This window comes from Pedobacter insulae (assembly GCF_900113525.1).
GTDB lineage: Bacteria > Bacteroidota > Bacteroidia > Sphingobacteriales > Sphingobacteriaceae > Pedobacter > Pedobacter insulae.
This window is the reverse complement of the sequence record NZ_FOPP01000006.1, coordinates 1-115,343: the sequence shown is the minus strand read 5'-3', so window position 1 is coordinate 115,343 and position 115,343 is coordinate 1. Positions and strand designations below refer to the sequence as shown.

97 protein-coding genes (1 of these 97 running past the window's edge) are annotated in these 115,343 nt (G+C 37.5%); 47 read left to right on the top strand and 50 right to left on the bottom strand.

Annotated elements, in window-relative coordinates:
- Together miaA and BM207_RS11520 are read right to left on the bottom strand one after the other, a co-directional pair.
- A protein-coding gene (gene miaA / locus BM207_RS11525) for a tRNA (adenosine(37)-N6)-dimethylallyltransferase MiaA (RefSeq protein WP_090994155.1) crosses the window boundary here: on the bottom strand, positions 1-109 show its start. Its footprint begins 809 nt before the window's first position; the window shows 109 of its 918 coding nt (coding positions 1-109); it begins with the start codon at positions 107-109; its stop codon lies off the left edge, out of view.
- Between the two features lie 9 nt (positions 110-118).
- A complete protein-coding gene (locus BM207_RS11520) occupies positions 119-772 on the bottom strand; it encodes an IS1096 element passenger TnpR family protein (protein WP_090994153.1) in 654 nt (217 codons plus the stop codon).
- 207 nt (positions 773-979) lie between these two features.
- On the opposite strand from BM207_RS11520, the gene BM207_RS11515 reads away from it, so the two are divergent.
- Entirely contained in the window at positions 980-1,468 is a 489-nt protein-coding gene (locus tag BM207_RS11515; RefSeq protein WP_090994151.1) for a hypothetical protein, read from the top strand.
- A gap of 42 nt (positions 1,469-1,510) precedes the next feature.
- On the opposite strand, the gene BM207_RS11510 is transcribed toward BM207_RS11515, so the two are convergent.
- Both BM207_RS11510 and BM207_RS11505 read right to left on the bottom strand, forming a co-directional pair.
- Complete coding sequence (locus BM207_RS11510) at positions 1,511-2,926, bottom strand: CCA tRNA nucleotidyltransferase (protein WP_090994149.1); 1,416 nt, start codon at positions 2,924-2,926, stop codon at positions 1,511-1,513.
- Between the two features lie 11 nt (positions 2,927-2,937).
- Positions 2,938-3,504 (bottom strand): L-threonylcarbamoyladenylate synthase, encoded by a 567-nt coding sequence (locus BM207_RS11505; RefSeq protein ID WP_090994147.1) that lies wholly within the window; start codon positions 3,502-3,504, stop codon positions 2,938-2,940.
- Between the two features lie 105 nt (positions 3,505-3,609).
- Here BM207_RS11505 and BM207_RS11500 point away from each other — a divergent pair, with 105 nt between their 5' ends.
- A complete protein-coding gene (locus BM207_RS11500) occupies positions 3,610-4,161 on the top strand; it encodes a DUF4136 domain-containing protein (RefSeq protein ID WP_090994145.1) in 552 nt (183 codons plus the stop codon).
- A gap of 26 nt (positions 4,162-4,187) precedes the next feature.
- Here the strand turns inward: BM207_RS11500 and BM207_RS11495 are convergent, their stop codons facing one another.
- The 3 genes from BM207_RS11495 to BM207_RS11485 are packed head-to-tail and all read right to left on the bottom strand — an operon-like array spanning position 4,188 to position 7,016.
- The gene (locus tag BM207_RS11495) at positions 4,188-4,979 is read right to left on the bottom strand and encodes a DUF5672 family protein (protein ID WP_090994144.1); all 792 of its coding nucleotides are present in this window, start codon (positions 4,977-4,979) and stop codon (positions 4,188-4,190) included.
- Complete coding sequence (locus BM207_RS11490) at positions 4,976-6,190, bottom strand: glycosyltransferase family 4 protein (protein ID WP_245768085.1); 1,215 nt, start codon at positions 6,188-6,190, stop codon at positions 4,976-4,978. The genes BM207_RS11495 and BM207_RS11490 overlap by 4 nt, the downstream gene beginning before the upstream one ends.
- Positions 6,191-6,197: 7 nt before the next feature.
- Positions 6,198-7,016 carry a 2,3,4,5-tetrahydropyridine-2,6-dicarboxylate N-succinyltransferase gene (locus BM207_RS11485; protein ID WP_177217109.1) on the bottom strand — a complete coding sequence of 273 codons (819 nt, stop codon included), beginning with the start codon at positions 7,014-7,016 and terminating at the stop codon, positions 6,198-6,200.
- Between the two features lie 116 nt (positions 7,017-7,132).
- Between BM207_RS11485 and BM207_RS11480 the strand changes: the two genes are divergently transcribed.
- A complete protein-coding gene (locus BM207_RS11480; RefSeq protein WP_090994141.1) occupies positions 7,133-7,531 on the top strand; it encodes an RNA-binding S4 domain-containing protein in 399 nt (132 codons plus the stop codon).
- Here BM207_RS11480 and BM207_RS11475 read toward each other — a convergent pair.
- Positions 7,528-8,256, bottom strand: a complete 729-nt coding sequence (locus BM207_RS11475) for an EcsC family protein (protein ID WP_090994139.1) — start codon at positions 8,254-8,256, stop codon at positions 7,528-7,530. The genes BM207_RS11480 and BM207_RS11475 overlap by 4 nt on opposite strands.
- A gap of 125 nt (positions 8,257-8,381) precedes the next feature.
- Between BM207_RS11475 and BM207_RS11470 the strand changes: the two genes are divergently transcribed.
- A complete protein-coding gene (locus BM207_RS11470; RefSeq protein WP_090994137.1) occupies positions 8,382-10,298 on the top strand; it encodes a redoxin domain-containing protein in 1,917 nt (638 codons plus the stop codon).
- Between the two features lie 142 nt (positions 10,299-10,440).
- Here BM207_RS11470 and BM207_RS11465 read toward each other — a convergent pair whose 3' ends face one another.
- Complete coding sequence (locus BM207_RS11465) at positions 10,441-11,037, bottom strand: OmpH/Skp family outer membrane protein (RefSeq protein WP_090994135.1); 597 nt, start codon at positions 11,035-11,037, stop codon at positions 10,441-10,443.
- A 199-nt stretch (positions 11,038-11,236) separates the two neighbouring features.
- On the opposite strand from BM207_RS11465, the gene gyrB reads away from it, so the two are divergent.
- A complete protein-coding gene (gene gyrB / locus BM207_RS11460; RefSeq protein WP_090994133.1) occupies positions 11,237-13,195 on the top strand; it encodes a DNA topoisomerase (ATP-hydrolyzing) subunit B in 1,959 nt (652 codons plus the stop codon).
- 69 nt (positions 13,196-13,264) lie between these two features.
- Here the strand turns inward: gyrB and BM207_RS11455 are convergent, their stop codons facing one another.
- The 4 genes from BM207_RS11455 to mdh form a co-directional block, all read right to left on the bottom strand.
- Positions 13,265-13,798 carry an SRPBCC family protein gene (locus tag BM207_RS11455; protein ID WP_090994131.1) on the bottom strand — a complete coding sequence of 178 codons (534 nt, stop codon included), beginning with the start codon at positions 13,796-13,798 and terminating at the stop codon, positions 13,265-13,267.
- Positions 13,799-13,861: 63 nt separating this feature from the next.
- A complete protein-coding gene (locus BM207_RS11450) occupies positions 13,862-14,521 on the bottom strand; it encodes an N-acetylmuramoyl-L-alanine amidase (protein WP_090994129.1) in 660 nt (219 codons plus the stop codon).
- A gap of 46 nt (positions 14,522-14,567) precedes the next feature.
- Positions 14,568-14,993, bottom strand: coding sequence for an aspartyl protease family protein (locus BM207_RS11445; protein ID WP_090994127.1), 426 nt, complete (start codon positions 14,991-14,993; stop codon positions 14,568-14,570).
- A complete protein-coding gene (gene mdh, locus BM207_RS11440) occupies positions 14,994-15,932 on the bottom strand; it encodes a malate dehydrogenase (RefSeq protein WP_090994125.1) in 939 nt (312 codons plus the stop codon). It abuts the gene before it with no gap.
- Between the two features lie 172 nt (positions 15,933-16,104).
- Between mdh and dnaE the strand changes: the two genes are divergently transcribed.
- The 3 genes from dnaE (at position 16,105) to BM207_RS11425 (ending at position 21,990) form a co-directional block, all read left to right on the top strand.
- Positions 16,105-20,538: a DNA polymerase III subunit alpha gene (gene dnaE / locus BM207_RS11435; protein ID WP_090994123.1), complete on the top strand. Its 4,434-nt coding sequence runs from the start codon at positions 16,105-16,107 to the stop codon at positions 20,536-20,538.
- 73 nt (positions 20,539-20,611) lie between these two features.
- The gene (gene trxA, locus BM207_RS11430; RefSeq protein ID WP_055132221.1) at positions 20,612-20,929 is read left to right on the top strand and encodes a thioredoxin; all 318 of its coding nucleotides are present in this window, start codon (positions 20,612-20,614) and stop codon (positions 20,927-20,929) included.
- A gap of 140 nt (positions 20,930-21,069) precedes the next feature.
- Complete coding sequence (locus BM207_RS11425) at positions 21,070-21,990, top strand: DUF58 domain-containing protein (RefSeq protein ID WP_090994121.1); 921 nt, start codon at positions 21,070-21,072, stop codon at positions 21,988-21,990.
- Positions 21,991-21,996: 6 nt separating this feature from the next.
- Here the strand turns inward: BM207_RS11425 and BM207_RS11420 are convergent, their stop codons facing one another.
- The 10 genes from BM207_RS11420 to BM207_RS11375 all read right to left on the bottom strand — a co-directional run bounded on the left by BM207_RS11420 (position 21,997) and on the right by BM207_RS11375 (position 30,420).
- The gene (locus BM207_RS11420) at positions 21,997-23,172 is read right to left on the bottom strand and encodes an aspartate aminotransferase family protein (protein WP_090994119.1); all 1,176 of its coding nucleotides are present in this window, start codon (positions 23,170-23,172) and stop codon (positions 21,997-21,999) included.
- A gap of 145 nt (positions 23,173-23,317) precedes the next feature.
- Positions 23,318-23,779, bottom strand: a complete 462-nt coding sequence (locus tag BM207_RS11415) for a hypothetical protein (RefSeq protein ID WP_090994425.1) — start codon at positions 23,777-23,779, stop codon at positions 23,318-23,320.
- A 66-nt stretch (positions 23,780-23,845) separates the two neighbouring features.
- The gene (locus BM207_RS11410) at positions 23,846-24,472 is read right to left on the bottom strand and encodes a hypothetical protein (protein ID WP_090994117.1); all 627 of its coding nucleotides are present in this window, start codon (positions 24,470-24,472) and stop codon (positions 23,846-23,848) included.
- Between the two features lie 33 nt (positions 24,473-24,505).
- A complete protein-coding gene (locus BM207_RS11405; RefSeq protein ID WP_090994115.1) occupies positions 24,506-25,066 on the bottom strand; it encodes an RNA polymerase sigma factor in 561 nt (186 codons plus the stop codon).
- A gap of 64 nt (positions 25,067-25,130) precedes the next feature.
- On the bottom strand, positions 25,131-26,087 hold the full coding sequence (locus tag BM207_RS11400; RefSeq protein WP_090994113.1) for a transketolase family protein: 957 nt from the start codon (positions 26,085-26,087) through the stop codon (positions 25,131-25,133).
- Between the two features lie 65 nt (positions 26,088-26,152).
- The gene (locus BM207_RS11395) at positions 26,153-26,998 is read right to left on the bottom strand and encodes a transketolase (RefSeq protein WP_090994111.1); all 846 of its coding nucleotides are present in this window, start codon (positions 26,996-26,998) and stop codon (positions 26,153-26,155) included.
- Between the two features lie 50 nt (positions 26,999-27,048).
- Positions 27,049-27,507 (bottom strand): thioredoxin-dependent thiol peroxidase, encoded by a 459-nt coding sequence (gene bcp / locus BM207_RS11390; protein ID WP_090994109.1) that lies wholly within the window; start codon positions 27,505-27,507, stop codon positions 27,049-27,051.
- 12 nt (positions 27,508-27,519) lie between these two features.
- Positions 27,520-29,250, bottom strand: coding sequence for a M23 family metallopeptidase (locus tag BM207_RS11385; protein ID WP_090994107.1), 1,731 nt, complete (start codon positions 29,248-29,250; stop codon positions 27,520-27,522).
- Between the two features lie 5 nt (positions 29,251-29,255).
- A complete protein-coding gene (locus BM207_RS11380) occupies positions 29,256-29,867 on the bottom strand; it encodes a fumarylacetoacetate hydrolase family protein (RefSeq protein ID WP_090994105.1) in 612 nt (203 codons plus the stop codon).
- Between the two features lie 34 nt (positions 29,868-29,901).
- Positions 29,902-30,420, bottom strand: a complete 519-nt coding sequence (locus tag BM207_RS11375; RefSeq protein WP_090994104.1) for a T9SS type A sorting domain-containing protein — start codon at positions 30,418-30,420, stop codon at positions 29,902-29,904.
- A gap of 251 nt (positions 30,421-30,671) precedes the next feature.
- Here BM207_RS11375 and BM207_RS11370 point away from each other — a divergent pair, with 251 nt between their 5' ends.
- Positions 30,672-32,633, top strand: a complete 1,962-nt coding sequence (locus BM207_RS11370; protein ID WP_090994423.1) for a KUP/HAK/KT family potassium transporter — start codon at positions 30,672-30,674, stop codon at positions 32,631-32,633.
- Positions 32,634-32,751: 118 nt separating this feature from the next.
- Here BM207_RS11370 and BM207_RS11365 read toward each other — a convergent pair whose 3' ends face one another.
- From BM207_RS11365 to yihA, 5 genes are all read right to left on the bottom strand, one after another.
- Positions 32,752-34,695, bottom strand: coding sequence for an amino acid permease (locus BM207_RS11365; RefSeq protein WP_090994101.1), 1,944 nt, complete (start codon positions 34,693-34,695; stop codon positions 32,752-32,754).
- 71 nt (positions 34,696-34,766) lie between these two features.
- Entirely contained in the window at positions 34,767-34,898 is a 132-nt protein-coding gene (locus BM207_RS19375) for a hypothetical protein (RefSeq protein WP_262497206.1), read from the bottom strand.
- 42 nt (positions 34,899-34,940) lie between these two features.
- Positions 34,941-36,647, bottom strand: a complete 1,707-nt coding sequence (locus tag BM207_RS11360) for a M3 family oligoendopeptidase (RefSeq protein WP_090994099.1) — start codon at positions 36,645-36,647, stop codon at positions 34,941-34,943.
- 10 nt (positions 36,648-36,657) lie between these two features.
- A complete protein-coding gene (locus tag BM207_RS11355) occupies positions 36,658-37,512 on the bottom strand; it encodes a UbiA-like polyprenyltransferase (protein WP_090994097.1) in 855 nt (284 codons plus the stop codon).
- A 27-nt stretch (positions 37,513-37,539) separates the two neighbouring features.
- Positions 37,540-38,172 carry a ribosome biogenesis GTP-binding protein YihA/YsxC gene (gene yihA, locus BM207_RS11350; RefSeq protein WP_090994095.1) on the bottom strand — a complete coding sequence of 211 codons (633 nt, stop codon included), beginning with the start codon at positions 38,170-38,172 and terminating at the stop codon, positions 37,540-37,542.
- 173 nt (positions 38,173-38,345) lie between these two features.
- Between yihA and ubiE the strand changes: the two genes are divergently transcribed.
- The 14 genes from ubiE (at position 38,346) to BM207_RS11280 (ending at position 51,805) form a co-directional block, all read left to right on the top strand.
- Positions 38,346-39,077, top strand: coding sequence for a bifunctional demethylmenaquinone methyltransferase/2-methoxy-6-polyprenyl-1,4-benzoquinol methylase UbiE (ubiE, locus tag BM207_RS11345; RefSeq protein WP_090994093.1), 732 nt, complete (start codon positions 38,346-38,348; stop codon positions 39,075-39,077).
- A complete protein-coding gene (gene porT / locus BM207_RS11340) occupies positions 39,078-39,800 on the top strand; it encodes a type IX secretion/gliding motility protein PorT/SprT (protein ID WP_090994091.1) in 723 nt (240 codons plus the stop codon).
- Positions 39,801-39,847: 47 nt separating this feature from the next.
- On the top strand, positions 39,848-40,606 hold the full coding sequence (locus tag BM207_RS11335) for an SDR family NAD(P)-dependent oxidoreductase (protein ID WP_090994089.1): 759 nt from the start codon (positions 39,848-39,850) through the stop codon (positions 40,604-40,606).
- 2 nt (positions 40,607-40,608) lie between these two features.
- The gene (locus BM207_RS11330) at positions 40,609-41,058 is read left to right on the top strand and encodes a GatB/YqeY domain-containing protein (RefSeq protein WP_090994085.1); all 450 of its coding nucleotides are present in this window, start codon (positions 40,609-40,611) and stop codon (positions 41,056-41,058) included.
- An 84-nt stretch (positions 41,059-41,142) separates the two neighbouring features.
- Complete coding sequence (locus tag BM207_RS11325) at positions 41,143-41,907, top strand: alpha/beta fold hydrolase (RefSeq protein WP_090994083.1); 765 nt, start codon at positions 41,143-41,145, stop codon at positions 41,905-41,907.
- Positions 41,907-42,569: a CBS domain-containing protein gene (locus BM207_RS11320; protein WP_090994081.1), complete on the top strand. Its 663-nt coding sequence runs from the start codon at positions 41,907-41,909 to the stop codon at positions 42,567-42,569. The genes BM207_RS11325 and BM207_RS11320 overlap by 1 nt, the downstream gene beginning before the upstream one ends.
- A 7-nt stretch (positions 42,570-42,576) precedes the next feature.
- Positions 42,577-43,458 carry an NAD kinase gene (locus tag BM207_RS11315; protein ID WP_090994079.1) on the top strand — a complete coding sequence of 294 codons (882 nt, stop codon included), beginning with the start codon at positions 42,577-42,579 and terminating at the stop codon, positions 43,456-43,458.
- A gap of 1 nt (position 43,459) precedes the next feature.
- Positions 43,460-44,284 carry a type IX secretion system protein PorG gene (gene porG / locus BM207_RS11310; RefSeq protein WP_090994077.1) on the top strand — a complete coding sequence of 275 codons (825 nt, stop codon included), beginning with the start codon at positions 43,460-43,462 and terminating at the stop codon, positions 44,282-44,284.
- A gap of 17 nt (positions 44,285-44,301) precedes the next feature.
- On the top strand, positions 44,302-45,042 hold the full coding sequence (locus BM207_RS11305; protein WP_090994075.1) for an isoprenyl transferase: 741 nt from the start codon (positions 44,302-44,304) through the stop codon (positions 45,040-45,042).
- A 63-nt stretch (positions 45,043-45,105) separates the two neighbouring features.
- Positions 45,106-47,658: a BamA/OMP85 family outer membrane protein gene (locus tag BM207_RS11300; RefSeq protein WP_090994073.1), complete on the top strand. Its 2,553-nt coding sequence runs from the start codon at positions 45,106-45,108 to the stop codon at positions 47,656-47,658.
- 14 nt (positions 47,659-47,672) lie between these two features.
- Positions 47,673-48,203, top strand: a complete 531-nt coding sequence (locus BM207_RS11295) for an OmpH/Skp family outer membrane protein (RefSeq protein WP_090994072.1) — start codon at positions 47,673-47,675, stop codon at positions 48,201-48,203.
- Positions 48,204-48,253: 50 nt separating this feature from the next.
- Positions 48,254-48,871, top strand: a complete 618-nt coding sequence (locus BM207_RS11290) for an OmpH/Skp family outer membrane protein (RefSeq protein ID WP_090994070.1) — start codon at positions 48,254-48,256, stop codon at positions 48,869-48,871.
- A gap of 87 nt (positions 48,872-48,958) precedes the next feature.
- Positions 48,959-49,801 carry a glutamate racemase gene (gene murI / locus BM207_RS11285; RefSeq protein ID WP_090994068.1) on the top strand — a complete coding sequence of 281 codons (843 nt, stop codon included), beginning with the start codon at positions 48,959-48,961 and terminating at the stop codon, positions 49,799-49,801.
- Between the two features lie 102 nt (positions 49,802-49,903).
- Complete coding sequence (locus tag BM207_RS11280; RefSeq protein WP_090994066.1) at positions 49,904-51,805, top strand: amidophosphoribosyltransferase; 1,902 nt, start codon at positions 49,904-49,906, stop codon at positions 51,803-51,805.
- 168 nt (positions 51,806-51,973) lie between these two features.
- Here BM207_RS11280 and BM207_RS11275 read toward each other — a convergent pair whose 3' ends face one another.
- A complete protein-coding gene (locus BM207_RS11275) occupies positions 51,974-52,597 on the bottom strand; it encodes a LysE family translocator (protein ID WP_090994064.1) in 624 nt (207 codons plus the stop codon).
- A 222-nt stretch (positions 52,598-52,819) separates the two neighbouring features.
- Between BM207_RS11275 and BM207_RS11270 the strand changes: the two genes are divergently transcribed.
- The 6 genes from BM207_RS11270 to BM207_RS11245 all read left to right on the top strand — a co-directional run bounded on the left by BM207_RS11270 (position 52,820) and on the right by BM207_RS11245 (position 60,206).
- Positions 52,820-54,250, top strand: coding sequence for a sugar MFS transporter (locus BM207_RS11270; RefSeq protein ID WP_090994062.1), 1,431 nt, complete (start codon positions 52,820-52,822; stop codon positions 54,248-54,250).
- Positions 54,251-54,309: 59 nt separating this feature from the next.
- Positions 54,310-55,614 carry a sugar MFS transporter gene (locus BM207_RS11265; RefSeq protein ID WP_245768084.1) on the top strand — a complete coding sequence of 435 codons (1,305 nt, stop codon included), beginning with the start codon at positions 54,310-54,312 and terminating at the stop codon, positions 55,612-55,614.
- A gap of 22 nt (positions 55,615-55,636) precedes the next feature.
- Complete coding sequence (locus tag BM207_RS11260) at positions 55,637-56,062, top strand: deoxycytidylate deaminase (protein ID WP_394332972.1); 426 nt, start codon at positions 55,637-55,639, stop codon at positions 56,060-56,062.
- A 69-nt stretch (positions 56,063-56,131) separates the two neighbouring features.
- On the top strand, positions 56,132-57,658 hold the full coding sequence (gene guaA / locus BM207_RS11255; protein ID WP_090994058.1) for a glutamine-hydrolyzing GMP synthase: 1,527 nt from the start codon (positions 56,132-56,134) through the stop codon (positions 57,656-57,658).
- A 118-nt stretch (positions 57,659-57,776) separates the two neighbouring features.
- Positions 57,777-59,012 carry an ABC transporter substrate-binding protein gene (locus BM207_RS11250; RefSeq protein WP_090994420.1) on the top strand — a complete coding sequence of 412 codons (1,236 nt, stop codon included), beginning with the start codon at positions 57,777-57,779 and terminating at the stop codon, positions 59,010-59,012.
- A 30-nt stretch (positions 59,013-59,042) separates the two neighbouring features.
- Positions 59,043-60,206 (top strand): RsmB/NOP family class I SAM-dependent RNA methyltransferase, encoded by a 1,164-nt coding sequence (locus BM207_RS11245; RefSeq protein WP_090994055.1) that lies wholly within the window; start codon positions 59,043-59,045, stop codon positions 60,204-60,206.
- 166 nt (positions 60,207-60,372) lie between these two features.
- On the opposite strand, the gene BM207_RS11240 is transcribed toward BM207_RS11245, so the two are convergent.
- From BM207_RS11240 to BM207_RS11230, 3 genes are all read right to left on the bottom strand, one after another.
- On the bottom strand, positions 60,373-60,948 hold the full coding sequence (locus tag BM207_RS11240; RefSeq protein WP_090994053.1) for a MarC family protein: 576 nt from the start codon (positions 60,946-60,948) through the stop codon (positions 60,373-60,375).
- Between the two features lie 105 nt (positions 60,949-61,053).
- Positions 61,054-62,541, bottom strand: coding sequence for an amino acid permease (locus BM207_RS11235; RefSeq protein WP_090994051.1), 1,488 nt, complete (start codon positions 62,539-62,541; stop codon positions 61,054-61,056).
- 151 nt (positions 62,542-62,692) lie between these two features.
- Positions 62,693-64,954 carry a sodium-translocating pyrophosphatase gene (locus BM207_RS11230; protein ID WP_090994049.1) on the bottom strand — a complete coding sequence of 754 codons (2,262 nt, stop codon included), beginning with the start codon at positions 64,952-64,954 and terminating at the stop codon, positions 62,693-62,695.
- Between the two features lie 402 nt (positions 64,955-65,356).
- Here BM207_RS11230 and BM207_RS11225 point away from each other — a divergent pair, with 402 nt between their 5' ends.
- The 5 genes from BM207_RS11225 (at position 65,357) to BM207_RS11205 (ending at position 71,413) form a co-directional block, all read left to right on the top strand.
- Entirely contained in the window at positions 65,357-66,769 is a 1,413-nt protein-coding gene (locus BM207_RS11225; protein WP_090994047.1) for an APC family permease, read from the top strand.
- 31 nt (positions 66,770-66,800) lie between these two features.
- Positions 66,801-67,745: a tRNA modification radical SAM protein MnmL/YtqA gene (locus BM207_RS11220; protein WP_090994045.1), complete on the top strand. Its 945-nt coding sequence runs from the start codon at positions 66,801-66,803 to the stop codon at positions 67,743-67,745.
- Positions 67,746-68,368: 623 nt separating this feature from the next.
- Positions 68,369-69,745 (top strand): ammonium transporter, encoded by a 1,377-nt coding sequence (locus BM207_RS11215; RefSeq protein WP_090994043.1) that lies wholly within the window; start codon positions 68,369-68,371, stop codon positions 69,743-69,745.
- Between the two features lie 30 nt (positions 69,746-69,775).
- On the top strand, positions 69,776-70,816 hold the full coding sequence (locus BM207_RS11210) for a porin (protein WP_090994041.1): 1,041 nt from the start codon (positions 69,776-69,778) through the stop codon (positions 70,814-70,816).
- Between the two features lie 15 nt (positions 70,817-70,831).
- Complete coding sequence (locus tag BM207_RS11205; protein WP_090994039.1) at positions 70,832-71,413, top strand: DUF4468 domain-containing protein; 582 nt, start codon at positions 70,832-70,834, stop codon at positions 71,411-71,413.
- Between the two features lie 2 nt (positions 71,414-71,415).
- Here the strand turns inward: BM207_RS11205 and BM207_RS11200 are convergent, their stop codons facing one another.
- Positions 71,416-71,889, bottom strand: a complete 474-nt coding sequence (locus BM207_RS11200) for a ribonuclease H-like YkuK family protein (RefSeq protein ID WP_090994037.1) — start codon at positions 71,887-71,889, stop codon at positions 71,416-71,418.
- Between the two features lie 215 nt (positions 71,890-72,104).
- Here BM207_RS11200 and BM207_RS11195 point away from each other — a divergent pair, with 215 nt between their 5' ends.
- Both BM207_RS11195 and BM207_RS11190 read left to right on the top strand, forming a co-directional pair.
- On the top strand, positions 72,105-73,412 hold the full coding sequence (locus BM207_RS11195; protein ID WP_090994035.1) for a DEAD/DEAH box helicase: 1,308 nt from the start codon (positions 72,105-72,107) through the stop codon (positions 73,410-73,412).
- Positions 73,413-73,498: 86 nt separating this feature from the next.
- Entirely contained in the window at positions 73,499-73,732 is a 234-nt protein-coding gene (locus tag BM207_RS11190) for a DUF1456 family protein (protein ID WP_090994033.1), read from the top strand.
- Between the two features lie 8 nt (positions 73,733-73,740).
- Here BM207_RS11190 and BM207_RS11185 read toward each other — a convergent pair whose 3' ends face one another.
- From BM207_RS11185 to BM207_RS11160, 6 genes are all read right to left on the bottom strand, one after another.
- Positions 73,741-74,130 (bottom strand): response regulator, encoded by a 390-nt coding sequence (locus BM207_RS11185; protein ID WP_090994031.1) that lies wholly within the window; start codon positions 74,128-74,130, stop codon positions 73,741-73,743.
- 95 nt (positions 74,131-74,225) lie between these two features.
- Complete coding sequence (gene ettA, locus BM207_RS11180) at positions 74,226-75,905, bottom strand: energy-dependent translational throttle protein EttA (RefSeq protein ID WP_090994029.1); 1,680 nt, start codon at positions 75,903-75,905, stop codon at positions 74,226-74,228.
- Positions 75,906-75,955: 50 nt separating this feature from the next.
- Positions 75,956-76,711 carry a hypothetical protein gene (locus tag BM207_RS11175; protein ID WP_090994027.1) on the bottom strand — a complete coding sequence of 252 codons (756 nt, stop codon included), beginning with the start codon at positions 76,709-76,711 and terminating at the stop codon, positions 75,956-75,958.
- A gap of 2 nt (positions 76,712-76,713) precedes the next feature.
- Entirely contained in the window at positions 76,714-77,085 is a 372-nt protein-coding gene (locus BM207_RS11170) for a GntR family transcriptional regulator (RefSeq protein WP_090994025.1), read from the bottom strand.
- Between the two features lie 3 nt (positions 77,086-77,088).
- Positions 77,089-77,916: a hypothetical protein gene (locus tag BM207_RS11165; protein ID WP_143095947.1), complete on the bottom strand. Its 828-nt coding sequence runs from the start codon at positions 77,914-77,916 to the stop codon at positions 77,089-77,091.
- A gap of 3 nt (positions 77,917-77,919) precedes the next feature.
- Positions 77,920-78,759 (bottom strand): ABC transporter ATP-binding protein, encoded by an 840-nt coding sequence (locus BM207_RS11160; RefSeq protein ID WP_090994021.1) that lies wholly within the window; start codon positions 78,757-78,759, stop codon positions 77,920-77,922.
- A 522-nt stretch (positions 78,760-79,281) separates the two neighbouring features.
- Here BM207_RS11160 and BM207_RS11155 point away from each other — a divergent pair.
- On the top strand, positions 79,282-81,819 hold the full coding sequence (locus BM207_RS11155) for an ATP-dependent Clp protease ATP-binding subunit (protein WP_090994020.1): 2,538 nt from the start codon (positions 79,282-79,284) through the stop codon (positions 81,817-81,819).
- Positions 81,820-81,841: 22 nt separating this feature from the next.
- Here BM207_RS11155 and BM207_RS11150 read toward each other — a convergent pair whose 3' ends face one another.
- Entirely contained in the window at positions 81,842-82,723 is an 882-nt protein-coding gene (locus BM207_RS11150; RefSeq protein ID WP_090994419.1) for an ATP-grasp domain-containing protein, read from the bottom strand.
- A 349-nt stretch (positions 82,724-83,072) separates the two neighbouring features.
- Here BM207_RS11150 and BM207_RS11145 point away from each other — a divergent pair, with 349 nt between their 5' ends.
- The 3 genes from BM207_RS11145 to BM207_RS11135 are packed head-to-tail and all read left to right on the top strand — an operon-like array spanning position 83,073 to position 88,184.
- On the top strand, positions 83,073-86,078 hold the full coding sequence (locus tag BM207_RS11145) for a SusC/RagA family TonB-linked outer membrane protein (RefSeq protein WP_090994018.1): 3,006 nt from the start codon (positions 83,073-83,075) through the stop codon (positions 86,076-86,078).
- Positions 86,079-86,128: 50 nt separating this feature from the next.
- Complete coding sequence (locus BM207_RS11140; protein ID WP_090994016.1) at positions 86,129-87,613, top strand: RagB/SusD family nutrient uptake outer membrane protein; 1,485 nt, start codon at positions 86,129-86,131, stop codon at positions 87,611-87,613.
- Between the two features lie 28 nt (positions 87,614-87,641).
- On the top strand, positions 87,642-88,184 hold the full coding sequence (locus BM207_RS11135) for a discoidin domain-containing protein (RefSeq protein ID WP_090994014.1): 543 nt from the start codon (positions 87,642-87,644) through the stop codon (positions 88,182-88,184).
- Between the two features lie 83 nt (positions 88,185-88,267).
- Here BM207_RS11135 and BM207_RS11130 read toward each other — a convergent pair whose 3' ends face one another.
- Positions 88,268-89,341, bottom strand: a complete 1,074-nt coding sequence (locus tag BM207_RS11130; RefSeq protein ID WP_090994012.1) for a PA0069 family radical SAM protein — start codon at positions 89,339-89,341, stop codon at positions 88,268-88,270.
- A gap of 106 nt (positions 89,342-89,447) precedes the next feature.
- Between BM207_RS11130 and BM207_RS11125 the strand changes: the two genes are divergently transcribed.
- The 7 genes from BM207_RS11125 (at position 89,448) to BM207_RS11095 (ending at position 104,925) form a co-directional block, all read left to right on the top strand.
- A complete protein-coding gene (locus tag BM207_RS11125) occupies positions 89,448-90,164 on the top strand; it encodes a LytR/AlgR family response regulator transcription factor (protein ID WP_177217108.1) in 717 nt (238 codons plus the stop codon).
- Positions 90,165-90,220: 56 nt separating this feature from the next.
- Entirely contained in the window at positions 90,221-92,341 is a 2,121-nt protein-coding gene (locus BM207_RS11120) for a tetratricopeptide repeat-containing sensor histidine kinase (protein ID WP_177217107.1), read from the top strand.
- A 91-nt stretch (positions 92,342-92,432) separates the two neighbouring features.
- Entirely contained in the window at positions 92,433-93,032 is a 600-nt protein-coding gene (locus BM207_RS11115) for a hypothetical protein (RefSeq protein WP_090994006.1), read from the top strand.
- A 100-nt stretch (positions 93,033-93,132) separates the two neighbouring features.
- A complete protein-coding gene (locus BM207_RS11110; protein ID WP_090994004.1) occupies positions 93,133-94,857 on the top strand; it encodes a collagen-like domain-containing protein in 1,725 nt (574 codons plus the stop codon).
- Between the two features lies 1 nt (position 94,858).
- Positions 94,859-96,541 (top strand): hypothetical protein, encoded by a 1,683-nt coding sequence (locus tag BM207_RS11105; protein WP_090994003.1) that lies wholly within the window; start codon positions 94,859-94,861, stop codon positions 96,539-96,541.
- Positions 96,542-96,559: 18 nt separating this feature from the next.
- A complete protein-coding gene (locus BM207_RS11100; RefSeq protein ID WP_143095946.1) occupies positions 96,560-103,405 on the top strand; it encodes a hypothetical protein in 6,846 nt (2,281 codons plus the stop codon).
- Between the two features lie 20 nt (positions 103,406-103,425).
- A complete protein-coding gene (locus BM207_RS11095) occupies positions 103,426-104,925 on the top strand; it encodes a fibronectin type III domain-containing protein (protein ID WP_090994000.1) in 1,500 nt (499 codons plus the stop codon).
- Between the two features lie 2 nt (positions 104,926-104,927).
- Here BM207_RS11095 and BM207_RS11090 read toward each other — a convergent pair whose 3' ends face one another.
- From BM207_RS11090 to BM207_RS11050, 9 genes are all read right to left on the bottom strand, one after another.
- Positions 104,928-106,142, bottom strand: coding sequence for a carboxypeptidase-like regulatory domain-containing protein (locus BM207_RS11090; RefSeq protein ID WP_090993998.1), 1,215 nt, complete (start codon positions 106,140-106,142; stop codon positions 104,928-104,930).
- Between the two features lie 13 nt (positions 106,143-106,155).
- Complete coding sequence (locus BM207_RS11085; RefSeq protein ID WP_090994417.1) at positions 106,156-107,220, bottom strand: serine hydrolase domain-containing protein; 1,065 nt, start codon at positions 107,218-107,220, stop codon at positions 106,156-106,158.
- Positions 107,221-107,232: 12 nt separating this feature from the next.
- Positions 107,233-108,885, bottom strand: a complete 1,653-nt coding sequence (gene recN, locus BM207_RS11080) for a DNA repair protein RecN (RefSeq protein WP_090993996.1) — start codon at positions 108,883-108,885, stop codon at positions 107,233-107,235.
- A 73-nt stretch (positions 108,886-108,958) separates the two neighbouring features.
- Positions 108,959-110,677: a M56 family metallopeptidase gene (locus BM207_RS11075; protein ID WP_245768083.1), complete on the bottom strand. Its 1,719-nt coding sequence runs from the start codon at positions 110,675-110,677 to the stop codon at positions 108,959-108,961.
- A gap of 113 nt (positions 110,678-110,790) precedes the next feature.
- Positions 110,791-111,174, bottom strand: coding sequence for a BlaI/MecI/CopY family transcriptional regulator (locus BM207_RS11070; protein ID WP_177217106.1), 384 nt, complete (start codon positions 111,172-111,174; stop codon positions 110,791-110,793).
- 79 nt (positions 111,175-111,253) lie between these two features.
- Entirely contained in the window at positions 111,254-112,147 is an 894-nt protein-coding gene (gene porD, locus BM207_RS11065; RefSeq protein ID WP_090993990.1) for a type IX secretion system protein PorD, read from the bottom strand.
- Positions 112,147-113,343, bottom strand: coding sequence for a bifunctional phosphopantothenoylcysteine decarboxylase/phosphopantothenate--cysteine ligase CoaBC (gene coaBC, locus BM207_RS11060; protein ID WP_090993987.1), 1,197 nt, complete (start codon positions 113,341-113,343; stop codon positions 112,147-112,149). Before coaBC ends, porD begins: the two co-directional genes overlap by 1 nt.
- 29 nt (positions 113,344-113,372) lie before the next feature.
- Positions 113,373-113,699 (bottom strand): DNA-directed RNA polymerase subunit omega, encoded by a 327-nt coding sequence (locus BM207_RS11055; RefSeq protein ID WP_090993985.1) that lies wholly within the window; start codon positions 113,697-113,699, stop codon positions 113,373-113,375.
- A complete protein-coding gene (locus BM207_RS11050; protein ID WP_090993983.1) occupies positions 113,699-114,637 on the bottom strand; it encodes an outer membrane protein assembly factor BamD in 939 nt (312 codons plus the stop codon). The genes BM207_RS11055 and BM207_RS11050 overlap by 1 nt, the downstream gene beginning before the upstream one ends.
- Positions 114,638-115,343: the final 706 nt, after the last annotated feature.

The following is a 115,343-nucleotide window of genomic DNA, read 5'->3' as shown; positions in this document are numbered from 1 at the left end:
AATCTGCGGAAATAATCTCCGTATGAAAATGGTTTGCCAGTTCAATGGCTAATGATGTTTTCCCAATAGCAGTAGGACCAACTATAACGATTAAATTTTTCTCCGGCATACGCCCTGATTAATAATCGTCGTCTTTGCCACTTCCAAAATCTTCTGCATAATCATCATCCCCTTCAGCAAATTCGTCTTTTTCCTCTTCCTCTTCACTTTCTTCGTCAACTTCCTCTGCATTGATTCCTCGGCCTCCCATAGCTTCTAATTCTTCCGTATCTTCAGGCACAAAATCTAGTTCATTTAAGAAATCAAATTCACTAGAGGTTGCCGTAGCAGCCGCGACAAAACCGGCCATGTTGTTTTTGTCAATTATTTTTGGCGCTTCACCAATGCTTTTTACTAAAAACGGATATTCAATGTTCGGGTCGTTTTCAAGAATGATTTTAATAAGTTCAACATGGAAATCGAAAGGACGTTCAAAGTTATAGATATAATAGAATTTCTGATGTGGATCTTCCACAAAGCTGCTAAGCTTCGATTTTCCCATTAACGTGATGCCATTGTCTATTTTGCGCTGGTTAGGTAAAAGTGCTATTTCGTCTCCCTTAATCCAATTATCTGTACTCACATAAAATGAAGACGATTTTTCTGCATCATATCCTGTTGAGCGATGAATAGCCCGGTGTAGGTCTTCGAAAGTTTGATTTGTTTTGATATCTATTTCTCTTACCACATCATCAAAATCTTCAAAAGAAATTCTAAATCTATAAATTGCCATTCGTTATGCTGTTTCTTGTTGTAAAATTAAGAAATAAAAAATAATTTTTACTGTGTAAATGCTACCATTGCTCTATTAATTGTATTAAAACCCGAATTTAATGTAAATGTTTTTTTATGCTTATTATGTTATCAAGGCATAAATGTTGCTTGTTTTCTTAAGTAGGAATACCTATTTTGCACTACACACACACAAATAAATACACAAATGAAAAATTTACAATTAACCCAAAGAGGCTTTTTTATGCCTTATGTTAGAGGTCTGATGGTCATAGCTCTTTCTACCTTTCTTTTATCAGTCAAAGCTCAATCTTCAGGCAGTGATAAAAGGATTGAATATTACAACAGTATCTTTCCTTCAGAAAACGGAAAGGTTAAGTCGATAGGCGATACTAAATTTGAATATTACAACAGTATCTTTCCTTCAGAAAACGGAAAGGTTAAGTCGATAGGCGATACTAAATTTGAATATTATAACAGTATCTTTCCTTCAGAAAATGGAAAAATTAAATCTGTTGGCGACATTAGAATAGAATACTACAATAGCATCTTTCCTTCTGAAAATGGTAAGATTAAATCAATTGGTGATGCGAAAATAACCTATTACAATAGTGTAATTAAATCAGAAAACGGTAAAATTAAGTCTATTGATGGTTATATTCCAGAAAATTTATTATTTCTTCTATATAATCAATGATAATTATGGGCAAAGACCTGATGTCATTAGGTCTTTGCCTGTTTAGTCAAGTTTATTTGCTATGGGCTTCAAACCTAATTCTTTTGCTTTTAAAAGCATAAAACTGAAGGCTTCGCTGTAATTGTTGGAAATTTCGCCTTCTAAAATAGCTTCCCGAATTGCGTTTTTTAGGATACCAACTTCTCTTCCAGCTTGTAGTCCAAATGCCTGCATAATATCATTGCCACTAACAGGAGGTTGCCAATTTCTTAACTGATCTCTTTCTTCCACATCTTTGAGTTTCTGTTTAACCAACTCAAAATTATTACGATATTTTTTAACCTTATACTCATTCTTAGTGGTTACATCGGCGTTGCACAAGATCATTAAACTTTCAATTTCGTCGCCCGCTTCAAACAATAAGCGTCTAACAGCTGAGTCTGTAACAGTTTCTTGAGCCAGGACAATTGGGCGCAAATGTAACTGCACCAACTTTTGAACATACTTCATTTTCTCATTCAAAGGAAGTTTTAATTGAGCAAAAATCTGCGGAACCATTCTTGCTCCCCTGTCTTCATGGCCATGAAATGTCCAACCATGGCCTTCTTCAAACCTCTTGGTTGCAGGTTTAGCTATGTCGTGTAAAATTGCTGCCCATCTTAACCAGAGATCATTCGTATGCTCACAGATGTTATCCAAAACCTGTAAGGTATGGTAAAAGTTATCCTTATGCCCTTTACCCTTGATAATTTCTACGCCGTAAAGCGCAGCCATCTGCGGAAAAATCAGTTGTAATAAACCTGTGTTAAATAAATGCTTAAAGCCTATGGAGGGGGTTTTAGCTAAAATGATCTTATTTAGTTCATCGGTAATTCTTTCTTTCGAAACGATATTGATTCTTTCTTTTTGCTTTTCAATTGCGGCTAATGCAACGGCGTCAATCTCAAAATTCAGCTGGGTAGCGAATCGAATTGCCCTCATCATTCGCAATGGGTCATCTGAAAAAGTGATGGACGGATCTAAAGGTGTACGAATTAATTTTTGCGCTAGGTCTGCCAACCCATTAAATGGGTCAATTATTTCACCATAATTAGCTTTGTTTAAAGATATTGCTAAAGCATTGATGGTAAAATCTCTGCGTAACTGGTCATCCGCTAAGCTACCATTCTCTACAATTGGTTTTCTGGAATCTGAACGATAGGATTCTTTTCTAGCACCCACAAATTCAATTTCTAAGTCTTCGTGCTTAAGCATGGCAGTCCCAAAATTCTTAAATACAGCAACTTTAGTTCTTAGTTTGGCGCCAACTTTCTCAGCGAAATCTATTCCATTACCAATTACCAAGATATCAATGTCTTTTGATGGACGTGCCAAAAATAGATCACGTACAAAACCTCCAATTACAAATACTTCTGTTTTCGAATGTTCAGCTAATGACGCTAGAACTTTAAATATGGGATTTTGTAGGGATTTCTTCACAATAATTAACTTTACTTTCTTATAAATTCAAATTGTCCGGTTGGCCCTAACTTTACAATAGTGGAAGGTTTTTTAACTAGCCGAAGTTCCTGGTCAATTCCTACCACATAATCAACAGCATCTAAAATGTCTTGCGAGATTTCGTCAAAGAATGAGGGAGTTGGTTGCCCAGATAAATTGGCAGATGTTGAGATTATTGGTCTGCGCAGGCGCTGAATGAGCGCCTCACAAAAGTCATGTTTCACAACTCGAATTCCAATGCTGCCGTCAATGTTGATTGCATTCTTTGCTAAATTTTTAGCTCCTTGAAAGATAATGGTCAATGGGTTTTCTGCATATTCTATTAATTCATAAGCAACATCTGGTATTTCAGTTACATAACTTTGTAGTTGATTGTCAGAAGCTAATAAAACAATAAAACTTTTATCGGCAGCTCGACCTTTAATCGCATTGATTTTTGCGACTGCGTCTTCATTTGTTGCATCGCATCCTAAACCCCAAACCGTATCGGTAGGGTATAGGATAACACCCCCCTTATTTAATACGGCTAACGCTCTAGTTATTTCTTCTTTAAGCATGACGGTAAAGTTAGCTATTTTTCATTTGCATTCGAACCGGCAAGATTGAAAAAACTAAATGGCCTAAATATTCGTTTTTAATAAAGGTTAACTAAAACACACATAATGAAAACAGTAAAAAAAATAGCAATACTTCTTCTGGTTGGAGCAGTATTTGCAGGATGTGCTACGCTACGAACCGCATCGGACTTCGACAAGCAGGTAGATTTTAGCGCTTACAAAACTTATGGATTTTACGATAAAGGCCTTGAAAAGATCAGGTTAAACAACTTAGACAAACGTAGGTTGATGGCTGCAGTGGAGACGACAATGAATGCAAAGGGCTTTACAAAATCGAGTTCACCAGATCTTTTGGTGAATTTAGTGGTGGTTGCGAAAGAAAGAGCCGATCATTACGGTCCCGGTTTTTATGGTGGCTGGGGTTGGGGATGGGGACGAGGTTGGGGCCCATTTTGGGGTGGTCCCAGTTATGTCAATTATTATCGTGAAGGAACTATCATTATTGATTTCTTAGACCCAGAGAAGAAGATCCTTATATGGCACGGAAGAGGAGCAGGTTTTAACTTAGACAGCTTTAACAAAAGAGAAGAACGCCTACAGGTGGGTGTTAACGAAATATTGGCGCAATACCCTCCCCAACCAAACACGTCAAATTAATACCGATGTAAATATTTTGCTTCGAATTACTTATTTGTGGCTATTTCTTGTAGCGTAGGAATAAATTTTCTCCAAAATTCTACGTTATGTTTCAAGGGAGCATGGCAACCAAAAGGTAAATCTTGGTTTATCATTTCATAGGCTTCGGCAGGTTCAAATTCAATAGCAAATCGCATAGCTTCAACCATTTCTGGAATGGTATAGGATGGATGAACCGTAGGGGCTATCAGCGACCAAAAAATGTCTTCATTGAATTGAGGTCCCTCGGCATGCATGTATTGGTTTAATACAGATGGGGAAATGCTGTCAAGTATTTTTAGGGCTGTGTTTACTTTGCGTAGAGACAGCCCACCATTTCCAACCTTATTATGCCGAGTGGCATATATCCTGTTTTTCCTGAACGCTAATTTCATTCGTTGGAATGCATTATACAAAATTCCCCGATTTAATTTATCAGATCTTAACCAGGGTGCCCCAATGTAGTCGTAGTTCTTTTCACACCAAGATGCAAGCTCATCTTTAAATAAAAATACATCAGCTTGATGTATTAATATGTAATCAAATAAAGCAAACGTAGTGTAAAAGCTACGAGATAATAATAACTGGTTATAACCTTTTATGCCTTCAAAGTAATGTTTACCAAACCGCTTAACTTCAAGTTTTTCAAGCATTCCAAAAGAATTGTCTATAACTAAGCCTTCTGGCGCAACCACAACTTGCTTAAAACTGCCAGTTAACTTAATCCCGTTTTCAAGAAACGAGAGTTCTAAAGGATTTGGACTTCTATATAAAGGAAAAACAACTACACAGCTTTTCATTCGTTTAATGTTTTAAGATAACAGTCCATCATTTGTTTTGTAACCACGTCTGCATTAAAACGTTGAACATATTTTAGACCTTCCTCGGCCATTAAACTACTAACTTCTTTACTTTTTATGATGGTATTTATCGCGTCTGCGAGTGCGCTACTATCGGTAGGGGTAATATACCGACTGCCAGGGCCGCCTGCTTCTTCTAAACAAGACCCCGTAGCGGCAACAACAGGAACTTTCCCGTACAACGCTTCGATTATGGGAATACCAAAACCTTCGTATTTGGAAGGATATATAAACGTACTGGCCATTTGATAGATTCCCGGCAAGTCGCTAAAGGGAATATTCTTTAAAAAGATTACTCGTTTTTGAAGGTCCAAAGCTTCAATTTTTTTTTTAATAATTTTAAGGTACGGTGTTTCTTTTCCAATCACCACTAGCGGATAAGAAGAATCGATATAGGGCAGGGCCTCAATGATAACCAAGAGATTTTTGCGTTCCTCTACAGTACCAACATTTAATAGATAATTTTGTGGAAGTTTATATTTATTACGGATAAACTCACGCTCATTCTCTCCTAATAGATTCTTAAATTGATTGTCACAGCTTTGATAAACGACATCAATTTTTGCCGGATCAATTTTATAAAAATAGATAATATCTCTTTTGGTCTGCTCGCTTATGGCAATAATTCGATCGGCGTGTTTACACGCATATCTGCTTTTGTATTTATAAATAAAGCGGTCAAAAAATTTATAATAGCGTGGTTTTACTAAAAAAATCAAGTCGTGAATGGTGACAATACTTTTTATTCCATTCTCTTTGAGACCGTATGGAATTTCGTGATTTAATCCATGATAAAGAGCAACTTTATTACGAATTAGTTCCAAAACCACGCCTACACTTCTCCAAATTGGTGAGGTACTATTTTTGGGCGGTAACTCCAGCTTCACATTATCTTTCAAAAACAATTGATGTTTTTTAAGGGCTTCAGTTATTTTTGGAGTATACACATAATATTGATTTGCTGGAAATTGAGTTGCCAAATGCTCAATTAACGAACGGCTATAGTTGCCCAGACCAGTTACGTTATTCGCTGCACGTTTACCATCATATCCGATTCGGAGCGGAGAGCTAAGAGCTGAAAGGCCGAAACTATTTTCAGGGAGCTCCGACTTCTCGCTTTCAGCTTTTAACTTTCTGCGTATTTCTTTCACCTTAAGCTTATACGGCTACATTGTTTTCTCTCAATGCATCATTAAGGGAAGTTTTTTTATCAGTTGATTCTTTGCGCTGACCGATAATTAATGCGCAAGGCACTTGAAATTCACCTGCTGGAAATTTCTTTGTATAAGAGCCGGGTATCACTACAGAACGAGCTGGGACAACACCTTTATATTCAATAGGGGTTGAACCGGTCACATCGATGATTTTAGTAGATGCTGTTAATACTACATTTGCACCTAAAACTGCTTCTCTTTCAACTTTTACCCCTTCTACAACAATCGCTCTTGAACCAATGAAACAATCGTCTTCAATAATAACGGGCGCAGCTTGCACAGGCTCCAAAACCCCACCAATGCCCACACCACCACTTAAGTGTACACGTTTGCCAATTTGGGCGCATGACCCAACGGTAGCCCAGGTGTCAACCATTGTACCTTCGTCTACATAGGCGCCAATATTTACATAAGACGGCATCATGATTACACCTTTAGCTAAATAAGCACCGTAACGTGCGCTGGCCATTGGTACAACACGAACACCAGTAGATTTATAATCAGTTTTTAGCTCCATTTTATCATGGTAAACGAAAGGATTATTTTTAATCTCTTTCATTTCCTTAATCGGAAAATACATGATTACCGCTTTTTTAATCCATTCATTAATTCCCCAAGTATTTAAAATTGGCTCAGCAACACGTAACTCTCCTGCATCAAGTTTCTTTATAACGGCTTCAATTGCCTCACAATATTCAGTGTATCCCAACAAGGATCTGTCTTCCCAAGCAGCTTCTATTAGCTTTTTTAAATCTTCGATCATGATTTTTATAATTTTTTACAAAATAAACGATTTTTATTCAATTAAGTAACTATTTGCTTACATTTAACCAGTTCAACAATTAACCAATTAACCAAATTAACTTACTTTTGGTTTTTATGAAGGAGATTGAGAAATTAAGGATTGATAAATATCTATGGGCAATTCGCTTATTTAAAACGCGAAGTTTGGCTACTGATGCCTGTAAAGCTGGACGAGTAAAACTCAATGGACAAAACTCAAAGCCATCGGCTATTGTAAAAGTTGGTGAAATATATCAAGTTTCTAAGGGGATTGAAAAAAAGGTAATCGAAGTTGTTGAGTTACTTTACAATAGGGTAGAAGCTAAAATTGCCGTTACAAAATATAAGGATCTAACACCGGTTGAAGAAACTCACGCCTTTAAATCCATGTTTCATGCGCCGACTTTAAAGCGTGATCGAGGAGCTGGGAGGCCTACAAAAAAAGAGCGAAGAGAAACTGACGACTTGATTGGAGGAATGTTTGATGAGGCTTAAATCTTTAAGCTCTCAAATCTCATTCGATAGGCCATCATAGCCGTTTTACCTAATTTTTTTATTAATTGATAATTGGCAACAGCTCCAACTGCAGCACCAACAACTGGAAGCAATTGGGCAAGTTTTGCTAAATCGATATAATCACGATATTCTTGCTGAAAAGTCTGCCAGTCGAATTGATCGGCGCTCTCGGGTAAGACAATGAGTTTTTCGTTCCAGTTTTGCATTTGATGAAATATGTTCTGAGTTCCTGTTTTACTAGAAAATGCCAGTTGAAATATGTGTAAGATGTATAGGCGTTCTCGATAATCCCTCACATCAAAACCGTATAAAGAGGCGATTTCAAAGAGCATTTTTAACTTTATCCCAATCAAAATAGGGAAATCTGCCATACTCATTAAAAACCCTCCTGCACCGGTAATTCCTCCTTCAGCAGCGCCGGTTTTTGCATAAGAATCAATTTTCGCTTGTACCAACGATTCCCGATGCAATAAACTTAAGCTTTCATCCGGCATAGCCGAAGTGGTATAGGTTGAACCAAATAACACTGCCTTGACCATTTGTTTAATGGCAGACGTAATTGCTTTATGTACTTTAGTAGGGATATAGCTGTTTATTTTGCGCTGTACTTTGGTAGCCAGGCTGCCTAATCGGCTTGGCTTTTTCATTAATTCGAGTTTCCAGGATTGAAGTGCTAAGTTGACTTGTTGTTCGTAACTATTCATTGAAACAAATTTAGTGAAAATCATTCCGATGACCTTATCTTGTTAAAAATAAATAACTTATAAAATATTTGGTAGATTAAAAAATAAACTATATATTTAGTTTATTAAACCTAAATTCCAAGAATATGAAAAAAATTCTCTTATTCGTTATGGCGGCTTTTACTATGCTGGATTTAGCGGCTCAAAGTGTAACTTTCTCAAGTAAAAAGCCAGAAGCTGGCGCGCCACTTTCATTTACATATGATCCTACAGGAGGTAAATTGGCTATGCTGGCCAACGTAAAGTGTGTAGCCTATACTTTTGTAAACACAAAGCAAAAGGTAATAGATATTCCCCTTACCAAAGAGGGGGCGGTATATAAAGGTTCTTTTACACCTATAGATAGCACAGCTATTGCGGTAATAACTTTTGCAGCCGACGGCACAAAAGATGATAACCCAAACGGATATTATACGTTGTTTTATAAAGGAGATAGTCCTACAGCAATGGCCTATTATTGGGAAGCACAATTTTATAATGGGATGGGAAGTGCATTTGCTGGCGTGAAGGCTGATAAGGTTAAGGCTATTGCTGCGCTAGAAAAATCATTTGAACAAGATCCAGCCCTGCAATCCAAATACGTAGTGCTTTATATGAATTTGCAGTATGGATTGGATAAAGTTAAAGGAGGTAAATTGGTAAGCGATCAAATTGCCTTATTGAATAGTAGCCCCAATCCCAAAGAAGAAGATTTTATCAAAATGGCAAGCTTATATACTGTTTTAAAGCGAAAGTCATCATCAGACTCTGTATACAATCTAGTAAAGGCAAAATATCCAAAAGGTACTTATGCTTATAATATATCGGCCAACGGCATATACAATGAAAAAGACGCTGCCAAGAAGATAGAAAAGTTAGCGGCGTTCATAAAGAATTTCGACTTAAACCCGAGTAAAAAAGCCGATGCAGAAAAAATTGAAGGTTTTTATGCACAGATTGCGGGTGCCTATGCAGAAGCCAAAGACAATGCGAAATTTGAAGAATATGCTAATAAAGTAACTAGTAAAACTACTTTAGCATCGATTTATAATTCTTATGCTTGGCCAAGTGCTGAAAAGAAAGAGAATTTGGACTTTGCCAGCGCTATCTCGCAAAAATCACTAGCATTGCTTGAGCAGGCTAAAAATGATCCGGTTCCGGCTATGTATGCTTCGAAGGAAGATTATTTGAAAGGCTTAGAAAGTAATTATGGAATGTACGCAGATACATATGCACTGCTACTTCATCATTTAGGGAAAGATGCCGAAGCATTAAAATATCAGGAAATCGCAGTAAATCAAAACAATTTCACCAATGCGGAAATGAATGGGAGATATGTGACCTTTTTGGCAAAGGCGGGGCAAAATGATAAAGTCGTTACCTATGCGGAAAGATTTATCAAAGCAGGTCAGGGTACAGAGCAAATGAAAGCTGATTTAAAGTTAGGATACAAAGGGAGCCAACCGTTCGATACTTATTATGCGGCATTGGAAAAAGAAGCTTTAGAAAAGGAACACGCTAAATTTGTTAAAGAGATGATCAATATGCCAGCTCCAAAATTCAGCTTAACTAATCTTAAGGGAGAAACTGTATCTCTTGCGGCATTGAAAGGTAAGGTCGTGATCGTTGATTATTGGGCAACTTGGTGTGGACCATGCATTGCTTCATTTCCCGGTATGCAGAAAGCAGTTGATAAATACAAAAGCGACCCTAATGTAGTTTTCTTATTTGTTAACACCTGGCAAACCGAAGAAAATAGAGAAAAGGTTGTCAAAGACTGGGCAGCCGCAAACTCCAATTATACCTTTAATGTGTTGTTGGATACAAAAAACCCTAAAGATCCCAGCAAATTTGAAGTTATTGAACAGTACAAGGTTGAGGGGATTCCAACTAAATTTATTGTAGATGGAAATGGAAACATCCGGTTTAAAAAGGTGGGTTTCAGCGGCTCTGCAGATGGGACCGTAAAAGAATTGGATATGATGATTGCTTTGGCGAAAGGAAGTAAGGAAGCTACGAAATAAGTAAGAACAAATTTTATAATCACACACATAAGTCGAAAGCCAGTTTCCGTAATGGAAATTGGCTTTTCATTTTATCTAACGCAAAATAAAAGCTCCGATTTCTCGGAGCATTATTTAAAATATCATTCTTCCTAAGCACTTACTATTTTTTATCTTTCTTATAGGCTTCATTTAAGCCAACGATCACTGCACTTGTTACATCTAAACTTTCATCTGCAAACAAAATAGCGCTATTGCCTTTTGAATAAGTTAAAACCATTTTATAACCTTTGGTTTTTGCATAGCCTTTTAAATATTCAGCTACTTTATTATAAAGCACCTCTTGTTCTTTAGCTTGGTCGTTTTGCAGGGCAGCACCCGCATTTTGCTGATAAGCTTGTAATTCTTGTTGTTTACGTGCTAATCTTTGCTCTGTAGAAGCTCGCTGGTCTGCAGGCATCGTGTTTTGCTGCTGTTGATATTGTTGTACTTCACGCTGAAAAGCTTGGGATTTAGCGGCTAAATCACTTTCGGCTGCTTTACCTTTAGTTTCCATTTTTGCCTTAAGGTCTTTAAAATATTCATACTTCGTTAATAACGAATCAGAGTTAACATATACGATTTTCTCATCGGCTGCAACAGTAGTGGAAGTTGGTTTATTTGTTTCCGCCTTATTGTCTTTATTCCCGCAGGCAGTTAATACAGAAACTAATGCTATTGCAGTAGCTAAACTGCCTAATTTTAATGTAGTTGATTTCATGAAATTGCTTTTATTTTCCCCCTGTCGGAGCGTTCTGGTTTGTTAAATTTTAACAAATATAAAAATCAAATTGGAGTATCCTAAAAACAAGCGTTTTTTAATTAAATTATCTAGCTTTCAACAGTCAAATAGTTATCCACAATCTGCGTTAATTCGTGTAAAATGGTTATTTTTGATTCTTTAAGTATTAAACAAAATTATGAGCGAAGAAAAAGATTTAAAGTCAAATTATTCGGCAGATAACATACAGGTTTTAGAAGGTTTAGAGGCTGTTCGTAAGCGTCCTTCGATGTACATTGGTGATACGGGTGTGAAGGGTTTGCACCATTTGGTTTACGAAGTTGTAGATAACTCAATTGATGAGGCTTTAGCGGGTCACGCAGACACTGTTATTGTAAATATTTTAGCAGATAATTCTATTCGGGTTGAAGATAATGGTCGTGGTATTCCAACAGGAATCAACACCAAAGAAAATAAGTCGGCTTTAGAGATTGTAATGACAGTTTTGCATGCCGGTGGTAAATTTGATAAGGATACTTACAAAGTTTCTGGTGGTTTGCATGGTGTGGGGGTAAGCTGTGTGAATGCTTTATCAACCGACTTAAAAGCTGAAGTTCACCGCGAAGGCAAAATCTGGATGCAGGAATACAAAATTGGTGTTCCACAGTACGATGTAAAAGAAGTAGGTACCACCGACAAAAGAGGTACCATTGTAACTTTTACACCGGATCCTACTATTTTCACCCAAACAACAGAATATAAGTATGATACATTGGCGGCTCGTTTACGTGAGCTAGCTTATTTAAATAAGGGCATCACCTTAACGCTAACAGATGAGCGTGATCCGCAGGAAGATGGCTCTTTCTTAACTGAAACCTTCCACTCGGATGGGGGATTAAAAGAGTTTGTTCAGTTTCTGGATGGCACTAGAGCATCATTCTTGCCAGAGCCTATTTATATTGACGGTATAAAGAATGGAGTGCCGGTTGAACTGGCCTTTCAATACAATGACAGTTACTCAGAGAATGTACATTCCTATGTAAACAATATTAACACCCACGAAGGGGGAACGCATATCGCAGGTTTTAGGAGAGGCTTAACTCGGACTTTAAAAAGTTATGCAGATAAATCAGGTTTGTTAAAAAACCTTAAAATGGAAATTACCGGCGATGACTTTAGAGAGGGTCTAACCGCTGTAGTTTCTGTAAAAGTTCAAGAACCGCAGTTCGAAGGTCAGACTAAAACCAAATTAGGTAACTCTGAGGTAATGGGTGCAGTTGATGTTGCGGTAGGGGAGGCTTTGGGTGCTTATCTGGAGGAAAACCCAAAAGAAGCTAAGATGATCGTTAATAAGGTTATTTTAGCTGCTACGGCTCGCGCGGCAGCTCGTAAAGCACGTGAAATGGTGCAACGTAAAAGTGTAATGGGTGGTTCAGGTTTACCTGGAAAATTAGCCGATTGTTCTGATAGTGATCCAGAAAAATGTGAGTTGTACCTGGTAGAGGGAGACTCTGCGGGTGGTACTGCAAAGCAAGGTCGCGATCGTAACTTTCAAGCTATTCTACCCTTAAAAGGAAAAATCCTGAACGTGGAGAAAGCCATGGAGCATAAGATTTACGAAAATGATGAGATTAAAAATATGTTTACGGCTTTAGGGGTAAGTATCGGAACCCCTGAAGATGATAAAGCATTAAATCTGCAAAAGCTTCGTTATCATAAGATTGTAATCATGACGGATGCTGATATCGACGGGTCCCACATTACCACGTTAATCTTAACCTTCTTTTACCGTTACATGAGAGCATTAATCGAAGCCGGTTATGTTTATATTGCGGCTCCACCACTTTATCAAGTTAAAAAGGGTAAAGATTTTGAATACTGCTGGAATGACGCGCAACGCGATGCTGCAGTTCAGCGTTTAAAAGGTGCAGGTAAAGAGGAAAGTGTACACATTCAACGTTATAAAGGTTTGGGAGAGATGAATGCAGAGCAATTATGGGATACCACCTTAAACCCTGCCAACCGTACCTTGTTAAAAGCGACTATTGAAAATGCTGCAGAGTGTGACCATACCTTCTCTATGTTGATGGGCGACGAAGTTGCTCCCCGTAGAGAATTTATTGAACGGAATGCAAAATATGCTAAGATAGACGCTTAATAAACAGGCGCATAAAAAAACCCTTCAGATGGAATGCTGAAGGGTTTTTTTATGCGCCAATTTTGTTGCCTATTTCCCCGACTCAGATTTTTCTTTTAGGAATTTTAAACCATCTTCAAAGTCTTTTCCAATCATTCCGTCCATCATTAAGCCCATCCACTTGTTCATAGTGCCAACATTCTCTCCACTCATGGTCCAAGTAACCTTATTTCCATCGCCTTCCTTAATGATGTCAAATCGAGTATCCGATGAACTTTCAAATGGTTTAAGGAATTTTAATTCTATATCAACCATTTTGCTAGGCTCCACGCTTTTCACTTTCATGTAGCCTGAACCAGTTTTATCGCCTTCCCAGGTATACAAATGACCGGGTTGTGCAACGTCACCAGTTACAGTGGTTTTGGCTGTAGGTTCCATTTTAGCCCATGGATTCCATTTGTAAAATTCATTAAAGTCGGCGATGTTTTTGTAAATAACACTGTCCGGCGCATTAATTACAGTAGATCTGTTAACTGAATAAGTTTTTGGTAAAAAAATACCGCCTACGAAAAAAATAATCAATAGCGCGGCGATAATTCCAAGTACTACTTTTAATATCTTCATAATTTAATTTGTTTGGTTTACTTAAAGTTAAGCATAAACAAATTAAATTAACAAGCTTTATTTTTAATCAGAAGCCCCCTTTAATTTGAGATCTTTAAGATTTATCCTGATTTTTTCCATGAAAGCTACGCCTGGGTCAGTTTTTCCAGTTTGATAATTTGGATCGGTTTCCTTCCACAACTTTGTCCCTTTGAATTGATTATATTCGTAATGGCCAATTAAATGGGTGATTTCATATTTTTTACTTAAGTAACGAACCAATTGTTCATTGGCGATAAGTTGTTCCTTTGTTAAGGGGAAATCGTTGCTACCAACATTTTCTACGCCAATAGCACAATAGTTTAAGCCAATTACATGTCGAGCAAAAACATTTTCCGGCATCAGCCGATATATGCTTCCATCTCTATCTATTAAAAATTGAGAAGATACATTGAGGTTACTCGCCCCGGCAATAGCCTTGCGGCCGCCATCTAGTGTTGGTTTATTAAAAGTATTAAAGGCTGACAGCATTGTTTTTGAAGCAGTCCAATGAAGTACAATTATTTTGGGTTCTATTTCAACTGTTTTTTGGTTTATGCCATGCCTATCTTTAAGATATTGTAAAGTTAATTGGATTCGCGTAGAATCGTAAATAATTGGTTTGTCAATAATTTTGATTTCTTGTGCCGAAAGAACAAGGGGAGAGCAAAATAAGATTAAACATAAAATTTTTTGGTATCTCATACAATTTACGGTTTTACTCGCTTAGTTAATTAACCAATTTCCATAATTAAGCCTTATAAAGCCTCAACAATCTTTTCTTATAATCAATCTTGGCATTAAATTCAGTCAAAATATCGCCTCCAATAATGCCGGCTACCGGGGGGTGACCCAGCTGTAGGTAGGTGTCGGACACACTTTGTAAGTCGAGTCCTACTGCAGTATAGTTTTTTAAGGTTAGTTGCCCAATTTTCAACTTCGGAATTACACCCTGTAGCGTAGTAGAGGTACTGAAGATGGTTGCTGCCTGGGTGTCATCATTAACCGTCAGTTCTGTAATGTGTTTTTCCATTAGTCCTTTGTCAAAAACAGATCGCGATGCACCGGTATCTAATACGGCAACTAAATTTTCCCCGAAAACAACAATTTCCACCAAAAGGTGGAAACCGTCGTCTTGTAAGTTAATTAAGGTTAATGGAACGGTAATCGTTCTCATTTAAACTAATTTCATTTCAGCTAAAACATTATTCATACTACGTACTGCATCTGCACTTTTATTAAATGCTGCTTGTTCAGTTTCGTTTAATTTATAGTCAATGATTTTTTCCCATCCATTTCGTCCAACGATAACTGGAACGCCTAAACAGATATCTTGTTGACCATATTCGCCTTCTAAGGCTACACAGCAGGTAAATAGTTTTTTCTCATCACGCACAATTGCTTCAACTAATGCAGCACCTGCAGCACCTGGAGCATACCAAGCAGAAGTACCTAATAAGCCAGTTAACGTAGCGCCACCAACCATGGTATCGGCAGCTACTTTTGCCAGAGTCGCTTCATCCAGTAAGTCACTAACAGGTAAACTTTGGTAAGTTGCATAACGAGTTAATGGAATCATCGTTGTGTCACCATGGCCGCCAATTACAAATCCTTGTAAATCGTTAGAATTACAGCCTAATGCTACACTTAAATAATATTTAAAACGAGCACTATCTAAAGTTCCACCCATCCCGATGATACGATTTTTAGGTAAGCCTAACGATTTTAATGCTAAATAGGTCATGGTATCCATAGGGTTACTGATTACGATAATAATCGCTTCCGGAGAATACTTTAAAATATTTTCTGCCACACCTTTAACAATGCCTGCATTGATGCCAATTAACTCTTCACGAGTCATCCCCGGTTTACGAGGTAGGCCCGAAGTAATTACTGCTACTGCAGATCCCGCAGTTTGGCTGTAATCATTGGTTACGCCTTTAATTTTAGTATCAAAGCCTAATAAAGCAGCAGTTTGCATCATGTCAATTGCCTTACCTTCAGCAAAGCCTTCTTTAATGTCTAACAATACTAATTCTTCAGCTAATTCTTTTCTTGCAATGTTGTCTGCACAGGTGGCACCAACTGCACCAGCCCCAACTACCGTTATCTTCATTGTGTATGTGTTATAGATTTTTGGATAGAAATTATTTATGTGCCGAAGTTATCAATTTGCATTAGCTTAACAAAGTGATTTTTATAATTATAATGTCTTTTTAGGTGTTGATAAATTACTGACACTTTCCACTACTAAATTGGTTATTTTTGGATTCCATCATTTCCCAACTATGTATCTAATATTTGACACCGAAACAACAGGTTTGCCACGTAATTATAATGCCCCAATTACCGATACTGATAATTGGCCGCGTTGTATTCAAATTGCCTGGCAGTTACATGATGAGCTAGGGAACCTGATAGAGCATCAAGACTATCTGGTAAAACCGGATGGATTTAATATACCTTATGATGCAGAGCGCATTCACGGAATTTCTACAGAATTGGCTCAGGAAAGAGGTATTGAACTTACCGACGTTTTAGTAAAATTTAATGCTGCTTTAGCAAAAGCGAAGTTTGTAGTAGGGCAAAATGTGGGGTTCGACATAAACATCATGGGTTGCGAATTCCATCGTTTAGGGGTTGACAGTCCGATGGCCAGCATGCCTGTTTTGGATACTTGTACAGAGATTACAGCCGACCTTTTAAAACTACCGGGAGGTAGGGGCGGGAGGTTTAAATTGCCAAATCTAACCGAACTCCACCAATATCTTTTTGGCGTTCCTTTCTCTGAAGCACACAACGCAACTGCGGATGTGGAAGCCACTACAAGATGCTTCTTGGAGCTGATTAAAAAACAAGTTTTTAAAAAGGAAGATCTTCAGGTAGATACCGATTATTTCAGGCGCTTTGCTGATGCCAATCCTATTCCAATAGCGGGAGCAGGTTTGCAACACATTAATTTAAAAGCAGCTTCTGAGGAAATTAGAAAACGCCAAAAAAGTACTGAAGCTGGCGGCATATCTAAACAAACTTTAGCGGGTAATAAAGAAGAACTTGCAACAGCTAGTTTTTCACATTTACATAACCATACCCAGTTTTCTGTTTTACAGTCAACCATTAGTGTTCCAGCCCTGGTTAAGGCTGCGGCCGACCAAAAGATGCCCGCGGTTGCTTTAACTGATCATGCCAATATGATGGGTGCATTTCATTTTGTAAGTAATGTATCTAAACACAATAAAGATGCTAAAGTAAAAAATGCCGAGGCGGCAGAAAAAGGAGAACCACCTGTTGCTCACATTTTAAAACCAATTGTTGGTGTAGAGTTTTTTGTTTGCGAAAACCATACGGATAAAACCCGTAAGGATGATGGCTATCAAGTGGTGTTATTAGCAAAAAGTAAGAAAGGCTATCATAATTTGGCGAAGATGTCGTCGATTGCCTATACCAAAGGCTTTTATTATGTACCGCGGATTGATAAAAATGTAGTTGAGCAATACAAAGATGATATTATTGTGCTTTCTGGGAATTTGTATGGAGAAATTCCTAGCAAACTCCTAAATATGGGTGAAAAGCAGGCGGAAGAAGCATTGTTATGGTGGAAAGAGCAGTTTGGTGCTGATTTTTATATTGAGTTAATGCGCCATAATCAAGAAAACGAAGACCGTGTCAATCCTGATTTGATCACCTTAGCCAAGAAACACGAAGTAAGGTTTGTGGCAACCAACAATACTTATTACATCAATAAAAAAGATGCGAATGCACATGATATTTTATTGTGTGTAAAAGATGCAGAAAAGCAGGCTACTCCGATAGGAAGGGGCAGAGGTTACCGGTATGGGTTGCCAAATCAAGAATATTATTTCAAGTCGGCCGATGAAATGAAAGCGCTCTTCGCTGATTTGCCGGAAGCGATTTTAAGTACCCAGGAAATTGTTGATAAAATTGAGCCCTACGAACTTGCCAGGGAAGTGCTACTACCGAAATTTGGCATCCCGCCAGAGTTTTTAGTGGCTGAAGATGAACAGGATGGTGGCAAACGTGGAGAAAATAAGTATTTAAAATATTTGACTTACGAAGGGGCTAAAAAAAGGTACGGTGAGCTCACAGAAGAAATCACTGAACGTTTAGATTTTGAGCTTGCAACAATTGAAAAAACCGGTTACCCCGGCTATTTCTTAATTGTACAGGACTTTATTGCCGAGGCGCGCAGACGAGATGTTTCGGTGGGTCCGGGACGTGGTTCGGCGGCGGGATCAGTAGTGGCGTATTGTTTGTGGATCACCAATATTGACCCCTTAAAATACGATTTGCTATTTGAGCGTTTCCTTAACCCAGACCGTGTATCGATGCCCGATATTGATATCGACTTTGATGATGAGGGCAGGGGCCGCGTAATGGAATACGTAATTGATAAGTACGGCTCAAGTCAGGTTGCCCAAATTATCACTTATGGTACGATGGCGGCAAAATCCTCTATCCGTGATACGGCTAGGGTATTAGATTTACCACTTTTTGAAGCAGATAAGATTGCCAAGCTTATTCCGAATATGAAATTGGCGAAGATATTTAATTTGGAAGAAAAGGCTTTAAAAGGTGCGCTTAGACCAGATGAATATGAAAAAATTGTTGAGTTAAAAGCTTTAGCCGCTGCTAAAAATCTAAGTGCCGAAACGATAGAACAGGCCATTATCTTAGAGGGTTCTTTACGTAACACGGGTATCCACGCTTGTGGAGTAATTATTACACCGGATGATATCACAAACTTTGTTCCGGTTGCCACTGCAAAAGATTCGGATTTGTATGTAACGCAATTCGACAACTCGGTTGTTGAAAGCGCAGGACTATTAAAAATGGACTTCTTGGGGTTAAAAACCTTAACCCTAATCAAAGACACCGTAAAGCTTGTCAAAAAAAGACATCATATCGATCTGGATCCTGATGCATTTCCCATTGATGATGTTAAAACCTACGAGCTCTTTCAACGTGGCGAAACAGTAGGGATTTTTCAGTATGAGAGTCCCGGCATGCAAAAATACATGAAGGAGCTAAAACCAACAGTTTTTGGAGATTTAATTGCCATGAATGCATTATACCGGCCTGGACCAATTGCTTATATCCCAAGTTTCGTAAAACGAAAAAATGGCGAAGAAGAAATCAAGTACGATTTGGAAGCCTGTGAGGAGCTTTTAAAAGAAACTTATGGGATTACAGTATATCAAGAGCAGGTAATGCTTTTGTCGCAAAAGTTAGCAGATTTTACCAAAGGTGAGGCCGATGTTTTGCGTAAAGCGATGGGTAAAAAACAGCGGGATGTATTGGATAAAATGAAGCCGAAGTTCATCAAACAAGCTGCAGAAAAAGGACATGATGAAAAAATCCTGGAAAAGATCTGGAAAGATTGGGAAGCTTTCGCAGAATATGCCTTCAACAAATCACACTCAACTTGCTATGCCTGGATTGCTTACCAAACAGCCTATTTAAAGGCAAATTATCCCGCAGAATACATGGCTGCGGTACTTTCCAATAACATGAGTGATATTAAACAGGTGGCCTTTTTTATGGAAGAATGCAGACAAATGGGTGTCACTGTGTTAGGTCCGGATGTGAATGAATCGGATTTGAAGTTCTCAGTAAATGCAAAAGGAGAAATAAGATTCGGCATGTCGGCCGTAAAAGGAGTTGGAGAAAAAGCTGTAGAAAGTATCATTGAAGAAAGAGTGGCCAACGGGGCATATGAGACAGTATTTGATTTTTCTAAACGCTCAAATACAAGAATTGTCAATAAAAAAGCCTACGAGAGTTTTGTATATAGTGGTGCTTTTGATGCGTTCGGCTTTCATCGAGCACAGTATTTTTATATTGGAGCCAATGATAAGTTAAACGGTATCGAAAAGTTGATTAAGTATGCGAACGATTTCCAGAATAATGAAAACTCTTCTCAAGCCTCACTTTTTGGTGGATCGAAAGCGGATTTAATTTTGGAACCAAGCTTCCCCGTTTCGCCAGAATGGGGTTTAATTGATCGTTTGAAATATGAAAAAGATGCGATAGGGATCTTCTTATCTGGCCATCCATTAGATGACTATCGTTTTGAGCTCACACATTTTTGTCAGCACAGTGTTAGACATTTAAGTGTAGTGAATAAAATACGGAGTGGAGACACAAACGAGGAGATTCTAGCAGAGTTTGAATCCATTAAGAATAGAGATTTAGTTGTTGGAGGCTTAGTGGTAATAGCTTCTCAAAGAATTACTAAAACAGGTAAACCATTTGGTACGTTCATTTTTGAAGATTATGATGATAGTTGTGAGATTGCTTTATTTGGTGATGATTTCTTGAAGTTTAAGCAGTTTTTAACAGAAGGATATTTCTTGCAAATTAGAGGAAGAGTAGGAGAACGATTTAAGAAAGAGGGCGACTGGGAATTTAAAGTAACTTCGATAGACCTGCTATCAGAGTTGCGCGATAAACTGACAAAATGTATAACTATTCAGGTTCCTATAGAAGAGGTAAATGAAGATTTAATGGAAAAAATTGATATTATTTTAAGCGAAAATAAAGAGAACAGTGAGCGACATAATTGTAAGTTAAATTTTGAAGTGTATGATAGGGAACAGAACTTAAAATTGGAATTACCCTCAAAGTCACTTAAAATAAATCCAAACAATCAATTTTTAGAACAATTGACGAAACTGAATGTTGTAAACTATAAGTTGAATTAGTGTCATATTGACATAGTGCTATTGATGGCACTACAATTGATAATATATTTGTATATAAATTAAAAAATAAGTTATGGCATTAGAAATAACAGATGCAAACTTCGAGGAAGTTGTATTAAAGTCAGATAAACCTGTATTAGTAGATTTTTGGGCAGAGTGGTGTGGTCCTTGTCGTATGGTTGGTCCTGTGGTAGACGAAATTTCGAAAGAATATGAAGGAAAAGCGTTAGTTGGTAAAGTGAATGTTGATAATAATCCTCAAATTTCAACTCAATTTGGAATTCGTAATATACCTGCACTCCTATTCTTTAAGAATGGTGAAGTTGTAGATAAGCAAGTTGGTGCTGTTCCAAAATCAGTATTGGCTGGTAAACTTGATAAACAATTATAAGCTTAAATACGAAATGTGTCTCGTCATTTGCGAGGAGTTGCGAAGCATGAAGCAAAGCAATCTTATATTTAAATCCGAATTCAACTTTTGAGTTCGGATTTTTTTATGGAATAAAAAATTCAAATGCTTAGCTTTACTTAATGACATCAACCAAAGGATACGAAAATCTTCAACTTACTGCAAACCTCGAATTATTGGCTAGGCAAGTAGTTGAAGGGTTTATTACAGGATTGCATAAAAGTCCTTTCCATGGTTTTTCAGTCGAATTCGCTGAACATCGATTGTACAATACGGGGGACAGCGTTAAAAACATCGATTGGAAATTATTTGCTAAAACTGACAAACTTTTTAGCAAACGATATGAAGAAGAAACTAATCTCCGTTGTCAGTTTGTAATTGATACGTCCTCTTCAATGTACTTTCCTGATGATAATTATAATAAGTTAACTTTCTCCATACAGAGTACGGCAGCATTAATGTATTTACTAAAAAAGCAACGGGACGCTTTTGGCTTAAGTTTGTTTACGGATCAATTAACATTAAATACAGCCGCTAAATCAACCAATACCCATCAAAAATATCTGTTTTCGCAATTAGAACTAGTATTACAGTCACAAAAATTAAATGTACAGACTAATTTGGCACTGGCTTTACATCAAATTGCAGAACTGATCCATAAAAGATCTTTAGTGGTGGTTTTTAGTGACATGATGCAAACTGTGCATGATGAAGATAAAATTTCAGCCTTATTCTCAGCATTACAACACCTGAAGTTCAATAAACATGAAGTAGTTATTTTTAACGTGACAGATAAGGATAAAGAAGTAACTTTTAATTTTGCCAATAGGCCTTATCAATTTGTGGATATGGAAACTGGGGCGGTTTTAAAAGCCCATACTTCGAAAGTTAAGCAGGCTTATTTGGACGAGATGGCTAGTTATCGACAACAACTGACTTTAAAATGTGCACAATATAAAATTGATTTAGTTGATGCAGATATTAAAGAAGGCTTCGATCATATATTACAGGGATATTTGATTAAACGTCAAAAAATGGGATAGTCAGCGCTAAATATTCTTTAAAATGATCTTGCAAGCATCTCTTATTTCCTCTTCTGTGATGGTTAAAGGTGGCGCTATGCGCATGGAATTGCTGCAATGTAAAAACCAATCAGTAAGCAAGCCATCCGCTATACAAGCATCTATAATCGCTTTGTTGGTTTCATAGCTATCGAATTCAACGGCCAACATCAACCCTCGGCCACGAACTTCTTTAATGGCTGGATGTTGAAGCAATGTTTTAAATAACTCGCCCTTTTTTTGTACGTCTCGAACTAAATCCTCTTCCAAAATCACATTTAATGTAGCCAGGCCTGCTGCACAACTAACCGGATGTCCTCCGAATGTGGTAATATGACCTAAAATAGGATTTTCTGTAAATACAGACATTATTTTAGCTGATGCTATAAATGCGCCAATAGGCATTCCTCCACCTATGCCTTTTGCCAATAACAACACATCTGGTATAATGTCAAAATGCTGATAACCGAACATTTTACCCGTTCGGCCAAAGCCACATTGAATTTCATCAAATACCAAAAGCGTCCCTGTCTCATCACATTTTTTACGAAGTGCTTGTAAATAACCTACATCGGGCACGCGTATACCTGCTTCACCTTGTATGGTTTCTATAAAAACTGCCGCCGTATTTGGGGTAATCTGTGTCAGGTCATCAGCATTGTTAAAGTTAATAAATTTAACGTCAGGTAGTAATGGACGATATGCCTGTTTAAATTCTTCATTTCCCATTAAGCTTAAAGCCCCTTGGGTACTCCCATGATAGCTGTTTTTACAGGCAATGATTGAGGTTCTATGGGTGAATTTTTTTACCAATTTCATCGCCCCTTCTACAGCCTCCGCTCCAGAATTTACAAAATAAGTGCAACTCAAATTAGGAGGTAGTATGTCCGCTAAGGCCTTGGCAAAATTTACTTGCGGACTCTGCACATATTCGCCATAAACCATTAAGTGCATATAGGTTTCGGCTTGTCTTTGTACGGCTTCTACAACTTTAGGGTGACAATGACCAACATTACTAACACCAATTCCAGCAATTAAATCAACATATTTCTTACCGGCATTATCAAATAAATAAATACCTTTTGCCCTAACAAATTCAAGCAAAAGAGGTGTTAAAGATGTTTGGGCATTATGCTGAAGAAATAACTGGCGCTGTGTTAACATAGGGCAAAAATAAGCTTTTTAAATTAAACTCCGACTTCGTAAGTCGGCCTCCAGAAGCCGACTTACGAAGTCGGAAAAGTCTGGAAAAACAAAAAATCCCATCTGAATTAACAAACGGGATTTCCTTAAAAAATTAATTATGTATTTAGTTGTCTTTTTTTACGCCACCATTCCTAAACTGATTTAAGAGTTCCCTTTTAAAAGCCTCCTGAGCCCTATAAAATTTACCTACAGTTTTAATGGGTAAGCTTAATTTAAGTTTGTTGTAATATTTTTTTTCAATATACAGACCCCTTTGCTTGAAATCGAAGTCGTTATTAATTAAGGCCTGTACTTCTGCATCGGTCATTTCGTCAATGTCTTGAACTTTTCTAAAACTGATCATTTTTTGCATATGATCTCTGCGAAGGGAATTTTGCTCACGCTGATAATCATTATAAATTGGCCAAAATAGCTTCGCTTCATCAACAGAAAGACCGAGCTTTTGAGTGAAAAAAGTAACTTTAAAAGCCTCTATTTTTTCGTTATCAAACCGTTGCCCGCCTTGTGCAAAAGAATTTATCGCTAAAAAACAAAAGCTTAAGATCAACAGTAAACTTTTAATCATAACAATTGCTTTAGATGAATAACCTATGTTTTGAGTTTTTGAATTTAAATACATGGATATCATTAATTATAAATTATTAGATAAATCGTTCGACGAATAGTGATTAAGTATATAGCTTTCCATTTCTGCCTGTGAAGCAGTACTGTTAGTTGCTTGCTGACTTTCTTTCAAATGCTCAATAATTACACTTTCATCAATATCATAAAGAACAGCCTCACTAGCCAATACGGTAGATTGACCCTTTTTAACAGTACGTTGTTGATTAAAATACAGACCACTAGCAGTTAATATGATCAAACAAGCTGCAGCTGCATATCGAACTAAATCCGACTGCCATAAACGAACAGTTTTTGTTTTTGGCTTAACGTCTATAGTCTGACTTAATATATTTGCTTGAAGTTTGTCGAAGTAGTTTGAAGGCGTTGAGAAACCCTCGCTACTGGTAATTGATTTAAATTGTTCCAATGCAATTCTACTGCTAATTTGGTCATTTAATTCCTCAAAATAGTTGGTAGGAACGGTAAAACCATTTCTTTCTCCTTGAGTTAAACCATCTAAAAATGCAGCTGAATTTAAATGAGCCGTTAGCTCATTAAAATAATTATCGGGCACACGATATGGGGTAACTCGAGGAAGTGCAGCAAGTATCGGCGCTTCATTTTCCCACTCCATATTTTCATCTCTTATATTCATCACGTACTATTGATAGATTTTTTCTTAAAAGGTTTAATACTCTAACTTATCATTTGTTAAAATAGCCTCAATTTTTTTAACGGCAATATGAAATGAAGCCTTAAGCGCACCAACAGTGGTCCCTAATACTTCAGAAATTTCATCATATTTCATGTCGTCAAAATACTTCATGTTAAAAATTATCCTTTGTTTTTCAGGTAGTGTCAATATAGCTTCTTGTAGTTTACGTTGAATTTTGTCTCCGTCAAAGTAATGTGAAGCGGTTAAACTTTCAGCCAATTCGCTGCTTACATCATCTAAAGAAATATTATTTTTGAGTTTCTTTTTATTTAAAAAAGTGATTGATTCATTAGTCGCGATACGATAAATCCAGGTGTAAAGTTGAGAATCACTTCGAAAATTTGCTAGATTTTTCCAAACTTTCACAAAAGTCTCTTGAACGAGATCATCCGTATCATCGTGATCAATAACCAAGCGGCGGATATGCCAATAAATTTTTTGTTGATATTTATTTAAAAGTAAATTGAAGGCCTCATTCCGTGTTTTCTCCACACTAAATTTCAGCAATATCTCTGAGTCTTCAACTTGTTTCATAGGAGTTCGTTATTTTACCACCCCAGCAATTTTAAGAATTTCCTGAGGTGGTAAATTTACGTTGTTATTTTTTTCTTTTCATTACTTTCTGCGCCGCTGCAACAATATCAGCAGGATCCAACTTGTATTTCGTCATTAATTGATCCGGAGTTGCACTTTCTCCAAAACTATCATTAACGGCTACAAATTCTTGGGGAGCAAGATAGGTTGTAGTTAATAAACGAGATACACTTTCTCCAAGTCCACCGAACTTATTATGCTCTTCACAAGTTACTACGCAACCTGTTTTTTGAACAGATTTTAGAATAGCTTCCTCATCCAAAGGTTTAATCGTATGAATATTGATAATCTCTGCATCAATTCCCAACTCCGCTAATTTTTCGCCGGCTTCAATTGCTCTCCATACCATGTGTCCGGTAGCAATGATCGTTACATCCTTACCTTCGTTAACCATCCATGCTTTGCCAATTTCAAATTTTTGATCTTCAGGCGTAAATACAGGGATTACCGGACGGCCGAAGCGTAAATAAACTGGTCCTTCATAGTCCATAATAGCCAATGTTGCCGCTTTGGTTTGATTATAATCACAAGGATTGATCACGACCATGCCAGGCAACATTTTCATTAAACCTATATCTTCTAAAATTTGATGTGTTGCCCCATCTTCACCCAAAGTTAAACCCGCATGTGAGGCACAAATTTTTACATTTTTGCCCGAGTAGGCGATAGACTGACGAATTTGATCGTAAACCCTGCCTGTAGAGAAATTAGCAAAAGTTCCTGTAAAAGGAATCTTCCCACCAATAGTCATCCCAGCTGCAATACCCATCATGTTGGCTTCGGCGATTCCAACCTGCACAAACCTATCCGGAAAATCTTTAATAAAGGCGTCCATTTTTAAGGAACCAACTAAATCTGCGCAAAGGGCAACTACATTTTCATTGCGCTTCCCAGCCTCATGTAATCCAGCACCAAAACCCGAACGTGTATCTTTTTTATCTGTATATGTATACTTTTTCATTAGTGTCTATTATTTTTAATGGTATTCAAGCTTGCTTCGCAGGCTTTCATTACTCCCTTATAAAATTAGTAATCCCCTGCTGTTTCTTTTATTTGATCAAGTGCTGTTTTCAATTGATCATCGTTTGGAGGGGAACCATGCCATTTGTGGGTTCCAACCATAAAATCAACTCCATAGCCCATTTGGGTACTCATTAGGTTTAAAATAGGTTTACCTTTTCCGGTTAATGACTTAGCATAATGTAGCGCCTTGGTAATTTCTCCCATGTCATTGCCGTCTGAAGTGATTACATGCCACCCGAATGCTTCAAATTTAGCTTGAAGGTTTTCCAGGGAAAGTACTTTTTCCGTAGGACCATCAATCTGTTGGCCGTTATAGTCAATACTTGCAATCAAATTGTCTACCTTATGAAAAGGGGCAAACATAAATGCTTCCCAATTTTGGCCTTCCTGTAGTTCTCCATCCCCTTGTAAAGTATAAACCAAAGATTTGTCACCATTTAATTTTTTCACCAAAGCAGCACCGATCGCAACAGATAAACCCTGCCCTAATGAACCTGAGGCAACCCTAACTCCAGGTAAACCCTCGTGGGTAGTCGGATGACCCTGTAACCTCGAGTCAAGTTTTCTAAAAGTAGCTAATTCACTCACTTCAAAATAGCCAGATCTTGCCAACACGCTATACCAAACTGGGGAAATATGACCGTTTGATAAAAAGAACAGATCTTCACCAATACCATCCATTTTAAATTCAGGATTGTGGTTAAGGACCTCGAAATAGAGTGCCGTAAAAAAATCGGCACAGCCTAATGATGCACCTGGGTGACCGGATTGTACCGCGTGCACCATTCTAAGTACATCTCTTCTAACCTGCGAAGCGATATCTTCAAGTTCGCTAATTGTATGTTTCATTGCTTATCATGTTTTAAAATTGCAAGGTAATTATAAAATTTTAATGTTTACTAAGCTAGTAGACTTAAAACCTGTTCAGATGGATTTTTTGTGTCAACTTTTGTGATGATATGTGCAATTGTGCCTTCTTCATCAATGATAAAAGTAGTTCTAACAGTACCCATATATTTTTTACCATACATATTTTTCTCTCCCCATACACCATATGCCTCCACAATTTTATGATCTGTATCGGCTAAAAGGGTAAAGGGTAAATTAAATTTCGTAACGAATTTTTGGTGCGACTTTTCATCATCAACACTCACACCAAGCACTTCAATGCCTTTGGCTACCAAACCCTGATAATTATCTCTGAAGTCGCACGCCTCTGCAGTGCAACCAGGCGTATTATCTTTTGGATAAAAATACAAAACAACTTTCTTGCCCTTGAATTGATTTAAAGTAACCGTATTTCCATTTTGGTCTGTCGAGGTAAATTTTGGAGCCTGATCTCCTTGTTTTAATTCCATAGAAGTTGTTTATTATTTATAAAACTCAATAGCGTACCGCTTTATATTATCTTTCATGTCGACCACCTGTAATGCTAAGTCATGTTTGCCGCTCGATGTTCTTTCATCAAAAGTATGCCATAACGTAGCGGTCTTAGTATCAAACTCCATTAAAATCCATTTGCCATCAATATAGCCATTAAAGCTTTTAATCCCAGAAAGATTATCTTTGATTTTAAAAGTCATTTTACTAATGTTCTTCATGTTCTTCCCTTGGGATAGGTTAATCGGTATAATAACAGGTGCAATAGTATCTATCGCAATAAAGAAGTTGCCAAATGTTTTTACAGTCGTTTTTATATAGCCATTTTCAAAGGTGCCCCCTTGCGAGCTACGGTTGGTGTTTACAATGAGTGCCTTATTTTGATGCTTGGTTAAAGAACTGTCTGCTTTGATAGAGAGCTCAAAACCTAAGTGCAATGGAGTTAAATTGTTTTGGATCTGATGAATGGGCGAGAAAGCATTTGTTTGTGGCTTAGGAAGTTTTTTATAGATAAAGTTGAGATCGTTATATAATGTGCCTTTTGGAAAAACCACTTTAATTTCATCATTTACAAATTCATTAACTTTATTAAATGCGAAGGTGATTTCTGCTGGGGTTGCCGGGGAGGTAATCGTTGCTTTGGTATCAGCTTGAACATTAAATATCAAGGTGCTTTTATTCCCTTTGGCATCAGTAAGGATGTACTGTAACTGATGCAATTTTCCATCATTAAAGCTTACTCTACCCTGGTTAATTAAATTGCTGTAAATCTGCAATGGGTTTCCTGGGTCGACAAAACTTTTCTGAATACTACGTTTATAAGTTAACAACGCCGGATAATCTAGATGAGAATTGATGGCTCTACTATTTTCAAAACTAAATCGTTCTAAAGCAGAAGTATAAATGATGTCTCCGTCGAGTGCTAGTTCAATCGAATACACTCCGTTAATGCCCGACATCCCATTGTGCTTATCCGTAGCAACTATTCCAAAGCCAACTTCACCGCTTAGATTAATGGTTTTTACTTTATTTAAATTATATTTTCCGTTATTGCCAGTTACCTGAAAATATTGCTTTGGAGTGAATTCGTTAAATGGTTGTTCATTTAATCGGTAAACATACATTGCGGTAATAACAGGAGGGATATTATCAGGAATTTGGATTCCCAATAATTGCGGGTTAATGGTTGCCTCGGTTTTGGTATCACGCAGTTCGAAATGTAAATGGGGACCTCCAGAACTGCCGGTATTACCTGAATAGGCAATAATATCACCCTTACGAACTGGCATAAGATCGGCATTTGGAAACTCGTCGATTTCATAGCGCTTATTACGATATTGGATATTTTTTACTTCCTGCCCAATTTTAGGATTAAAACGCGAAAGGTGTCCATATACCGAAGTGTAACCATTGGAATGATTTAAATAAAGCGCTAAACCAAATCCACTATTTTGAACCCTCAATCTTGCCACATAGCCATCCGCAACGGCGTAAACCGGATATCCGATTTTTTGGTTCGTTCTGAAATCAATTCCCGAATGAAAATGATTAGTGCGGAGCTCACCAAAAGAACCGGCCAATGCTGGGGGACTAATATCTAATGGTTGCCTAAAATCCGTTAACGGATATTTATGATCGCTATAAATTTTTTGTGCTGCACAATTGGCAGCGGAGAGTATAAAGGCAGTGACGTAAAGAGCAATTTGACTTTTATAATGCATCCGTACTATTTAATTTTAAAATCGAGTAATTGTTTGCCCTCAAGCCACGCAGCTAAATGATCTCCCTGCTTAACTTGCCCAACACCTTGCGGCGTACCCGTAAAAATCAGGTCTCCTTTTTTTAAGGTAATATATTGGGATACAAAGGCAATTATCTTTTCAAACGAAAATAAGAGGTTTGAAGTATGCCCTTGCTGCCTCGTTTCTTCGTTTACCTTAAGTTCGAAACCTAAATTATAAAGGTCAATGAAGTCGCTTTTAGGTAAAAAATTACTAATGGCCGCAGAGTTATCGAAAGCTTTCGCCAATTCCCATGGGAGCCCTTTCTCTTTATGCTGATTTTGAATGTCGCGTGCTGTAAAATCTATTCCCAAACCTATTTCATCATAATAGTTGGGAGCAAATTTTTCGGCTATGTACTTACCCTCTTTACTAACTTTTAAAACTACCTCCAACTCAAAATGAATGTCGTTAGAAAAATCTGGGATATAAAAAGGCTTGTTGTCTTTTAAAACAGCGGTGTCAGGTTTCAAAAAAATAACTGGTTTTGTTGGAACTTCGTTATTTAGTTCTTTCGCATGTGCGGCATAGTTGCGGCCAATGGCAATAATTTTCATAAGGGTAAAAGGGTTTTAACAAACAATTTACGATTTACAGTACTGAAATTTTAAGCACCTTTAAGTCACCACCGGCGTTTACCTTTACAAAATAGATGCCTGGATTAAGTTTGTTCGGAATAGTAAACGTTTTAGTTTGTTCGCCAGCCATCCCCCTGTCATTCATGAGCGAAATGATATCATTCCCTAACAAATCGGTAATCTTAACGGATAAGTTAGCGTCTTTTTCTAAACGCATATTAATATTTAAGTACTCCGAAACTGGATTCGGGTAAAGTTTTAAAATCGTTAAAATTTTTCCAGATTTTACATTACTTGCGTTGACACTCTGTGTGGATGTGCTGCTAGTGGTGTTAAAACTGATATTGCCTGGCTTGTAAGCCTGAACACTTCCCCTAATTACGGGTAATCTACTGACTACCCTGGGTTTTGGTTTGATAGAAATTTTGCTGCTATCCGTTTTTTGGGCAAAAACCGCTGAATTAGAGGCAAATCCTATGCAGATGATGCATAGAAAACTCCAAAATAGCCCTATTATTGATTTTTTTCCCATATGTAGTACTGGCAAAAATATAAAAAATTAAATAAGGAAATCAAACAAATTATTTCCTTATGAAAATTTTAACAATATTTAACAAACTGGAACGTTTAATAATGTTTTGATTTTGCTATGTATGCTGGATGTTTTACCACATTTGTAAGCGACGCTTTATCGTAAATAAGCTATTGCCTTGTCACAATAATGAGAAATAATAATTTTTGTTCCATATTAATTAATTATTTTTGCCTCCAAATTTTAACATTGTGGCGAGTCATAAAAATGTAAATGCCCTTACAGCGGGTGGCGTTCTGGTTAGTTTAGGTATTGTTTTTGGAGATATTGGAACCTCACCCTTATACACCCTAAAGGCCATATTCAAAACGGTTGTTGAAAGTGGACAAACAATCAATACTGATTTGGTACTAGGTGCGCTGTCATGTATAATCTGGACCCTCACACTTCAAACCACAGTAAAATATGTAATTATTACCCTTCGTGCAGATAATAAAGGGGAAGGAGGCATATTTTCTTTATATTCCCTAGTCCGGAAAAAAGCTAAATGGCTTGTAATACCTGCCATTATTGGAGGTGCCGCTCTATTGGCCGATGGAATGATCACACCAAGTATTACCGTTACTTCAGCAATTGAAGGTTTACATGTCGTATTTCCACAGGTTTCCGTATTGCCTATCGTCATTGCGATTATCTCCTTGCTCTTTATTATCCAGCAGTTTGGAACAAATTTAGTTGGAAAGCTGTTTGGACCAATAATGTTTCTTTGGTTTGCAGCACTTGGAGTAGCGGGTATTTCCCAAATTGTACATGATCCGTCTATATTCAAAGCTTTAAATCCATACTACGCCATACATTTATTGGTTACAAACCCAGCTGCATTGGTCATATTGGGTGGTGTTTTTCTTTGTACAACCGGAGCGGAAGCTTTGTATAGCGACTTAGGACACTGTGGTAAAAGAAATATTCGAATTAGCTGGATTTTTGTGAAAATGATGCTGATCTTCAATTACCTAGGGCAAGGAGCGTGGATCTTAAAAAATCCTGGTTATGACCCACATAATGCGTTAACCAACCCTTTCTTTAAGCTGATACCCGACGGTATGGTTTTGTACATGGTTATCTTAGCCACCATGGCGGCAATTATTGCTTCGCAGGCTATGATTTCTGGTTCGTTTACACTTATATCAGAAGCAGTTCGTTTGAACCTTTGGCCAAAGGTGCGCATCAACTATCCAAGTGTGCAAAAAGGACAGTTGTATGTCCCTTCTATTAATTGGTTACTATGTGTGGGTTGTATCATCATTGTGTTGATTTTCAAAAAATCCGACAATATGGAGGGAGCATATGGTTTAGCGATCAATTTAACATTTCTGATGACCACCGTGCTGGTTGCCGTTTACATGCTTCGAAAGAAATTTCCAATATACCTCATCGTAATGTTTGTCTCAGTTTATGGTGTAATTGAGCTCTCTTTCTTAGTAGGTAATATGGCTAAATTCATTCATGGAGGTTGGGTTACCTTACTCATAAGTTGTGCTTTATTAAGTGTAATGTGGACCTGGTATAGTGCCAGGAAGATCAAAAACCGTTTTGTTAAATATGTAGAAATAGAAGAATATTATGGCATCTTGAAAGAGCTAAGCGATGATGTTTCGGTTCCTAAATATTCCTCTCAACTTGTTTATTTAACCAGCGCCAATTTTAAAACAGAAATCGAGTCGAAAATAATCTATTCTATTATTCAAAAGGAACCAAAAAGGGCCGATGTTTATTGGTTAGTTCACGTGGATGTAATGGATGAACCTTATACCATGGATTATAAGGTAGAATTTTTAATCCCGGGCAAACTTATTCGGATAGATTTTAAACTGGGCTTTAGAATTGAGCAACGCGTTAATCTTCTCTACCGTAAAGTTGTTGAAGAGTTAGTGAAGAATGGCGAAGTTGATATCACCAGTCAGTATACCTCTTTAAACAAACACAAGATAACAGGCGATTTTCGCTTTGTATTGTTAGAAAAGCACCTGTCTAAGTTCACAAATTTGAGTTTTTATGAACGCAGTATTATGGACTACTATTTTATGTTAAAGCATTTCAGTCTGTCTGAAGAAACTAGTTTTGGGCTCGACTCTAGCTATGTTGATGTAGAGAAAGTTCCCTTGATTTTTGTTACTCCGGAAGATATAGAATTAAATAGGTTGGCCGTATAGGGTCAAAAGCGTGTTGTTTCCCGTCATTGCGAGGTGTTTTTCCGTCATTGCGAGGAACGAAGCAATCTCATTAACAGATTGCTTCGTTCCTCGCAATGACGAATTAACAAAAAGAATCCTATACTTTTGCCGCTCCTAATTTGCTATGTCTAAAGCCGTAGGCGAAATAAACAATCAGTCCAACCACCAGCCAAATTCCAAAACCTATCCAATTACTAATGCCAAGCTCGCACATCATGTATAAGCAGCTCAACAATCCCAGTACAGGGATCAACGACAGGTTTTTAGTCACACAGTAATAGCCGACTACTACACAAATAAACAAGAAAATCCACATCGGGATTTTATGCTTAAACAACGACCAACCGCTTTCAAATTTTTTATCGTAGGAAATACTGGATTTCTCAATAAACTGCGCATATTGTTCGTCGTTTAAACTATTTAAATAAGCTTCTGCATCAATTTGTTTTCCTTGCAACACAACCGGACTCGCACTGATTTCCTGTTTTACAGTCTCCAATTCCGTTGTACTTAAAGAGGTAATAAAGGTAACAGGAGAATTTATTTGAGGTGTGTTGTTTAAGAAAGCACTACTCTCGGCTTTAAACTTCGTAAAGGCTAGAACAAGTACGGCAATAAAGGCTATTGGAATAATAAATTTGGAATTTACGTAAGGTATCCTGAATTTACCTCTCTGGACGTCAGGTTTATTCTGTAGCACCAATACCCCGGCGCAAACCAGCACAAAGGCAAACAAAGTACCAATAGAGCAAAGGTCGGTAACAATAGTAAGGTTCATGAACAAAGAGGGAACCGCTACCACAAAGCCAACTACAATCGTTGCAAACGAAGGCGTTTTATATTTTGGATGAATCCTGGAAAAGGATTTAGGAAGAAGTCCATCTCTACTCATGCTCATCCAAATACGAGGCTGTCCCATTTGGAAAACCAGCAATACACTTGCCATAGCGAATACTGCACTCACGGCAATAATACCACTCATTAATTTTAAGTCTATCTGATCAAAAACAAATGCTAGCGGGTCGCCCACCGCTAATGTGTCAGATTTAACGATACCGGTAAGTACGAGCGCAATGGCCACATAAAGCACCGTACAAATAATAATCGCCCACATCATCCCCCTTGGTAAATCCCTTTGAGGATTTTTACATTCCTCTGCAGTGGTAGAGATGGCATCGAAACCGATATAGGCAAAAAATACTGCTGAAACACCTTTTAATACGCCAGATACGCCATTTGGAGCAAATGGATTCCAGTTTTCTGTGTCAATATAAAAAACGCCTACGGCTAATACCAATAAGATAACTGCCAGTTTAACAATTACCATGGCATTACTAGCATTTCTTGATTCTTTCATCCCACGGTAAACTAACCAGGTAATGAAAATGATAATTCCCAAAGCAGGTAAGTCAGCAACCAAGTGAAAGCTGCCAATTCTTGGAGCTGTTAGCCAAGCCTGATTGGCAATACTTGTGGCATCATCTAAGTTCGCGATACTTTTCCCCGCGCTTATCAACGCTTCAGCATGCTTATGCCCGTTAAAGGCAGTCAGATAATCCATGGTGGCCCAACTAGGGATGTTAATGCCATCAATTCCTAATGCGGGTATTCGAATAGAGGAGAGGAGGCCCGTGAAATAGTCGGACCATGATATGGCCACGGTAATGTTGCCAATTGCATACTCCATAATAAGCGACCAACCGATGATCCAAGCTACTAATTCGCCAAATGCAACGTATGAATAGGTGTAAGCACTTCCCGAAACAGGAACCATTGAAGCAAATTCTGCATAGGCAAAAGCCGCAAAACTACAAGCAACCGCAGTAAAAATGAATAGGAATATAACGGCTGGTCCGCCATCTGCACTTGCTTTACCAATGGTGCTAAAAATACCAGCACCAATAATCGCAGCAATACCAAATGCTGTCAAATCCCTTACGCCTAAAGTCTTGTGTAGCGACGCATTATGGTCTCCATAGCCTTTTGCTGCATCTTCTAAGATTTTACTTACAGATTTTTTTCTAAATAGTTTTTCGAACATAAATTGGTTAGTTTGCCCAAACTTATAAAAAAAATATCAGTTTTTAACCTTAGCCACCGCCACAAACTATCTTAATGCTTTTTATCGCTCGTATCAGCTTTTCTAAAAAATGTGAGTGAAAATGCAGTTACAAATATTGCCAGGCAAATTATGCCTACACTAATTAATGGTAGTAAATTTCCTGTAATCTCGTGTTGTTCCATGGTATTTATTTTTTGCTAATTTATTAATTTAAGTGGTAATTGCTATCCCAATTTCTCCAATTCTTCTTTTACAAACGCTGCCAATTCTTTCACATACTCCGCGCTAAAGTCAAATTTGATGCCGGCAGTCTCGTAAATCTCATTCATTGGTTTGGTGTAACCTAAAGCAAGGGCAGCTAAATATTGATCAAGTGCTTGTTCTGGGTTTTCCTTGTAATTTTTCCAAACGGCAATGGCCCCTAGCTGTGCAATGGCATATTCAATATAATAGAATGGAACTTCGAAAAGATGTAATTGTTTTTGCCAAAGATTTCCGAATTGCTGCTCAAAGCCCTCCCAATTTGCAAAGCCTGCCCCAAATCTACTGTAAATTTGTTTAAAGGCAATCTCTCTATCGGCCGAATTATGATCAGGGTTAGTATAAATCCAGTGCTGGAACTGATCAATAACCGCCACCCATGGCAATGTTTTTAATACATCAACCAGCTGCTCTTTCTTAGCGCGGATTAAATCTTCTTCTTTATCGAAATAGATATTCCAATTGTCCATAGAGATTAACTCCATGCTCATGGACGCTAATTCTGCCACTTCAGAAGGACAATGTTTAAAGTCGTTCAAGGCCAAGTTAGCCGTTAAAAAAGTATGCACTGCATGGCCACCTTCGTGCACCATGGTCGTTAAATCTCTTAAAGAGTTTGCAGAATTCATGAAAATAAAAGGCGCTCCGGTTTCGGCAAGTGGATAATTATATCCGCCGGGTGCTTTGCCCATTCTACTTTCTACGTCGAACAGGTTGTTAGCCTTCATAATGGCTAATTTCTCGCCTAAAACTGGACTAATTGCTGTAAAACAGTCAATGCTTTTGTCAATTAACTCCTGGCCGCTCGCAAATGGTTTCAAGGCAGGTTTGCCCGTAGTACTAACCTCCATATCCCATGGTTTTAGGGTAGTTAAACCTAGGGCGTCTGCTCTTTTCTCTGCCTGCTCCTTTAAAACAGGAACAATTTCCTGCTCAATAGCCACGGCAAAATCATAACAATCTTTAGCGTCATAATCAAACCGGCCCAATGCCTGGAACATATAGTCGCGATAGTTCTCAAAGCCCGCATTTAAAGCAACTTTATGTCGCATCGCAATTAGCTCATCAAACAAAATGTTTAATTCATCTTTATCGGCTAAACGGCGTTGCTGGATTGTTTCCCAGGCGTTTTGTCTAACGCTGCGGTCGGTGTCCTTTAAAAAGTTTGCAGCTTGCTCTAAAGTGTATTCCTGATCGTTAATTTTTACGCTCATTGCTCCGGTAATACTTTGATATTTCTGCTGGGCCACCTGCAACTGTGTAAAAAGCTCAATGTTTTCTTCACGGTACAACTCTAAAGCTTTTTTAACCGCACGTATGTAAACAAAGTATTTGTCTTGGTCCAATTCATCTATAAACGGACTTTCACTAAATTTTTTGTTCAGTTCATTGCCAATCGGTGAGATTTTAGGTTCAATTTCTGTAGCGAAATACTGGAAATCTTTTACTAACTGTTCGTTGGCCGTATCACAGCTCATCTTAATGTACCGCCATGCAAAGTCTTCTTCAAGGGCAGCTTCGAATTCACTTTTATCTTTTAACCACTGTTCCAGATCACCAACATTGTTGATTTCCCTTTTCAGTAATTCGTCTAGAATGGGCGATAAGCTTTCCCATTCAATTTTAAGGTCTTGAGGGATATAGGTTCTTTGTTTTTTTTGAATAATCATTGTTATATCTTTAATTTCTTATAAACGCATCTACCAAAAAGCAGATTGCAAATATCACAGAAGCATAGCCATTCGTGGTTGCAAATGCCCGGTCTACCTTGCTTATATCATTTGGCTTAACCAGCAAGTGCTGATAAATGAGCATGCTGCAAAAGAATGCAATGCCAATATAGTAAACCCAGCTAAAACTTGTGTAGAACAACGGCAATATAACGCATATAGCGGATAAAACGTGTAATACGACCGATAATCTTAAAGCATTTTTGATGCCCATTGTCGCTGGAATGGAATGGAGGTTTTCCTCCCTATCAAAACCTTCATCTTGCAGGGCGTAAATAATATCAAACCCACTTACCCAAAACAGCACGGCAAAAGAGTAAAACAAGGGCACGATATTAAAATGTCCTGTTACCGCAATGTAGGCGCCAATAGGGGCAAGGGATAAGCCTAATCCCAAAACCAAATGGCAAAGCGCAGTAAAGCGTTTGGTGTAGCTGTAAAATAACACGACAAACAGTGCCACCGGCGATAAATAAAAACAAAGTGGATTGATAAATGCTGTGGCTGCTATAAAGAGTACACAGTTAACGATCACGAACAGGAGGGCCTCATTTGCCGAAACCTTACCCGCCGGAATATCTCGCATGAGGGTACGTGGGTTCTTGGCATCAATGTTCCGGTCAAGGTACCTGTTAAATGCCATGGCCGCATTTCGGGCAAATACCATGCACAAAATTACTAAAGCCAATAAATACCAATTAAAAGGATTCGAAGTGGTAGTAACGCCTAAAAAAAAGCCAATCAAGGCAAAAGGCATCGCAAATATGGAGTGTGCAAAAAGAACAAGGGAGAAATATTTTTTCATTACTGCTTAGAAATTAAACGCCAGACTTCAGACTTTTGACTCAGGACTGGTAAAAACCGGCATCACAAAATCTTCATTTACTGCTTGGACGAATTGTAAAACCTGCTCTCTACCCTGGCCTTTTTCTGCCGAGGTGATAAAGAATGGCGGTACTTCTTCAAACCATCCTAACAGTGCTTTGTTAAACTTCGCTACATTTTGATCCGTTTTTGGAGCAGACTGCTTGTCGGCCTTGGTATAAACCAATGCAAATGGAATTTGACACTCACCCAGCCATGAGCAAAACTCCAGATCAATTTTTTGAGGCTCTAATCTGCTGTCTATCAATACGAAAACACACTGTAAACTTTCCCTCTTGGTAAGATAGTTCCTGATAAATTTTTCCCACTTTTCTCTGCTGCTTTTCGAAACTTTAGCATAACCATAACCCGGTAAATCTACAATATACCATTTTTCGTTCACTAAAAAATGATTGATGAGTTGTGTTTTTCCTGGCCGTTGAGAGGTTTTAGCCAAACCTTGTTGGTTCACCAACATATTAATTAACGAAGATTTGCCAACATTAGAACGGCCAATAAAGGCATACTCCGGCATATTTGGTAAGGGCAAAGCCGATACTTTGGTATTGCTTACAACGAATGTGGCTGATTTTATGATCATGACGCAAAGGTAAGGAATTTTGTTACTTTCACGAAGGAACCACTTACCTACTACTTACCTACTACTTAGTTACTACTTACCTACTACTTAGCTAGGCCTTTGAAAAAACTATAAAAATCACTTTTGAGCTAAGCGCTTGTTGGCAATGAAGATTAACCCTATCTTTACCGCCAATGACAAACCAGCACGTAACCCCTTACCAAACAGCAAATAGTAAAAAAGAACAAGTTGCCGAAATGTTCAATAATATTTCTGGTACTTACGACTTCCTAAATCACTTTCTTTCCTTGGGTATTGACATCATCTGGCGACGAAAAGCCATTAAAGAATTGAAAGCAATACAACCTCAAATAATGCTGGACGTAGCCACTGGAACGGGTGATTTCGCATTCGAATCGATCAAAATATTAAAACCTAAAAAAATAATTGGGGTAGACATTTCTGAAGGAATGTTGGCGGTAGCACAAAAAAAAATTGCGGAGCGTAATTTAGCAGGGGTGTTCGCTGTACAACTGGGGGACTCTGAAGGGTTAAATTTCGAAGATCATACTTTCGATGCCATCACGGTAGCATTTGGCGTTAGAAATTATCAGAATCTTGAAAAGGGCTTGTCGGATATGTTGAGAGTGTTAAAGCCAAATGGCAAAATTGTGATTTTAGAATTTTCTAAACCTAAAGCTTTTCCTATTAAACAACTGTATAATTTCTATTTTAAATATATTACACCTTTTTTTGGCAGATTATTTTCAAAAGATAAACAAGCCTACACTTATTTACCAGAATCTGTGGCAGCTTTCCCTGATGGAAAAACCTTTACCGCATTAATGGAAAAAGTGGGCTACAAAAATACCAAACACCGCTCTTTAACGTTTGGAATAAGTGCAATTTATACCGGTATCAAATAGATGAAGAAATTAACACTCCTTTTTATTGTTTTGCTTTGTGCTACAAAAGTTGTAAATGCTCAAAATTGGGCAGGAGGTATAGATGATGGCTCCTACAATTGGGGCTATACTTTTCAATATATATCGGCAGAATATAAAATTTGGAAGAATCCTAATTGGAGAGATCCCTATTCGGACGCTAATGATGATCCGAGAAGTTTTAATTCCATCTCCTCTAAGCCCACCCCTGGCTTTGCGATAGGTTTTGTGGCCAATGGCAAAATTACCAATAATGTGGACGGACGTTTTACTCCTACGTTAGTGTTTAGTGATCGAATTATGGATTATACCTATGCGGGCAGTGATGAAATCGTTTCAAAAAAAACACAAGCTACCATGATTGATATGCCGCTAAGTTTGAAGCTTAAATCTAATAGGTTGATGAATTTCAGGGCTTATGTGTTAGGCGGACTTAAATATTCGGTCGACATGGCTTCCAAGAAAAAGCAAAGTAACATCGATATACTAGACGAACAGGAAAAGAATCTTAGAAATAAAAGAAACTTTCTTTCTTATGAAGCAGGAGCAGGCATGGATTTCTATTTTCCTTTTTTTAAGATGTCTACAGAAGTAAAAGTGTCCCATTCATTTAAAGACATTATAATTCACGAAAATACCGTTTTTGCCAACCCAATCGAAAAGGCAAAGCTTAGGCATTTTACATTCAGTTTATTTTTCGAGTAAATCTGCTCCAAAAAATTTACCTTTGCCTATCGTAATATCGATAGCATATGACTAAAACTGCTTTAATCACAGGAGCCAGCTCTGGTATAGGTAAAGCCTGTGCACACACTTTTGCTGAACAAGGTTATCATTTAATTTTAGTAGGTCGGAGAGCAGCATTGCTGGAGCAACTGGCTGACCAATTAAAAACCAGCCATACTATAGAAGTAAAAGTGCTTCAGGTGGATGTGAGAGATAAAGAAGAATTAACCTATAAACTTGGAACCTTATCTCCCCAATGGAAGAAGGTAGATGTTTTAATAAATAATGCAGGCTTGAGCCAAGGCTTGGATCCAATAGACAAGGGAAATACAGACGATTGGGATACCATGATCGATACAAACATTAAAGGCTTATTATATGTTACTAAAATTGTATCGACCTGGATGGTGGAGCGCAAAAAAGGACATATCATTAATATTGGCTCAATTGCCGGGAAAGAGGTATATGCCAATGGTAATGTATATTGCGCTACAAAACATGCGGTTGATGCGTTAAATAAAGCGATGCGCATTGATTTGCTGCCCCATGGCATCAAAGTAACGGGGATTCATCCAGGGGCAGTAGAAACGGAGTTTTCTATTGTGCGCTTTAAAGGAGATGAAGCAAGGGCAAAAAAAGTATATGATGGATTTGAGCCCTTAGTTGCGCAAGATATTGCAGAGGCTATTTGGTTTGCGGTAAGCAGGCCGGCACACGTTAATGTCAATGATATGCTGATTATGCCAACTGCGCAAGCAAATGGAAATTTGATTAAAAGAGATTAGAAATGATAGCAAATACCATAGACCAAGAAATAAAACAAGCCATGTTAGCCAAAGATCAAGCTAAGCTAAGAGGTTTGAGAGCCATAAAAGCAGCGATTTTGCTTGCTAAAACAGAGAAAGGACAAGCAGAGGAGCTTACAGAAGAAGCTGAGCTGAAAATCTTGCAACGTTTGGTAAAACAGCGTAAAGAATCGGCAACGATTTATAAAGATCAAGGCAGGGAAGATTTGTTTGCGGTGGAGCAAGAAGAGATTGATGTCATTAACCAATTTTTACCTCAACAGTTAGACAGTGACGCCATTGCAGCAGTAGTAGCAAGGATTATAGCAGAAACAGGGGCGTCTTCTATCAAAGAAATGGGAAAGGTAATGGGAATAGCAAATAAGGAGCTTGCGGGCAAAGCTGATGGAAAATTAATCGGAGAGTTGGTAAAAGCTCAGTTGGGAGCCTAACTCCATACTAAAAAAAAACAAATAATTGCTTTAATTTAATTTTACTCTATTAACTTAGTAGCATAACCACACATAATTATATATATGAAGTACGAAGTTATAGAAGAGGATGGGTTTAAATACATCGAGGCGGGTACCGGTCAAACCCTCGTGTTACTTCATGGATTAATGGGAGAGTTAAGTAACTGGGAGCCTGCATTAGATCATTTCCAGAAAAATTATCATGTGGTGGTTCCGATCTTGCCGATATACGATTTACCCCTGCTTACACTGGGTGTAAAAAGTTTGTCTAAATACGTTCACCGGTTCTTAAAATATAGAAAACTAAACCAGGTTGTTTTAATCGGTAATTCACTTGGAGGGCATGTGGGACTAGTGTTTACAGCTGCTCATCAGGAATTTGTGAAGGCATTAGTACTTACCGGAAGTTCCGGCTTATATGAAAATGCTTTTGGCGGCTCTTTTCCAAGAAGAGAAAGCTACGACTATATAAGAGAGAAGGTAGAATATACTTTTTACGACCCTGCTACGGCCACCAAAGAATTGGTAGACGAGGTTTTTAAGTCAGTAAATGACAGGTCCCGGGTAATTCGGATATTAGCGCTGGCAAAATCGGCCATTCGCCATAATATGTCGAAAGAATTATCGAGAATAACGATTCCAGTATCATTAATATGGGGTAAACAGGATAAAATTACCCCGCCAGAAGTAGCAGTTGAATTTCACGAATTATTGCCTAATTCTGAGTTAAATTGGGTAGATCAATGTGGCCATGCGCCGATGATGGAGCGGCCGGAAATTTTTAATGATTATCTGGATAAATTTTTAAATAGAATATTACTGAAATAATGTTAGCAATAGAGCTCATATCGAATGTAATCCCCCCTCTTAAAACATCTGACACAGTTCGGAAGGCCTTGGAGCGGATGAGTGAGTTTAAGCTCTATCACTTGCCAATTGTAAATGAAACTCAATTTTTAGGATTGGTTTCGGAAGACGAGCTGGTTGAGGTAAGAGATCAGGAAACTCCACTAGGCGGTTTATCCTTAGCCATCCATAATCCCTTTGTCTTCGATAGCGCTCACGTTTACGATATTATCAGGTTGTTCAATGAACTGCAGTTATCTATCGTCCCCGTACTGGATGCAAAAAATAATTATTTAGGTCTGGTTTCTATCCATAATCTACTCCATTGCACAGCAGAAATGTATGCTGTGAAGGAGCCTGGGGGTATTATTGTGCTTTCCATCAACAATAGAAATAATTCTTTGGCCCACATGGCTCAAATAGTAGAGGCTGATAATGCACAGATACTTTCTTCCTATGTGAGTTCTTTCCCCGATTCAACACGCCTCGAGGTTACTTTAAAGATCAATAAATCCGAGCTTTCGGGGATCATTGCTTCATTTGAACGCTATGAATACGAAGTGAAGGCAGTTTTTAATCAAACTCAATCTGATAATGGTACAGCAGATCGGTTCAATTCATTCATGAATTATTTAAACGTATAAAAGCTGGATGAAGATAGCAATTTACGGTAGAGAATTTAACGACAGCGTTTTGCCTTTTGTTCAGGAAGTGTTTGATGCGCTTACAGAACACCATATTACCATCTTGGTTTATCAGAAATTTAATCATTTCATCAAGAAAAAAATCACACTGCCAGAAACGGTAACTGTATTTGCCAATCACCAGGAACTGGTAGACCATGCCGATGTTTTGTTGAGTCTGGGCGGCGATGGTACCATGCTGGATACACTTTCGCTGATCAGAAATTCTGAAATTCCAGTGATCGGAATAAATTTCGGACGGTTGGGCTTTTTGGCCAGTATCAATAAAAACGAAATCAGGAAAGCGATAGAAGCCCTGGTAAAGGGTGAATATTCGTTAGATAAAAGAATCGTGCTCAATTTGGAATCTAAGAGCGAACTGTTCGGACAAGAAAACTTTGCCTTAAACGATATTACTATCCATAGAAGAGATAATTCGGCGATGATGATTATTCATGCCTACATGAATGGAGAATTCATTAACTCTTATTGGGCTGACGGATTAATTATCGCTACGCCGACAGGTTCAACAGCTTATTCGCTTAGTTGTGGCGGACCAATCATATTGCCTAATGCTCAGAATTTTGTAATTACACCCATTGCCCCACATAACTTGAATGTTAGGCCTATTATTGTTCCAGACGATGTGTCTTTGACATTTGAAATTGAAGCTAGAAGTACAAAGTTCCTCGTTTCATGCGATTCTAGAACAGAAACAGTTGATAGATCAGTTAAGGTAACCGTTAATAAGGCAAATTTCTACGTTAATTTAATCAGACTTAACAATGAAAGTTATTTAACTACGTTAAGGAATAAATTACTTTGGGGGATTGACACCCGGAACTATTAAAATGCAGTATAAAAAAATAATTCTTTCCTTTTTTATTTTAATCAGCGCTCAAAAGTTTATATACGCCCAACGAGCGGAGATAGGAGTTAATATGGGTGGGACTGGGTATATTGGCGAATTTAATCAGTTTAATCCAGTAAAAATCAGTGGCGTCAACGCAGGTATATTCGCGAAAATTAATATTGATCCATATTGGGGGGTGGGTATACACTACAATTATGGTAAAATAAAAGGCGATGATGCGCGGTCAAATAATGATGAATTGAGAAATCGGAATTTGAATTTTAAGACCTCACTCAATGAAATTGCATTTATTGGAAGCTTGAATTTCTTTGATATGTATTCTCCCGGAAGCCGGAAGCGATTTAGCCCTTACTTATTTGCAGGAGTTGGTGGAGTTATCTTTGAACCTACAACAATTCGTTTAGAGGACAAAATCAAGTTAAGAGAGTACAATACAGAAGGGCTTCCAAAACAATATCGTAACTATGCAATGACGATTCCTTATGGAGCAGGGGTTAAGTACAAGAAAAACGAGAATATTACGCTGTTTGCGCAAATAGGATATCGAACAACCTTTACCGATTACCTGGATGATGTGAGCGGGAAATATCCAGACCCTTCACAATGGAATAGTACCAATTCTTTTAATGTAGGCATTAGTCAAGAATTATCAGATCGCTCAAGAGAGCTGCCGACAAGTGGAGGCAGCTATTTATATCGCCCTGGAGATCAAAGAGGTGATTTTAGAAAAAGAGATACTTATGTATTTGTAAATATTGGGATATCTTATACCTTTGTGAGCCCAAAATGTTTTACTTTTTAGGGTACGATTAAACGTTAATGGGATATAAAGAACAAATAGACATCAATCGTTTGCCAGTACACATTGCCATTATCATGGATGGTAACGGTCGCTGGGCAAAAAATCAAGGTAAATTTAGAGTATTTGGACATGAAAGCGGCGTGCTTTCGGTGAAAGATATTGTAGAAGGCTGTGTTGATATTGGAATCAAATATCTCACGGTATATGCCTTTTCGGCAGAAAATTGGAACAGACCAATTGATGAAGTAAATGCTTTAATGGAACTGCTGATCTCTACCATCAACAATGAAGCAGAAACACTGAATAAAAACAATGTCCGTCTAAATGCCATTGGGGATCTAAAATCATTACCCCAGAAATGTATCGATGATTTAGCCAATGTAATGGAAATTACTTCTAAAAACACCAAATGCACCTTAACATTAGCATTAAGCTACAGCGCAAAATGGGAAATTATAGAGGCAGCCAAGAAACTAATCACCCAAGTACAATCACAAGAAATTAATTTAGAAGATATTAATGAAGAGGTTTTTGCAGCCCAACTCACTACTCATCATATCCCTGATCCAGAATTAATGATCCGTACCAGTGGTGAACATAGGGTAAGTAATTTTTTGCTCTGGCAAATTGCTTATACCGAATTATATTTTACCGAAACCTTATGGCCCGACTTTAGAAGAGAAGATCTTTTTGAAGCCATTGTAGATTTCCAAAAACGCGAACGTCGCTTCGGGAAAATTAGTGAACAATTGAACTAATTTTACTTTTAACACTTTTTAACATGTGTTTAAACTAACTTAGCAACGTTTTTTAGATTGTAAATGAAAAGAATATACCAACTCCTATTTTTGTTATTGATTGGCTTTCCAGCACTAGCACAAATCCGTACTCAAGCTCCTGCAAGACCTAGCTTAACCGTTAATGGTTTAGATTTAGATTATTTTAATCCGAAAGAATATATCATTGGTGGCACAACTTTAAGTGGTAGTAAGTATACTGACAAAGAAGTAATCATCATTCTCTCAAAGTTAACAAGAGGTGAGACAATTACACTTCCAGGTGAAGCTACTGCAAATGCAATTAAAAATTTATGGCTTCAGGGCTTATTTGATGATGTTAAATTAAATATCTCCAAAATTGTCTCTGACACTGTGTATTTTGATATTGAAGTTGTGGAGCGTCCTCGCTTGACAGCGTTTGAGTTTATTGGAGTTACCAAATCCCAGAAGACAGATATCGCCGAGAGATTACAGGATAAAGCTGGGAAGACAATCATCAATGATAATTTGTACAATACTACGAAGGCCATTATTAATAAGTATTTGCTAGATAAGGGTTACTTTTTTACCACGATAGATTTTAAATCTAAACCAGATACCAACCAAGAAAACAGTGTGATTTTGCAAGTGTTGATAGATAAAGGTAAACGAGTTAAAGTTCATGAAATTAATTTTACTGGCAACAAAGATTTTAAGTCAGCAAAACTGAGAAAGTTCCTTAAAAAAACTAAGCAGCAGGCTTTTTATAAAGTTTTTGGTAGTGGTAAATTTAACAAAGAAAAGTACGAAGAAGATAAAGTAAAACTAATTGCGAAAATGCAAGAGAACGGCTATAGGGAAGCCGCAATCTTAAAGGATAGTATTTATAGGTACAATGATAAATCTATCGGCATTGATATTGATTTGCACGAAGGGCCTAAATATTATTTCGGTAACATTACCTGGGTTGGTAATGCAAAATATACGACCGAATTTTTAGAGAAAGTATTTGGAATTGAAAAAGGACAGTTATTTAGTGAAGAAAAATTAGAAGCTAAATTACGAGGCAGTGCCAATGGAGATGATGTTTCTAGTGTATATTTAAATGATGGATATTTAACATTTAATATAGATCCGGTTCAAACTAAGATCTATAATGATACAGTAGACATTGAAATGAGGATTTATGAAGGTCCTCAGTATACGAACAATAAGATTTCAGTTGTAGGAAATACGATCACGAATGACAGGGTAGTATTGCGTAATGTATATACTAAACCTGGCGAGAAATTTTCTAAAGAGCTTTTGGTGAGAAGTATTCGTGAAATTGGTCAGCTAGGCAACTTTGATGAGTCAAAAACTAATCCGATTCCAAAGCCTAATGCAGCGGATGGAACGGTAGATATTGAGTATCACGTTGAAGAAAAGCCGTCAGATCAGGTTGAACTATCTGGAGGTTTCGGCGGCGGCAGGGTAATAGGTACCTTAGGTTTAACATTCAATAACTTCTCTTTAAGAAATATATTTAATGGGGAAGCCTATAAACCACTGCCTAAAGGAGATGGACAAAAACTAAGCTTGCGCGGACAAACGAATGGTAAGTTTTACCAATCTTACAGTTTCTCTTTCTCTGAACCTTGGTTTGGAGGTAAAAAACCGGTTAGTTTTGGTCTGAGTGCGTTTACTTCCTTACAATCAAACGGTTTATCTGCGAGCTCTAGCGACTTTCAGAAGATTCGTTTGAATGGGGTTTCGGTTAGTTTAGGTAGAAAACTGAAATGGCCGGATAATTGGTTCTCGTTATCACATGCTGTGAATTTAAATCAGTATGTATTAAATAACTACCCTGGTTACTTATTTAGTACAGGTACCTCTTATAACTTGAACTTAACGCAAGAAATTGCAAGGGATTCGAGAAATCACAATATTTTCCCTACCGGTGGTGCTTATCTTAAATTTACCATCCAAGCTACACCTCCTTACTCATTACTTAACAATGTAAACTATGCAATAGCTTCAGATAAACTGCGTTATAAGTTTACCGAGTACCATAAATGGAAATTTGAATCGCAATGGTTCCAAACTATAGCGACTTTAGGAAGTAAACAGCTGGTGCTAAAAGCGCAAGCGCAATTTGGATTTTTAGGTTCTTATAATAATGCAGTTGGTCAATCGGCATTTGAGCGCTTTAAATTAGGAGGTGATGGTATGCAGGGGTTTGACTTTTTACAGGGATCTGAATTGATAGCGATGCGTGGTTATTCAAATAACTCAGTAGTTCCATTAGGTGCCAATACAACAATAGCCCAAAGTTCAGGTAGTCCGATTTTTACCAAGTATGTGATCGAATTAAGATATCCAGTAATTAGCAGTCAGCAAGCCACAGCTTTTTTAACTACTTTCGCTGAAGGTGGAAATACCTGGAACAAATTCAGTGACTATAATCCATTTAACATCAGAAGATCTATTGGTGTTGGAGCGAAAATATTTTTACCGATATTTGGATTGCTTGGAATTGATTACGGATATGGATTTGATAAAATACCTGGTATTCCTGACGCTAATAAAGGTCAGTTCCACTTTAGTATTGCGCAACAAATTGGTGGCTTTAATTAATAGAATATATCGAGATGAAGAAACTTATTTTTTTTAGCTTTTTACTTCTAATAGGATTAGGAGCATCGGCACAAAAATTTGCTTATGTAGATACTGAATATATTTTGAAACATTTACCAGAATATAAATCTTCGTTAAACCAAATTGACGGGATGTCTCAGCAATATCAAAAGCAGGTTGATGAGAGTTTTATGGAGATAGATAAAATGTACAAGTCATATCAAGCAGATCAGGTTTTATTAACCGACGAAATGCGTAAAAGAAGAGAGAATGATATCATTGAAAAGGAGAAAAAAGCAAAAGAATTGCAACGGTTGAAGTTTGGCCCCGATGGAGAGCTTTTTCAGCTACGGGCAAAATTGCTTAAACCTATTCAGGAGAAAATCGCTACCATAATCAGCGAAACTGCCAAAAGCAAATTCATAGATTTTGTTTTTGATAAAAGTAGTGAATCCACAATGATGATTTATGCAAGTAGCAATTATGATATTAGCAATGATGTTATTACAAGATTGGGTTATAAACCTGGTACTTTGGTAAAATAGAAATCAAACACACAATAAATTATAAAACAACAATTAAGTAAAATAAAAAGATGAGAAAGTTAATTAACGTATTTTTTGTGGCGGCTGCATTAATGCTTACTGCTAACATCGCAAATGCACAACAAAAATTTGGTCACCTTAACTCTGACGACCTTTATGATGCGATGCCTGAAGCTAAAACTGCTCAAGCAACGTTGGAGACATTGGCGAAGACCAGGCAGACTGAGATCGAGAAAATGGTGTCTGAGTATCAAACAAAACTAAAAGCTGCTCAGGATAAGGAGAAAGTTGCGCAAGAGAAACAAAGAAATATCAGTGAGGCAAATAGAGACGTAATCACTAAAGAACTGGATGTTTTAGCTAAAGAATTGCAAGCGGCTGGCCAAGATCTTCAGGATTTTCAAAAAAGAATTGAAGATGCCAAAGCAAAAGCAGATAAAGATCTTCGCGACAAACAAAGTGAATTATTTCCTGCAGTAAGTAAAAAATTGTCGACTGCAATTGCTGCAGTTGCTAAAGAAAAAGGAATTGCTTATGTTTTTGATTTATCTGCTCAACAAGGCTTTAATAATATACTTTATGCTGATGGCGGTGAAGATTTAACAGCTGCTGTTAAAACAAAATTGGGAATTAGCACAACTGCAAGTACTCCAGCTAAAAAGAACTAATTAGCGATAATTTAATATCTTTAGCGGAATTGAGTGATAACTCAATTCCGCTTTTTTATGCTTCTTAACCATTCAACTTTTTCGATGATGAAAAACAGTGCTCCAATAGGGATTTTCGACTCAGGTTTTGGAGGTTTAACAGTCTTTAAAGCGATTGCAGATAAGCTGCCGAACTACGATTATATTTATTTAGGAGATAACGCGCGGTCGCCCTATGGAGACCACTCATTTGAAACAGTTTATCAATACACCCGAGAATGTGTAATGTGGCTATTTGAGCGGGGTTGTGAACTCGTAATCCTAGCCTGTAACACCGCGTCTGCTAAGGCCCTTAGAAATATTCAGCAGTTAGATCTCCCTAAAAACTATCCTGATCGGCGAGTGTTAGGCGTAATCAGACCAACTGCAGAAGTGATTGGTAATTATACCAGCCGGCATCATATTGGAATAATGGGGACCCGTGGTACGATCAATTCGAATTCTTACCCCATAGAAATCAACCATTTTTTTCCGAACACCAAAGTTCATCAGCAGAGTTGCCCCATATGGGTACCACTGATCGAGAATGGTGAGCATTTACAACCGGGTGCCGATTATTTTGTGGCCAAATATGTTCATCAATTAATGGAGCAATCGCCTGAGATCGATTGCATTTTATTAGCCTGCACGCACTACCCACTCCTTATTCCTAAGCTTGAAAAAATCCTCCCCGATACTGTTAAACTGCTATCCCAGGGCGAGATTGTGGCTAACAGCTTAGCTGATTATTTAACAAGGCATCCAGAAATGGAACATAGCTTGGCAAGAAATGCTCGGAGGGAGTTCTATACCTCGGGAGATGTTACGAGCTTCAACCAACACGCCACCGTTTTTTTAGGCGAGGATATCTCAGCCAAACCGACTTACGAACTCGGCAACTCAAGTCGGTAAATGAAAAATAACAATGAGATGATGTTTGTTGTAAATTTCCTTTCATTTCTTTTTAGGTTTTAAATTTTTAAAAGGGTAAATTTGCGGCTCAATCATCAATCAATGAGTGATCAGATCAAGCACGAATGCGGGATAGCCTTTATCCGCCTCTTAAAACCGCTGTCATACTATCAAGAAAAGTACGGTACTGCTCTTTACGGACTTAACAAATTATATTTGTTAATGGAAAAACAGCACAATCGTGGTCAGGATGGCGCTGGTATTGCAACCATTAAACTCGATATGAAGCCTGGATCTAGGTACATTAGTCGTTATCGCTCTATGGCCCAGAATGCAGTTGCTGATATTTTTGGGTATGTACAGAACAAATTTGTCGACATACAAAATGAAACCCCAGAGTTGATGAAGGACACGGAATGGCTGAAACAAAACGTGAGCTTTATTGGCGAGGTTTTATTAGGCCATTTGCGTTATGGTACCCATGGTAAGAACAGCATCGAGAATTGCCATCCTTTTTTAAGGCAAAATAACTGGATGACTAGGAATTTGGTGATTGCCGGTAATTTTAACATGACCAATGTTGACGAGTTGTTGGAACAATTATATGAACTCGGCCAGCATCCCAAAGAAAAGGCAGATACCGTTACCGTGCTTGAAAAAATAGGACACTTTCTGGATGACGAAAACCAGGAGCTGTTTGATGACTATAAGAAAGAAGGATTAAGCAATGTTGATATTACCCATAAAATTTCGGATAATCTGAATATCGCCAATATTCTTCGCCGTTCGGCAAAAAACTGGGATGGGGGTTATACGATTTCAGGTATTGTGGGGAACGGGGATGCATTTGTATTACGTGATCCCTCCGGTATTCGCCCGGCGTTTTATTATGCCGACGACGAGATTGTAGTGGCTGCCTCAGAGCGTCCTGCTATCCAGACTGCATTTAATGTTCAGCTTAAACAGGTAAAGGAAATTGAACCTGGGCATGCCTTAATTGTTAAAAAAGACGGAACGGTTACCCAGGAAATGTACCGTGAGCCGACGGAGAAGAGAGCTTGCTCGTTTGAAAGGATTTATTTTTCTAGAGGCAGTGATGCCGATATCTATAAAGAGCGGAAAAAACTAGGACATTTATTAATTCCTCAAGTTTTGTCGGCCGTTAAGAGCGATTTAAAAAATACCGTATTCTCTTTTATCCCAAATACTGCCGAAGTTTCATTTTACGGAATGGTTGAAGGTTTGCATGAACATGTGAGAGGTGTACAAAAGGATACTTTGTTAAACCGTAAAGACCAGTTAAATGATGCCGAACTTGAAGAATTATTGTCGATGGCTCCAAGAGTTGAGAAGTTAGCCATTAAGGACGTAAAATTAAGGACATTTATCACGGCTGATGCTGATAGGGGAGAAATGGTGGCTCATGTTTATGATACCACCTATGGCGTGATAAAAAATCATACGGACACCTTGGTTGCGGTAGATGATTCGATTGTAAGGGGAACCACGCTAAAACAAAGCATCATAAAAATCATCGACAGGCTACATCCAAAGAAAATTATTATAGTTTCCTCTGCTCCTCAGATTCGCTATCCGGATTGCTATGGCATTGATATGTCGAAAATGGGGCAGTTTGTTGCTTTTGATGCCGCTATACAGCTTTTGAAAGAGCGCGGAATGGAAAATGTTATTGAAGATGTTTACCAGAAATGTAAAGCTTCTCTATTATTGCCTAAAGAGGAGATTGTTAATTATGTAAAGGATATTTATCGTCCTTTCAAGCAGCAGGAGATTTCTGATCAAATTGCTAAAATCATTACCCCTTCAGGAACGGTTGCCGAAGTTGAAGTTATTTATCAAACGCTGGATAATTTACATATTGCTTGCCCTAACCACACCGGAGATTGGTATTTCTCTGGAAATTACCCAACCCCGGGAGGTAATAAAGTTGTAAATAAAGCCTTTGTAAACTGGAAAGAAGGAAATAATCAGCGAGCTTATTAAGCATTAACTTTTCGATGATCATCATCGGAAGCTTCTCCGTCATAGGAAGCTTCCCCTTCATCGGGAGCTTCTCCTTGATTGAGAGGCCTCCCCGTCATTGCGAGGCACGAAGCAATCTAATCGCCAGCTTGCTTCGTACCTCGCAATGACGATTATACAACAATAACCTTAATAAAACTGGTTGTATGTTTTAAACACCAACCACAATGCAAACAATATAATAATTACACCTGCTACTTTATTTAAGGTTTTGAGCGCACTTTCTTTTATCCTATAACGTAGTTTACTCGAGTAGTAGCTCTTCAAACCATCTATGGTTAATTGTGTTCCCATCGCAATAAAGAAACAAAATAATTTTTCATCTAGTCTATTGTTCAGTTTAACTGAGATAATACTACTCACAATGATCCAAAACATCAATGTAGATGGGGTTAGGATGCACATCAGAAACCCCTTAATCAGATAACCGCGCTTGCTTACCTTTTGCAAGGTATTATTATCATAGTTGATGGCTACCGTCGCAAATAGATAATAGAGGCCAACAGCGAATAAAAATGCACCCCCTATAAAACCCACATATTTATCAAAACTCTCTTGGTATTCGAGAAACTGACTGCCAAAAAGTACAATTCCGATTAAAATAACATCACTAAAAATTACCCCAATTGCTAATGAAAATCCAGCCTTAAACCCTTTTTCTATACTCGTTTTAATCATAGAAAAAAAAACGGGACCAGTTAAAAATGAGGAAATTAGTCCAGCTCCCATACCCAATAAAATCGCTTCAAACATTAGCCTTCTATATTTTTTATGCTAATATGCGATTTTTAAAGCTAAAAATGGGTCATTTTCTTAATTGTTGTAGCAAGTTTTTCAGTAAAAATCTCCTTATATACGTTGTTCTGACGTTTATTTAAATGATGCTCGTGTAAAAATTACACTTTAGTAAGCGATATATTTTATTTATGTTTAACGAACTAAATTTAAATAGACTAAACAATTACTAAATCTTAAATGGAACAAAATTCACAAACCAAATGGGGTCAGTTTATTCCCTTGGTAACCGTATTCTTTTTTTGGGGATTCGTAGCAGCAAGTAATGATATACTTATACCTGTTTTTAAGGAGGCATTTACACTATCTCAATTTGAAAGTCAGTTAGTATCATTTGCTTTTTATATCGCATATACTGTAGGATCGCTTATTTACATTGGCATTTCAGCAATGATGAAAACGGATTTAATCAATAAAATTGGGTATAAAAATAGTTTGGCTCTGGGATTAGGAATTTCTGCGCTGGGAACTCTTTTGTTTTACCCAGCTGCAAATAATGGTTCATTTCCTTTGATGTTGTCTGGTTTGTTTATTGTGGCCTTAGGGTTTTCTTTGCAGCAAACTGTTGCAAATCCACTGGCAATTGCGTTGGGGCCAATTAAAACAGGCTCACAAAGATTAACTCTAGCAGGAGGTATAAACAATTTTGGTACAACGATAGGACCCCTCATAGTAAGCTTTGCTATTTTTGGTACCGCCACCAGTGGTGATACAACACTCGACATTCAAAGTGTTAAAATTCCCTATTTAATTTTAGGTGCTGCATTTCTAGTTGTAGCTATCCTTTTAAAATTCTCATCGCTGCCAGACAGACCGACTTTAATAGAAGTAGAAGAAAAGGGTGGTACTCAACGGGGTTCTGCTTTAAAATATCCACAATTGGTATTGGGAATGATCGCCATATTTGTTTATGTAGGTGTCGAGGTATCAACGGCAAGTAATCTGCCAGAATACATGATAAAGAATTTAGGCTTCTCCACAAAAGATATTGCACCTTACATCTCTTTATATTGGGCAAGTATGATGATTGGCCGTTGGACCGGGGCTGTTGAGGCTTTCACAGAAAACATTAGCTTGCAGAAGGTTTTGAGGTTTATTGCCCCATATTTGGCATTTGGAATTTTCTTACTTGTTAATGCTATAGCAAAACATGATCTAGCACCTTTTTATGTGTATGCTGCCATAATTCTAGTATTAATAATTGCAGATATGGCAAGTAAAGGGAATCCTGCCCGCATGTTACTTATCTTTTCGGGTGTAGGTATTTTAGCTTTACTTGTCGGTATGTTTACAGAGGGAATGGTAAGCGTATATGCATTTACAAGCGTTGGATTATTTTGCAGTACCTTATGGCCATGCATATTTACCTTAGCAGTAAGTGGATTAGGTAAAAATACAAGTCAAGGTAGTAGTTTCCTGATTATGATGATTATGGGAGGAGCTATTATCAGTCCGTTACAAGGTCTGGTTGCCGAGTCTATAGGCATCCAATATAGTTACGTGGTGGGTATTGTGTGTTTTGCATATTTAGTATTTTATGCAGTCAAAGCAAGCAGCATACTCAAAGCGCAGGGGATTAGTTTCGATGAGAAAATATCAGGCGGCCATTAATATTATCAACCCATTTTTCAACTATAAAATTTTACTACATTTTTTTAAAAACAAACCTAATGTCTCAAACAACTAATCAAACTAACAAAACCGCATTTTTGCCAATGGTGATCTGCTGCGCTTTGTTTTTTATCTTCGGCTTTGTAACCTGGGCCAACGGAACGTTAATCCCCTTTCTAAAGTTGGCGCTAAATTTGGAAACAGACTTACAAGCTTTCTTTGTAACATTTGCCTCCTATATCGCCTATTTTTTCCTAGCCTTACCAAGTTCTTGGATTTTACGGAAAGTAGGCTTTAAAAACGGTTTGGTAATTGGAATGGTGGTGTTGGGTATTGGTTCTTTGATATTTATTCCAGCAGCCGATAATAGGAGTTATGGGTTGTTTTTGACAGGGATCTTTATTCAGGGATCTGCAATGGCATTGCTTCAAACTGCGGTAAATCCATATTTAAGTATTATTGGGCCAATTGATAGCGCTGCCTCCCGTATTTCTATTGCAGGATTATGTAATAAGGGTGCAGGCGTTATAGTTCCTATTATTTTTGGAGTGCTGTTTTTAAAAAATTCAGAAGAAGTAACGGCCAAGTTAAATGCAACTACAGATTTAGCACAAAAGAATGCAATTTTGGATGAGCTGTTGCAAAGAGTTCACACGCCTTACATTGCGCTAGCAGTTATTTTTGTTTTGTTTGCCATACTCATAAAGTTTGTGCATTTGCCAGACGTAAATGAAGATGGAGATGAAAGCGTTGTAGCTACAAAAGCAAATTCGTCAATCGCAAAATCTGCTAAAACAAGTATATTTCAGTACCCTCATCTGTTTTTAGGGGCTTTCGCTATTTTTTGCTGTGTAGCGGTAGAAGTTATGGCTGGAGACGGAATTACAACATATGGACGGGAATTAAATATCGATGCCGATATTTTACGTTTTTCAACCACCTTTACATTGTTCTGTATGTTGGTAGGCTATGTATTTGGTGTATTTGCAATTCCTCGCCTTATCTCTCAACAACTGGCTTTAAGATTATGTGCCATTTTCGGCGTAGTGTTAACAATTATATCTGCATTTACGGAGGGTTATGTATCTTATTACGCTGTAGCGCTGTTAGGATTAGCGAACTCGTTAATGTGGCCAGCCATATTTCCTCTGGGTATTAAAGGTTTGGGTAAATTTACAAAAACAGGCTCTGCAATTATGATTATGGGAATTGCCGGAGGCGCTTTAGTGCTACCAATTTACGGTTTCTTAAAAGATAAAATGCAAATTGATTTCCAGCATTCATTTTTAATAACCATGTTGCCAGCTTATTTATATATTATCTATTTCGCAATTAAAGGACATAAAGCGGGTACAAATGCCTAAACCAAGTTTTATTCAAATTTTTATGAATTTAGCATCCGAACTTGCGCTCCGATCACATTGTGTAAGAGCGCATGTTGGGGCGGTGCTAACAAAGGATACAAGAATTATATCAATTGGTTATAATGGTCCCCCAGCGGGAACACATAATTGTGATGAAGAGTGGCCAGAACATGGCTGTGACAGAGACAGTAAGGGAAGCTGTTCCTTAGCCTTGCATGCAGAAGAAAATGCTATTTTGTATGCGGTAAAGAATGGATCAAAAATTGGCGGCTCTACTTTATACACTACACTGTCTCCGTGTATTGCCTGTGCCCGACTTATTCTATCATCTGGCATAAAAAAGGTTTATTTTAAGGATTCGTATGCAGCCTACAAAGGATTATCAAGTGATGAAGGGGTTGATTTTTTAATCAGGTTTGGTGTGGAAGTAAAGCAGTATACTAATTAGTTAATTGGTTAATTAGCTAATTAGCAAATTAACTAATTAATTTTCGCTCTTTAATTCCTACCTTTGCGCATGCTAGAAAAAATCATCATCCTCGATTTTGGTTCGCAGTTTACTCAGCTTATTGCCCGTCGCGTTCGCGAACTTAATGTTTACTGTGAAATCCACCCATTTAACCATATTCCTGAATTAGATTCAACAGTAAAAGGAATCATATTATCCGGTAGCCCGTATTCTGTTCGTCAGGAAGATGCACCATTTGTTGATTTAGGTTTGTTTAAGGCATTCCCATTATTGGCAGTTTGTTATGGCGCACAATTTATAGCACAACAAAATGAGGGAGATGTTCAAGCATCAAATAGCAGAGAATACGGCAGAGCAAATTTAAGCCATGTAAATAATGCCAATAAGTTATTTAAAGGTATAAATATTGATTCTCAAGTGTGGATGAGCCACGGAGATACAATTAAGTATGTTCCAGATAACTTCGAAATTATTGCTAGTACTGCTGATGTGAAAGTAGCTGGTTACCAAGTGAAGGATACGAATACCTATGGGATCCAATTCCACCCAGAGGTTACCCATACGGTTGATGGGAAAATATTATTGGAAAATTTTCTGGTAGATATTTGTGGTTGCTCACAAGATTGGACAGCCGATGCCTTTGTGGAAACTACCATCGCCGAGTTGAAGGAAAAATTAGGGAATGACAAAGTAGTATTAGGATTATCGGGAGGTGTTGATTCGAGCGTGGCCGCCATTCTATTGCACAAGGCAATTGGAAAAAATTTACACTGTATTTTTGTTGATAATGGCTTGCTTAGGAAGGACGAATTTGAAAGCGTATTAGCACAATATAAAGATCTGGGATTAAACATTCGCGGCATCGATGCAAAAGATAGATTTTTGACTCAGTTAGCGGGTGTTAAAGATCCAGAATTAAAACGAAAAGCGATCGGTAGAGTTTTTATCGAGGTTTTTGATGATGCCGCACATGAGGTTAAAGACGTAGTATGGCTTGCACAAGGTACAATTTATCCAGATATAATTGAGTCGGTTTCTATAAAAGGACCGTCGGCAACTATAAAATCGCACCATAATGTAGGTGGACTACCAGATTTTATGAAACTCAAAATTGTGGAGCCATTAAATACGCTATTTAAGGATGAAGTAAGAAGGGTAGGGAAATCATTAGGAATAGAAAGTTTTATACTAGGCCGTCATCCTTTCCCGGGGCCAGGCTTAGCCATTCGTATTTTAGGTGATGTTACAGCAGAAAAAGTAGCCATCCTGCAAGAGGCAGATGCAATTTATATCAATAATTTAAAGGAAGCGGGCTTATACGATCAAGTGTGGCAAGCCGGCGCAATATTCTTACCCGTTCAATCTGTTGGGGTAATGGGCGATGAAAGAACGTATGAAAACGTTATATGTTTGAGAGCGGTAGAGTCTGTGGACGGTATGACCGCAGATTGGTGCCACTTACCTTATCCTGTACTGGCAAAAATCTCAAATGAAATCATCAATAAAGTTAGGGGTATTAACAGGGTGGTGTACGATATAAGTTCAAAACCACCTGCAACGATTGAGTGGGAATAGGTCGGAATCTTTAGTCCGTGGTCTAAAGTATAATTAATGAAACTAATTGAAACAATTAACTAAGTTAACCAGTTAACCATTAAGCTTTATGCGCTATGCTAACGTCAGACTAATGCCTATGGACTTAAAACTACGGATTACAGACTCAAGACTAAAACTATTGCTTTTTTTGGTAACAATCATCGCAGCCTGTTCTCCGAAGATCAGTACGGTTACAAAACCCCCTGTTAAAACGATTCCCAAGGAAAATAGTACTAGTTCACCTGCAAAACCTGTTCAAAGGTTTACGGAGGCAAGCATCTCACTATTAATACCTTTTAAGTTAAATCAAATAAATCTGGAAACCGCTACAAAGGCACAGATAGATCGCACCGACATGGCAATTGATTTTTATCAAGGTGTTAAAATGGGAATTGATTCAGCTGCTAGCTTTGGTTTAAATTTTAAAGTAAATGTGTATGATACAAAGGACGATAATACGCAGTTGATATCGTTAACAAAGAAGGACGATCTGATGAATAGTCATCTTGTTATTGGACCTGTTTTTCCTGAAGGAGTAAAGAATTTAACCAACTTCGCTATTCGCAACGATTTGCCCATTGTTTCTCCTCTAGCAGCTTCTAAACCAAGTGATTTTAGCAACCCAAAGCTGATCTCTATTGTAAGTTCTATCGATCAGCACGGTGAGAAGATCGCAGGATACATTGGGTCAAAGTTTCAGGCTGCCAATAGCATTGTTGTACTAATCAACCCAAAAAAGACAGAAGATGAAGAGTTTGCTACCCCGATAAAGACTTTCTTTAAACAAAAGTATCCTGCCCTGATTGTCCAGGAATTCACTTCGGCCTATGCGTTCGAAACGAGGATGGTTAAAGGCAAAAAGTATGCGGTTATTGTCTGTTCCTCTGACCCTGGTTTTGTGGGGCCGACGATTGATAAGTTGGCGAAAATAGCAAAGTTGAGGGCTCAAGACTATCAATTTCAACTCTTTGGACACCCAAATTGGATTAAACAAAATTATAATATTACCCAGCTGCAGGCTTTAAATACAGTTTTGAGCACGTCCTACATGATCAATTATAAGGATTCAAATGTTATTTCTTTCATCAAAAAATACCGCTTTAATTTCAACTTCGAACCCAGCGAGTACTCATTTAAAGGATTTGATATTGGTTTCTATTTTGGGAAGCTATTGGCCAAACATGGGAAGAATTATCTCGATTTCATGACCAAAGACAAATACAAAGGCCTGCATAATACTTTTAACTTTGGATATGATCCTCTCTATGGATATTATAATAAAGATTTAATGCTTTTAACTTATAAAAATCTTACTTTAAGTTTAATTAATTAAAAATCAAATAGCCATTAATGGGTTTGGGGCATGAGAGTAGAACATCAAATTAGAGCTTTTGAGCAAATTTATCAAAGTTATGATGGAGTATTGCCATTACACCGTTTTTTGTTCGCGTACTTCAAGCAAAATAAGCAAATGGGGTCATCTGATAGGAGATGGGCAGCGCGTTATATCTATAGCTTTTTTCGATTGGGAAAGGCACTCTCCGAATTAACACCTCTACAACGCCTAGCTATTGGCGATTTTCTTTGTCAACAAAGCACCAGCCTGGTTGTAGAAACCTACCTAAATAATTTAAGTCCCTCCATCGAACTTCCTCTGGATGATAAGATAAAATTGGTGGAACGTGAATATCCGACGTTCAAGTTGGCAGAGGTTTTTATTTTACATACCCATTTATCGCCAGCTATTGACCAAGCGCAATTTTTTCGTTCTTTCTTTATTCAACCTAATCTTTTCATAAGAGTTAAGGGCACCCATATCCAGGCGGTGATTAATCAGTTATTAGCTAAAGATGTGCCCGCTACCGAAGTGATAGCAAATGCGCTTGCCCTACCTAATGGGACTAAATTAGAAGATGTTATTACCGACTCTAGATTATATCAGGTGCAAGACCTATCCTCTCAAAAAACAGGCGCATATTTTAAGCCCGAAAAATATGATTATTGGTGGGATTGCTGCGCTGCGTCTGGAGGGAAATCGCTTTTGTTGCATGACATTGAGCCCAATATCGAATTATTAGTGAGTGATGTAAGAGAAAATAGTCTGAACAATCTCGATGAACGTTTTCAGTCCGCCGGAATTAAAAAATACCATAAAAAGGTAATTGATCTGCTCCAAAATAATGACCAAACTTTACATCATTATGAGTTTGATGGAATTTTGTTGGATGCACCTTGCTCGGGTTCAGGAACATGGGGGCGTACACCTGAAATGCTGTGGTTCTTCGAAAAATATAAGATTGAAAGTTATGTGAAATTACAGAAGGCGTTCGCCGGAAACGTAATTAAATACCTAAAACCAGGCAAGCCTTTGATTTATATGACCTGCTCTGTTTTTAAAGCAGAAAATGAAGATGTAGTAAGCTATATTGAAGAAAATTTCCCGGTTAAACTGGAACAGATGGAACTAATTAAGGGTTATCATGATAAAGCTGATAGCATGTTCGTAGCCCGGTTTATAAAGCAATAGTTTGCTAACTATGGCTAAACCATTGTTTAATTTTCTCTTTCAAATGCTTAATAGCTTCGAAAAGAACGGCTAGCAGGCCTATAATTAGCGTAAATTGCTCAAAGCTGTTCATGATAAGGGCTTTACAGATATAAGACTAATTTAGTGAATTTTTGTTACAGTTTAACTATAGACCCGTATTTGTCCTAAATAACTTAATTGCAATTGCCAATAATATAATTCCAAAAGCTTTACGTAAAATATTTAATCCAGTTTTGCCGAAAAGTTTCTCTAGTCGGTTGGTGTTCTTTAATACAAAGTAAACAAACAGCATATTTAACATAATGCCAACAATAATGTTCGGCGTAGTGTATTCTGTTTTTAATGATAAAAGCGTAGTCATAGTTCCCGCTCCAGCAATGAGTGGGAATGCGAGTGGAACGATGGAAACTGTTTCTGGTACTTCATCCCTGAACAGCGTGAGGCCTAATACCATTTCCATAGCAATGGCAAAAATCACAAATGATCCCGCAATTGCGAATGAAGCCACGTCAACCCCAATCACAGCCAGCAATGTTTTTCCGGCAAATAAAAATATGATCATCAGCACCGTGGCTACAATTGCGGCCTTTTCCGATTGGATATGTCCTGCTTTCTTTCGAAGTTCGATAATAATAGGAATTGAACCTAAAATATCAATAATGGCAAATAAAACCATGGTGGTAGAAAGAATTTGGCTGAAATCAAATTTAAAGTAGTCCATCTTATTTAATTTTAGGTAAAGGTAAAATATTAGTGTGATGAAATTATAAAATCCACGCCAACAAAAAAAGCCCCTGATTTTTCAGGGGCTTTAATTATATCAAGGTTATTCTTTATCTGGGTGGTTTAACTTTGAGTGTTTGCGGCTATATAAGAAATAGATAACAAAACCTATAGCTAACCAGGCAAATAATCTCAGCCAGTTTTCCCATCCTAAACCGAATATCATTAACCCACAGGCAATAACCCCAAGAATTGGGATAAATGGCACAAGCGGAGTCTTAAATTGACGAGGCAATTCTGGATTGGTTTTTCTTAAAATAATTACAGCTACACAAACTAACATAAAGGCAAACAAAGTACCAATACTGGTCATGTGTCCCACCACATCGCCAGGAACAAAAGCAGCAAAAACGCCCACTAAAATTAAAATCACTAAGTTACCTTTATATGGAGTTTGATACTTAGGGTGTAACTTGGAAAATACTGCAGGTAATAATCCGTCTTTACTCATCGAATAGAATACGCGGCTTTGTCCAAGTAACATCACCAAAATTACCGATGAAAATCCTGCTAAAATAGCCACTGTAACCGACTTACTTAACCAACTGTAAGTAGCGGGCATCCCTTCCTTAATAGCAGCAACAACCGAAGCTTCTCCACCTTTACTTGGATCTCTAAAGAACTCAAGCGGCGCAAGTCCAGTTAATACGTGTGCAAACAGAATATACAACACGGTACAAACTGCCAATGAGCCTAAAATACCAATTGGCATTGCTGTCTTTGGGTTTTTAGTTTCCTGCGCAGCAGTACTTACCGCATCGAAACCAATAAAAGCGAAGAACACTGTTCCTGCAGCCCCTAAAATTCCCATGATACCTCCGAAATTGTACGTAATTCCTTGATGGTCGGTATAAGTTGTAGCTTCAGGGATATAAGGTGTGTGGTATGCAGGATTAACATAGCCCCATCCTAAGATGATAATCATGATCACAATGGTCACTTTTACAATCACGATCAAGTTGTTCACAATCGCAGATTCTTTAGTTCCCTTAATTAATAATAAACTAAGAACAGAAACGATCAAAAGTGCCGGAATATTAATGATACCCGTTACGCCATCTGGTGAGGTTTGAAAAGGCGAGTGACACCATTGATAGGGTATGGCCCCGACCCCGACGACTTCCACAAGAAAATTATTTAAATACTCACTCCATGCTATACCCACTGTGGCAGCACCAACTGCGTATTCTAATACTAAATCCCATCCGATAATCCAGGCCATAAACTCGCCCATTGTAGCGTAGGTATAAGTGTAAGCACTACCAGAGATTGGAATAGATGAAGATAATTCGGCATAACATAAACCTGCTAATGCACAGCCAATTGCAGCTAATATAAAGCCGATAGTAACTGAAGGTCCGGCATTTTGAGCAGCGGCAGCAGCAGTTCTTACAAAGAGACCGGCTCCTATGATAGCTCCAATGCCAAGCGCCACTAGGGATCCGGCAGATAGGGTACGTTTTAAGCCTTTTTCAGATTCAGCAGAATCTAATAAAAGCTGTTCGACTGATTTCTTAACAAATAAACTCATATAGTTTGTTTAGATTTTTGGTTTAGTTTAACAGTATTAATAATTTGTAGGTTCAAACCTAAATAAAATTAATGTAATAATAAAGGCCACTTTGACAAACTTTTCAAAGTTTGTCAAAGTGGCCTTTATTATGTGTAACATTTATAACTCACTAACGTTTTATAATTGTATCTACCTCATTTTTTATGGTATCTACGCGCTCGTTGCCTAACGAATCAACAGATTTAGTGATCCTAATTTCTTTGATCACCTCAGTACTGCCAGTCTCATTAACTGCACTAATAGCAATGTAAGGAGCGATAACCAATGACACGATAGACATTAATTTGATGAGGATGTTCATCGAGGGGCCAGAAGTATCCTTAAATGGATCACCTACTGTATCGCCGGTAACAGAAGCTTTGTGTGGTTCTGATTTTTTATAATACATTTCCCCATTGATCTCCACACCTTTCTCGAATGATTTTTTTGCATTATCCCACGCTCCACCTGCATTAGATTGGAAAATACCCATTAAAACACCTGATACAGTTACCCCTGCCAATAACCCCCCTAATACCTCAGGGCCAAAAGTAAAACCTACAATTACTGGTGTGATTAACGCAATAGCGCCAGGTAACATCATCTCACGGATAGATGCTTTAGTTGAAATAGCTACACATTTTTCATATTCTGGTTTCGCTTTATATTCCATGATACCTGGAATATCGCGAAACTGTCTACGCACCTCCTGAACCATATCCATGGCAGCTTTACCGACAGCTTGAATACACAATGCAGAGAATACGAAAGGTATCATACCTCCAACAAATAAACCTGCTAACACAGGAGCCTTATAGATATCAATTGCTGTAATACCTGCAATACCCACAAAGGCTGCGAACAAAGCTAGAGAAGTTAATGCAGCCGAAGCAATTGCAAATCCTTTTCCCGTAGCAGCAGTGGTATTTCCTACTGCATCTAAATTATCAGTACGCTCGCGAACTTCCGGCGGTAGTTGACTCATTTCTGCAATACCACCTGCGTTATCTGCAATAGGTCCAAATGCATCAATCGCTAATTGCATCGCAGTGGTTGCCATCATACCTGCAGCAGCGATTGCTACACCATACAAGCCTGCAAAGTAGTACGAAGCCATAATCCCGCCCGCTAACACTAAAATAGGAATAACCGTTGATTTCATTCCTACGGATAAACCTGCAATGATATTTGTTGCGTGACCGGTAGAAGATTGCTGGATAATTGAATTAACAGGCGCTTTGCCCATCGCCGTATAATATTCAGTAATAATGCTCATGATCGTTCCTACTACCAAACCCACCATGATTGCATAAAATACATTCATACTAGAAAACTCATAACCACGAAGATTTAAAGTATCTGGCAACATCCATTTTACAATAAAGAAGGATGCAATAGCTGTAATCACAATCGACGACCAGTTACCAAGATTCAAAGCATTTTGAACATTAGATTTCTCATCCTTAATAGTTACGAACCATGTTCCTATAATCGAGAAGATGATTCCCAATCCGCAAATTACCATTGGCAATAGGATAGGAGACATGCCTCCAAATTTATCAACCACCGTGATCTCTTGTCCCAATACCATAGTAGCTAAAATGGTAGCTACATAGGAACCGAATAAATCAGCGCCCATACCAGCAACATCACCTACATTGTCACCCACGTTATCCGCAATAGTTGCAGGATTACGTACGTCATCTTCAGGAATACCAGCTTCAACTTTACCAACTAAATCTGCACCAACGTCGGCCGCTTTAGTATAAATGCCACCACCAACACGCGCAAATAAAGCAATCGATTCAGCTCCAAGAGAGAATCCTGTTAATACTTCAATAGCAGTTTTCATATTGATCACGCTTACAGCCCCATCAGCGCCGATCACATCAAAATAAGAAAGAAATACAATGAATAATCCTCCCAAACCTAAAACAGCTAAACCTGCTACACCAAGACCCATTACAGTTCCGCCGGTAAAGCTAACTTTTAAAGCTTGTTTTAAACTCGTTCTCGCAGCCTGTGTAGTACGAACATTTGCTTTTGTGGCCGCTTTCATGCCAATGTATCCAGCAAATGCCGAGAAAAAAGCACCAATTAAGAAAGAAATGGAGATGATCCAGCTTGAGTGGATTTCTTTACCATTAATTTCATGGATAGTTCCAGAGTAGGCTAGTAAAGCTGCGGCGAAGACCGCAAAAATGCTCAATACTTTCCATTCTGCTTTTAGAAAGGCCATCGCACCATCGGCAATGTAGCCGGCAAGTTCCTGCATATTTGCGTCACCAGCATCTTGTTTGTTTACCCATGCACTTTTTACTGCCATAACCAGAATACCGATTAAGCCCAATAGTGGAATGGAATAGATTAAATTGTTTTGTAGAAACTCCATACTTTAATTTTATAGTTTAGTTGTTTTGTTGTGAAATAAAAATAATACAAGGGTTGCAAAAATAAGCGTGTTTAGCTAATAATCAAATTTTTAAGTAAATGATTGTTAACATTTTTTCGGTTTCTCCAAATATCCGTGATTATCATTCTCTGAGCCTATTTTTTTTCCACCTTTTTTAATATATATTAGCCCAATATAAACCAAAAAAACAACAAATAAACTAAAAAATGGAACCACCATGATTGTACTCGCCAATAAAGGCAAAAAAACACCCTCATGATAGCTTCATCACCATTAAAACAAACTAAAAACTAATGAAACCATCATGAGTGTGTTCACCAGATAAAAGCATAAATACACTCATGATAGCTTCATCACCATTAAAAAACAAACTAAAGACTAATGAAAAACCAAAAAGAAGAAGGTTCTTTTAAAAGAGAACTTGGTCTGTTTGACGGCACCATGCTCGTTGTAGGCTCGATGATCGGTTCGGGAATATTTATCGTAAGTGCAGATATCGCACGACAAGTAGGGTCGGCGGGCTGGTTAATTTTAATTTGGGTATTAACTGCGGTCATTACCATGATTGCTGCAGTAAGCTACGGAGAGTTAAGTGCGATGTTTCCAAAAGCTGGTGGCCAATACGTTTACCTAAAAGAAGCCTATAATAAATTAATTGCTTTCTTGTATGGTTGGAGCTTTTTTGCGGTTATTCAAACAGGGACGATCGCTGCAGTTGGTGTTGCATTTTCAAAGTTTACGGCTTACTTAATACCCGTTGTCAGCGAAAAGAATATATTATACGAACTTGGGTCGTTTAAGTTAAATGCCGCTCAACTTGTGTCGATCTTTACGATAATATTGCTTACTTATATCAATAGCAGAGGTGTTAAGAATAGTAAGTCGCTGCAAACTTTTTTAACAATCATTAAAATACTTTCGTTATTTGGGTTAATTATATTTGGTTTTACCTTGGGTGCTAGCAGTGCAGTTTGGGATGCCAACTGGGCAAACGCTTGGGACTCGAAAATGTTTGATGCGCCTTCGGCCGCTTGGATTAGTATAGGTGGTACCGCATTAGCGGCCGGTATTGCAGCGTCGATGGTCGGCTCACTTTTTAGTAGTGATGCCTGGAATGGAGTTACGTTTATAGCAGGTGAAATTAAAAACCCACAACGAAATGTAGGTTTGAGCTTGTTCTTGGGTACGTTAATCGTGAGTGTTATTTATGTATTGGCAAATTTAATGTATGTGGCAGTGATGCCATTAAATGAAATTGCCTTTGCCAAAGAAGACCGGGTAGCGGTAGATGCAGCGCAGTATATTTTTGGAAATACAGGTACGATCATCATTGCGGTCATGATCATGATCTCAACTTTTGCCTGCAATAATGGGCTGATTATGGCGGGTTCGAGGGTATATTATACAATGGCGAAAGATGGTTTGTTCTTTAAAAAAGCTGCTCATTTAAATGCGGCCAGTGTTCCAGCATGGGCATTGTGGGCTCAATGTATTTGGGCATCGGCATTATGCTTAACGGGTAAATATGGTGATCTGTTGGATTATGTGATGATTATCGTAATCATATTTTATATATTAACTATATATGGAATTTTTATTTTAAGAAGAAAAATGCCCAATGCAGAACGTCCTTATAAAGCATTTGGTTATCCGGTTTTACCTTTTATATATATTATAGCCGCGACTGCCATATGTGTTTCGTTGTTAATTACTAAAACGAGCACTTGTGGCTGGGGTGTAGTTATTATGTTGGTGGGAATACCTGTGTATTATATTACTAAGCCTAAGGAATAGGATTCTCATAAAATCCTCGTATTTTTGCAGAATGGGAACGGCAATAGATTTGGGTATTAAGGGGTATAAAAGCTATGGGGTACACCTGCGTGAAAAATATCAGGGTAAGCGTGTATTTAAAGTAATTGTTGATGGTGGTTTTACCTGTCCTAACCGCGATGGTAGCAAAGGTTACGGAGGGTGTACCTATTGTAACGTCGATTCTTTTACACCAGAGCCCTCCCGTAAAAATCCCAATATCAAAGATCAGCTTTTAGAAGGGATGCAACGAGCAAGAACTTCTTACAAAGCAGATAAATTTATTGTTTACTTTCAGCCTAACACCAATACCTATGCGCCAGTGCACTATTTAAAGATGATGTACGACGAAGCGCTGGCGGTAAATGCTGAAGATGTAGTTGGTTTTGCTGTGGGTACACGTCCTGATTGTATTGATGCCGAAAAAGTAGCCTTACTAGAGGGTTATACCGACCGTTTCGATGTAGATTTAGAAATGGGAATGGAATCGATCTATGATGAAACTTTGGAACAGATCAATAGAGGTTGTAGTCACGGTGAATTTGTGAAAGCTGTGGAACTTCTCGAAAATTCAAAATTGGATCTCTGTGTGCATACAATTTTTGGCTTTCCATGGGAAACGCGTGAGATGATGAAAGGTTATATTCATGAGATCAACCGCTTTCCTCAAATTAAATTCGTCAAGTTCCACCACCTCCATGTTGTAGATGGCTCCATCATGGGTGCTAAGTATAAAAAGAACCCCTTCAAATTATTTACCCTCGAAGAGTATACAGATTTACTTTGTGAGTTAATCCCTTTACTACGGCCTGATATCGTTATTCAACGTTTATTTGGGATATCGGATTGGGACTTATTAATTGCGCCCAACTGGGGATTAAATAAATCAGCTATCCAAACCTATATGGATAAGGAGATTGAACGAAGAGGTGTTGTTCAAGGCTCAGCGTATGCGTAGCATATAGTTCACACACTAACCCATTTCCTTCTTAAACATCCATTCAAGTTATTGACCTTGTCTCTGTTCCGCTCTTGCTCGGGACAGCCTCGTACTTGGTTCGAGACCGCTTTGAGATAAATCTAAATAAAGTGAAAATTGAATCTATGTTAAGTCCAGCTTTTTACGGTAAAAGTTGGACTTATATTGGACTCATACTGGACTCATATTGGACTCATCTCGAAAAAAGTACGAAACAATCCCGAAGCAGAGGCGAAGCTTGTCTTAGCCCAATAGATAAAAAAAGTATAGGCTAACTAAAACAACTAGCGGGATGTGAATTAGTAGATTTTTTATCATGATTAACAGTGTTTCTCAGAAAATAGTGAGGTTTTTGTTATAATTTTTAATTATTATAATTTTATTTGGTGTAATTCAGCTAAATTAATGGATAAATGATGTAAATTTTGGTATTATATTCTTTATTTCTAAGTATTTGTTTGGTTTTTGTTGTATAAAAATGGATTATTATTATATTTTTTAATAAAAAATCATTTTTTTATTAAAATAATGTGTAATTAATTAATAATTATTTCTATTTTTATAATAATTAATCAAATAAACACGAAAAATAACTAAATTCTATGGCAAAAGTTTTATTTAAACAATGGGGTCCGTTTGCAGTTTTAATGATAGTTGCAATATTGTCGCTATTTGTTCCTTTGCTCCCAAACTTTGATGAGGGAAAATACAGCGGTCCTGATATCGCTTTTATACTAATTGCTGCGGCATTCGTTTTTTTGATGACTCCCGGCTTGGCGTTTTTTTATGGAGGGATGGTTCATCGTAAAAATATTTTGTCGACGATGATTAAAAGTGTTGTTGCCGCCGGTGTAATAACCGTATTATGGGTAGTGTGTGGTTTCAGTTTAGCTTTTGGTGATACCATAGGTGGATTTATAGGCGACCCTGGTACATTTTTCTTCTTTCAAGGAGTAAATTCTGGTGCTCCACATTTACAGAATGGAGCCGATTTAACAATTCCCCTTTCCCTGTTTGCTGTTTTCCAATTGATGTTTGCCATTATTACGCCTGGCTTGGTTGTTGGTGCAGTGGCGGAACGTATTCGTTTCACTTCGTATATTTTGTTCATCGTCCTTTTCGCCTTGTTTGTTTACTCTCCATTGGCACACTGGACTTGGCATCCTGAAGGCTTTCTTTTGAAAATGGGTGTTTTAGATTTTGCTGGAGGTACAGTGGTACATATTTCGGCAGGTATGGCAGCCTTAGCGGGAGCGTTGGTGTTAAAACGTAGAAAATCTCACTTGGAACATAAAGAAGTTCCGCCTGCAAATATACCTTATGTGCTAATTGGTACTGGCTTATTATGGTTTGGCTGGTTCGGTTTTAATGCTGGTTCTGCGCTGGGAGCAAATAGTTTAGCTGTTTCGGCATTTTTAACGACTAATACTGCTGCAGGTGCTGCAGGGTTATCTTGGATGTTTTTTGATGTTGCAAGAGGTAAAAAGCCGTCAGTTTTAGGTTTCTGTATTGGTGCGGTTGTCGGTTTAGTTGCCATCACACCTGGTGCGGGTTTTGTGGGTATTCCTGCCAGTATATTTATTGGTGCAATTGCTGCGGTTATTTCAAATTTGGTAGTTTCCTGGAAACAAAAAACAAGTTTAGATGATACGCTGGACGTGTTTCCTTGCCACGGTGTTGGCGGTATAGTAGGTATGTTATTAACCGGGGTCTTTGCCACTAAAACAGTAAATGCTGCTGGTGCAGATGGTTTGTTTTATGGAAATCCAGCTTTCTTTCTAACGCAGTTAAAAGGGGCGTTAATCGTGATCATTTTTAGTTTTGTATTGTCATTCTTTATTTTCAAAGTAATTAATTTATTCCAACCAATACGGGTTAGTGCTGAAGAAGAGGAAGAAGGTCTGGATGCCAGTCAACACGACGAGAAATATACTCAAGGTACATTAATCGTTGCCGGTCAAGAAATTCCAAACATTTAATTAATTACTCATCGCTGTAAATTTTAAGATATGAAAATCAAAATTCTACTCTCGTTATCCGCGTTAGGTTTAGCAACAATTACCTATGCCCAGGACACTGCACCATCGCCCCTGCAAATATCAGGTTCTGTTGATACCTATTATAAATATGATTTTAACAAGGCAGGCAACATCAAAACTTACTTTGCTAATGAACAAAACTCAATTTCTCTGGGAATGATAGATCTTGCATTGAAAAAAACGACTGGGAAAGCATCGTTTGTTGGTGAATTATCATTTGGACCAAGAGGACAAGCGCAATCTATTCCTAATGCCAATGGTGTTTATGATGAAACAACAAATAGTTTTCATATCCAGAATTTATATGTTAGTTATGCATTTACAGAGAAATTTAGCATGACTGCAGGCTACATGGGAACCTTTGTAGGGTATGAAGTAATTTCTCCGACAGCAAATTTCAACTACTCAACTTCTTACTTATTTGGATCGGGTCCTTTTCAAAATGCTGGTATCAAGGCATCTTATACGTTTTCTGACAAGGTAAGTTTGATGGCGGGTCTATTTAATGATTGGAATGTTTACCAGGATTTTAATGGTGTTTCGCATATTGGCGCTCAGTTAACGATAAGCCCTGTTGAGGGATGGACAGCTTATTTAAATGTATTGTCGGGCAAATCTGCTGGTGCTGCAGGAACAGGAACAATTTTAGATTTAACTACAGCTTATCAAATTACAGAGAAATTTAAGTTGGGGTTAAATGCTGCCGATTACACGATTTCAGATGATAATGGAGGTTATGCGGGTGTTGCGATCTATCCACAATATTCGTTCACGCCAAGTTTTGCTTTGGGACTTAGAGGGGAAGGGTTTAAAATTAAGGGCGTAGGTGCGGCACCTGAAGCCACGGTAACGTCTTTAACCCTTTCCGGTAATATTAAATCTGGTGGGTTGACCTTTATCCCGGAAATCCGTTTTGATGATGACAAGGACTTTTCTCAGAGCTTTATGAAAAATGGTTTGGGAATTAAATCTGCATCACAATTTTCGTTGGCTGCCGTATATAGCTTTTAATTTGAGTGTCTGCTCATGAAATTTATCAGTATTTTTTTACTACTCTTGCTCAGCTTCTCCTTTTGCGATGCCCAGAATGAGCTCTTGGGGGTGGATGAGCAGGGTAAGTTTATCTATTATGAATTAGTGGAAATAAATGGAATGCCTAGTGCGCAGCTAAGTGAAAAGGTTACGGATTTTCTAAAAAAAACCTTCAAAGATGTAAAACAAAAAGAGGTACACGGTGATAGCTCTTTCATGGCAGTCGGAAAGCTAGTTATCAATAAAACAGTATTGGTAATGTCGCATCCTTCTGGGGAAATTTCCTACCATTTCCGGGCGGAAGTAAAGGACGGTAAGTATCGCTTTTGGCTCTCAAATTTTAATTTTATTCCTTATTACAGGGATCGTTATGGGAATTTTGTGGCTGCTACCCATAAAGGCACACCATTAGAAAATAATCCAGGTAAGCTAAATGCAGTACAATGGCGGGAGTACCAGATCCAAGCTGCTCAATATGCTCACCATTTTGCTCAATCATTTAAAGACTATATGATAGGCAAAACTGAAACTCCCAATGACCGTCTGGAAAGAACAATCGTTAAGAAGAATTGGTAGGGTTAGTGAACCATTTTATCTGCGCAAGTAGAACTAGCGAACGCTTCCGGTTTAGCTTTGAAAATGAAGCCCATGCTTAAAATGTAACCCATTGCTTCGTTGAGCGCTTTATTAGATTTAAACATCGGACTGGTATTGATATCTGCGTGAACTTCTAAGTCGACATCATAAATATCCAATAAATCGCAAATTGAATAGGCTGTTTCGATAGATTTTTGCACTTCTACCAGCATGCGCTCTTTAATGCTCATTTGTTGTGTGCTTTTATCTTGTGCAATATACATAAAGCCCCCGTGATGTTCTCTGAGTAATACAATTACGGTTGCAAAGTCGGTAACAGTCCCTTTCACTTGAGAATCCGTTCCGATGCATACCTTGAGTTTGTAACCATTTTCGGTTTCTCGAATAATCGCTTGTTCTACTTCTTCTAAGATTGACGAGTGTATAACTTCGCCGCTAAACTTCTTCCAGGTCATATGTTTTTTGGTTTAAATGTTATCCATTATACTTGCTTCCTGATCAGGTATCCTAAAATTAGGTGCTTAAAATGATATTATTGTTAAGTTAATATTGTTATTTCTTAACATTTTATTGGTTGTCAACAAGTTATGGAGTAAATCGTCGAGTGTATATACATCCTTACCTAAAAACGCTTTACGCTTTACGTCAAACTTATCCTTACCTTTGCATCATGATAATTCAACCAGTACTTGATAATTTAAAGATCACTGCGCTTAACGAGATGCAGTTGGCTGCAATCTCGGCAACGAAAACTGGAAGCGATATACTGGTTTTAGCGCCAACAGGTTCTGGTAAAACCCTGGCTTTTTTATTACCGGTTTTAGCGAATTTGAAAGTAGGAGTAAAGGGAGTACAATGCCTTATTTTAGTACCATCGCGAGAATTGGCTTTGCAAATAGAGCAGGTTTTCAAACAAATGGCTACTGGTTTTAAAGTAAACTGCTGCTATGGCGGGCATCCTATTAAAACCGAAAGGAATAATCTTGAACAAGCGCCTTCCGTGTTAATTGGTACACCGGGTAGAATTGCTTATCATCTTCGTCATCAAAATTTTGATGAATCTACCATCACTACCCTGGTGTTGGATGAATTTGATAAAGCGTTAGAATTTGGGTTCACGGAGGATATGTCTTACATTATCAGACAACTTTTATCATTGAAGCAAAGAATTTTAACTTCTGCAACTGCGATGGATGAAATTCCTACGTTTACCGGATTAAAAAGTCCAACTGAAATAAATTTTTTAAAGGACCTGCAGATTGCGCCCGATTTAAAATTAAAGAAAGTGCCTACAACTGCCGAAGATAAATTGGTTACTTTATTCGAGTTGATTTGTAAGATTGGAAGTAAAACCACCTTAATTTTTTGCAATCATCGGGAAACCGTAGACCGGATTAGTGATCTATTAATTGATAAGGATTTGGCGCATGATATTTTTCATGGTGGGATGGAACAGGACGAACGGGAAAGAGCTTTATTGAAGTTTAGAAATGGCAGTATTAAGATTTTAATCACTACAGATCTTGCAGCAAGAGGCTTAGATATCCCGGAAGTTGAATTTATTATTCACTATCAACTACCGTATACGGAAGATGCATTTCTACACCGCAATGGAAGAACCGCTAGAATGAATGCGAAGGGCACAGCCTATTTAATTATTGCTGATGATGAGAAATATCCATTTTTAAAAGCAGATATTGAAGTAGAACAATTAAAGGGGCCTTATAAACTACCTCAGGATAGTATCTGGCAAACTTTATATATTAGTGCGGGGAAAAAAGATAAGGTTAATAAAATCGATATAGTTGGTTTATTGCTTAAAAAAGGTGGATTGCAAAAGGAAGATGTAGGTTTGATCGAAGTTAAAGACCAGGCATCCTATGTGGCCATTAAGAGAAAACTAGTGTCGCAGGTAATTAGGGCCTTGGCCAGTGAAAGAGTGAAAAATAAAAAAGTTAAAATTGAAACAGCGATGTAGTTAGTAAGCTAGTTGGGTTTTCGCAGGTAAACGAAAGCCTACCAAAAACCGACAATCAACAATTAAAGAAATTAAAAGAAAAACTGATGAGCAACAACGATATTATGAAGAAGCTAAGGGTAGCATTATCCTTAAATAGTGATCAGATTATTGAAATCTGTAATTTGGTAAACTTTACCGTTACGAAGAGTGAGCTAGGAGATATCTTCAGGAATGATGAACATCCAAATTTTAAAAAATGCGGAGATCAGATTTTGCGCAACTTTTTAAATGGCTTAGTCATTTATAAACGAGGACCTAGAGAGGAGAAAAAAGTATAGATCAGGTGTTAGTTTATATCATACCTTACTGGTTTTTTTTTGTTAACTAGTTTTTCAATTTTTTCTAAAAGTACATCCATTTTAAAGGGCTTGGACATAAAGTCGTCTGGTGCGCATTCCATTTCTTGGACTTCTTGTATGTCGTAAAGACCTGACATCATTAAAACTGGTATATCTTTAGTATCCTGGTGACATTTGATCTGACCGCAAATCACTCTTCCATCAATCTTACCCAAAACGATATCCAGGATAATTAAATTAGGTTCGAACTCCTCAATGCGGTCGAAAATTAATTCAGCGTCATTTAAAGGTTCGACATCGTAGCCTGCTATTTCTAAAATCAACTGGGTAGTTTCCAGTACGTCATCGTCGTCATCAACAACAAGTATTCTCTTCATAATTTCAAATATAAGTCGGTTAATTAGCTATATAACAACTTAACATTGACAAAGTTTTTCATATCGTACTGATAACGCTGTCAATGTTAAAATCCCTAAACTAGTTTTTTGTATCTAATCCTATGTGGGGTTACGTCTCCCAGTCTCTTCTTTCTGTTTTCTTCGTAATCAGAATAATTTCCCTCGAAGAAATATACTTCTGAGTTACCTTCAAAGGCTAGGATATGCGTGCAAATTCTGTCTAAAAACCATCTATCGTGACTAATAACAACCGCACAACCGCCGAAATTTTCTAAGGCTTCTTCTAGCGCGCGTAAAGTGTTTACGTCAATATCATTGGTGGGTTCATCGAGTAATAACACATTGGCACCTTTTTTTAAGGTAATAGCCAGGTGTACTCGATTTCTCTCACCGCCCGATAAAATACCAACTTTTTTCTGTTGATCGCCACCGTTAAAATTAAATTTCGAAACATAAGCTCTACCATTAACGGCTTTATTGCCTAGCTGAATATTGTCTAAACCATCGGTTATATTTTCATAAACAGTTTTTTCAGCATCCAAATCATTATGCATTTGATCTACGTAGCCCAATGCCACGGTTTCACCAACTCTAAATGTCCCTTTGTCGGGTTGTTCTTGTCCCGTAATTAAACGGAATAAGGTGGTTTTACCAGCTCCATTCGGACCAATAATCCCTACAATGCCAGCAGGGGGTAAAGAGAAGGTAAGGTTTTCGAATAAAATTTTATCGCCATAGGCTTTAGTAACCTCATTTGCTTCGATTACCACATTTCCTAGGCGCGGACCTGCCGGAATAAATAATTCTAGTTTATCTTCACGTTCCTTGCCATCTTCTGAAGCTAACTTATCATAATTAGCCAAACGCGCTTTAGATTTTGCGTGACGGGCTTTTGGAGCCATACGCACCCATTCGAGCTCACGCTCCAAGGCTTTTTGACGCTTGCTTTCAGTTTTATCTTCTTGCGCCAGGCGTTTCGCTTTTTGGTCTAGCCATGATGAATAATTGCCTTTCCAAGGAATACCTTCACCGCGATCCAATTCTAAGATCCACCCAGCAACATTGTCCAAGAAATACCTGTCGTGGGTAACGGCAATAACAGTTCCTTTGTAATTCTGTAAAAATTGCTCTAACCAATCAATACTTTCAGCATCCAAGTGGTTGGTTGGCTCATCTAATAATAAAACATCAGGTTCTTGCAACAACAAACGGCACATAGCCACTCGTCTGCGTTCACCCCCAGAAAGTACACCGATTTTGGTCTCGGGTTCAGGACAGCGAAGGGCATCCATCGCTCTTTCCAATTTTGTGTCAAGCTCCCAAGCGTTAACCGCATCAATCTTATCCTGCAACTCGCCCTGGCGAGCCATCAGTTTATCCATTTTGTCGGCATCCGAATAATTTTCTTCTAAGCCAAATGCTTCGTTAACTTCTTCATATTCTTTAAGGATCGAAGTAATTTCTGCGACACCCTCTTCAACTACTTCACGAACCGTTTTATTTTCATCTAAGATTGGTTCTTGCGCTAAATAGCCAACACTAAAGCCCGGACTAAAAACAACTTCCCCTTGAAATGACTTGTCTAATCCCGCAATTATTTTCAGTAATGATGATTTACCCGATCCGTTTAAACCAACAACGCCAATTTTAGCTCCGTAAAAGAATGATAAGTAGATATTTTTTAAAACCTGTTTTTGTGGTGGATAGATTTTACTCACTCCAGCCATTGAAAAGATTATTTTCTCGTCTGACATATGATTAGTATTTGTGTGCAAAGATAATGGTAAATGTGGAACTCCACATTTTAATTTATCTTATCATCTGCATACGCCGCGACGAAGGACTTGCGATCGAAATATGTTTCACTAATATTTTTTGAGGGGTTTAGACAATTAATTTTGCCGACAAAATTTCTATTAAGGAGATTAAGTGAAGAACCCCTAGCAAGATCATAATTTAAGGTAGTTATTTTTTGATCTAACAAGGTAACACTGCTATTGTTTCCAACTTTAAGAGTTAAAGATTCCGTATGTATATAGTTCAATGTGATTCCTGATTTTTCGGCAGTAACTAAAAATGATTTGTCGGTTTGTAAGCTTTCAGCTGTACAGTTTAAATTCTTTGCGCTTAAGGATTGTAAGTTATTAGTTTGCAGTATGATTAAGCTGAAGTTTAACCGTCTCAGATTGTCTTCATTTATTTTATTCTTTTGAAAGGAAATATATAGTGTGTCATGGCTAATACGTTGTTTTAAGATTGATTTAAGATTGGAATTTAATCCTAATGTATTGGGTTGATTTTTGTTGCTGCTAATCCTAAAGTTTGGGTTTAGAGTTATTTCCCTATTGTTTTTCGTGATAATTGCGCCATTTATCACCACATGTTTAAAATCTTTTAGCATTACTTTTTTTAAGTTGTTTAATTGAAAGATATCATCTGAGACTTTCACCATGTCGAATTCTCCATTTTTGTATTTTGCCTTTAGGGATATATTACAAATAATTAAGCTTGTAAAAATGAGGGTAGCAAATGCTATTAGAATTTTATAACTAGTTTTCATATTTAAGAGTTGTTTTTATTTTTAAATTTTTCGAATTCATTTACCAGCTCATCTATTTCAAATCCAATGATGTTCATTTTGTAAAAAAGACTTGGAAGTTCTTCTTTTAGAAAGTGTTCTTTTCTGCTAGCATTAAGTAAATTAAGTGCATTTGGTTCTATAAAATAGCCCAGGCCTCTTTTTGTATAGACTATGTTTTTACTTTGCAAATGCTCAAATGTTCTAAGAACCGTATTGTGTGTAACTTCAAGCTCTATTGCTAGTTCTCTAATTGATGGTATTTTTTCATCGGGCAGCCATTGCTGTAACAGAATTCTATCACACACATACTCTGCTATTTGCAAATAAATTGGTAAATTAACGTTAAAGTCCATGATTTAAAGTTCAATTTCTCTAAGCCTATAAAAGCAAGCAAGTAACATAGCAGGCATAATTAACAGGGCTAATATAAAAGGTAGACGGCCCATGGTATTGTCAAGCACTATATATAATGGTTGAAATGAGCCATCACTAAATTCTAAACGAGAAAACGGGCTAGAACCAGTCAGTTCAAATTTTAAGACTTTAGTCCCCATATTCTTTTTAAAATCTTTCGTAAATTGGGTTGGTTGGCTATCGCCGATTAGTTTATTTGCAATTGCACTATTAGAGGCAACCAGTAGAAATATTAGGCACACAAAAGTCAAAGATGCTTTGATGAATATGAATTTCCTATAAAAAAGAGAACATAAAAGTACAAATGATAAAATTGAAGTGGTTCCAATTATAAACCCTGTCAAGCCCTTTCCTGTAATGGGATCTGTTAAGTATAAATTGCCAAAAACTTCGAAATCTATATAATTTACCAGCAAAATTACCGGGTAGACTAAAGCTAGGTAAATGACTGGAAAAATTATTAATCCAAAAACAATGGCAACAAATAGTTTTTCTAAATTAGTTGTTGGCAAGATAAGCGAGCGGATAGCGCTTGGTTTAAGCGCATAATCACCTAGCAATGTGCTGCAAAAAAATCCCCCAATAATGAGTATGCCAAAAACCAAGACTGCGCTTTGATTGTCTTCGGAAAAATTACCGGAATAGGCCATGATTAAGGAGACAACGCCCATTAAAATAGGTAAGGCAATTAGTCCTAGTAGATAAGCTTTTTTGTTTTCTCTCAATTGTTTCATGAACAGATGATTAAAACGGGTAAATGAAAATCTCATAAATTAAAGTTTTTTAAATAAGGAAAGAATTGAGTTCTTTTCAGCAGAAACAGCATTAAAGAAAAGCTCCATGTCTAGTTTGGAGTTTTCTTGGTTTACGTTTTTTGCGACAACCACGTGGCCTTTCAACCCGCCTTCGCTATAAATCACATTAGCTGATTGCGAGAGGTCTAAAACCTGTTTAAATACAAGTTTTTCTGTGATGTCGTTTACATCGGCTTGAAGGATGATTTTTTTGTCGTCTAGTATCAATATGCAATCAATCAACTGATCCAAATCTCTCACTTGATGTGTGCTAATCATGATGATCTGATCTTCTTCAAATGCACTAGCTATTATTTTTCTAAATTGTTTTTTTGATGGAATGTCTAGGCCATTTGTTGGTTCGTCAAAGAATAGATATTTAGACCTTGTGGCAATGCCAAAGGCGATCATTACTTTTTTCTTCTGACCATAACTAATTTGATGTAGACTACCATGCTCCGGTATTTCAAAGTCAGTTAGTAAATTATTAAACAATGAAAAGTCAAATTTTTCATAAAAAGGGGAGTAGATCTCTGCATATTCTTTAATAGCAATATTGGGTGTATCAACTTCTTCAGGCAAGATGTAAATTGACTTTAGAAAATCGAGTTTACGTTTGGCTGGCTCATGTTGATCGACCTCAATTTTGCCAGATTGGGGAAAGATGATGCCACATATCTGATGTAATAGGCTGCTCTTTCCAGCTCCATTTGCACCTAGTAAACCGTAAATTTTTCCTGACTCAAGCTGTAGATTTAAGTTTGCTAATACAGGTTTGTTTTTTTGATAACCAAAAGTTAGGTTCTGAATAGTAATCATGTTAAGTGTATTGGTTAAGTAGTACACTGCAATTATAAATATAATAATTGATCAATTGTGAAATATTTCATTAAAATGGTGTATTTAGTTTGTAATCAGCTATTTAATTTTTTTTGCAATTGTTTTCCTCAGCGTAAGTTCTTTCAGGTATTCATAGGCACATAGCTTATTGTAGACAACTAGCTTGCGAAAATTACCCCAAAAAGAACCGGACCTGGATCTTATGATGTCTTATATTGATCCTGTCAAAACTGCTACTGTTAGCCACCTCACTAGCAATATGTCAGTTATTAGGCGCTATTAAAACCTTACATAAAACCGACAAAATCTACTATACATTGCTTAAATTAGCTTTAAATAAAGCTAAAAACCTATTTGCCATTTAATTACGTAAATAAAGAATAAGGTAAGTAGCAACCTTATCCACTAAAATGGCGTAATTGTTGATAAAATATATAAACTGGGAGACCATTATTATAAAAGTAATTTATAGTTTAGAGTCATCCCGTTTACACACATATTATGGAAGCGAAATTTTCTCCACAAGTAAAAGACGTGATTTCTTTTAGCAGGGAAGAAGCCCTGAGATTAGGACACGATTATATAGGCGCTGAGCATTTGTTATTAGGGCTTATTCGCGAAGGTGATGGTATGGCCATCAAAATTTTGAAATCCTTAGGAGTTGATACTTCTAAACTTCGCCGTTCAATTGAAGAGGCCGTTCGCGGTACTTCAAGTGTTACTGTTAATTTAGGCAACATTCCTTTAACTAAGCAAGCCGAAAAGGTTTTAAAAATTACCTATCTTGAAGCTAAGATTTTTAAAAGCGATTTAATCGGTACGGAGCATTTGCTGTTGTCGATTTTAAGAGATGATGACAACATTGCTTCGCAAATATTATTGCAATACAGTATTACTTATGAGATCTTTAAACAAGAAGTCGAGGTAAATAAAAATGGTTTCAGAGATGAAGCACATGGAGGTGGTACCGCCGGTGGTGGCGATGACGATTTCCAGGAAGAAGAAAGTTTTAGTGCTCCAAAAAAGGTATCTGATATTAAATCTAAGACACCGGTACTTGATAATTTTGGACGCGATTTAACCCGAGCTGCCGAGGAAGGACGATTAGACCCAATCGTAGGGCGTGAAAAAGAGATTGAACGTGTTTCGCAGATTTTGTCACGCCGTAAAAAGAACAATCCAATTTTAATTGGTGAGCCTGGAGTTGGTAAATCTGCCATCGCCGAAGGTTTGGCTTTAAGAATTGTTCAACGCAAAGTATCAAGGGTACTCTTTAATAAGCGCGTAGTTACTTTAGATCTAGCTTCGTTAGTTGCTGGCACTAAATACCGCGGCCAGTTTGAAGAACGGATGAAAGCCGTAATGAATGAGCTGGAAAAATCTACTGATGTTATTTTGTTTATCGATGAGATCCATACGATTGTTGGTGCTGGTGGTGCTTCTGGCTCGTTAGATGCATCAAATATGTTTAAACCTGCTTTAGCTAGGGGCGAAATACAATGCATAGGAGCAACTACTTTAGATGAATATCGTCAATATATTGAAAAAGATGGTGCTTTAGATCGCCGTTTTCAAAAAGTGATGATTGAGCCAGCAACACCTGATGAGACTGTTGAGATCTTAAACCGTATTAAGGAAAAATATGAAGATCATCATGGGGTTACTTATACAGATGAAGCAATCAACGCATGTGTTGCACTAACCACAAGATATATTACTGACCGCTTCTTACCAGATAAAGCAATTGATGCTTTAGATGAAGCGGGATCTAGGGTTCACTTGACCAATATTCACGTTCCAGAAAATATCATTACAATTGAAAGTAAGATTGAAGATATTAAGATCGAGAAGAATAAAGTGGTGAAAAGCCAGAAGTATGAAGAGGCTGCAAAATTAAGAGATACTGAGAAGAATTTATTAGAAGAATTAGAACAGGCAAAAGCCCAGTGGGAAGCAGAAACCAAAACGAAACGCTATGAAGTAAGTGAAGATAACGTTGCTGAAGTAGTTTCGATGATGACAGGCATTCCTTTGCAACGCGTTGGACAGACTGATAGTGTTAAACTATTGAACATGTACGATACCGTAGCTGAGAAAATTATTGGTCAGGACGATGCAATTAAGAAATTAACCAAAGCTATTCAACGTACAAGGGCTGGGTTAAAAGATCCTAAAAAACCAATCGGGTCATTTATATTTTTAGGTCCCACCGGTGTTGGTAAAACAGAATTAGCGAAAGAGTTAGCTAGATTTATGTTTGATAGCGATGATTCGCTTATTCAAATTGACATGAGTGAATACATGGAGAAGTTTGCTGTTTCGCGTTTAGTTGGAGCGCCTCCGGGTTATGTTGGTTACGAAGAAGGCGGACAATTAACGGAAAAGGTTCGTAGAAAACCCTATGCAGTAATTTTGCTCGATGAGATTGAAAAAGCGCACCCTGATGTATTTAATATTCTATTACAGGTACTCGATGAGGGTCAACTAACTGATAGCTTAGGCCGTAAAGTTGATTTCAGAAATACGATTATCATTATGACTTCAAACATTGGTGCGCGCCAGTTGAAAGATTTTGGAGCAGGAGTTGGGTTCTCGACTTCAGCGAAAATTAGTCAGAGTGATACGCACAGCAGAGGAGTGATAGAGAATGCATTAAAGCGTGCATTCGCTCCGGAGTTTTTAAATCGTGTTGATGATGTGGTTGTGTTTAACAGCCTAGGTAAAGATGAAATCTTCAAAATTATTGATATTGAATTAAAGGCATTGTTTGGTAGGGTTCACAATTTAGGTTACGAAGTAAAGCTAACAGATGCCGCTAAAGAATTTATCGCTGATAAAGGTTTTGATAGTGCTTTTGGAGCTCGACCATTAAAACGTGCTATTCAGAAATATCTGGAAGATCCAATTGCGGAAGAAATTTTGAAAGGCGAAATTCACGATGGAGATACTCTTGAAATTGATTACGATAAGGAAAAAGAAGAAATTACCGTTATAAATAAAAGCGCTGGTAAGAAAAAGAAAAAAGAAGAAGGTGCTTAGATAAATTAGACCTACGAAGTGTTTATAAAACTTCGTAGGTCTTTAACAAAGCTTGGTAATAATTCTCGTAACTATTTGGATTTGTTTCTAAAAATAGAAATGGCTCAATAAGCTCGAGCTCCATTAACTGAAATTCGTTATTTACCAATACCCCATCAACCCGGGCATACAAACAACCTTTTGCAAATTGATCTACGTATTTTTTTGCAGTTTCGATTAAATGAACTGGTGGTTCTTGCGGATGAATAGTTCCTCCAAATGAGTGTTGCACCCTAAAGTCGCCCTCCTTTGCCTTTTTTAACAAAGCATGGCTATACTCGCCCCCAAAAAATAAAAATGACCATTCGCCTGCTTCCTCAATTTCTTTTAAGAAAGGCTGTAAAATGTACGATTCTTTTTTTAATAGTTCGTTGAGTTGAAGATTGATTTCGGCTACGTTTTCTGAAGTTACCTTGAATGTATTTTTTGATCCACCGCTTACGGCTGGTTTCACAATTAGTTTTGAAAAGCCTAAACTATTGAAGTAATTTTTTAATGAAATTTCAATCCCCTTTTCCAAGAATATGCATTTAGCTACTCCCAACCCACTTTCACTTATATCTTTCAAGTAATGTTTGTCTGCATTCCACCTTACAGTAGCGATAGGGTTAAGCAATTTCACCTTCTTCTCTTCTAAAACCCTTAACCATTGGTAAAAGTCTTCGATTAGGTTAAAGTAATCCCAAGGAGATTTTAAGATCGCTAGGTCAAAATGCTCCCAGTTAACCACAGGAGTATTCCATACAATTTTTTCAACATTGAATTCTTTTGAGTTCAGAAACTTGATTAATAAATCATCCTCATTTTCTGGCGACAGCGTGTGATAAAAACCGTTATCGTTGTAGGTAATAAGAGCTATGTTCATGGCTTTTTCTTGCCTAAAATACAGATAATTTAAAACTTGAATAAAGTTTAGTGCAAACGTTTGTTTTTTTTTTGTTTTTTTTGCGCTCGATATTAAAAATTTAAGGCAATTATTGAACACTTACAAAATTTCTTTTCGTATTGGAGATTTTCTCACTTCAATTTGGGATTTTGATGGCTTAAATATATCCATTTTTAAGCATTTCATAGATTTGTTCTAATTCTCTTTTTTCTCAAAACGCCTTCATTATTACAATCAAACGTTTGCGTTATGTTGAGCCATTTATCTTGGATGCAAAATTTTTAGTTTGGTTTAAATATTCGACTAAACCAAGTAAAACTTAACCTATATGAAAACAATACTACCGAACAAAGCAAAGCATTATTGCAAGGTGGGTAAAGTATTGCTGCTTGCTACGGCGATTCAGCTTACTACCAACACCCAATCAATGGCATTTAAAAGAAGTGCTTTTATAAGTGAATTGAGAAACAACTCTCAATTTGTAACAATTAAGGGAAAAATTACCGATAAAAATGGCCAACCAATAATTGGTGCTTCTGTTATGATTAAGGGTTCCCAAATAGGCTCTTTATCAGATGCAAATGGCGATTATTCTATCAATGCAGAAAGGACAAGTATCCTTGTTTTTTCCTACATAGGTTTCACACCAAAAGAGATAACTGTTGGAGGTCAAACTACCATAAATGTGGAACTAGAAGAAAGCTCGACAAGTTTGGGAGAGGTGGTTGTAGTAGGCTACTCTACTAAAAAGCAAAGTGAGATTTCGAGTTCTATTTCTGTTGTAACCGGCGACAAGCTTAGGGATGTAACTTCTAATGAAGTAAGTAGTTTATTGCAGGGTCGCGCACCGGGTGTAGTCGTTTCAACCGCTTCGGGATCACCAACCAGTGGCTCGAGTATTATTGTTCGTGGCACAGGATCAATCAACGCCAGCACAGCACCTTTAATTGTGGTCGATGGTAACATAGGTGGAAATTACAATCCCACTGATGTGGAAACAATTACCATTTTAAAAGATGCTGCGGCGACCGGCTTATATGGCTCTAGAGCGGCAAACGGCGTAATCATTATTACGACTAAAACCGGGAAAAGCGGCAAATCGGTAGTAAGTTATAACACAACAATGGGTTTTACCGAGGCATCAACAGGGAATTTTAGTTTAATGAATTCACAAGAACTGTACGATTATCAAAGTAAATTTTATAGTGGATTAACACCTGAACGATTAAATAATAACACAGATTGGTGGGATCTTGGTTTTAGAAAGGGAATGGTAAACACACATACACTTTCAGCTTCTGGGGGTTCTGAGAAATCTACATTTTATCTTTCCGGCAATTATTATAAAGAAGAGGGCACGTTGATCCACAATGATAAAACTGGATATAACCTACGTGGAAACTTTACCCAAAAATTATCTGATAAATTTAAGATTTCAAGTTTCCTAAATGGAATTTTCATTAACGATGTGTACAACGCCGGAGGAACTTTATACGATAGTTATGTAAACATGCCGTTTGACCCAGCGTATAATCCAGATGGTACACCCATTGACGCTAGATACGGAACATGGTACGGTCGTGATAGGGATAATTTTCTACACACATTACAATATAATACATCCAGGGCAAAGAGTTTTAACGTAAGTGCAGATATTAATTTAGACTACAACGTTCTTAAAAATCTAACTTTATCTTCCTACAATAGAGGTAACCTAGTGAACTATCGAAGTGACAGCTTTAATGATAAAAGGACAAAGTCTGGGGCTACCAACAATGGGACGGCATACGCCTCTAATTCTTACAATAATACATTTTTAACCTCCAACCGATTGAGGTACAGCAATAACTTTGGTAAGCATAGTTTAGCGGTGTTGGCAGTTGGTGAGATTGAGCAAGGGTACTCAGAGTCGCTTAGTGCAAATGTGAAAAATTTACCGGCTGGTAGGGACGCTTTCAGTACTGCGACTGACATTGTAACGAACCCTTCAGGCGGTAATGATACCTATCAATTCAGTAAATATCTTGGACAAGTAGATTATAGTTTTAACGAAAAATATTACGCTGTTGCGTCCTATGTAAGTGAATATTCTTCTCGATTTGGCAGCAATAAACCAAATGGAAACTTCTACCAATTGGGGGCTTCTTGGATTGCAAGCAATGAAGATTTCCTAAAAAATAACAAGGCGATTACTTTCTTAAAGCTTCGCTCAAGCTATGGTACAACAGGTAATGCGTATGGTATTGGCTATTATGCGGCCTTAGGCCTATATTCAATTTCTTCTGGCGCTAGTTATGCAGGATTACCGGGAGCGGCACCTAGTCAAAAAGCGAACCCAGATTTAACTTGGGAAAAATCGAAATCAGCAAATATAGGAGTAGACATTACCTTGTTTAAAAGAATTGATTTGAGTGTAGATGCTTACCATAAGGAGGCGGCCTCATTGTTGTTCTTTAGGCCTTTACCTGCAACGACAGGCTACAGTGGCGTGTATGAGAACGTGGGTAATGTGAGAAATAGAGGGATTGAATTTAATTTAACCACTAAGAATTTCGTAAAAGACTTTAAATGGGAAACCAACTTGAACATGGCTTTTAATAGAAATAAAGTATTGGAGGTAAATCAAGGCCGTACCGAAGTAAGCACCGGTGCCAGGCAACCTATTGCCGTAGGACACGATATGGATGAGTGGTTTATGCCTGTTTGGTCTGGCGTTGATCCAGCTACGGGCTCACCGCTATGGGAAAATAGAGTAAAAGACGCCGATGGAAAGGAATTTTTAACCTATACCACTAATTATAATGCTGCTAGCAGGCTTTATACCGGCAAATCATCCGCCCCAAAATTCACCGGCGGCTTAACCAACGATTTTACTTATAAAAACTTTACACTATCTACCTTTTTTAATTTTGTGTACGGGAACTATGTATATAATGACAGCCGCTTCTTTTTTGACAGTGATGGATTATATGAAAGTTATAACCAAATGAATTTGGCTAAAGGATGGAGCAGATGGGAAAAGCCAGGCGATTTGGCAACTCATCCTAAGCCAGTGCATGGCAGAGCTGATAACTCAAACGCCACTTCGACTAGATATTTAGAAAACGGAAGCTACCTTCGATTACGCAATGTAACGCTAGGTTACAATTTGCCAACCGCTTGGCTTAACAAGGCTAAGGTTAATAAGGTAAGAATATTTATTAGTGGAGATAACTTATGGACCTTAACAAAATTTACGGGAACAGATCCGGAGGTTGAGTTAGGGGATGGAGTATCATCTATCAAATACCCAATAAGTAAGAAATTTTTATTTGGCGTTAATATCTCACTATAGTTTTTGAACCAGGCCGAGACCATTATTTAAAAAATTAAACATTTTTTCTCATGAAAACAAAATATTTGAAAATGCTGATAGTTACCTGCCTGTTCGCAGTAGGTATGACCGCATGTAAGAAAACATTTAACCCATCAACAGCCATTGATGAAAAATCGGCTTTAACAAGCGAGGCTGATATTGAAACAGCTACTATTGGAACTTATGCACTTTTTAAAGCAGAAGCATACGTAAGAAGCGGTTATTTTTTCACTGAATATCCCACTGACGAAGTTGCCCAGGGACAAAACTCTTCAGACGATTTAAGTAATATTTATAAATATACTCCGATTAAAACATCTGGGCATGCTGCAAACTTTTGGTCGAGCGCATACAGATCAATCAGTGCCGCCAATAGGGTAATTGAATCCATTGATGACAATGCAAGCACAGCTTTAAAGCAATTGAAGGGCGAAAATCTGTATATAAGAGGAATGCTTCATTTTAATTTGGTACGCATTTTTGCACGTCCATATACACAAAATCCAACGGTAAACCTTGGCGTGCCGATCTTAAAAGATGGATTAACAGATGAAGAGAAATTAACATTGGCAAGAAGTAACGTAAAGGATGTGTACGATGCGGTAGTTGCGGATTTATTAAAGGCCGGCGATTTTATGAGCCAATCTAAGTCAAATTCATTTGCCTCAAAAGAAGTGGCTTTCGCCTTATTATCTCGGGTTTATTTATATATGGAGAATAATGAAAAAGCAGTGGAGTATGCTGATAAGGTAATCAATTCTGGCAGATATAGTCTGTTGACTTCCAGTGAATATCCAACCTATTTTAGAGGTGCACCTGATGGAAATAAAGAGACAATTTTCTGCATTAGACATATTAAGACAGAAGATAGGGGCTTTTCATCAATAGGCTCAATGTATTTCAGTGGAGATGCAAGTGGAAATCCATTAAATCAGGCTGCCAGTGGCTGGGGAGAAATTTATGCATCTAAAAAATTCTATGATGCGTTAAATGCAAACCCACAAGACTTAAGATTAAAATTTATAAGTCCGCTGATGGAAAATGGCGTCGTAAAATTGAACAATAAAATTACTCCGAATGTGCCAATGTACTATATCAATAAATACAGTTTGCAAGAAGGCATCGTAAACCTAAGTTCACCTGTTTACTTACGTCTCGCGGAAATGTATTTAAATAGAGCAGAAGCAAATGCCAAATTGGGTAATGACCAATTGGCATTGGATGATGTTAATCGGATTAGAACGAGAGCGGGAATTGCCAATCTTACACTAGCAGGATTAACACTAAGTGGTAAATCTGTTTTAGACGCAGTGTTGGATGAACGCTGGTACGAGCTGGCGTTCGAAGGGCACCGAGCCTACGATCTATTCAGAAACAATAGAGCGTTAATAAGGAATTATCCGGGAACTGGAACTTCAACAAACCAGACTATACAGCCAGGAGATAGTAAAATAGTCTCATTTATTCCCCAAAATGAAATAGATAAGAATAATAAGCTTATCCAAAATCCTTAAAATTGACAACCATTAAAATTATATTCTAATGAAAAAAATTAAATATTTACTAGCAATAAGTGCCCTATTTTTTGTGACGGCCTGTGATAAAGCTGACTCGGTTATTTTCGAAGATAAATCTACCGCGGTAACCGTTTCAAAAGAGGGGTGGACAGTCACAGCCTCTAGTTTTTCTGCTGATGTTGCTCCTACTGGCACCCCCGAGAAATTGATAGATAATGATTCTAAGACTTTTTGGCATACCGATTATTCAGTAGTAACTCCTTATCCTCATTGGGTTTTAATAGATATGAAAAAGGAAGTTAAAATGATTTCTGTTGGTTTAACAAACAGATACGCGGCTACTCCAAACGCGGTAGGGATGAAAAAATTTAAAATCGAAGGAAGCAGTGATGGGGCAACATTTACAAGTTTAGGCGAGTTTAACTTCATTATTTCTAACGACTTACAGAATTTTCCAGTTTCATCTGCAAAGGCATATCGCTACCTGAAAGTAACAGCTTTAGAACCTCAGCGGGTTGGTACAAACCATACGTTTTTAGCTGAGATTGATGTTTTCGGTGTAAAATAAACGTATTCTACTTTTTTCATACACGCAAGTTGGGAGGCTTTTCTTAAATTAAGGGAGCCTCTTTTTTATGATTTATTTCTTTATTAGAACAAACTTATTTGAGCCTGTGGCACTTTAAATAAACCTCTATTTAAAATAATAGATTCCGTATTTAGCTTGTTGATTTTACAATGAAGTTTAAAAGTTTCGCGAATCATCTCTGCAAAGTTGCCCTCCCCCCTCATTCTTGTGCCAAATCTACTATCGTTTACTTTTCCATTGTGGCAGGACTGGATTTGATGCCATACTTTATCAAAACGATCAGGGAAATTTTTTTGCAACCAATCTTTAAATAGGTCGTGCAAAGAACCATTTAATCTAACGATTGTATAGCCTGCACTTTTAGCGCCATTGTTAGCTGCGGCTTTTAAAATGGCAGGTATTTCATGACTATTTAATCCAGGAACAATTGGTGCCGCCATCACTCCAGTTGGTAATCCAGCCTTGCTCAATTCCTCAATTACCTTTAACCGCTGTTTAGCTGTAGTTGTTCTCGGCTCCATTTTCAGTCTTAATTTTTCATTCAAGGAAGTAGTTGACACATAAACCATTACCAATTTATATTTTGCCATTTCCTGTAAAATATCTAAATCCCTTAAGATCAACGAATTTTTTGTAATCATCCCTATCGGTTGCTTATAAGCTAAGGCAATCTCTAACAGTTGCCTGGTTAATTTAAACTTCCTTTCTGCAGGTTGATAGCAATCGGTATTTCCTGATAACGAAATAGGAGTGGCATCCCAGGACTTCTTTTCCAAGAATTTTTTAAAGAGGTGGGGGGCATCTTGTTTTACAATTATTTTTCGTTCAAAATCTAATCCTGCACTAAAACCCCAATATTCATGCGAATTGCGAGCGTAGCAATAAATACAACCATGTTCACAACCCTGATATGGATTAAGGGAATACCACATGCCAACATCTGGACTGTCGACTTTATTCGCTATCGACTTTGATTTTCCTATAATAAAAGTGGTCTTTTCATTAGGTTCATCCCAATCATCTATGCCCTCAACATGCTCTTTAGCTAGGGTGTTTCGGAGAAATTTATTAGCAGTATTGATTTGAGCCCCTCGCCCGTTTAAATAATTGTTTTGATTTTCTTCAACAAAGTTCATAATTTAAAATTACTAATATTTTTAGCAATATGTTGACTTAATTATCAACATAGATGGATAAGCTAATATTTTTATGTATGTTTATGTGCCTATAAATCTGCTTTTTATGAAAAACGCACTCACTTGCATCGTAGTTGATGACGATGATATAGATAGAATGGCTGTTGAAGCTGAACTTTCATCTTTTCAAAATATCAAAATTCTAGGAAGTTATTGTAACCCAATTGATGCTTTGAGTGCGATTAATTCGCATCAACCGGATATTTTATTTTTGGATATTGATATGCCTGGAATGAATGGTGTTGATTTTGTGAAGTCTATTTCGACCCTAGAAACGATTAATGTTTTCATTTCTTCTCATCCCGAATTCGCTTTGCAAGGATTCCAATTAAAAGTTTTTGATTTTATTCTAAAGCCTTTGGAAGGTGATAGATTTGAAAGCTGCATGAGAAGAATAGTCGATTTTGTTAAGCTAAAAGGTAAAGCAGAAGCTTATGATGTGCTCTTTGAAAATGAGAAGATCATTTTTAAGGAAGGCTATCATTTTATTCATTTGAATGCCAATGAAGTGATTTATCTAGAAGCTTATGGTGATTACACAAAGATTGTAACTGAGAAGAAATCTTACCTTACCTTGGCAACACTTTCTAATTTTATGGAGTCGTTGCCTGAAGGAAAATTTATAAGAATTCACCGTAGCTATGTAGTCTCTATGAATAAGATTAAGAGTTGTGATAATAAATCGATTGACATGGGCTGTATCATTATCCCAGTGGGGAAGACCTATGTGAGAGAAACCAAAAGAATTTTCAATGCTAAGTAATGATTTCAAATAATAAGAAAGGCTATTAATTCATCATGCAGCGATTTGTTGTTCTTATGTTAGTATGTTGCTTAACCTCGATCAGTACTCCAGCTGAACAAGGAATAGGGAGATTGGCAAAAAACACAAATTCAAATAGCGCCACTGAGTATTATAACTATAGCTATCGGTTATATAACTATATCCAATCAAAGGGAACGTTAAAAGATTTCAATGAATTAATAAAGATTTCGAAAAAGGGAATTTCTTTTACAAAGCAGAGCGATTTTAAAAACCTTTCCAGATTTCAATTCCTCATAGGAATGTCTTATAAAATTATGCTCAACAATGATAGTGCTTTATATTATCTAGGAAATAGTATCATGAATGCGCAGCGTGGAAACGAGTATGATATTGAGATATCCGCAATTCAGGAGATCAATTATTTGTACCGTTTTTTAGGTGAAGTTGAAGAAACAAACTCTTATGTGAAGAGACTAAATGTTTTAAGAAGAGAAATAAAGGATGTTTACTTAAAAGATAAAGTTGTATCAGCATTAAGTGACGATTTTTTACACAGGGGCTCTTATACACAGGCAATAGCATTGTTAATAGGCTCTTTAACCACCAAAGAATTCCTATATAAACAAAAAAAAGATAACCAATCAAGAGTTAATTTAGGTTTAGCTTTTTCAGAGTTGGGAAGTTTGTATTTGCGGTTAAATCAAAATCAAAAGGCCTTAACTTTTCTTAAACAAGGCGAGCCTTATTTTGTAAATTATACAGGAGGAAGAGTGAGACTGTATAAAAAAATGCAACAAGCTTATTTAAATCTTTCCAGGATAGACAGCGCCACTCTTTACTATAACAAAGTTTACGGAACAATGAAGGTAGATATTTATGAATCTGCCTGGGATATCAGTGATGTCAATAGGTTGTTCGCCGAATATTATCTTGCACGATCAAACATTCCACTGGCAATTAAATATGCGAAAACAGCTTACGAAAAAGGGATGATCTCGGAAAGTAAGGAGGCGGTTATGATGGTTATCAATATGATGGGGAACCTAACCTATCAACAGCAAAACTATAAAGAAGCAATCAGTTATTTTGAGAAGGCCCTTCCAAATTCTAATAGCTTTAGCAATGATGTGTTTGCAAGTATCAACCTGAAACTTGCCCAAAGCTACGAGCAGATTGGTAATTATCGAAAAGCTAATTTGTTTTATCATAAATATAATCTGTTAAGAGACGCCATTTATGTAGAAAAAACAAAGGAAGATATCAATGTGATTGAGTTTAAGTATAAGAATGCTCAAAAAGAAGAACGTATAAATTTTCTAAATGCTCAAAGTGAGGCACAGGAAAAGGAGCTCATCCGACAGAGGCAATACAAAACCATTTTGCTCATTAGTGTATTATTAGTGTTGATTATTGCTGCAATGATTTTGTATAATTATAAGGATAAGCAAAAAGTAAATCTCCTTTTGGATAAGAAAAATCAGCAATTGGATCTACTTAATTCACAGTTGCTAGTTTCCAATCAAACCAAATCAAAGCTATTTAGTATTATTTCGCACGATTTAAGGGCACCCGTGAGCCAGTTGTTTACATTTTTTAAATTACTGCAGATTGATGCTGGACAAATCTCTGAAGATGAAAAATTAGTTCGTCAAAAGAAATTACTGCATTCTGCCAGCGCAATACTTGTCACAATGGAAGACTTATTGTTGTGGGCTAAAAGTCAGATGGAAAACTTTGAACTAGACCTCGAAGAAGTCAATGTTCATCAATTAATAGAGGAATCCATTGTTTTAATTCACAACCAGACAAGCGTTAAGAACGTAACGATTAAAGTAGGCGATTTAACTATAAAGAGTTTACTCACTGATCAAAACTTGCTCATAATCGTGTTGCGCAATCTCCTCCAAAATGCTATTAATCACGCCAACAATGACTCTTCTATATTGATAAATGGAGGAATTAACGATGCTGGGCAGTCTTTTATCTCCATTTTGAATAGCGGGGAAATTATGCCTCAGCAAAAAATTGACGAGCTTTTAAACAACAACTATGTGAAAAGTAAATTGTCTGGTTATGGGCTAGTGATTGTTAAAGAATTGTTGCATACATTAAATGGAACCTTACAAATAACCAGTACGGCAGAAGGCACAATTATAACGGTTACGCTTGCTTAAATTTCCCTTCAACGATTATTTACGGCCTCTGATAGATTATCTCATGGAATCTACGGGTTAGCACTTAAGTTTAATTGTAAAATTAAACAACATGAAATTTAACTTAAACCTGAAAGGTATGTTCGCTAGCTTTCTAGTTAGCTTGGTTCTTATTGCCTGTAATTCAAATACCAAAAGTGAAGACAAGGTCGAAGCTGCAGCAACAATTGTAAATGATGATGAATATTTCTCAGTTAAAATTGAGGGTAAATTATGGGAAGCTTTCCCCTCTAAGGAGTTTAAAGCCTATACCTTGAGCTATAAGGAATTGGGGCATCAGTTTTCGATTTTCGCTGAGGCCGAAGATGGTTCAAGAATAGATCTTTCATTCCATGCAAAGGATAAACTAACTGTTGGGAGTTATCCATCTATAAGAAATGATGATGGGATGCTGAGTGGCGTGTTTTACTATCCGGAGGCTAAAAGTTCTGATAAAGAAACCGCTAGCACAACAATGGAGCATCCAGTGCAAGAAAATACTGTTCAAGTTACAAAAATTGATAAAAGCGACAAAGCGGCTTATATCATCGAGGGTACTTTTTCACCCACGATGTATGCAATTTACGAAACCAACCCAGTGCGGAGTTCAAAATTGGCAGAGGGAAAGTTTCGAGTAATTTATCGGCCAGATTCGATGAATCCCGAATTCTAACATTCAATTTCCTTTGACCGATTATTCCTGTCCGTTCATCGATAATATCCCGAATTGCGCTCCGATCAAGATTATCTTCAATTATTAAAATTTTATTCCTATGAAATACACCTATCTTTTAATGATTTGCTTTATTGGTGTTATCTTTTCCTCATGTTCCGAAACCGGTTTGGAGGGGCCAGAGGGGCCAGCTGGCCCACAAGGAACAACAGGAGATGCAGGTCCTATGGGTGCTGCGGGCAAAGATGGCAGCATTATTTATAGTGGCCTAGGGACTCCTGTTGCTGCTTTAGGTTCAATAGGGGACTATTATCTCGACAAAAGTACAGGGAACTTGTACGGTCCGAAACTAGTTGCTGGATGGGGAACTGCCATTACTTTGATGGGCGTAAATGGTACGAACGGAACTAACGGAGCAAACGGAACAAATGGTACTAATGGAACAAATGGTACAAACGGAAGTGTTACCTTAAGTGGTAATGGGGCTCCCGCTGCAGCTTTAGGAAATGCGGGCGATTATTATTTAGATAAATCAAGCTATCAATTATATGGACCAAAACTGGAATCAGGGTGGGGTATCCCAATTGTTTTACGCGGAGCTGATGGTGCACAAGGTCCCGCTGGCGCTGCTGGTAAAGATGGAAGTATTATTTACAGCGGCTCTGGAACTCCTTTAAGTACGATTGGACTGAATGGGGATTACTATTTAGATCAGAATACAGGAAATTTATATGGCCCTAAAGCCAACACCGGTTGGGGATTAGGTTTGGTGTTGAAGGGAACCAACGGTACGAATGGGGCAAACGGTACGAACGGCACCAATGGAGCTAACGGAAGTGTAACGTTAAGTGGTAATGGTGCACCTGCTGTTGGATATGGCGCCGCTGGCGATTACTATTTAGATAAAACGAACTATTTACTATATGGACCAAAAGATACTGCTGGTTGGGGAATTCCAATCTTACTTCGTGGTGCTGATGGTGCGCAAGGTCCAGTGGGTCCTGCAGGTGCCGATGGTACTATCTTCTATAGCGGAGAAACTGCTCCTGATCCTAATTTAGGAAAGGCCGGCGATTTTTATATTTCAAGAATTCCCATCGCATTGTACGGTCCGAAAAGTGCTAATCCAATGTTCGGATGGGGTATAGGGGCTAGTTTAAAAGGAACCGACGGTTTAAATGGTACGAATGGAAATGGGATTTTAAATGGAACCGGAGCACCTGCTAATACAGTGGGTGTAAATGGGGATTTCTATATCAATACAACGAATTACACTATTTATGGTCCAAAAACAGGAGGTGTGTGGGGTGCTGGAACTTCATTAATAGGGCCTAGTGGTGGGGGAGGTGGTGCCAGTAATCTTTTATTTGAAACGCCTGATAATGCAACTTTCAGTTGGGGTTACGAATCATCTTATTATTTTGACTTGGCTAATTTAAGAATACATAGAAATGGTAATTATAATGATAGCACTTCTGTTTTTCAAATTCCGGCATCAGCACTAGCAACAGCTCAAAACAGCTTAATGTTGGTTTATATGAGAGATGTTGTAACAGGTTGGAAGCAAGTTGTAGAAGGTGATACTACCTTTACCGGTATTTTTTCCAAAAGTAGAATCACTCTAACTGCCGCCTCGGCAAGAATTATCGAAAGAAAAAATGGAAGTTATGTCAGCCCTAGCATAAATAAAGTTAGAATAGTTCTAGTGCCATACACAAATAGCGGAGCTATCTCGAGCGTGAAAGGGGGTCAGCCAATCATTCCTATGTCTCAAATGATGATAAAATTTAATATAAGAGAAAGTGATTTCAAGAAATTGAATTGATATGAAAAGGCTATTACTTTTATGTTTCTTCCTTTTAGTGTCTCAATTTTTTGGAACCGTCAGAGCGCAAGATATTGAACAAGTTGTAAAAGCTAAACCATTCGCCATCAATGGTACATTGGGTTTAGGAATTGGCACCTATAATTCAAGCGGAATTCCCGCTCGTCAAAGAGCCTTTTCATATTTGCTAAGTGGTGCGCCCACACTGTCTATTTATGGGGTTTCATTTCCTTTCAGTGTAGTAGTTAGCGATCAGCAGCGGGGCTTTACACAACCTTTTAATCAATACGGTATTAGTCCAACCTATAAGTGGATTACTGTACATGCGGGTTGGCAAAGTATACAATGGTCGAACTACACTTTGGCTGGTTACAATTTTTTAGGCGGCGGAGTAGAGCTAAATCCAGGCAAACTGAGATTCGGTGTTATTTATGGACGTTTTAATAAGGCTATTGAAGAAGACCTTACACTGCCTACGGCATTTGCCCAAACCCCAGCCTATAAAAGATTAGGGTTCAGTACCAAGTTAGGCTTTGGAACACCCCAAAATCATGTTGATTTAATCATGTTAAGAGCTAAAGATGAGGTAACCTCCTTAGTCAGCAGACCAAGTTCTTATAATTTAACTCCTTCAGAAAATTTAGTTCTAGGTATGGAGAGTAGGTTCACTTTTTTTAAACATTTCATATTTGAGTTAGATGCATCTGGAAGTTTATATACAAGGAACTTGCAGGACGATACAGTTAAAAATTTAAAACTTGACAAGATAGATTTTATTCGGGATTTAATTATGTTAAATGCCTCAACACAAGTGCTTACAGCAGGTCACACCAGCCTAGGTTACCAAGGTAAAAACTATACTATATTAGTAAAGTATAAACGAGTAGATCCAGATTATAAAAGCATGGGGGCTTATTATACAGAAAGTGATGTTCAAAATTATACTGTTGAGGGTGGTGTGAAATTGATTAAAGGTCAAATGCAGTTGAATGGGGCTATTGGCTTACAGAACGATAACTTAATGAAAGATAAAGCCTATCAATCTAACCGTAAGATAGGTTCGTTCAATGCGAATTTTAACAGAGCTAATTACGGAGTTGATATACGCTATTCAAATTATGGGATTACACAAGATCGGGGTTTAAACCCTATTGTTGATACTTTGAGAGTGGCTAAGACCAATCATAACCTGAGTGGCATGCTACGGTATAGTTTAACAGACACCTTGGTATCGCACAGTTTTATCTTAGTAGGTAATATCCAATCGTTAATAGATTTGAATAGGTTCACTTCCGCTCAAAATTTATCCAACAGTAAAACGGCAAATTTTTCATATCAGCTGGGCTTTCCTAAGTCCGGTTTTAACTTTAATGCTAGTCTGAACTATACTGTAGCAGATATTTATTTGGGTCACACGGTTTTTTTTGGACCATCACTAGGAGTTACGAAAGATTTTTGGGAGGGTAAGGTGGGTTTAAGTGCCGCAATTAGTCTTCAACAACAAAAAAATAATAAAATTAAAGCGGGTAACATTCTAAATGGAAGTTTAAATGGTTCATTTCGCTTTACTAAGAAGAATGCTGCCAATCTATCTATCAATTATTTGAAGAGTAATTCGAAAGATATTACACTACCATCCTTTAACGAAATATATAGCAATCTTTCTTTATCACATTCATTTTAGTTCTAACTCCCATCCGCTATGCAAAAGATATTACTAATGAATAAAGATTATCGCAGCCTCCTTCGATCACTATGCTTGATGCTAATTTTGATGGTATTTAATTTCAACGCTTTAGGTCAACAAGCAAGCCCCCAAGTTAGTTTAACAGTAAATATACTTCCTCCCTATTCCCCATATTATTCAGACTATGCCGGTGTAAATGCGAGTAAAGTTTTATTAATCGTGAGAAACTTAACCTCATCGTCAAAAAAAATTAAGCTTACGGGTCAACTTAGCGGAGATAATGGAATCAGAATTACAACAAAGTCTAATTATATTCCGTTACAGCCTCTTATCTTAAATCCCAATGAAACTAAACAGCTAAATGGGTTGGCTTTAAGAGATATTTTCGATTTAAGTTCTTTGAATGTTTATGGAGTTGATAAAGTTAAACTGGTACAATCTTCTCGTTTACCCGAAGGGAACTATAGTTTTTGTATACAAGCGGTAGATATGAATACCAATCAGCTGATCTCGTCAAACGCACCTTTGGGGTGTACCAATATAACGATTACCTATCCAGATGCTCCGGTTTTGGTTAGTCCGACAGCTAACTTTTCTATATTTTCAACAACCCCTCAAAGCGTTGTTTTTAATTGGCTAAATCCAGGTTTTGCTCCCATGGGGACACAATATGTTTTGCAAATTGCTGAAATGCCTTTGCGTGCCGCAGATCCAAATCAGGTTTTAAATAGCGTATCATTTCCTTTGGTTAATAGAACATTAAATGGGTTTTCTTATGTTTTATCTCCGGCAGACCCACCGCTGTTAGTGGGAAAATTATATGCATGGAGGGTAAAGGCTGTCGACCCAAGTGGGAAAGTTGTTTTTAAAAACGGAGGGGTTAGCCAGGCTAATTTATTTACTTATGCAAGTCAGGTCAATTTAGACTCGCCTCCGATATTAACCAGCCCGAAAGAACATGCAAATATTATTTCAACAAGCAACAGGCCATTTTTCCAGTGGACAAATGTTTCATCACCGAAAAATGGGTATGTTTTGCAAGTAGTGGAAATGCCGGGTTCAGGAGGGAATCCTGAGCAAATATTTAGCTTAAACAAGTTTGTGATCTATGAAAACGTTAATGGCCTGAGTTATACATTGCCGAATTCAAATTCACCATTAATTGTTGGGAAAAGATATGCTTGGAGAGTAAGCGCAGTAGATCAGTTTTCTAGAGCTCAATCGAAATTAGCAGCATCAAGTACCATCAATACATTTTCTTATAATCCAAAAAATGAAGTTGAGTCGCCTCTATTGCTTAGCCCAATTGCAAATGGTAAGGTTACGTTAACTTCTCCTCAAAATATTGCATTTGATTGGGATTTTAAGGTTCAGGGCTATTTCAGATATAATTTTCAGGTTGTGGAACTTGCTACGCCAATATCAGATCCTGCCCAGGCTTTTGCGAAGGGTGATTTCCTAATTAATAAAGACGTTCTTTATGCAAATACTTATAGAGTAACCAATGCCGACCCAATATTAAAAGTTGGAAGGACCTATGCTTGGAGAGTTAGGGCGAATGATCTGGGAGTATCTACTGCAATTAAAAATGATGGTTATAGTGCCATCAATATTTTTGAATATTCAGTTTTAAAAAACGAAGAGATATTGCCTTTGGCACCAGTAATCACCAGTCCGAAATTTGGCGATATTGTTGCTCAACTGAATGATTTTTCACAACCAAAAATTAACGTTGCCTGGGATAAGTCTAACACGACATATGATCCTGCTTACGAAATAAAAATAGTCAAGTTAATGCCAGGATTGGATGCCATAAGCTCCTTGGATAATAACGTTCAGGTAGTGTTATCCTATAAGCAAATGCTTAATAGTTTTGTTTTGGAGGCTCCTAAACTTAACGAAGATATAATATATGCAAGAAATCATGGACGCATAAAGCTCGAGGAGGACGCTACATATGCTATTCAAGTTATTGCCAGCGGCAACAATCCAGATGGTAAATCCATGCGCATTGAAAATTTTGGAAGAAGTAATATTATAGAATTTACCTATAAAGGCGCTCCTAAACCAGTAGCCGTAGCTCCGCCAGCGCCAATTTCGAGTACGATAGCAGGTAAATTATTTTATAGGTTCAAGGGTGAAAACGAGGTGCCTATAAAGAAAGAACTTAATTTTCCGCCTGTGACCTCTATGTTCCAAATTGATCCAAAAGGTGGGGTAAACGCTTCCGGTGCTCCTAAAATGATTTCAGTGGATAAATATGACAATAACAATTTCCCTAGTTATTTCGAAAACAATACTTTTCCCATAGGGGTCGATATCCATCCTTTAAAAAGTGTAAAGTTGAACTTTGTGTATGTAGTACTGCAGAGCCAAACGAAAAACCCTAAAAAACTCAGTGAACTCAAACCTTATCCAGGTTACTCAACGGATATGTATCCTTTGGTACTAAACGGAGAAAAAATATCAGGCATACGAAATATCGGAAGTACTACGCTAAAAGAAGACGGCAGTTTTAGCTATACCTTTGTAAACAACTACAAGATTGGCTATATAGGTACGGGTAAAGTAACTGAAGCAAGTAAAGAGTACAGTTATTTTGGGGTTATTAGGATGATTGTTGGTAGACATCACGTACCTGGTGATATTGGAGAATTTAGTGATGAACGCTATTTTACAAGTCCCGACGTTTATGTGATGCCTCAGGTAGGAAAAACAGTTACGATTCCAGATGAAATCGTTTTTGTTAAAAGCTACAATTACACCGTTCAAGTCGTAAGCGATAAAACAAGTAATCAAGCGGTAACTTCAGGCAAACCATTAGCGAACTACCCTGTAGAGATGTTGGATCAACATACATTTTTTACACCTCCACCTGATGGAGCATGGTGGGGCCCGACAAGCAGCTCTGATCAGCAAGATAATAATATAACTATGCCATGGGAGGCAGACGCAGAAAGTTACGCTAATCAAACTACCAAGGTAAAAGACGATAAATCGGATGATATTGATTTACCACTTGTTGCTGTTGTAAAAACTGATGCCAACGGCTTTGCGAGATTTACAAATCTATTGATTACCCATGGCCATCTCCCTCGCGTTCCAGTTAACCCTTTTGAAGGGAATTTTAACTACCGGTCTCAAAACGGTGAATTGTTAAAAGGAGGATCGGTGGGTGATTTATATGCTAAATTTAATAGCGACTTTATAGTTGAAACAAAAATTGCTGCGAAGCCGATTATATTGAAACCTAAACTTCCTGAGATTTACCTTAGGGCTATCACGGTGCAAAATGGGGCTACACAAGCAGTACCTTATGCAAGTGTTCATATACAAGGATATACCAACGATCAGAAAAAAACCTTAGTGGAAGATGAGTATTTCAAAACCGATGCAAATGGCTATTTGCAAATTAAAGATTTAAAGGAAAACCGTTTGCGTACCATTGTTATCTCTAAGCTGGGTTTCGCTGATAAATACGTTGCCAATCAACAAAACATAGCATTAGGCGAACGTTTCCCCTCCACTGCAGAGCAAGTGATGGTAGGAGTGGGAGCAGTATATGGAAGGGTGGTTAATGAAAAAGGGCAACCTGTAATGGCCAATGTAAAAGTTGGAAATGGTCCTTATATCAAAACCTATAATGGTGGGGTGTTTTATATTGAAAGAACACAAAGTGGTTATCAGTCTCTAACAATTGCACCCGTGGTGGATAACTATTTCGGTGAAAGCTTATATCCTAACATCAAGGAAAGTGATATGACTATGATCACGAATAATTTGGGGAAAGTAAATGGTACCATTGTTTTAAAGGAAAAACTGCATCGCGTTATTTTTAAAGTTGTAGATGCAGACAGTGGTCAACCTATTAGTAGCTACGTTGGTATTGGCAACAATACCTATGAATATCACAATAGCGACCCTTATACCGGATTAACAAAAGAGTACGCTATAGCAAGTCCGGGTAATGAATTTAAAGTTCGAGTGGTTGCTACTAATTATGTAACTTATGATGACTATAAGTCGATACCGATTAGGAAGGAACCTGGAGCACCCATTGTGATTGCATTGCGTAAAGCACAAATTATAAGCGGTGTTGTGAAAGATGCAACTACGGGTTTGCCAATTGCTGGAGCCAGAGTTTATACCATAAGTGGTACAAATGCTGATGGCGAAGTTCAAAATTCTACCACAACAGGTATGGATGGAAAGTACACCCTATATGGATCCACTAGTCCTAAGTTTTGGTTTTCCTATGGACAGTATTATGCAGATCTGCCTATCAAGATTTATGCTGTAAAAAGTGGTGCACCAGGTTATGTTAGGTCAGAATTGGAAGCATCGCCTAGTAATCCAATTGCTAATTTCTCGCTAACAGCACTAAGTGCTAAGGCCGAAATTTGGGGCTTGCCAATAGAAGTTCACTCGCTAGTTAAACAAAGCTATGCTACATCGGTAATTACTGGAGCTTTCATTAAATTACCTAGCAATAATGGTTTTAAAATGGAACTTAGCGAAACTAAATTGCCTTTTGTGCAACTGGCTGTACAAACTTCAAAAAATGGTTTTAGTCCAACGACAAAAGTGATAAACGTAGAGGCTACTTCCTTAAAGGTAATGGTTTATGATAAGTATGCATGCGAGGTTATTGCTTCCGATCAAGAAAAGGTATACAACAAGCTTGTTATCAGATTAGATGGTAGCTATGGGGTTTTAGAAGGATTTCTGACCTCCGAATTATCATCTTTTAATTTTAGCTATAAATACACCGGCAAATTTTTAATTGGTAGTTCTTATCGTTTAGGTGGAAGTGCAGCACTGGTAAATAATCCAACAAAGGTGTTTTCTGCTAAGCCAGATTTTGCAGCAGAAAGCAGGTATGGTTTACAGGCGTTATATGGTAAGGACAGTTTTAGCATTCACAATTTTACGGCGAAACTTGGCACTGGCTCTAAATTTAATGCTGATGGATATCATATGAATGCGAATGTTCTCTTGAATATACCGCTTTTGGACGCTAAAACAATGCCTGCTGGAAGTTTCACGGTAACACAGAACAATATAGAATGGAAACAGTATGATGGCAACATTAATATGCCTTTAGAGAAATGGGCTATCTTAGGTACAGGACTATCTTATGATATTAATCAAGGTGGATTTAAAGTTTTAAACGGCACTTTAAAAACAAGCTTACCGCAGGTAACGCTAAAAGATTTAATCATAATGCCTGCTAGTGTTGATTTAGGGATTTCAAAGTTAACAGGTAAGGAGGCGCTAACTTTGGCCAATATCACTCCGCTAAAATTAGCGGCGGATGCGAAGATGACTTTAAATTTCGACCCAGCTGCTCCGTTTGATCAAAAACCACATTACCGCTTAAATCTTGCAAGTAGTGCCGAAACGGTAGCATACGTAGATGACTTGCCGGGAATGGGTAAATCCAGAGTAAATATTAATATGCTAACCGATTACAGTGATGGAAAGCATAAAACAATTATTGTAGCACCTACAAAAATTAACTACTACAATGTGCTATCGCAAGATGTTACGGGTATTGACGTGGCCGATGATTTCTTTACGCTAGTTGGCAATACGAATTTAGAGATACCAGGAGCTCCAGCAAACGTTACCGGTAGGTTTAAATACACGAAAAATCCTTTGAGCCAATTTGCCGATAAAAACGGAAATGTTTTAACCGTGGATAAATTGCAAACCGATGTTGAAATGGAAGGGAAAGTTAAATTTGAAGGCACTTCCTTTCAGCTATCACAGGATAACCTTGCCGTAGAAGGAAGGGTTTTGATCTACAAAAATGGGCCCGAAGATGCTATTAAAGGTATTAGGGGGACACTGACGAAAACACCTGGAGTTATTAAAATGGACTTCTTGCCAAAGCAAAAAATTGCGATGGGCGCTAAAAATATGGAGATCCAAAGTGGCGGAAACTTTGTTTCAAATAACAAATGGACTTTGGTTAATTTTATCGGGAAACCAACCAATTTTGTAAACAAAGAAGGCAAAAATTTATTTGCTCAAGGTGGCGATTTAATAGATTTCCAAGTCAACGGTGCTATTAAAAATAAAGAGGGAGGGAAAGGACTTCAACTTGATGGAATTAGTACGCCGTTTGGAGATCTTGATATTGTTTTCGATTTTGATAAAGCCTCATTTAGTGGTACTTTAAATTTGGTAGACGCTAATTTGCCAATTGGCCCCGTAACAATTAATGATGCAAATATTAATTTGCAAATCGATAAAAATGGATTTCTTGTAGTAGGTATTGTAACTGATGCATCGGTTACGGCTTTACCAAGTTGTATAACAGGAGGCTTTAAAAGTGGTATAGCTTTAGGCTATTATACCTCGGCGTTCCCGACTTATTTAGGTCAAAAATTACAGGGTGTTACACTCAACAGCCAATTGCCAACTGGGCTTAATAATGGCCTAAAAGGTTTTTATGTGAACGTTATGAAATCGCTAGATAAAAATGACTTGCCACAGCTCCCAGGTCCAAGTTTAAAAGATATTCCTCTGGTAGGGGCTTTTGTTCCTGTATTTGATTTTTCTGCGGGGGTAGATATTAATTTTATATTAGATTCAGACGGTTCAAAAACTGTAAGCATTGGGGGTATAGCCTATGCTAATGCATCCTGTCTGTATGATCTCGAATTGTGCACAATTGGTTTGTCGGGAGGTGCAGCAGGGAAATTCACCTTGATGTATGATGCAAATGGCTTGGGTGGTTCTATTCTCTTCGGCATAAGTGCCAATATATCCTACTGCCTTGGACAAATAGGTGTTAATCCGAAGTTGGAGCTAAAGAAAGATGGAAGTGGTTTTAGTTTTAAACCATCTCTTTAATTAAATTTAAAAATACGATCATGAAATATTTAATAGGAAGTTTCCTGCTCCTGGTTTCAACTTCAATTGTTGCGCAACAAAAAGTAACAGCTACTTATGAAGGTGGGGATATAATTTTGAGTTACAATCCAATAAAAATTGCTGGAACAGATACTTTAGTGATGAACGTATATCGAAAAGGCAATGACGGAGAAAAATTAATTAGAGCAAATAAAAAAATAGCCACTCGCACAACTGTAAAATTTGCTGATACAAGTGTAAGGAATTCTCCTGGTGTATATCAGTACATTTTAAAAATTAAGAAGGACACCTTAACGGTAGATGCAGAAAGTATATGGGCCTATGCCTTCGCGCCTGACGTTAGGCCAATCGCAACAGTTTTTAATGCGGTTAATGCAAAGCATACGAACAATATTATCTTAAACTGGAAAATATCTGATAACTATTGGGTAAAAGACATCGCACTTTTGCGTAGTCGATCGATGGATGGTAAATATCAGTTGATTTCAAATATCAATCCTCAAGACACTTTATATATTGACAAGGTAAACGATGCCAATGAACCATTCTTTTATAGATTAGATATGAAGGGGTTTAACAGTGATAGAGTTTATTCATCTGCCTCAGTTGTTGTGGTACCCCAATTTCCTATCATACCCTATAAAGTTAATGGGATAAAAACTGAACAGAGAAATAAAGCCATTGTAGTTAGCTGGAAGAATAACAATGAATTTGCAAGAGGATTTTATATTAAGAAAAGAATAGGGAATGCTGGAGAATTTGAAGTTTCCTCTCCTTTAATTTTTAAAAATAAAACTGGGCAATATCTCTGGAAGGACACACTGAGCTCGTTAAAACCCAGGGAAATGTATCAATATGTTGTGGTAGCGGAAAGCAATTCATTTGATTTAAGTAAACATTCTGATACGGCGACAATTTCCTTTGGTTTTGGTAGCCAAGGAATAGCCCCGCCTACTGATTTGCGAATATTGACGGCGAATGACACGACCTATAGTTTGGTTTGGACCGTTGATAGCTTGCGTCGACAAGAGATTTCCGGATATCAGGTTTACCAAAAAAGAAAAGGAGAAACAGCCTTTAGGTTATTAAAAGATGGCTACACTGATAATCAAATAAATTATTTGACTATCGCAAATCTTAAAGATGGAGATGCATTCCAGGTCAAATCCATAGGGGTAAATAAAGAAAGTATCCCTAGCATGACCTTTGTCTACAAGAATCCATTTGAACGAGAATTTGGTCCGACATACCTGAAAGCTGCCGTTTATGATAATGTTTTGAATATTAAATGGCTGAAAGACGAAACATTAAAGGTAAAGGTTTATAAACTCTATAAGTGGAACGGTAAGGCTTTCATGTTAATTGAAACCGTATCTCCTGACAAGGATGCAGTGGCTACAAGGAGTTATGTGGCTGGGCAATTGAATATTTATCAGTTAAAAACGGTAGATCTAGCGGGTGTAGAAAGCGTAGGCAGTAAACCGCTACAGGTTAATTAATGCTAACGATATTCCATGGGCACCATATCGGCCATTTTTTCATAGGCCCAATAGCCACTGTATAAACTGCTTTTTGGACTATAAACCCCGCCGTTAGCGTAAAAACTAATGCTGGGCTCGATTAAACTGAGGACAGAAATCTGAAAATTACCTACATCTAAGGGACGATTTTGCTTATGCCCCGAATGTGTATAGGCTGAATCTTCCGTCTCGTTCTTATAAATTATGTAAAGTGCATCTTTAAATTTGATCATCTTAAGATCTTTATCCTGTCTTTTTACCAAAGTATCAATCAAGACATCAGCTCTGTTAACTGTGTTGAATGTCTTTGGTAAATTCCTTTGCTTAATCCAATATGATAAGGAGTCATCTCCGTTAAAGGTTAATGAATTTACTAGGCCTTGTTTACCTGCAGTCAATCTTTTAATGTTTGCGTTTATTAAGCTATCTGGTTTTCTGTTTGTATTGGGAATTGTTCCGAGCTTATTAATGACGAAACCATTTTCGGCAATCGTATTGTGGTATAGGGATTTGAAAAAATGTTGGATTGAACCATTGTAAGCAATCTCCCGGTTCCTAAGCCATTTCTTTTTCTTCGCTTTACTGCCGCTTAATTCTTCAAAATGTGGGTGTCCGGCGTAGTAAATAATCTTTGTTTTATAGTCATATTCAAAGCTTTCTAACAGGTACTTTATTCTGTAGCCTAACGCAACATTTTCTATAATCAAAAAATCGCTCGCCGTTGTCGTTACTGTTCTGGTTTCTTTGTCGTCATAGAAATTTAATACATTCGTATTAAGTATTTTGCACTGCGCTGCATTTGGCGATTTGCCGATAAAATATTCTTTAAATAAGGCCAAATAATAGGCACGATTGGGATCTGGCTTAATCACAACTTCTTTTAAAAATGTTGTATTCTCGGTGAGCGTTATGGTAACATCAATTGCTTTGTCGGAGATAATGATGTTTTTTGAATAGGGGTTATATCCGATCATTTGTATTAGAATGTCATAATTGCCGGGAGCAAGTTTCGGTAAGCTAAATTTTCCGTCGCCATTGGTAACTGTAGCAATCTTATATCCGCTTACATACACGCTGGCACCGGGTAAGACCTCTTTTTTATCTTTTATCGTACCACTAATTATATATCCTTCTTGTGCAAAAACGTGGGCACTAAGACATACACATAATATAAAACCCAGATAAAAACTTTTCATCCGTTAAATTTAACTAAAATATTAGTTTTGAAAGAATTTTCTCAGCTAAGGTTGTCATTTCGGTTTCCTCTGGCGTATTTCTATTGGTTAACAAAATAAGGCTGAGTTTTTCTTCCGGAATTCGGTAAAATACGTTTCTAAAACTTGTAGTGCTTCCTGTATGATAAACTATAGCCTGCCCACTGCTACTTTGTTTTAAATGCCATCCAAACCCATACGCTATTTTCGTTCCATTTTTTAAACTTTGTTGCTCGAAGGCAGACAACCATACTTTTTTAGGAAGAATTTTATCCAAATATAGGGCAGCGTCCCATTTTGTGAGATCCTTCAGGTTGCTATAAATGCCCCCATCGCCCAGGGTAGCACTGGTACTACTTTGATCTTTTCTAATCCATTTACCTTGGCTTGTGCCGTATCCGTAGGCTCGATGACTAATCTCGTTTACTCCTTTTACATAAGCAATGGTATTTTTCATTTTTAAAGGTTTGAAAATATGTTTTGCTAAATAATCAGAATAAGGCATACCGCTATATTTTTCAATAATTAAACCTAGTAATACATAAGCGGTGTTGCTATAGCGATAAGTTGTTCCTGGTTCGAAATAAGTTTTGCTAAAGCTCCTGCAAGCTTTTAGCACATCGGCATCAGCTAATTGAGCTGTTTTTTCACTTTCATCAATAAAGTCATCGTAATCTAGTATTCCCGAAGTGTGGTTTAACATCTGTCGGATATTGATCGTCGTTGCATAGCTTGGTAAGGCATCAAAACAATCATTTAGTTTGGTTTTTAAGCTCAATTTTCCACGCTCAATAAGTTGTAATATAGCTGCTGCGGTAAATTGTTTAGTCACCGAAGCTAGTCGAAAATTACTTTGGTCCGTTACTTTTTGATGAGATTCTAAATCACTTAATCCATAGCCTTTGCTATAAATTACTTTTCCGTCTCTAATGATAGCCAAAGCAGCACCGGGCTTGCTACCATCATAATCTTTTAAGATCTCGTCTATTTTTGAAAAATCTTGAGCCATCGTATAAAATGGAATAAAACAAGTGAATAAGAGGAGATATTGAATTTTCATAACCATTCTATGTTATCCCAACAATTCCTTGGCATTTTGTAAAGCTGATGCACCAGGATTTTTGCCTGTTAACATTTCCGCTATTGCTAAAATTCTTTCGTCGTGATTAAGTTTTTTTATACCAGTGGTAGTTTTTAGCTCCTTCTCATTCTTAAATACAAAATAATGAGCATTCCCTTTGGCTGCGATCTGCGGTAAGTGAGTAATGGATAAAACTTGCATATTTTTACCAAGTGATGCAATTACATTCCCAACTTTTAGTGCCGTTTCTCCCGATATACCGGTGTCAATTTCGTCGAATATTAGGGTGGGCAACGAAGTATGTTTTGCCAATAATGCCTTAATGGCTAACATTAATCGGGATAGTTCGCCTCCAGATGCAACTTTGCTTAGTGGGGCAGGAGCTTGCCCAGTATTAGCTGTAAAGAGTAATTGTATTTCATCAACACCATCTTTTGTTAATTTAGCCGATAACTGATGCGTCAAAACAATTGAGGCATTAGACATCTCCAACAGTTTTAAAGTAGTTGTAATTTGTTGTTCAGCGAATTTGATAGCTTTTTTCCTGTTAGCACTAATTACTGCTGCCTGAGCTTGGAGCGACTCGACTAAAGTTTGATTGGCTATTTTTAAGGTTTCTATTTCCTCATCCGATGAAAGGAGCTGGTTTAAATTGTCTTCTAGCTTTTGCTGAATTAAAATCAGATCTGCAACGGTACTTACCCTATGTTTTTGTTGCAGACTATAAATTAAATCTAATCGCTGGTTAATCATGTTTAGTCTGCCATCATCCCAAACCGTTTTTTCTTCAATAGCCGAAGTTTCATCCGCTATGTCTTTTATTTCAATAGCAGCAGATCTTAAGCGTTCAAACAAACTGTGAATCGCAGGATCATATTTTTCAATATTTTGTAAGTGTAAATTGGCTTCTTTTATAATTGTAACTGCCGAAATTTCATTTTCTGCCAATAAACCAGCTGCATTGATTAAATTTCTTTTAATTGTTTCGGCATGTGTTAATCGCTCAAGTTCATCTTCTAAAACCTTTTGCTCATCTGTTTTTAAATTTGCCTGCGCTAACTCATCAAATAGAAACTGTTCGTAATCTTGTTTATTTCTGGATTCATCGGCCGCTGAGATCAATTTTTGCAAACGGGCCTGGTCGGACTTTAATTGTTTAAAGCCTAGCCTGTAGTTTGTCAGAGCGTTAGCATGATCAGCTAAAGAATCAACAATTAACAATTGAAAATCAGCATCATTTAGCTCGAGGGTGGCGTGCTGGGAATGTATGGCTATTAACTGCTCACCGATAAGTTTTAGTGTCGACAAATTAACCGGGGTGTCATTCACGAAGGCTCTTGATTTTCCATCCATTGAAATTTCCCTTCGAAGAACACTCTCGTTAGAAAAATCTAAGTCTAGATCCTCCAATAGACTTTTTAATTGATCATTGGCTAAAGCGAATATCCCTTCTATTACACATTTTTTATCTTGATTAAAGAAATATTTACTTTCCGCACGCTGTCCTAAAATAAGTGACAAAGCACCGAGAATAATTGATTTTCCCGCCCCCGTTTCTCCGGTAATTATATTTAAACCCTGATCGAATTCTATGTCTAGGCTGTCGATCAATGCGTAATTGCGTATCGTAAGTTTCTGTAGCATATTGAATGCTAAAATAAGCAAAAAAGGGTAAGAAAATATCCTTACCCTTTTAACTGTTTCATTTGTTTGGCTTTTAATTGAATGTGATATCGTTTTTAATTCCTTTTTGTTTTTTCAATTCATTAAGGTCGTTATCAAACTTCTTTTTCAACTCTTTATATTCAGGAGTCTCCTGAAGCTTTTTCAATTCCTCTATTTTTTGTTTCCATTCAGGAGAATCGAATTTTTTCTTTAGCTCTTCAGCATTGAACTGGATTTTAGCCATTTGATCTTTCCACTCTTTCGACTCAAATTTTTTCTTCATCTCCTCCGCATTGAATTGCATTTTGGCAATATGGTCTTTCCACTCTTTCGACTCAAATTTTTTCCTCATTTCTTCTGCGTTCAATTGCATTTTTGCAATATGGTCTTTCCATTCTTTGGACTCGAACTTTTTCTTCATTTCTTCCGCATTGAATTGCATTTTGGCTACCTGATCTTTCCATTCTTTTGAGTCGAATTTTTTTCTCATTTCTTCCGCATTCAACTGTATTTTAGCCATTTGATCCTTCCATTCCTTGGATTCAAACCGTTTTCTCATATCTTCAGCATTCAATTGTATTTTAGCCATTTTATCTTTCCATTCCTTAGAACTATAAAAAGCTGAAAGAGAGTCGCCTATAAATTTGTTTCTGATTACAATCGACCTTAAACTGTCAGGTAAATCTTTAATAGAATTGTAGATTTTTGTATTGCCGTTATCATCAGTGATGGTAATGGTCGACTTAACTACTCTCTTTTTCTTTTTAGTTGTGTCCGTATCTGCTTTTAGCACAAGATGATTGTTTATGCTTTTGTTTTCGGTGGCAATTTTATCAATGGTGGATAAGCTCTTAGCTTTTTTAATTGCAGGTTTTTTTGGATTCATCCAAGCTAGGGATAAAACAGTCGATAAAGTTAATGCAAAGATAACAAGCTGTTGTTTTGCATTGATGTAAGTTGTTTTCATATTCGTTATTCTTTTGATTCTTTGATATAAATGTTGATTGGTTCCTGTTGCGGCAAGTGACAATATAGGCGCTTGCTTATCTTTAAGTAATTCGAGCTTTAAAAGTGCATGGGCATAGGTTAATGGTGTTCCTGTATACTTTACCACTAAATCGTCGCAGGCATGTTCCCGTTCTATGCGGATAAATTTACCTGCCAGCCATATAAATGGATTAAAGAATAGCAAGGTTTCTATAAATGTTTTGATCAAGTTCAAGGCATAATCATTTCTGCGGATATGTGATAATTCGTGGATTAATATAGCTTCAACCTGTTTGATTTCGAGTTGGGTAGCTAGTGCTATTGGAAATAGAACCACCGGTTTAAAATAGCCGATAACCAAAGGCACATTAACGCGGGCTGATAAGAAGAACTTAACTTCTTTATTGATATTTAACTGCCCAAGGATTGTCTGAAATATTTTATTCCATTCTTCAGAAACAGTTATTGTATTTGCTTTCTTTAGTTGCTTAAGCTTTTGATAACCTGAAAATAACAATAGGAGTTGAATAGCGATACCTATGGCATATGCGCTAGTAACGAGCGGGAACCAAGATTCGGTATTAAGGAAATTGCTAGATTTTAGTAAGCTTAAGTCTTGTAAACTTGCTTGGGCAATGAAGGCATTAACTGTTGCCTGTTGCGTATTTGTTAAAGGAACTTCAAATGTTGAGTAAAAAGTAAAACAAAAACTACCAAACATCAATAACATTGATCCAAAGGCTAGATTATGCTTCAGTTTGGCATTGAGTTTAGGTATTGCCATTAGTATTACGAATAATAGGGCATAAATTAATGCACCTTGCCATAGTGAGTGAAAAATGCTCCATCCAAGAGCTTTAATCAAATTGCTTAACATTGCTTCCATGTTTTCGAGTATCAATATTTACCTTCAATCTTCTCCAGATAGTCTTTAATTAATTCTATTTCCTCCTTGCTTGCACTTTGGTTCCCAAGCGCCTGCATAACCAACCTTGCAGCCGATCCATTAAATACATTATCTATCATTTTGTTTACCAATTGTTGTTGGGTTTTTTCCTGATTTAATAACGCCTTATAGACATGTGTCTTTGCGGTTGTATCTCTTTCTACCAGACCTTTTTCATGCATAATCTGCATTAGTTTTAGGGTGGTCGTATAGCCAGCATCTTTCTTAGCTAAAGTCTCATGCACATCGCGAACCGTACAACGCTCTTTTTGCCAAAGAACTTGTAGGATTTCTAATTCGCTTTCAGTTGGTTTGCTGTTGTTAATGCTCATCATATTATATGTACGAATTATTTCGTATTCAAATGTACGAAAGTATTCGTATAAACAAAATGTTTTAACAAAAATTTAACAATTATTTTTTCAGCCCTTCGTATTTGCTGATGTTGGCAGGGTCGATCACGCTTAAAAAGTTATACGCTTTGATTCTATCTTGTGCCTCAGCAAGCGATAATACGTTTACGATTTCATCAGCTTTGCTAGCAAAATAAACATTTGGGAAAATGGAGCCTAGCTTTTGCTTGTCCATCTGTTGAAGTAAAGATAAAGAATTTACTATTTTTTTAAGTGCATTGGTTTGGTTTTCCTGAAGGAGATCGAGGCCATTTAAATGAAAGTTATAAATGAACACGCGTAATTCTTGGAAACTATTGTTTAAAAGATTTTCATTTAACCAATAGCGGTTACGCAAACCGTCAAATGCTTTCCAGCCTTTACTGCCAGCTGTTTGTGCGATGTTTAAGGTGCTTTGAGCCTTATTATAAAGCAATTCCCCCCCCAATTTACTAAAGCTATCTTTGTCTAGCCCTATAATTGTATAAGCATAATAGGCTAGGAGAGAGCTAAGATTGGTGATGAAATTCTGCTCTGAAAAATCTAAAGTCTGACCTTGATTATAACTAAAATCAAAATCCTTATCGTTCATATTTAAAAGAGTAGTAAAATAGGAACTGCCAAAAACGGGCCTGCTCGATTGGATTTGGGCTTCAGCGCTATAGCTAGAGTTTCCATCCCATCCTGTTAGGGTAAGTACAAAATTGCAATCTATTCTCTCTTGCGGCAAATAGGTGTCATTGGTCCATTTGTTATTGTTCAGAAAATCCCTTATCACTGTTTGAAGATCTTCAAGATTCTTCTTGTTGATGTTAGAAACATTCGGTGCTAATACCTGAACTTTAGCATTAAGCTCCTGCGAATAGACATAACCATAACTCAATAAAATTAGGAGGAAGCAGGCAAGTTTTTTCATTACACCAATAGGTTGAGTATTTCTTTACAAATGTCAGCTGCCACTTCGTGTTTGCTTTTGAGTTCAAACACGGTCTTTTCGAGCGCCCGATTAAAGATAGTTATTTTATTCGTGTTGGTCTTAAACCCTGCGCCGTCATCGTTTAGGGAATTCAACACAATAAGATCTAAATTTTTTTTCAGTAATTTTTGTTGGGCGAAGTCTGCTTCGTTTTCGGTTTCGAGCGCGAAGCCTACTAATAGCTGATGTTTTTGCTTCAATATTCCCAGCCCTGCTAAAATGTCTGTCGTTTTACGCAAGGCGATGTGGAATTCAGTATCAGCTTTTTTAATTTTTTGAGAAGCCACCTGCACAGGGGTATAGTCTGCCACAGCAGCGCTCATTACTATGATATCGCTTGCTGTAAAATACGCTAAACATGCTTCGTTCATTTCTGCAGCACTAACTACATCAACCCTCCTTAAGTTATAATTGCTTTTTTCAGCTGTCGGACCGGTTACCAAAGTAACATCAGCGCCTAAAGAAACTAGGCATTCGGCAATGGCGAAGCCCATTTTGCCTGACGAGTGGTTGCCGATGAAACGTACAGGATCTATTGCTTCAAAAGTGGGACCAGCGGTTACCAAGGCCTTTTTATCTAATAATGGTAAACCAGCCCTAATATGCGCAGTCAGAAATTTAGTTATTTCATCAGGTTCCGCCATTCTTCCTTCCCCAAATAAGCCACTTGCTAATTCACCACTATTTGGAGCTATAACTGTATTCCCAAAGTTCTGTAGTTGCGCAATATTTTCTCTTGTGCTTTCGTGCTTCCACATATCTAGATCCATTGCCGGCGCAAAAAAAACGGGGCATTTGGCAGATAAGTAAACGGCGGTAAGTAAATTGTCGCAGATCCCATTTGCCATTTTGGCTAAGGTATTCGCACTCGCTGGTGCAATAATCATATAATCAGCCCAAAGACCTAATTCTACATGATTACTCCAAACGCCGGTTTCGGCATCGAAGTATTGGGTGTACACGGGATTTTTTGAAAGGGTAGCTAACGTGAGGGGCGTAATAAAATTATTTGCATCAGCAGTAAGAATAACTTTAACGTTTGCGCCAGCCTTAATGAACGCTCTCACTAAGAGTGCCGATTTATAGGCAGCAATGCTACCGCAAACGCCAAGTAGGATATTTTTATTTAATAGCATAGTGCATGGACATGCAGTCCCAAAGCTACTTACTTTTGCTCTTTAGCGGGGTTTCTATGATAAACTTTCTCATTTAAAAACTCATCAATTGCAATCAAGCTTGGCTTAGGCATGCGCTCATAATGTTTGCTTATTTCAATTTGCTCTCTGTTTTCGAAGATTTCTTCTAAGTTATCATTTGAAGAAGCGAATTCAGCTAATTTTCCATGTAACTCTTCTTTCATATTATTAGAAATCTGATTTGCCCTTTTTGAAATTATCACTAATGATTCATAGATGTTATCAGTAGTAGCATCCAAATCATGTACATTTCTCGTTACCGTAGTATTTGGTATAGCGGGTTTTTGTGTATTCATTATTTTATTGGGGTTTTAATCTCTGCTTTTTTTGTAGTTGTATCTTTTTGTTTCTCGTCTTTTTTAGCTAATGCTGCATATTTTGCTGCTTCTTCAGCTTCCTTTGCGAGTATTTTTCTTGCTGATGCAATTCCAGCTTCACTATCTTCTTTTAGTTGTTTTGCCTCACTCACCAATTTACTATCAGGATGAGCTTCCATAAACTCATTGTAATAACCAATTGCTTCTTGGAAACGTTCTTCCTGTCTGTGTGGATAGCTATTTTTTGCATACATATATTGAGATTTCACAATTAATAAATCGATCTCTTCAATATATTTAATATCCGGAAACTCAATCTGGGTATTTTTTAAAGCCACAACAGCCGATCTGTAATAAGCTACATCATACCCCCCTAAGGTGTAATAAAGTTTTGCATTATCAAATGCTTTAGTTTCTAGCTTGTCACGTAGATTGGCAATATATTGGGCAGCCTGCACTGCACGTTCACTTTTAGGATAATAATTGATGAACAACTGTAATGCGTCAATTGCTTTATAAGTATTCTCTTGGTCTAATGATGAGTTAGGTGAGTCAAGATAATAACAATAAGCTCCGTAATATCTACATTCTTCAGCGTATTTACTGTTAGGATAAGTATCCGCAAATTCTTTAAACTTATAACGAGCTGTTGTATAGTCTTTTAAGCGGTAAAGTGTAAAGGCATAATAATAATTCAAGTCCTCAGCTTCAGCTGTTCCACGATATTTTTGAGCTAAACCCTCAAACAGGATTAAAGCTTTTGAATAGTCTTTTTTATTATACAAGCGAATACCTTCCTGATATTTTTTAGAAACGTCATTGCTCAGACGTAACTTTTCAAAACGGCTCTTACAACCTGCAAGGCTTAATAATAGGACAGTGAAACTTAAAATCAGTAAGTGTTTAACTTTAAACATTGTGCAAAGATAAGGTAATAATACGATAACGTCAATTAAAAATAATCGTGCTAAGCTAAATAAAGCGTTTCAGCCAATCAAACACTTAACAATTTTTAACATACTTTAGATAGGTAGTGAATTGGTTAAACTGGATAACCAATAAATTAAGATTGAAAACTACGCGAAACAGGTATATATATAATATATGCATGTGCTAACAAATATCCGTTTTAAATCCTTATATATAAAAGGTGTTACTTTGGTAAATCTTTACCCAAGGGCAAGGGCTAGCTAAGTAGTAGGTAAGTAGTAGCAAAGTAGTAGGTAAGTAGTAGGTAAGTGGTTGGTTCGTGAAACTGTTGTGAAATTGGCTTTACGGGTTCGTTTCAATTGAGTGCGGGTAGTGAGATTTGGAGCTGTGCGGTTGTGCGGGAGTATGACCGGTAATATTTTTCTTATTGAGAACCATTGAGTTATGGAATAGTTTAGGAAAAAAGGTTTTAAGAGTTTGCGGTGGCGGATAATTTTCCTACTTTTGCATCCCGCTTCGGAGGAAGGGAAAAAGGATAAAGATGCAGATTGGGTTATTGAGATAGCGTTTTGGAGGGGAATATCAGGTGGACAGCTACTTAGCTGAAACCTGAAAATAATTCAAAATAAAGTTTGCGAAAAAGAAAAAGTTTTCTACCTTTGCAACCCGCTACGGAGGTAACGAGAGAAGGAA

What these genes read in the sequence shown, in the direction of transcription:
- BM207_RS11520 (WP_090994153.1), bottom strand. Translation starts at nt 772, where the DNA reads ATGGCAATTTATAGATTTAGAATTTCTTTTGAAGATTTTGATGATGTG.
- BM207_RS11515 (WP_090994151.1), top strand. Translation starts at nt 980, where the DNA reads ATGAAAAATTTACAATTAACCCAAAGAGGCTTTTTTATGCCTTATGTT.
- BM207_RS11505 (WP_090994147.1), bottom strand. Translation starts at nt 3,504, where the DNA reads ATGCTTAAAGAAGAAATAACTAGAGCGTTAGCCGTATTAAATAAGGGG.
- BM207_RS11500 (WP_090994145.1), top strand. Translation starts at nt 3,610, where the DNA reads ATGAAAACAGTAAAAAAAATAGCAATACTTCTTCTGGTTGGAGCAGTA.
- BM207_RS11495 (WP_090994144.1), bottom strand. Translation starts at nt 4,979, where the DNA reads ATGAAAAGCTGTGTAGTTGTTTTTCCTTTATATAGAAGTCCAAATCCT.
- BM207_RS11485 (WP_177217109.1), bottom strand. Translation starts at nt 7,016, where the DNA reads ATGATCGAAGATTTAAAAAAGCTAATAGAAGCTGCTTGGGAAGACAGA.
- BM207_RS11480 (WP_090994141.1), top strand. Translation starts at nt 7,133, where the DNA reads ATGAAGGAGATTGAGAAATTAAGGATTGATAAATATCTATGGGCAATT.
- BM207_RS11475 (WP_090994139.1), bottom strand. Translation starts at nt 8,256, where the DNA reads ATGAATAGTTACGAACAACAAGTCAACTTAGCACTTCAATCCTGGAAA.
- BM207_RS11470 (WP_090994137.1), top strand. Translation starts at nt 8,382, where the DNA reads ATGAAAAAAATTCTCTTATTCGTTATGGCGGCTTTTACTATGCTGGAT.
- BM207_RS11465 (WP_090994135.1), bottom strand. Translation starts at nt 11,037, where the DNA reads ATGAAATCAACTACATTAAAATTAGGCAGTTTAGCTACTGCAATAGCA.
- gyrB (WP_090994133.1), top strand. Translation starts at nt 11,237, where the DNA reads ATGAGCGAAGAAAAAGATTTAAAGTCAAATTATTCGGCAGATAACATA.
- BM207_RS11455 (WP_090994131.1), bottom strand. Translation starts at nt 13,798, where the DNA reads ATGAAGATATTAAAAGTAGTACTTGGAATTATCGCCGCGCTATTGATT.
- BM207_RS11450 (WP_090994129.1), bottom strand. Translation starts at nt 14,521, where the DNA reads ATGAGATACCAAAAAATTTTATGTTTAATCTTATTTTGCTCTCCCCTT.
- BM207_RS11445 (WP_090994127.1), bottom strand. Translation starts at nt 14,993, where the DNA reads ATGAGAACGATTACCGTTCCATTAACCTTAATTAACTTACAAGACGAC.
- mdh (WP_090994125.1), bottom strand. Translation starts at nt 15,932, where the DNA reads ATGAAGATAACGGTAGTTGGGGCTGGTGCAGTTGGTGCCACCTGTGCA.
- dnaE (WP_090994123.1), top strand. Translation starts at nt 16,105, where the DNA reads ATGTATCTAATATTTGACACCGAAACAACAGGTTTGCCACGTAATTAT.
- trxA (WP_055132221.1), top strand. Translation starts at nt 20,612, where the DNA reads ATGGCATTAGAAATAACAGATGCAAACTTCGAGGAAGTTGTATTAAAG.
- BM207_RS11425 (WP_090994121.1), top strand. Translation starts at nt 21,070, where the DNA reads ATGACATCAACCAAAGGATACGAAAATCTTCAACTTACTGCAAACCTC.
- BM207_RS11420 (WP_090994119.1), bottom strand. Translation starts at nt 23,172, where the DNA reads ATGTTAACACAGCGCCAGTTATTTCTTCAGCATAATGCCCAAACATCT.
- BM207_RS11415 (WP_090994425.1), bottom strand. Translation starts at nt 23,779, where the DNA reads ATGATTAAAAGTTTACTGTTGATCTTAAGCTTTTGTTTTTTAGCGATA.
- BM207_RS11410 (WP_090994117.1), bottom strand. Translation starts at nt 24,472, where the DNA reads ATGAATATAAGAGATGAAAATATGGAGTGGGAAAATGAAGCGCCGATA.
- BM207_RS11405 (WP_090994115.1), bottom strand. Translation starts at nt 25,066, where the DNA reads ATGAAACAAGTTGAAGACTCAGAGATATTGCTGAAATTTAGTGTGGAG.
- BM207_RS11400 (WP_090994113.1), bottom strand. Translation starts at nt 26,087, where the DNA reads ATGAAAAAGTATACATATACAGATAAAAAAGATACACGTTCGGGTTTT.
- BM207_RS11395 (WP_090994111.1), bottom strand. Translation starts at nt 26,998, where the DNA reads ATGAAACATACAATTAGCGAACTTGAAGATATCGCTTCGCAGGTTAGA.
- bcp (WP_090994109.1), bottom strand. Translation starts at nt 27,507, where the DNA reads ATGGAATTAAAACAAGGAGATCAGGCTCCAAAATTTACCTCGACAGAC.
- BM207_RS11385 (WP_090994107.1), bottom strand. Translation starts at nt 29,250, where the DNA reads ATGCATTATAAAAGTCAAATTGCTCTTTACGTCACTGCCTTTATACTC.
- BM207_RS11380 (WP_090994105.1), bottom strand. Translation starts at nt 29,867, where the DNA reads ATGAAAATTATTGCCATTGGCCGCAACTATGCCGCACATGCGAAAGAA.
- BM207_RS11375 (WP_090994104.1), bottom strand. Translation starts at nt 30,420, where the DNA reads ATGGGAAAAAAATCAATAATAGGGCTATTTTGGAGTTTTCTATGCATC.
- BM207_RS11365 (WP_090994101.1), bottom strand. Translation starts at nt 34,695, where the DNA reads ATGTTCGAAAAACTATTTAGAAAAAAATCTGTAAGTAAAATCTTAGAA.
- BM207_RS19375 (WP_262497206.1), bottom strand. Translation starts at nt 34,898, where the DNA reads ATGGAACAACACGAGATTACAGGAAATTTACTACCATTAATTAGTGTA.
- BM207_RS11360 (WP_090994099.1), bottom strand. Translation starts at nt 36,647, where the DNA reads ATGATTATTCAAAAAAAACAAAGAACCTATATCCCTCAAGACCTTAAA.
- BM207_RS11355 (WP_090994097.1), bottom strand. Translation starts at nt 37,512, where the DNA reads ATGAAAAAATATTTCTCCCTTGTTCTTTTTGCACACTCCATATTTGCG.
- yihA (WP_090994095.1), bottom strand. Translation starts at nt 38,172, where the DNA reads ATGATCATAAAATCAGCCACATTCGTTGTAAGCAATACCAAAGTATCG.
- ubiE (WP_090994093.1), top strand. Translation starts at nt 38,346, where the DNA reads ATGACAAACCAGCACGTAACCCCTTACCAAACAGCAAATAGTAAAAAA.
- porT (WP_090994091.1), top strand. Translation starts at nt 39,078, where the DNA reads ATGAAGAAATTAACACTCCTTTTTATTGTTTTGCTTTGTGCTACAAAA.
- BM207_RS11335 (WP_090994089.1), top strand. Translation starts at nt 39,848, where the DNA reads ATGACTAAAACTGCTTTAATCACAGGAGCCAGCTCTGGTATAGGTAAA.
- BM207_RS11330 (WP_090994085.1), top strand. Translation starts at nt 40,609, where the DNA reads ATGATAGCAAATACCATAGACCAAGAAATAAAACAAGCCATGTTAGCC.
- BM207_RS11325 (WP_090994083.1), top strand. Translation starts at nt 41,143, where the DNA reads ATGAAGTACGAAGTTATAGAAGAGGATGGGTTTAAATACATCGAGGCG.
- BM207_RS11320 (WP_090994081.1), top strand. Translation starts at nt 41,907, where the DNA reads ATGTTAGCAATAGAGCTCATATCGAATGTAATCCCCCCTCTTAAAACA.
- BM207_RS11315 (WP_090994079.1), top strand. Translation starts at nt 42,577, where the DNA reads ATGAAGATAGCAATTTACGGTAGAGAATTTAACGACAGCGTTTTGCCT.
- porG (WP_090994077.1), top strand. Translation starts at nt 43,460, where the DNA reads ATGCAGTATAAAAAAATAATTCTTTCCTTTTTTATTTTAATCAGCGCT.
- BM207_RS11305 (WP_090994075.1), top strand. Translation starts at nt 44,302, where the DNA reads ATGGGATATAAAGAACAAATAGACATCAATCGTTTGCCAGTACACATT.
- BM207_RS11300 (WP_090994073.1), top strand. Translation starts at nt 45,106, where the DNA reads ATGAAAAGAATATACCAACTCCTATTTTTGTTATTGATTGGCTTTCCA.
- BM207_RS11295 (WP_090994072.1), top strand. Translation starts at nt 47,673, where the DNA reads ATGAAGAAACTTATTTTTTTTAGCTTTTTACTTCTAATAGGATTAGGA.
- BM207_RS11290 (WP_090994070.1), top strand. Translation starts at nt 48,254, where the DNA reads ATGAGAAAGTTAATTAACGTATTTTTTGTGGCGGCTGCATTAATGCTT.
- murI (WP_090994068.1), top strand. Translation starts at nt 48,959, where the DNA reads ATGAAAAACAGTGCTCCAATAGGGATTTTCGACTCAGGTTTTGGAGGT.
- BM207_RS11280 (WP_090994066.1), top strand. Translation starts at nt 49,904, where the DNA reads ATGAGTGATCAGATCAAGCACGAATGCGGGATAGCCTTTATCCGCCTC.
- BM207_RS11275 (WP_090994064.1), bottom strand. Translation starts at nt 52,597, where the DNA reads ATGTTTGAAGCGATTTTATTGGGTATGGGAGCTGGACTAATTTCCTCA.
- BM207_RS11270 (WP_090994062.1), top strand. Translation starts at nt 52,820, where the DNA reads ATGGAACAAAATTCACAAACCAAATGGGGTCAGTTTATTCCCTTGGTA.
- BM207_RS11265 (WP_245768084.1), top strand. Translation starts at nt 54,310, where the DNA reads ATGTCTCAAACAACTAATCAAACTAACAAAACCGCATTTTTGCCAATG.
- BM207_RS11260 (WP_394332972.1), top strand. Translation starts at nt 55,637, where the DNA reads ATGAATTTAGCATCCGAACTTGCGCTCCGATCACATTGTGTAAGAGCG.
- guaA (WP_090994058.1), top strand. Translation starts at nt 56,132, where the DNA reads ATGCTAGAAAAAATCATCATCCTCGATTTTGGTTCGCAGTTTACTCAG.
- BM207_RS11250 (WP_090994420.1), top strand. Translation starts at nt 57,777, where the DNA reads ATGGACTTAAAACTACGGATTACAGACTCAAGACTAAAACTATTGCTT.
- BM207_RS11245 (WP_090994055.1), top strand. Translation starts at nt 59,043, where the DNA reads ATGAGAGTAGAACATCAAATTAGAGCTTTTGAGCAAATTTATCAAAGT.
- BM207_RS11240 (WP_090994053.1), bottom strand. Translation starts at nt 60,948, where the DNA reads ATGGACTACTTTAAATTTGATTTCAGCCAAATTCTTTCTACCACCATG.
- BM207_RS11235 (WP_090994051.1), bottom strand. Translation starts at nt 62,541, where the DNA reads ATGAGTTTATTTGTTAAGAAATCAGTCGAACAGCTTTTATTAGATTCT.
- BM207_RS11230 (WP_090994049.1), bottom strand. Translation starts at nt 64,954, where the DNA reads ATGGAGTTTCTACAAAACAATTTAATCTATTCCATTCCACTATTGGGC.
- BM207_RS11225 (WP_090994047.1), top strand. Translation starts at nt 65,357, where the DNA reads ATGAAAAACCAAAAAGAAGAAGGTTCTTTTAAAAGAGAACTTGGTCTG.
- BM207_RS11220 (WP_090994045.1), top strand. Translation starts at nt 66,801, where the DNA reads ATGGGAACGGCAATAGATTTGGGTATTAAGGGGTATAAAAGCTATGGG.
- BM207_RS11215 (WP_090994043.1), top strand. Translation starts at nt 68,369, where the DNA reads ATGGCAAAAGTTTTATTTAAACAATGGGGTCCGTTTGCAGTTTTAATG.
- BM207_RS11210 (WP_090994041.1), top strand. Translation starts at nt 69,776, where the DNA reads ATGAAAATCAAAATTCTACTCTCGTTATCCGCGTTAGGTTTAGCAACA.
- BM207_RS11205 (WP_090994039.1), top strand. Translation starts at nt 70,832, where the DNA reads ATGAAATTTATCAGTATTTTTTTACTACTCTTGCTCAGCTTCTCCTTT.
- BM207_RS11200 (WP_090994037.1), bottom strand. Translation starts at nt 71,889, where the DNA reads ATGACCTGGAAGAAGTTTAGCGGCGAAGTTATACACTCGTCAATCTTA.
- BM207_RS11195 (WP_090994035.1), top strand. Translation starts at nt 72,105, where the DNA reads ATGATAATTCAACCAGTACTTGATAATTTAAAGATCACTGCGCTTAAC.
- BM207_RS11190 (WP_090994033.1), top strand. Translation starts at nt 73,499, where the DNA reads ATGAGCAACAACGATATTATGAAGAAGCTAAGGGTAGCATTATCCTTA.
- BM207_RS11185 (WP_090994031.1), bottom strand. Translation starts at nt 74,130, where the DNA reads ATGAAGAGAATACTTGTTGTTGATGACGACGATGACGTACTGGAAACT.
- ettA (WP_090994029.1), bottom strand. Translation starts at nt 75,905, where the DNA reads ATGTCAGACGAGAAAATAATCTTTTCAATGGCTGGAGTGAGTAAAATC.
- BM207_RS11175 (WP_090994027.1), bottom strand. Translation starts at nt 76,711, where the DNA reads ATGAAAACTAGTTATAAAATTCTAATAGCATTTGCTACCCTCATTTTT.
- BM207_RS11170 (WP_090994025.1), bottom strand. Translation starts at nt 77,085, where the DNA reads ATGGACTTTAACGTTAATTTACCAATTTATTTGCAAATAGCAGAGTAT.
- BM207_RS11165 (WP_143095947.1), bottom strand. Translation starts at nt 77,916, where the DNA reads ATGAGATTTTCATTTACCCGTTTTAATCATCTGTTCATGAAACAATTG.
- BM207_RS11160 (WP_090994021.1), bottom strand. Translation starts at nt 78,759, where the DNA reads ATGATTACTATTCAGAACCTAACTTTTGGTTATCAAAAAAACAAACCT.
- BM207_RS11155 (WP_090994020.1), top strand. Translation starts at nt 79,282, where the DNA reads ATGGAAGCGAAATTTTCTCCACAAGTAAAAGACGTGATTTCTTTTAGC.
- BM207_RS11150 (WP_090994419.1), bottom strand. Translation starts at nt 82,723, where the DNA reads ATGAACATAGCTCTTATTACCTACAACGATAACGGTTTTTATCACACG.
- BM207_RS11145 (WP_090994018.1), top strand. Translation starts at nt 83,073, where the DNA reads ATGAAAACAATACTACCGAACAAAGCAAAGCATTATTGCAAGGTGGGT.
- BM207_RS11140 (WP_090994016.1), top strand. Translation starts at nt 86,129, where the DNA reads ATGAAAACAAAATATTTGAAAATGCTGATAGTTACCTGCCTGTTCGCA.
- BM207_RS11135 (WP_090994014.1), top strand. Translation starts at nt 87,642, where the DNA reads ATGAAAAAAATTAAATATTTACTAGCAATAAGTGCCCTATTTTTTGTG.
- BM207_RS11130 (WP_090994012.1), bottom strand. Translation starts at nt 89,341, where the DNA reads ATGAACTTTGTTGAAGAAAATCAAAACAATTATTTAAACGGGCGAGGG.
- BM207_RS11125 (WP_177217108.1), top strand. Translation starts at nt 89,448, where the DNA reads ATGAAAAACGCACTCACTTGCATCGTAGTTGATGACGATGATATAGAT.
- BM207_RS11120 (WP_177217107.1), top strand. Translation starts at nt 90,221, where the DNA reads ATGTTAGTATGTTGCTTAACCTCGATCAGTACTCCAGCTGAACAAGGA.
- BM207_RS11115 (WP_090994006.1), top strand. Translation starts at nt 92,433, where the DNA reads ATGAAATTTAACTTAAACCTGAAAGGTATGTTCGCTAGCTTTCTAGTT.
- BM207_RS11110 (WP_090994004.1), top strand. Translation starts at nt 93,133, where the DNA reads ATGAAATACACCTATCTTTTAATGATTTGCTTTATTGGTGTTATCTTT.
- BM207_RS11105 (WP_090994003.1), top strand. Translation starts at nt 94,859, where the DNA reads ATGAAAAGGCTATTACTTTTATGTTTCTTCCTTTTAGTGTCTCAATTT.
- BM207_RS11100 (WP_143095946.1), top strand. Translation starts at nt 96,560, where the DNA reads ATGCAAAAGATATTACTAATGAATAAAGATTATCGCAGCCTCCTTCGA.
- BM207_RS11095 (WP_090994000.1), top strand. Translation starts at nt 103,426, where the DNA reads ATGAAATATTTAATAGGAAGTTTCCTGCTCCTGGTTTCAACTTCAATT.
- BM207_RS11090 (WP_090993998.1), bottom strand. Translation starts at nt 106,142, where the DNA reads ATGAAAAGTTTTTATCTGGGTTTTATATTATGTGTATGTCTTAGTGCC.
- BM207_RS11085 (WP_090994417.1), bottom strand. Translation starts at nt 107,220, where the DNA reads ATGAAAATTCAATATCTCCTCTTATTCACTTGTTTTATTCCATTTTAT.
- recN (WP_090993996.1), bottom strand. Translation starts at nt 108,885, where the DNA reads ATGCTACAGAAACTTACGATACGCAATTACGCATTGATCGACAGCCTA.
- BM207_RS11075 (WP_245768083.1), bottom strand. Translation starts at nt 110,677, where the DNA reads ATGGCAATACCTAAACTCAATGCCAAACTGAAGCATAATCTAGCCTTT.
- BM207_RS11070 (WP_177217106.1), bottom strand. Translation starts at nt 111,174, where the DNA reads ATGATGAGCATTAACAACAGCAAACCAACTGAAAGCGAATTAGAAATC.
- porD (WP_090993990.1), bottom strand. Translation starts at nt 112,147, where the DNA reads ATGAAAAAACTTGCCTGCTTCCTCCTAATTTTATTGAGTTATGGTTAT.
- coaBC (WP_090993987.1), bottom strand. Translation starts at nt 113,343, where the DNA reads ATGCTATTAAATAAAAATATCCTACTTGGCGTTTGCGGTAGCATTGCT.
- BM207_RS11055 (WP_090993985.1), bottom strand. Translation starts at nt 113,699, where the DNA reads ATGAATACACAAAAACCCGCTATACCAAATACTACGGTAACGAGAAAT.
- BM207_RS11050 (WP_090993983.1), bottom strand. Translation starts at nt 114,637, where the DNA reads ATGTTTAAAGTTAAACACTTACTGATTTTAAGTTTCACTGTCCTATTA.